Consider the following 115063-nt stretch of genomic DNA (forward strand, 5'->3'; position numbering starts at 1 on the left):
CAGCTCTTCGTCTCTCGTCCCAAGAGATCGTTACGGTGACTGAGCTGGAACTTGTTGGCTTGATTGAGCCAACCAGCGAATATAGAGCAGGATGTGTTGCTTTTCTTCCTTCGATAGTGCCCATTTCCAAGACCCCATCGCGGTGCCCCGTTCACCTTCGTGAATCGTCTGGGTCAGCTCGATATCGGACTTCCGCTGGACTGCGGGGCTCGTGAGGTCTGCTGGTGGCGGGGTGACATTGAATGCGTGCCCTTTCCCCTGTTCTCCATGGCAAAACCGACAATACTCCCCATAAAGACGCTTCCCCTCCTGCAAGTCGTAATGCTCACGGAGCGCCTTCTCACTACTCTGCTGCGCAGCGCCGGCATCCGCAACAGGGAGACATGACAGAACAAGGAACAGACATAATAGGACAGCCCGTGAGAACATCAGCTTCCCCCTCCCATCCATACGAGGAGAATGAAGGGCAACCATCGTGCCATTGAAACGAGCCACAATAAGGTCGTAGTCTAGTTTGAACCGGTTGAAAGCACGGGGTTTCTTCGAACTGAAGACCCAGACTCGCTTCGAGAGTGGGGAAAATTTCTCAGAAGCATTCTGCCCACTGTCGCAGAATGCTACAGCAGCGGGAACTGCAAGTCCGGAGATCGATGCTTGAGAATCGTGGCCACAATAACAGAGCCCGGTCGGAGAGGTAGAACCAGAAAGAACCGATCAGCAGATCCGCGGAAGTTGCTCGCCTGATAAGAGGTCGAGCACACGGTGGGTGCCAACAACCGTCCGTAAGATGACCATGGAAGGATCACGCTCCGTTACGATGCCGATCTGAGCTGCCTGATTTGCCGCTTGATGTCGATGCATCACGGCCAGAGCCGCCTCTACCTGCGACTCAGGCACCATCGCGACGAATCGTCCTTCATTCGCCACATAGAGGGGGTCGAGTCCTAAGAGCTCACAGGCTCCACGCACCGGCTCGCTCACTGCAATGGCAGGCTCTTCCACTGTCATACCGACCTTCGCCGCTGTGGCCAGTTCATTCAGCACACTCGCAAGTCCGCCTCGGGTAAGATCGCGCAGGCAATGGATCTCGATCCCACTATCGATCAAATCGGCCACGATGCGATGCAACGGCGCCGAATCACTCTCAACATTCCCGTCGAACGTCAATCCTTCCCGCACACTCAGCACGGCCACGCCGTGAGAACCGAGATCGCCGCTCACCAGAATCGCGTCGCCCGGTTGTATCAACGTCGGCAAGACACGAACACCGTTCGGCACGAGACCAACGCCGGACGTATTGATGAAGATTCCGTCACCTTTGCCTCGATCCACAACTTTCGTATCGCCGGTGACAATCGGCACGTTCGCCGTTCGAGCAGCCTCGGCCATGGAGTGCACCACTCGCTGCAACACGTCCAGACTCAGCCCTTCTTCCAAGATGAATCCCGCGCTCAGATAGAGCGGCTTGGCACCGCACATGGCCAGATCGTTGATCGTGCCGTTTACCGCCAGGCTTCCGATATCGCCTCCTGGAAAGAAGAGCGGCCGTACCACATACGAATCGGTGGTGAAGGCGAGTGTACCCTTCTCGACCGGCCAGGTCGCACCGTCGTGCATAGGCGCCAGTATAGGATTTTGAAATGCCTTCAGGAATACATCTTGAATCAACTCTTGCATGAGACGCCCACCGCCACCATGCGCGAGTTGGATAGTCTTCTTAGTTGAGAGCGGCAGTGGGCAAGCTGGCTCGAAGGCTTTATTGCTGGTCATGGCATTCTCTCGTTGTTCGTGAAGCGTCGTTCGTATCTCGTATTTAGCTCCTGAGTTCCAGGTTTCAAGTTTAACGTTTCAAGTTGGACAAAAGCCAAGAACCTCAAACCTGAAATATGAAACTTGAAACCGTAGGCCGATACGCTTCACGCTTCACGAGCGACGTGGCCCCGGTACCGATAATACGCAGCACAAGCCCCTTCGCTTGAGACCATTGGCGCGCCCAATGGCCGCTCCGGCGTGCAACGGGTACCAAAGGCGGAACAGTCCATCGGTTTGAGCAGGCCCTGAAGGACCAACCCGCTCTGGCACTCTGGATCCTCCTTGCCTTCAGCGAGCTGTGAAAGTTCTGCCTGGAACTTCACCTCGGCGTCGTAGGCATTGTAGACAGATTTCAGACGGAGACCGCTCCCAGGAATTTCTCCGATACCACGCCAGATTCGCGGCGCCGGTTCAAAGACCTCGTCGACGAGAGTTCTCGCTGGTCTGTTCCCTTCCCGGCTCACCGAGCGCACGTACTGATTCTCGACCTCGACTCGTCCCTCTTCCAACAGGCTCACCAACATCGCAACGCCCTCGAGCACATCCAGTGGTTCAAAGCCAGTCACGACGATCGGGACTCCATACCGCTGAGCAATGGCCTCGTACTCCTCATAGCCCATCACGGTACAGACATGGCCGGCGGCGAGAAACCCCTGAATGCGATTCTGGGGTGACGACAGGATGGCCTCCATTGCCGGAGGTACCAACACATGGGCAATCAGCAGACTGAAGTTCGTGACTCCCAATTGTTTCGCTTGGGTAACCGCCATGGCCCAGGCCGGCGCGGTGGTTTCAAATCCCACAGCGAAACAGACGACTTCGCGATCGGGATGCTTTCGGGCCAGGTCGAGTGCATCCAACGGTGAATAGATGATCCGAATATCTCCGCCCGCCGCCTTCACGCCGAACAGATCCCCACGGGAACCGGGCACACGCAACATATCTCCAAAGGAGCAGAAGATCACGTTTGGTAAGGAGGCGAGGCAGACAGCCTGGTCGATCAGCGATACGGAAGTTACACAGACCGGGCAACCTGGTCCATGAACAAGTTCCAGATTTTTCGGCAACAGGCTATCGACCCCGAACCGCACGATGGCGTGAGTCTGCCCACCACAGACCTCCATAATCGTCCAAGGCCGTTGCGCCGTCTGCTTGATCCGCTCCGCCAGCGCCGCCGCCACCGCCCGATCGCGAAATTCATCCACGTACTTCATGACAGTGATCCCAGTTACTCCATAGCAGTCCCACGATGAGTAGAACGCCTGCTCTGCTTCCTGTCTTATAAACCTCTGGCAGCCTAATAGGAATAGGTTGCCACTTTGACCATTCGTTCGTGCTGCTTGACATGACCATTATAAATGACTATATAAGTTTACTATCAGAAGCGAGACTTGGAAGGGGGTACCCTCACGTGAGAACCATGCCTGTGACAGATTTTAAGGCGCACGCGTTGAAAGTACTGGGAGAAGTCGCGGAAACACGAGAGCCTGTCGTGGTCACAAAACGAGGCAAGCCGCTCGCCGAAATTGTTCCCTTCGCCGGAAAGCGCACGGCACCGGGCAGGTTGGCGGATGCTCTGGTTTTTGAAGATGATATTGTGTCGCCCATTGGCGAAGCCGAGTGGAACGTCTGCCGGTGAAGTACGTCCTGGATACGCATGTCTGGGTCTGGTGGCAGATGAGCCCTAAGAAACTGTCCCCTCGCGTCCGCACTATTCTAAACAACCCAGACCACTATACGGAGCTGCTCCTCTCAGTGATATCGGCGTGGGAGTTCAGTAAGTTGTTGGAGAAAAAACGGATAGGGATTTCCTGCGATCCTGAAGAATGGTTTCGTGTCGCACTCGAGATGCCGAAGCTCCGACTCGTGCCTCTCACCCCCACACTCAGCTACCGATCGACAACACTGCCTCAACCGTTTCACGGAGATCCGGCGGATCAAATCATCGTCGCAACCGCCAGAGAAGAGAATGCGACCATCCTGACCAAAGACACCCTCATCCGGCAATACAAACACGTGCGCACACTGTGGTAAGTTGCCTATCTCCCACCTGAATGATCTGGACCAGACTCGCCTCTGAACCAGCGTGAGATCTTGCGGCGACAGACTCTCAATGCTGAACATGACGATCGCATGAGTCTGCCCACCACAAACCTCCATAATCGTCCAAGCCCGGTGCACCGTCTGCTTGATCCGCTCCGCCAGCGCCGCCGCCACCGCCCGATCGCGAAATTCATCCACGTACTTCATGACGGTGCCCCCAGGAACCCCGCTGTTCAACAAGAGTGTTCAGAGAATCCCTTTCCTACTTAGCACCGTTTCCAGAAACGCGTGCCCCAATATAAGCTGTTGCTGTCCCGTTTTGGCGGGGAGTTCTGTGAAAACTCTCTTCGATGTTAGAACCGGCTGCGTGTCGTGACCAATCTTGTCTGGATACATCGCCAGATACCATATCTGAAAAGCTTGCATTGAATACGAGAGCTTGTGGCCAAGATCTCCACACTCTAACGAGGCAACGAATATGAGATGATCATTCTCTTCTTCACCGAAAGACAGAATTGCCTCTGCCTCCCTATCGGCATGTTTCAAGTAGTTCTGAGCATGATTCAAGACTTCTAGGCTCAGGACTCATTCTTTCAGATAGAAGATGACGGTGGCTGCGAGACAGATGGCTGAGAAAAAGGTGTGGGCACAGCGATCATACCGCATGGCAATCCGACGCCAATCCTTGATCCGCCCGAACATGATCTCGATGTTGTGGCGTTGTTTGTAGAGGGTTTTGTTGTAGCGACGCCGTGTCGTTCGGTTGTTCCGTGGCGGAATGCAGGGTGTGACGCCCTGCTTCCGGAGGGCGGCGATGAACCAATCGGCATCATAACCGCGGTCGGCGATCAGGTATGTGGCATTGGAAAGACTGGGCAGCAGGCATCTCGCGCCGGTGTCATCACTGGTGTGCCCTGCGGTCAGCAACAGGTGCACCGGCTTGCCCACATCGTCGCACACCGCATGGAGCTTCGAATTCAGGCCCCCTTTCGTGCGGCCAATACAGCGAGAGCCTGCCCCTTTTTGAGCAGGCTGGCCGCCGTGCGATGGGCCTTCAGATGAGTCGCATCGATCATCAAGCCGTCTCTGGGCCCGGGCTGCCGCGCCAACTCGCGAAAGATCTTGTTGAAGATCCCGGCCCGGCTCCAGCGCACAAACCGGTTGTAGAGCGTCTTGTACGGCCCATACGCCTTTGGAGCATCCTTCCATTGAAGACCGTACCGGATCACAGAGATGATCCCGCTGATCACCCGCCGATCATCCACGCGCGGGATACCGTGCGGGACAGGGAGATAGGGCTTGATCCGGTTCAACTGCTGCGTGGTTAACAGAAACACGTCACTCATGGCCACCTCCGACCTGAGTGAAGCACAGATGATTGGCGGAGGGAACCCTAAACTTAATGAGTCCTGAGCCTAGTGCATCTTTCTTGCTCAGACCAGAGGCCTCAATGATCTTGGTTCGCCAGGAAGATCCTAGCCCCTGTTTCTCCGCAAGGTCGGCAAAGATGCCGTAAGCCGCACCAGAGAGTATTCGCACCGCTAGAGGATCTTCGTCCGTCAATAAGAGGCCGATGGCCACATCAAGCTGCCGTACCGCCGCTTCAGATTTTGTGCATGCGACTTCCATACGTGCCAACAATCAGGCGCTCCCAGCAGCGTAGAACAACCGGCGGCTATTTAACGGCGCCCTTTGCAGCCGCCAGTTCTGAGACGCGCTTCGTAGGCAAGCCGGCGAAGGTCCGTGCGAAGAGCTTCTTCGCGAATGATTACCACACCTGACGCAGATGTACGTTCGCTTGTCCAGGTGCTGGCGATGGCCAGTACTCCGGCTTAGAGAGCATAACTTGGCCCGGCGTTTGTGACGCAAAGGAGTACGCAAAGACCTCTGATTCAAGCAAGTGAAGGAGATTGATACACTCCGCAGCGCGTTCCTCAAGCTTTCGGAAGTCTTGTTCTACGTCCTTGTTCAGATGATGGAAGTCGTTTCGCTCGTTCAGGATCTTAGTGGCCGCATCAAATCCCGGAGCACTCAGTACATCACAGTCCCGCAAGCGCCGGCAGCGCTCGGCAATATCCTTTCCGACTCTGATCTTGTGATGCTCGGCAAGATACTTGGAAAGCGCCTCAACATAGGCCTGTGTCCTGGAGATAGCGCCGTAGAAGAAACCCGCGATGTACATTCCATAACATTCTGATGCAGCGGCTGCGAACCAGTGCGCCGGTATGATGTTCTGAAAGCGAGCTGATGATGCTCGACGCAATCGCTCGGAAATATGAGCCTCGAAGTGCGCCCGCATCAATGCTTCATTGTGTTTGTCTACTTCAGCCATTGTTTAGCGCCGAACGAAGCGTCGCTCGAAGAATGTTTAGGCCGATCCGCGTAGGAACCAGATCTGCCGTGTCCCGTCCGTCTAACACACCATCGAACGGTTCGAGCATAACGCTATGACTATTGGCGATTCAAATGAGATCAATGGAGGCACAATGCATTACTCAACTATGCGGCCAACTTGACGGCAACGGTCAGGCCGGCCTTGGCGCAGAGGCCTACCAGATAGCCGAGGGGGAGCTTGTCCACCTTGTTGCACGCAATTTCTGAGATGCGCGGTTGAACTACACCGAGACGCTTGGCCGCCTGTGCTTGGTTCAATCCTTCGCGAGTCATCCACTTGCGCAAGGCTTCCGCAAGCTCGCAGCGTAGCAGCATCACGGCTGCCTCATGTGGAGGAAATCCCACATCAAGAAACACGTTCCCTCTACCTCGTGTGATACGCACGCGTGATCGCTTCATAGATCTCTGATGATAGTCGAGCTTCATAGGCGGAGCAGCTCTTAGCGGGCTTGTTATGTTTCATCTCTACCGACCCAGTAGTCCGGCTTCCGATGTTGGTGGGCTACCGCGATGACAAGAACATGGTCTTCTTCAACGGAGTACAACAGCTTATATGGGAACTTGTGGAGGAGGCACTTCCTTACTTCACCCCGCTCGATGGACCAGGCTTGAGGGTACTCCGTAATTCGTAATGCAGCCTTTCTCACTTCCTCCTTGAATAGTTGCCCGAGCCCTGCAGATTCGAGATTATAAAAGTGGACAGTATCTTCCAACTCCTGCGTCGCTATTCGAGTGAATATGACGCGCATCATTTGCTCTTAAATACTTCCTCCATTGGGACACCTTGGAGCTTTCCAGCCCGATAGGCATTGAGTCTCTTTTCCGCTTCTTCAGCCCATATTTCATCGAGCTTCTTATCCGGCTCATCCAGGCTCTTTATCAGACCTTCAACCAAGCTGAATCGTTCTTCTGGCTTCAGTTTCATGGCTTCGTCTAACAGCTCTTTCGTGCCCATTGTGTTCACCTCCGATTTTGCGAATCGTCTGAGCATACCGCCATGATTGCTGGCCTTTCAACGAGATACGACTTTAAGCCAGTAATCAGCCCCAGCTACCCTTGACCCCTCAGGCAGATTTGGCGATATCGAAGCCGCCAACTCGGCGTGGATCGCCAATGTTCGTCGTACGGCTTCTTCAAACGGCCAGAAGGCTCGGAGTGTCATTTCAGAGTGGTGATCAGTCCCGTCCGGACACCCCGCGTTCCTCCCCACTCGCCGCTCTTTCAGCTCACCACCCTGTTGGGAAATGACACTTCGAGCACCACACACCCGATATCGGTTCGAAACGGACCATGCCGTTCACCGGGAGGACGACTTGCGTACTCCCCCGCTTCCAGCCAGCGATCGAAGGCTTGGTCGTACAGCCGCCCGCTGACAATAAAGACCTCTTCCGGGTACGCATGGGTCTTTCCCCCAAATGCCGAGGTATCAGCGCCCGGCAGGAAACGAGTCAGCCTGGTGTATTCCCCTGTCACCGGATCGATGCTCAGTGTGATTTCCTCGGCCACCCCTTCCAGACCTTTGATCGGAGTCCAGCGGGTTCGTTGGTCTGGAGCCAACGGGTTCCAGTAGGTTGTGATCGATTTCGACATTCCTCTCCCCAGCAAGCAGTGAAGTGTCGAGCATAACGCCATAATTGTTGGCGTTTCAATGAGATGTAGCTGCGAGGCTACCTATCACGCGTGTTCATGAAACACAACGAGGCCAAGCGGCTCACGCTTCCTTATGATCCCCCATAGGACGAATGTGTGAATTCACCGGCATCGCACCCTTCTCACGTAGTGTCTGGTTGGATGCGTGGTGAGGCATTGTGGCGATACTGGGCATTTCCTGCATTCGGCTGTACAGCTTACATTTCTGGAGGCTGCCATGGATACGCTGACCTACTCCGCCGTTCGTGCCAATCTCGCTTGCGCCATGGACCGGGTGTGCGACGACCACGAGGCTTTGATTATTACTCGCAACGGCAAACAGTCCGTTGTGATGCTGTCGCTCGAAGACTACAAGGCGCTTGAAGAAATCGCCTGTCTTTTCCGAACGCTCTCCAATGCCAAGAGACTGCTCTCAGCTGTTGAGCAACTGAATATAGGTATAGGGGGGAGGAAGCTGGCCAGATGACGCTGGTGTTCACGGACGACGCATGGGAGGACTATCTGTATTGGCAGAAGCACGACAAACGCATGGTCGAACTGATCAACAAGTCATCTGCGACACACAACGCGAACCCTTGGTGACGTCGGCAAACCGGAACCATTGAAGCATGCGCTCTCGGGCTTGTGGTCGCGGCGGATCACTGATGAACATCGGATGGTGTATCGCGTGGTAAATGATGTGCTAGAAATCGCGCAGCTCCGATTCCACTACTGATTCAAGACACGCCTCACTGTTTAGACCAAGCCGCAGATGAGCGAGATCTGCTAGTTGCTCACTGTCTAACACGCCGTCAATTTGTCCGAGCATAATGCCGCAATCGTTGGAGTTTCAAATGAGAGCGGCTGGACGTGGAAATCAGAATATACTGAGCCGACCATCGACCGAATTGTTCTCTGACCTGTATCTTTGTTCACCTCACTCATGCCTTCCGGTTTCGAATGATGAGACCGAGCACGACCGGAAACGCCATGACGCAAAACAAGAGGAGTCCTCCGACGAACAGCTGTCCTCGAACTTGCATGGGGTCTGCCACCATATCATGCCCCTGCATCCAGAGATGCCTGGTCATGAGGTCGCAAGCAAACCCTGCAATAATCAGCGCATACCAGAACCGCCATCGTCGTGCGGTGTAGAGCGCCTGCTCTCGTCGGTGAATCAGGAAGACTTGAGCTAGGATCGCCGCGAGGCCGAGATACTCCGCCCAGGCGGGGATCCCACGGGCTCCTGTCAGTAAGAGTAAGATAAGAATTGCAACGAAGGCTAGAATGGACCCCAACAGAAATCCTCGTCGCGATTCCAACAGACTCATACTAATCCCGTCCAATTCATTCCCCAAAGAGCTTTTCTCTTATTCTGCGCACTGGATCCTTGTCCTCACTTGATCTACTTTTACAGCAAAGTGGGCTCTGACCAGCCCACCTACTCAACCACTTCAGCCCTATCAGACTTATTCAGGAGATAGAGCGTGTCGTTCTTGATAAAGAATTGCTGCGGTTTCTCCCTTCTATACTCACCCATAAAATTCTTGGCCGTAATCCCTACGTGCACAATGTAACCAAACTCTGGAGGTTTTCTCCTGCCTGAGAGATAGGCATAGCCTTTCTGTGGCTCTCGTATGATTCGAATGCGAGCCGGGAACGGTTCAAGCAGCGACTGCTGCACAAGATCTTGTATGGCCTTCTGATAGATTGAAGCTTCCGGAACTGTCCCATAGTCAGCACCGGCGATTTGTTCAGGTGTCACAGGGGTGACGCATCCCACGGTGAAGAGTAGAAGCAACGCAAGGAGACTTCTGAGATCAGCCTTCACTGGATAATCCTCACCAATTCTTCACGATGATCCGTCAGTGTATTCTATGAGCCGGGATGTTGACCCGCAAGAAGGTTCAAATGGGTGAGCCTCCTTAACTGGCTCCTAGCCATCGACGTCCTCTGGCGAGCTTGATGCAGCTAGCTCTGCGTAGGTCTGTAACGTTCGGCATGCCGCTTCCTCGTCCAGTTTGCTAATTGCAAAGCCAACGTGGACGATCACATAGTCGCCGACTTCGGCTTCCGGCACGAGCGCCAATGAGACGGACTTCGTGACACCGCCGAACGACACCGTCGCCGTGCGAAGGGTGTCATCTTGGATGTTCAGGACTTGTCCGGGAACTGCCAGGCACATGGACTCTCCTCTTGTTCGAGTTTCGGGTTTCTTGTTTCGAGTTTCAGGTTAGAGAATTTGCTCCCCCCAAATCGCCCAACTGAAAACATGAAACTTGCAACCTGAAATCGTTCCCGCGCTTCACGCTTCACGAGATACGCTGTACGCAGCAACCACTGCCTGTCCCAACGATAGTCCACCATCATTGGGTGGAACCAGGCTGTGACTATAGACGGTGAATCCTGCGCGCTCCAACCGTTGTCTCACGAGTGACAGGAGCAGCCGGTTCTGAAAGCAGCCACCGGTCAGCACGACGCGAGGCAGACCAGCGGCCTGAGCCACTCGAACAGCTCCCTCCGCAAGGCCAACATGAACTCGCGCGGTAATCAGTTCAGGTCGGTGGCCTCTGCGAAGGTCATCGAGCGTGGCGCTGATCATGGGTCGCCAGTCAACGACCCACCTCGTATCGGAACTCTCACTCGTCACTAGCTCGATCGGATAGCCTTGTACGCGTCCTCCGCCTGCCTCCCATTCTCGCTCCGCAGCAAACTGCACTGCCATGGCAGCTTGGCCTTCAAAGGAAGCCTGTGCACACAAGCCTGTGAGTGATGCCACCGTGTCGAACAGCCGCCCCATGCTCGTCGTCCAAGGCGAGGCGATGCCGGATCGGAGTAGCGCTGCTAGATGCGCACGCTGATATCCTGTCATGTTCCAGGATGGAAGCTCATGATGCACCATCGTTTCTCCCATCAGTTCCCACAAGGCGGCTGCAGCAGATCGGCCCGGTGCCTTCATCGCTGCTTCGCCACCAAGCAACCGAAAGGGTCTGAGCGATGCGAACCGAGTGAATTGTCGGTAGCTCGCGATCAAAAACTCTCCGCCCCACACTTGCCCGTCCGTTCCATATCCAGCTCCGTCCCAGGCGATGCCCAACACCTCGCCGTCAAGCTTGTGTTCCGCCATTCCTGATGCCACGTGGGCATGGTGATGCTGCACGGGAACCAACGGGACAGACAGTCTCGCAGCCAGTTTTTGCGCGACGCCGGTCGAACGATAATCAGGATGGAGATCACAGGCGATGGCCTGTGGCTTAACAGCAAGTAGTCGCTGGAGACCCTCAATGGTTTGGCGGAAGGCCTTGTCCGCTTCAACAGTGGAAAGATCGCCAAGGTGCTGACTGAGCACGACACGATGACCCATCAGGAGCGCAACCGTGTTCTTCAGATGTCCGCCCACGGCAAGGATCGAACCCTGCGCTTTGTTTACCAGACCATCGCTCAAGCGGATCGGCTGCGGGACATAGCCCCGCGCCCGCCGAAGGATCATCTGGTCAGCCTTTCGCTTCTGCGTCTCGTCCCTTTCGTTGTTCTCCGGCGTACGGTCAACCACCAACACGACCGAATCATCGACCGGCCTTGAGATCGGCCTGTCATGCACGAGAAACGCATCGGCAATACCCCTCAGTCGAACCAGTGCCTCACGTTCGTCGATCACGATCGGTTCTTCAGAACGATTGCCGCTCGTGGCCACCATGGGACGCTTCAGCGAGGCCATCAAGAGATGATGGAGTGGCGTGGCCGGTACCATCACACCGAGATAGGGATTGCCCGGTGCCACGGCTTCAGCAAGGGCTGAATCTTGCCGCTTTCGCACCAGAACGATCGGCGCTTGTGGTGAGCAGAGCAACGATTCCTCCTCCGAAGACAGCAGGCAGTCGTTTCTGGTTGCTGCGATAGAAGGAAACAGAACGGCAAAGGGTTTATCAGCTCTCTGTTTTCGATCGCGCAACCGCCGGACAGCCTCCTCTGACTGTGCGTCCACCCAGAGCTGAAACCCGCCCAGTCCCTTCACTGCCACAATGAGACCTTCAGCGAGCAATGCCACCACGCGCTGTAAGGCTCCCTCCTCAGCTGCAATTTCGCAGCCCTGCTCATCCCACAAACTCAGCCGAGGACCGCACTTGGAGCAGGCGATCGGTTCCGCATGAAAGCGGCGATCGGCCTCAGATTCATACTCAGCACGACAGGCGGAACAAAGTCCGAACCCGGCCATCGTCGTATTGGACCGCTGATAGGGGATCGCCGTGAGCAAACTGCAGCGCGGGCCACATTGTGTGCAGGTGATGAATGGGTAGCGGAAACGGCGATCCTGTGGATCAAAAAGTTCGCGCCGACAGTCTTCGCAGGTTGCAAGATCTGGTGGAATGACCAGGCATCGTTCACCTAGTGAAGTACTCGTAACGATTGCAAAGCTCGCGTCGCCACGTGCCGGGATGATGTTGGTGTGTATCGCCTCAATGCAAGCCGATGCCGGTGCATCGGCTTGGAGCCGATCAAGGAATGTCTCCATCGCCTCCGCAGTCCCCTCAACTTCGACCACGACACCGTTCCTGGTATTGCGAACCCAGCCGCTCAACTTCAGCTCACGTGCCAATCGGTAGACAAATGGGCGGAACCCCACCCCTTGCACCGTTCCCTGCACATTGACCTGGACACGCTGAGTGAGGGCCTTCCTCACCCCTGCACCACTAATTCATGGAGTACCACTTCCGACTCTGTTGACCCGGCTACCACCGGCTCTCCACATGCGGAACAGACCTCATGCGCTGGTGTGATAGAAACATCTCGCTGGCATTGCGGGCACCAGGCATCAGCAGGAACAGGAATGACCTCTAACCTCGCACCCTCAGCCTTCGTACCTCTGGCAGCCGATTGGAATGCGGCTTGGAGTGCGGCGTGATCGTGAGTGAGCAGATGCGAGACCGCGCTGACTTTCAGTCGCACAACAGATAGTTTAGCGTCTCCCGTTTCACTCAAGCTGGCTTCCACGGTTTTGATAACCTGCCTCATGAGATGGAGTTCATGCACGGCAAGTCTCACAGTCCTGGAGGATCCGGTCCACGAGCTGCTCCAACACCTTGACCACGGCAGGCGATAACGGTTCACCTGCCTCTGTATTCTCTACTTCGACTCCGTACACGATCACGGTAGCAGGAAGCACCCCCATCGCGCGGGCCAACTCCAACGCATCCACCGTGCCGAGGGCGTGGCTTGATTGCGGGAAGATCCGTCTACCGATCGGACCAACTGAGGCATCAAGTCGATGGATCGTGCCTGGAGCTTGTCCACTGCGGGCAGCATCGATCAGGATCACGACGTTTGCCCCTTTCATCAATTCCACGAGATCCACCCCCGCCATCTCCGCCTCGATCACGTCGACGAGGCCCTCAACTTCCCGGCGAAGTCGGCGAGCCACCAATAGTCCGACCACATCATCTCCTCTCATGCGGTTCCCAAGGCCGATGATACGAATAGAGACTGAGCGAGACCCGCCCCCCCTCTCGCCACTCACGCCTTTCGCGCTCGCCTCGTCCCCTGCGCCATCACTGGTCACGCCTGATCTCCAAATTCAGAAAATGGGTCGCGCAGGAAATGCACGGGTCATAGCAACGGATGACCCGCTCGCAGGCGAGCGATGCTTCCTCATTGGAACGATCCAACACTCGGGGGAGGAACAGACGGAGATCCTGCTCAATGCGGCCCTGATTCTGTGAGGTGGGTGGCACGATCTTGGCTTCGCGGATCACGCCATCGCCGTCCACCCGATACCGATGGTAGAGAATGCCTCTTGGCGCTTCCGTACAAGCCATGCCGATACCCGGCCGAACCACAACCGGCAGCGCCGGTTCAGGTGGCGAGTCGTACCGTTCGATCAGTCGTAGCGATTCTTCCAGCGCGTAGAGTAGTTCGATCGAGCGGGCGACAATCCCGTGAAAGGGATTGCGCAGAGGCAGCGACAACCCCGTATCCGCCAGCACCTGCCTGACTGCGTGAGGCAACCGATCGTGATTCAGATTTACGCGAGCCAACGGCCCAACCAAATACGGCGCGCCCTGCAACGTGCAGTGTAATGCGCTGGAGTAGGATACCTGATGCTCGGAGAAATGCCGTTCGAACTCGTCGACAGAAATATCCAGGCCGGTGCCGGTCACGATCCGTCCCTCGTTGAATGGATACTCGTCGGGATGACGCAGCGCCACACAAGTATAGTCCGGAGTAAACTCCGGGTAATCGAACCCTGCAACCCAACGCACAGTTTCCACTGCGGCATCACGCGCCCAGAGCAGCTCATTCTTCAACGCGTCCAACTCACGCCGCGACGGCACCCGCGAGAAGCCGCCGACTTTCACGGAAACCGGGTGTACGGACCGACCCCCGAGCAACGTCATGATCGCATTGCCCGCTTTCTTGAGTCGCAGTCCTCTGGTGACCAGCGATGCATGGTCCTTGGCCATGGCAATCCCGCTCTCGTAGCCGAGAAAGTCCGGCGCCTGCAGCATAAAGACGTGGAGCGCATGGCTTTCGATCCACTCGCCACAGTAGATCAGCCGACGCAGGTCACGCAGGGCCCCATCGACGTGCAGACCGAAAATCTGCTCGATCGCATGGACCGCACTCATCTGATAGGCCACGGGGCAGATGCCGCAGATCCGAGCGACAATGTCCGGCACTTCGCCGTAATGGCGTCCCTGCAGGAAAGCTTCGAAAAACCTCGGCGGCTCGAAAATCTTCAGCTCCACATCCTGGATAGTTCCAGCTTTCACCGTGACACGAAGCGCACCCTCACCCTCGACACGGGCAATCGTGCCCACCGAAATGATTCGTGTTTGGGATGTTTCTTCAGCCATTGAGGTCTTGATTAACTTACTTGTTGGATTTCACGTTGCCAGTCCGAGATATCAGCCACTGGCCATAGTCATTAGTCATTTTCTTCCTTCTTGATGAATGACTGTTGACCAATGACCGTTTTTCATGACTCATCTTTGTTCCCAAGCGTTGCTCTCCTCACGAAAAGGCACCGCATACCCATTGATCCCGCGAAATCTCCGTAAGACTTCGACTGGGATCAATTGCAGCCCGTCATGGAAGTGACTTGCAAGCGAGGCGGTGTTGGGTGGAAGGCCAGGCCCTTTCCGGTCGCCCTCAGTTGGACCGAAACAGCCGTAGCAGTCCCGGCCCATGCTGGGACAGATCGCGCCGCAGCCTGCGCGGGTGACGGGACCCAGGCATGCCAGGCCCTTGGCCACCATCACACAGACATTCCCGCGCCTCTTGCATTCCAGACAGACGCTTTCGACAGGCAGCCGAGGTTGAACGCCGGCCAACAGGTCCGTGATGACCCGCAACAACTGGCCTTTGTCGATGGGGCAGCCCCACAATTCGAAATCCACGTGCACATGTTCAGAGATCGGCGTGGAGGTCTTGAGACTCTGGATATAGTCCGGACTCGGATACACCACCTGCTTGAACGACTCGACGTCGACCCAGTTGCGCAAGGCTTGAATCCCGCCGGCCGTGGCGCACGCGCCGATTGTGATTAACACCTTCGCCTGCTCTCGCACGAACCGAATGCGATGCACGTCCTCTTCCGTGGTGATCGACCCCTCAACCAACGCGAGCTCGTACGGGCCTGAGTCCATGGTGCTGGAGGCTTCTGGGAAATAGGCAATATCCAGCGCCTGCCCCAGTGCGAGCAGCTCGTCCTCCAGATTCAGGATACTGAGCTGGCAGCCGTCGCAGGAGGCGAATTTGAACACCCCAAGCCTTGGCCGTTGTGTCCCTGTGTCAGTCTTTGCCAACAGGTCCTTCTTTTCCATCATGGGTAACGCAAGTGTTGTCTCCGGCTCGGCCACGAGTCTCGAGTTTCGTGTTTCAGGTTTCGTGTATCCGTCTCAATCATCTAAAACATGAAACTCGAAACAAGAAACTCCTAGCTCTAGATGACTCACGTTTCACGAGATACGAGCGACGCGTCACGCGTTATACTCCTCCCCGTCCTAACCACGGCTCAACCAGGTCATATCGCATGACGGGACCATCTTTGCACAGGAAGTACGGACCCATCTGGCAATGGCCGCACAAGCCGATCCCGCATTCCATATGCCGTTCCAGCGAAACATAGATGGCTGTTGCTGGAATTCCCCGTCTCATCAAGATCGGCACACCCAGGCGCATCATGATCTCAGGACCGCACATGAGGACCATGGTCTTCGCTGGATCCAGCGTCACACGCTCGAACAGATCCGTCACCACACCGACATGGTAGCGCCACGTCTCGTCCGGCCGAGTGCTGGCCAGCAGAACTTCCGTGTCAGGCTGTTTTCCCCAGGCCTCGAACCGTTCATGAAAGAGCAGGTCTCGCGACGTCTTCACACCATGGATGATCTTGACGGAGCCGTAGTGCCGACGCCGCCGAAACATATAGTCGATCGCCCCCACCACCGGGGCACACCCCAGCCCTCCCGTCACGATGACGACATCATGGCCGCGCACCGCCTCAAGCGGCCAACCTTGTCCGAATGGGCCTCGGATTCCCAGAGTCTCACCGGGTTGCAGTTGTGCGATTGCGGAGGTCACTCGCCCCACGGATCTGATGGTATGGTCCAGCCTCTCCGGCTCCTCCGGGTCTGACACAATTGAGATCGCCACCTCCCCGACACCGAACAAATACACCATGTTGAACTGCCCGGCTGCGAAACGAAAGTTGCGGCGGGTCGCTTCATCATTCAACCTCAGCCGGTAGGTGTGGATGCTGTCAGCCTCCCGGATCTTCTCCATGATGGTGGCCGGATGTATCAGGTAGGGATTGATCATGTGCTTCCTGCAAAGCTATCTGCCGGGCGCCTCTTGCGGACGGCTGCTGGTTGACCGCTGTTCACTCGACTTCAGTAACGCCGATACCTCCTCAGTCAGATCGATCCCAACCGGACACCAGGTGATGCACCGGCCGCAGCCGACGCATCCGGATGTTCCGAATTGATCGATCCACGAGGCAAGCTTATGCGTCAGCCACATCCGGTAGCGATCCTTGATCATTGGACGGATATTCTTGCCATGAATGTACCCATGCTCCTGTGTGAAACAGGAATCCCACAATCTGGCGTGCTCGCTGTTCTGCCGGGTGAGATCCGGTGTCTCTTCGACCTTATGGCAGAAGCACGTCGGACAGACCATCGTGCAATTCCCACAGGCCAGACATCGTGCCGCTACATCGTCCCAGCGTGGATGCTCATGCGCCTCGTGAAGGGCTTGCGGCAGACGCGTGCGATCCAGTCGGCGGACTTGGCTTTGTGCACAGGCATCTCCCCGCGCCGCCGCCTCACGGGTCAATCCTTGAGAAGCTGGAGACAGGGAGAGGGCAGAAAGCAGATCAGACCCGGATTCGCTGCCTGCTTCGATCAGCAGCTGATCGTCCACTTCAGTCAGAGTGAGATCGGAACCGTTCTTAACACAGGGACCCGTGTCCATGGATGCGCAAAAGCAGGTCTGCAGTGCTCTGGTACAGTTGACAGCAATGATGAACAGCCCCTCACGGCGAGTCGCGTAGTAGGGGTCCTGATACTCGCCTTGTAGAAAAATTTGATCTTGGATGGCCAATCCTGCGAGATCACAGGCACGAGCGCCGATGACCGCCACCTTCTCCGATGGGGGAAGTGTAGACCTTGTGGTGAATCCGTCTTTGCTCCGCTCAATCTGTACGAGCGGTTCACGCGGCGTGAAGGCGAAAGGCTTTAGCGATTGCGGTCCATGCACGACTCCGAAGATGTCTTTGGAGCCAGTTTGTTCCAACCGATAGCGCCCCGGCTCCTGATGATCGCGCCAGCCTACCGGCAGGTCGGCCACTCGCCTAATCGTGTCCCATACCACCCCGCCGTCGCGGACTGTAGGGCCAAGAATTCGATACCCCCTAACGCTCAAGGCATCGAGTAATTGCTGGACGTGAGCTGCCGGGATGACTTTGTGATGATCGTCAGCCACAAACCCTACTCATAGTCTGGCAAATCATCCTGCCATAGTATGAGCTTCTGTCCTCTCGCGCAAGGAGGGAAGGATCACCTCCGTCTTCTCTTATCTCGTGAGGCTTCATGATCTCTAACCGTCACATTCAAAACTGATAGCACTTCACTCCTCTCTAAAACTTCTTCGACGCTGTCGATCCTTCCTTCACATTGATTACTACCCCGCTCTCAGCGTCGATATGAACTTCAAGCACCTTGCTTTCCGCCTTGATGACCTTCACCCTCCAGACCAGGTTGTTAGGTTTGAGTTGAGCCTCGATGATCTTGCCTGACACTTTCTCTGATGTGGTTTTGATGGCCTGCTCGATCGTCACCTTGGCCCCAACGGCCATCTCCACGTTCCCCGTCGACTTTTTCTTGTCACTGTAGGCTGTTCCAGTCCCGGTCAACGTTCCTGCCACGCCCAACAGGAGAAACATGAACACAATGCGCAATTGGTGATTGATGGACATCTCCCTCTTTTTCTAGCTTGGCCCAACCCAAGAGGCTTACATAGACGCTGCTACGTGTTGTCTTTGTGACCATGGATCTCCCGCTCCGCCTCCAACCAATCATCGACTGCATAACCCTGTCGATAGCCACGCTCGACGTAGAACTCATAGGCGCGATTGGCGATACGGGCTTGTACATCATCAGAAGGGAAAATCGGTTGGCGATGAACCGGTTCCTTCACAGCGTCCTTCGGCTCCCTGCTTTGTACACGTTCGGCACTCGTCCGTTTTCGTGGCTCTTTACCGCTGGGTGTTCGCATGATCCAAAGGCTCCCTTCTTTATTTACTCTTTAGATGGAGGTGTTGTACGCGGAGGGACTCGACACGGCATAGAGGCCGAGACCTTTCATCGTCAGCCTGACTTGTCCTACTCGGCTCAAGCGGTCTAACTCACAGAACACCTGATTCCAGGTCAGATCTGGGCATTCAAGAACCACTTCTTCGAGCTGGCCACCTGGGGACCGAATGATAACTTTCATGATTCTCTCCCTTCTGGTTCATGAGTTCTCCGTTATTTTAGGAACAGTAGAGTTCTGGGACATCCTAGAGGCTAGAGGCCACTCAGGGTCGCCAACAACAATGACTCTTCGAAGCCCCTGAAGTTACTCACGTTGTGCTTTTTCGCTATTAGCTGGAGTTTCTTGGCAAGACTGTTGAAGACAATTCCAGAAATATCACCTTACTTCGACCTCTTACTCTTATAAGGATCGTCAAAGATGGCCTCACACTCAAGACAGCGAACCTTGCCGGTCGGCCTACCGTCCCTCGTCAGGACGTCATCAATCATCCGTTGGTGCATGCAGCAAACGTTCAATGCGGGCCTGCTCGGGGTTCGACCGGTTTCCTGAATCCTTTTGGTCTCCATCGACACCTCGGCTTCTTCCATCGTCGAATCTTCGTCTTCCGGCACGCGCCGAAATTGTTCTATCGTGATCCTCCGACCAGATACCTTGTGCGACTGACCAAGGTGGCCCCTCACGCAAACCACACTTTGGCAGACCTAAGGGTTCTCCAATCCATAGGACACTTTTCAGACTAGTTACAATGGAACGGGTGCCGCAGGAGAAGTCGCGACTGCGACATCGTGATAGGCCTGCACCCGATAGGCCCTGTCGCCGTCCAGCGTTACCTGAACTTGACCGCTTCGACTCAAATAGTCGATTGCGAGGAACACCTGGTTCCACGTTAGTTCAGGACAGAGCGTCACCACCTCTTCCATGGAGCAGGCCGTGCCGAGCTGTTCTAGCACACGGTGCACACGCACAGTGATTGCTGCAAATATCATAGGCAACCTCTTTTTGATGAAATCCACGTCAACGAGTTTTAGCGTATTTGAAAGACTCTCAGCGTGATACTAGGACATTCCTAGGAATACGATGAAACATTACTGGAGTGAATGTACTAAACGAGGCGAGAGATGAAAGATCGAGCTGTTTAGAGACTCACCAGGCCTTCGCTCACGGCAAATCGGGTAAGCTCGGCAGTAGAGTGGAGATTCAACTCCTCCATGATCCTGGCTCTGTGATATTCGACAGTCTTAACGGAAATGTTGAGAATGGAAGCAATCGACCTTGTGCTTTTCCCCTCCGCGATGAGCTGCAGCACTTCACGCTGACGCGGTGGGAGCGCAGTGATGGGCCGCTTCGAGACCGGCCGCTCGGCTGGAAGAAGGGTCGCCCCCATCATATCCTTGGTCACCGCTGGCGTCATGTAGTGCTGCCCCCTCAACACGGCCTGGATGGCTTGCTTCAACTCATCCGCCGCGGACTGTTTGAGCAAATAACCTGCCGCCCCAACCTTAAACGCCTCAGCAACATAGGTCGGAGTGGCATGCATGGTCACGAAAATCAATTTACTCTCCGGCATGAGTTTCGTGAGTTGTCTGGCTGCGTCTATGCCATTCAGCAGAGGCATGGAAATGTCCAGGAGAATAATATCCGGTCGCAGCCGTTGTGCTTCGTTAAGCAAGGCTCGACCGTCCTCGACGGTACCGACCACCTCTGCTAGCTCTTCGACCAATCTCCGGATACCGGCCAACACGAGCGAATGGTCATCCGCCATGAGGATGCGTGGACGGGTCACAATTTCTTCTCCTAAAATGGAATCCAGGCACAAACCTTGGTCCCGTTCGCCGCCCTGGAATGAATGTTCAAACATCCATTCAGTAATCGCAGCCGCTCCTGCATACTAATTAATCCCATTCCCTTCTGGTGACTACTCTTGTCCTGCACATCAAATCCTGTCCCATTGTCCATCACCGACAGACCGATAATTCTAGATGAGCCACTCAGCTTAACCAGAACGTCCGTCGCTTTGGCATGCTTCACCACATTCTGAAGGCTTTCCTGGCACACCCGAAACAAGCACATGGTGAGATCAGGCGGGAGCGAATCAGGAACATTGTTGACTTTGAGCGTGATCTGCAGACCGGTTCGCTGCATCGCATGCTGGACAAATTCTTCGAGTGCCGCTTGCAACCCGGCATGTTTCAACAAGGAGGGGTGTAAGCGATGGGCTAACTGGCGAAAATCGTTGGCGAGCTGGGCCAGCTCTTCACGCACCGGCTCCAGGGCATTGCTGAGCAACTCCGGCATGAGTGGAGGATTCCGTTCGAGCGCCGCCACATCGAGCGTCACAGCCGCCAGTCGCTGGCTGAAGTCATCGTGGAGATCGCGGGCGATTCGCTGGCGTTCGCTGTCTTGAGCCCTGAGGAGCAACGACGCCAGGTCTTGAAGTTGTGCTCGTGACTCCTGCAACTCACGTTGATTCCAACGGAGTGCCTCCTCCGCCCGCCTCCGCTCCGTAATATCCGTCACAATGCCACAAATTGCGTACAGTGCGCCGTCGAGTTGCCGAAGCGGAAATTTCCATACGATGCTCGTATGGAGCCCATCATCCTGCACTGCCATTTCTTCAAACTGGAGCGACCGCCCCGCAGCTATGACTTTGAGATCGTTGGCACGATAGATAACAGCCTGCTCCGGTGGAAAAATATCATGATCCGTTTTGCCAATGATGTCCGGCCTTGTGAGATGGAATGTCTGCTGGAACTGTGTATTGGCATCGAGGTAGCGGCCTTGTAGGTCCTTCATAAAAATCAAGTTCGGGCTGTGATCCAGCATGCTTTGAAGCCGCTCTTCACTCTTGAACAGCGAGAGTTCTACGGCGTTCCGCTCAACGATCTCAGCGCCCAACCGTTCGTTTGACCGACGAAGCTCAGCCATCCGCTCAACGACGCGCTGCTCAAGCGTTTCGTTGAGCTGGCGGAGCTCCTCCTCCGCCCGCTTGCGCTCGGTGATGTCGCGACTGACCGTGGCGTAGCCGGCCACTTGACCGTTTTCATCCATGACCTGAAACACGTTGTAAATCATCCACAGCGCCTCGCCGGTCTTGAAGTGACGGAAACGTACCACGATTTCGCCGTGCCCCTGACGCAGGACGCTGGGTAAAAATTCGCCGATGATCCTCGGCTGGTCTTCGGGGAAGAAATAGTCCTTCACGTGCGCCGCGCACGCTTGCTCGAGCGAGTCCAGCCCGACAAGCCTCCGGCCGGCTTCATTGACATAGAATGGCTTGAAGTCCAGGTTGCACATCCCAATGAACTCGAGGCTTTGATCGGCCAGCGACACAAACTTCTGTCGCTCTACCTCCGCCTGCTTACGTTCAGTGATGTCCGTTTCGGACCCCACCATGCGAATCACTTGTCCTTGTGCGTCCCAGACCGCAACCCCGCGGTCGTTGACCCAGTAATACGTTCCATCTTTTCGCCTTGTACGATATTCGCACTCAAACGTGGGGATGTCTTTGTTGAAATAGGATTGTACCGTTGCCATCACCCGTGAAAAGTCCTCCGGATGGATCCGAGACGACCATTCAACCTCTTCTGCACTGATTTCGTCCTCGTGGTAGCCACGTACCTGTTTCCACCGCGAGGATAAAAACACAGTATGTCCGGTAACGTCCCAATCCCATATCCCATCGGTTGTCCCGGTCGCGGCGAGTTGCCACCGCTCTTCGCTCCGACGCAATGCCTCTTCCGCCTGCTTGCGTTCAGTGATATCGTGGCCGGTGGTCAGCAAGCAATGTTTACCTCCTAACCCGATCAGATCAACCGAGATGAGGACTTGCCGCATTTCTCCACGCTTCGACCGGACGGCGACTTCGAGATTTTGAACCGTTCCATCAGATTTCACCCGATCAATTAGCCGGCTCCGCTCCTGAGCCTCAGGCCAAATCCTCGGCATTAACGCCGGTTGCCCTATCACTTCATCGCGTTGAAACCCAAAGAGATCCAAGCAGGCATCGTTAACTTCTAGACAGCGCCCCGTTTCCAGGTCAGTGATTCCAATTGGATAGGGACTCAAATGGAAGGCTTTGGTGAATAGTTCTTCTACAGACGGCACGGTCCGACGCCTTGGCCTAATGTCCACACGTCGCGCGCCCCGTGGCGGCCTTCTCTTGGATGAAGAACTCTTCTTGATCGTTTTCGGTGGCATGGGAGAGGCCATGATTCTAGGCTTCGTGTGATACCCAGACAAGAGCAGTGAGCCTCAAATGGCTGGATCAGGAGGGTTCCAGTAATCTTTGTATGCATGATTAGGAAAATGCCTAGGATCGGAGGGGCCAGGACGGTCGTAATTAACTCGGCGATTGATTCTTTAAAAAATGGAGTTATCTGATAAGTGAGCGGAGGCCTCGGTGAGAGGAACAGTCAAGGGAATTGAGGTCGAGCGCTGGGGCGGTGAGCAGGCCCGCCGGTACCAAGCGGGGAGCCTAAACCCCTCCAAGACCTCCACAAGTGCAAAAGAGCTCTCTAGACCCGCCTTCGCTCTCGTTTTTTCCTGTTGCCTTCCTCGAACAAAACAAATGGAGGCTGCACCCTATGGATGTCATCTTCTTGTGATCTGCGAGTGGGAGATAGATTGGAGGGATTTGGTAGCAATCAACAAATGGCCCGCTCTTGCGTGAAACCACGGGGGCCGTCATCTGGCCGGAGTCACGTTCGGCAATCCTTCAGTCGCATGAGGCTGATTGCCCCGCGCCTCACTTTCCGATCAGGCCGACTCGGCGGCCGTGCCTAGTGGCACCGACGATCGATGGCGCGTCCCTTGAACACCCTGACTCCTCGACGGAAACAGCGCCCGCATCCATTGGACACTAGCTGCACAAGAACGGGCCCCTCACCTACGGCCGATCTCTCTACACTCATGACACCTCCTTCACTTCCTAGATAACCCTGATCCAGTCGGAATCAACACGGCCTTCATACTACAAAAGAAGACCTTGATAAGACCGGATTCGATAGTGATCTCGCGCCACATTCTCTCAGTCAGTTCACTCGCTAAGCTGTCGAAAGAGGCGACAGCCTCACCGAGACCACTGTCCCGTAATGCTACAAACCGCCTCGTCATCTTCACGGCGCTGGATCCTCCTAACGGTCTAACTCATCGCATTTCCTAAGAAGACAGCCACCAACCGTTGTCCCCTTCTCCCTTGGCACCGTCAATGCACTGGCCTCAAAGTGGCAATGGTTGAGTTATGGAAGGGAGGACGATGATGACACAGACGGCAACGACACAAGCTGTCATGGACATTGTGCGTCGCTCGCCAGGTTGCGACCTCGAAGAGATCGCCCACCGATGCCCAGGGCTGACGTGGAACCAAGTCTTTCTGGAGGTCGATCGACTCAGCCGAGAGGGCGACGTGATTCTGAAGCTACAACAAAGGGGGCATTACAGTGTGAAGCCCTGTATCAGACACTCATAACAACCCACAAGGAGGCGATGGTCATGAGCGCATTGACACGATGGGAGCCGACGACAAGATGGAACCCTTTCAAAGAACTCGAGGAGATGGAAAAACGACTCTCAGGCTACTTTGGGCGTACGGCAACTCCAGCCGGCAGCGACAAGAAGGAAGCCATCTCGGTTGCCGAATGGGCACCGCTGGTGGATATCTCGGAAGATGACAAAGAATACGTCATCAAAGCGGAACTTCCCGAGATGAAGAAAGAAGAGATCAAGATCAATGTTCATGACGATGTACTTGCGATCAGTGGTGAACGGAAATACGAGAAGGAAGAAAAGAGCAAAAAATATCACCGGGTTGAGCGCGCCTACGGCAGTTTCATGCGGAGCTTTACGCTTCCTGAAGATGCCGACGGGTCCAAGGTCAACGCCGAGTATAAAGACGGCGTGCTGAAAGTCCATCTTCCAAAGTCGGAGAAGGCCAAGCCAAAGGCGATTGAAGTGAAGGTGTCGTAAGAGGAGTCGAGGTTTAGGTTCAGGTTGAGGGCCAGAACGCTGTCCCTGACTTGATCTGAACCTCACCCTTGGCCTTGCTCAGAAAAGGAGGGCGCCATGTTTCGCCATCCCCGTTACCTCGAGATTCCATGGGACGTCCATTGGGATGAGAAGGAATCCGGGTCACAGCATCATCTGCTGCTCATGCTGATTCTGATCTTCATGGTGATGTTTCTGATCGGGGTTGGTGTGACAAGCGGTCTTGCATAGATTGGCAGATTTACTTGGTTGAGCCAAGCAGACAACCAGAGGTTCGTGTGACGTTTAAGAATCGCGAAGAAGCTGGTCGACGGCTGGTCGATCGACTGCTCCAGTATCGTGAAAACCCGGCAGCAGTCATCCTGGCACTTCCTCGTGGAGGGGTGGCAGTCGGGTATCAGCTGAGCCTGGGGCTGCACCTTCCCCTGGATGTGTTCATCACCAGAAAACTGGGCGCGCCGGACAACTCCGAGTATGCACTCGGCGCGGTGGGGGAGACCGGAATAGTCTATCTCAACCCGGATGCCAGGGCGACGTATGGTCTGTCTCGTGCGGACATTGAGGATGTGGTCCAGGTGCAGCAGCGAGAGATCGCTCGCCGGCAAACGCTTTACCGCCAGGGCCGGCACCTGCCCACGTTGACCGACCGCATCGTCATCCTCGTCGATGACGGCATCGCGACCGGTTCCACATTCTTCGCATCGGTCCAATCCATCAGACACTTCAAACCAGGTCGCCTGATCGGCGCCATTCCGGTCGGCCCGGTGGAGACCATCCACGAAGCCCGTAGGCAGGTGGATGAGTTGGTGGTCCTTGCCACACCGGATCCATTCTGGGCCGTGGGCAATCACTACATAGACTTTGCCCAGGTCAGCGATCACGACGTGGTGGAGTACCTCAACCTGGCGGACGAATCGCTGTTGGAGTGGAAGGAACGGGCACACGCGTCAACAACCTCGCCGCCGCGCTAAGGGAGCAGTATGACAGCTAAAACAAAGACATCCGCCGGCCTGGGAGCTCGACATGATCGGACTGTCCAGGAGTATCAACACGACACCTATAAGCTGCGCGGAAAACTCAGGGAACCGACGGTCTGCACCGAATGCGGAGCCGTGTTTCATAAGGGACGATGGACCTGGGGCGCGAAACCGCTGGACGCTGATGAGATCACCTGCCCCGCTTGCATGAGAATCCGTGACAAGTACCCCAAGGGCCTTGTCACGCTCAAAGGCGCTTTTAAGGATGACCAGCATGAACAAGTGACCGGCCTGGTGAGGAATGCGGAGGAAACTGAGAAACGTGAACACCCCCTGTCTCGAATCATGTCGATCGAAACCAAACCCGAAGGCCTCGTCATCTCCACGACTGACAGCCATCTGCCTCGGCGAATCGGTGAGGCATTGAAGCATGCGTATCATGGCGAGCTGGAGTTGCATTACGACAAGGATGAAGATTTTGTGCGCGTCACATGGACGAGATGACACATGGTTGACTCATGTTTATGATGCGCATCGATACCAGAAGGGGGGTCACTCGATCTTGAGAAGCCAGGCACCATCGACCATCACCCGTTTCATAATCGCCGTGGTCTTGATCGTGGGTATGGGTACAGCCGAGGCAAAAATCGTCGTGCCTCCGACCGGTTCAGTGATCGAAGTCGACCAGGCAACGCTCAAAGCCGTGCTCGGTGCCTTTGAGCAGGCAGAAGAAGCCATCAAAACCCATGACCTCGACAAGGTCATGAGCATGTACGCTTCTCAATACAACTATCACGGGCTGAAGAAGGATGATCTCCGAACAATCTGGAAAGAGCTGTTTGAGGAGTATCAGAATATTGCCAGCACCCACCTCTTCACAAAGATAGCCAGGGTCGGAGCGGGTCGCGACGCCGTGCTGGAGATCACCTGTACCGGCCACCTCTGGGCAAAATCAAAGACCAGCGGCCTCTATGTCCCCATCGACAGTTGGCATGAGGAAATACACTACCTCGTCCTCGAAGATAGAGCGTGGCGTCTTCGCGGCAATCTCGGTGAATCACCGCGCGTGCTTCCATTCGGGACCGCCCCACATCCGCTGTTTTGATGAATCGGATGGGAAAGGCTATGGCATGAGAGTCATCATCGGCGTCGACTGGTCGGATCAGACATTCGCTGCGGTCGCCCAGACGTTCCACCTCTATCATCCCACCGATGTCACGTTGGTCCACGGCATCGAATTAGGGATGCTGGAGCATCCGTTTGTGGCCCAAGCGGGCAACGTGCAAGGGTACGACGATTTCCGCCGTGCAATGGTCGATTCGGGGCGACAAGTCGTGGAACGTGCTGCTGCTATGGTCCCGGCGGAGGTCACGTCGATCAGGAAGGTCAACGAGGTCAGCAATCCCGCTCAGCTTATCCTCGATAGTGCGAACAATCTATCGGCCGATTTGGTCGTGATTGGAGCTCGTGGGCGGAACCGTTTGTCCGAAGTCGTTCTTGGCAGCGTATCCCATCGCGTACTGTTGCACAGCTCCCGCCCGACCTTGATCGTCAGAGGTGCGGCACGCAAGATTCAACGGGTGCTCGTTGCTATTGAGGATCGAGACGATGCCGACCGAGTCGTCCGATGGCTGACGCAGCATCCCTTCGTCGATCCCGTCGAACTGTGTGTGATCCACGCTGTCGTCCCGATCGGGGTTAATGAGCCCTATGTCGGACCGGAAATCAGCGCCTGGCTGGACGATGTGCAACGATATGCGGAGGAGCTTGTCAAATCGACCGCCGGCAAACTTGTCAGCGCTCACCATACGGTGACTACGAAAGTGGTCCAAGGGAATCCCGTCGCCGTGATCGAACAGGAGGCGAAGGATATGGATTTAGTGGTCGTGACCTCTCATGGACGAAAGGGAATTTCCCGCTTTCTCCTAGGCAGTGTCTCGCATGCGGTCGTGCATCATGTTACCTGTCCGGTGTTGGTCCTACGGTGAAAGGATTGAAGATGAAGACGATGCTGCTCTTCGCGATGGCACTCATTTCCGTCTCGACTCCTATAGTCTTTGCTCAAGTGATCCGCGGGGATACGAGAGCCGGCCAAGCTGTCTATGAGCAACAGTGCCTCCGTTGTCATGGGGTCACACTTGACGGGAACGGTTCTGACAGCAAGGACTTGGTCATCCCGCCGGCCAATCTTCAATCCAAACAGAGTCGATCCAAGACCGATTGGGAACTCCTGGTGGCGATCTCTAACGGCGTGCTGTTCAGTCCCATGCACGGCTTTCGAGGGAAGCTGACTGATCAGCAAATGCTGGATGTGCTCTCCTACATTAGGTCCGTCGCACAACCGGATCTCACCAGTTAGCGTAGGGTGTCGGTCCAGCTCACAAAGCAGTTGTGCTTCCTGCCTCGCCTCGCGATACAACTGTTCATCCTTCTCCTCTGCGGCTGGGCAAGTGCCTTGCCAGGAGAGACGAATCCGGATATCGAGGTGTTCGTCCGAGCCGGATGCCCGCATTGTGAAGCGGCAAAGATCTTCCTCGACGACCTTCGACGTGAGCGCCCGTCGCTTCAGATTGCCCTCTACGACATCGCCGCAGACTCCGCTGCGCGACAGCGACTTGAAACATTGGCAAGCGATCACGGAGTCACCACAATCGGCGTACCGACCTTTGTCATCGGCACAGAGGTGCTCATCGGATTTCAGTCCGCCGACACGACTGGAGCTGAGATCCTCGCCAAACTGGATCTGACCGCACAAGGTACCGCCTCGCAACCGTCTGACGATGGCATCGAGGCAGGATGGTTCGGCCGACTTCGCGTTCACGAGCTCGGCCTTCCGCTCTTCACCCTTCTCATCGGGCTACTTGACGGCTTCAACCCTTGTGCGATGTGGGTCCTGCTCTTTCTCCTGTCGCTGCTGGTCAATCTGCACGATCGGCGAAAAATAGCGCTCATCGCCGGCACTTTCGTCGCTGTGAGCGGGTTGTTCTACTTCGCCTTCATGGCCGCTTGGCTGAATATGTTTCTTCTGCTCGGCTTCTCACGCGCGGCCCAGATCACGTTGGGCAGCGTCGCGCTTCTCGTGGGGGCGGTCAATATCAAGGACTTCTTTGCCTTCCATGCCGGTATCTCGCTCAGCATTCCCGAATCCGCGAGACCGGGACTCTACGTCAGAATTCGCCGCATCCTTCAAGCGGAATATCTCGCCGGGGCCTTGGCGGGCGTCGTCGTACTGGCCGGCCTGGTCAATACGATCGAACTGCTCTGTACGGCAGGGTTTCCAGCGGTCTACACCCAGATTCTGACGATGCAACAGTTGCCGACCTGGCAATACTATGCCTATCTCGGCCTGTATAACCTGGCCTACATTCTTGATGACACCGTCATGGTAACGATCGCAGTGATCACGTTGAGCCGAAGAAAATTACAGGAACAAGCGGGCCGCTGGTTGAAACTAGCCAGCGGGTTGGTCATGGCCTCTCTAGGAGTGATTCTACTTTTCCATCCTGAGAGGTTGCTCTGAAAGAGCACCTCACCTCAACACCACAACGTGCCCGCTGCGACTGGGTTGGTATTTGTGCATCTTCCCTCATCACCTTGCTCACCGGCCCCCACGCAGCGGAGATGACCCGGGGAGTCAAACGGTATTGAAGCCTTTGAAGAAACCTTGCTGTGGTTATCGCGTCTTGTTGAAGAAATTCTCAAGATCAGCGAATTCGATCTGAATTCGATCTTCGCTCTGCCGGTGAGTGCTGGGGGCAGGCCGATTGCGTTGAGCAACTAAGACCAGAGCCAGACGGCTAGCCAGATGCAACTTCCAACAATACATGCGATTGCACCCATCCCAACCCACGAAACCCACTTTGGAACAATGCCAGTTCCTGCTGTCGCCTCCCATAAACAGTTTTGCCCCTTTTCCGGAAGCAGTAGGGCTGCATCGACCTCTAAGAACCCTGGCACATACTTCTCGATATAGTGGCGCATGAGAACAATGTTCAGTCCGTATAGAACAACTGCGAAGCTCACCAGGACCAGAGCTCCGCTCCAGAATGGTAACCCCGTGAGCTTAATGAATAGAGAGGCCACCATGGTGGAGAGGATTACTAGAAACGCAAAGTTAACGATAAAATTTATCATTGCATCACACCGATTGAGGTATCTACATAGTCTCGGAATGTCTTTTGTGCCGTTTCGAAATGATAATGATGTTTAGCTCTCTTTATTTCCTCATCAACAGGGTTCACATAAATGACTCTGCATCCAGTTTTAACCTTACTCGCCATTAATCCAAGTAGCTCACAGAGGAAAGGATCGTCATTCGCATTTTCATGAGGTAAATGAATACCTATGATCTCGACCAAGACTGCCTCCCGTGCGCGAGACTTTGCCCTTTCTTGAATCCTCAACAATAGTTCAGGGTTGGCTTGAGGCCTCTTTCCTGGTGCATAAGTGGCGATTATGAGTTCGTCTGGGTCTCGGCCAATGAGAGAAGCCACACTCTGAACTTGCTTGTAACTAGGCCTGCCATCAGCTTCAAGACTGTGGGTGATCGGGATTGTGCCATCATCATTGGCACTTCCCTCAAGATCTCCGATCCAATTTATGGATCCGTGAGGCTTTAGCACCTCAATAGGTCGATCCCCCTTTTCTCCAATGCAATAATTTACATGCGTACACAGACATTGTGATTCTCCATCGTGTGGACCGTCGAAAAGAACACGACAAATTGCACGCTCAAGCAGGCAGTCGTAATTTAAAGTAACGAGGGATGCGTTAGACCATTCTTGGCTCGTAGCGAAACTTTTTCTCAAGAAGGCATCGTATATATCTGGCTGTTCAATAAAAGAGTCATCTACTCGTGGCTCATCATTGCGCATTAGCGGAAACATGGGCGGAGTCATGGAGCCCGCCATAAGAAAGTTCAGCTTTGCGAGAAGGTCCCACTCCTGGCGCTCAGAGAGATGAGTAGCCAATCGTTCAAATGGCTGCACGTTTGCTAAAAGTTGCTTCAGTTTGTTACGCACTCCATGGGAAGCAGTCACCGAATCAGTTGTAACATCGTAGGAGTCCCATTCTCGCAGCTCAGAACACTTCTTCCCTAAGTACCTCTCCACATAATCATGAAGCGTAATGCCCAAGGGAGGGCGATGCTCCAATCTCGCCCCATGAGAGGCACCTGCTCCAAACAACACAATTCTACGACAGGGCTGCATTCTAACTTGTGACCTTAGTGTGGCCTGAAGGAGTCAACGAGGATTTAAGGAGTCAGTCCTTGTCGAGCCATTGAGAACCAAGCGCCACCCTCAACAGGCAACTCAAGGCGATACTAGAAATATCTGCGGTGATTTCCTACATGCGACCACATTATTTTCTATAAATGTGGTGATTTAGCGCGGGATCTTTATATTTTGTCGGTTCCTTTCATACCAATCTGCCCATGAATCCATAAGCGCTGATCCTTGAATCTCCTCATAAGGCCTGTCGTTTGTCCAAGAGCTAATACGAAGCTCAATTCCTTTTTGGAAATAAAGACGATAGTTCTTCGGTAACTCAGAATGCGCTTTCGCCAGAACTTTGTCTGTTGTAATGTTTGCCTCACGGAGTGCGCTCTTGTACAAAGAGAGGGTTTCGTCCAATTCCGATTTGGATATGAGCCCAGCCCCTCGCCTGTTTGACAACTCATGCGCTTGAACCACAAAGCTGATTGATTGGATGAAATGCTCAGCATCTTCCTTTTCACCCTGAGACCACTGCTGGCCGCATCCCATCGGCGAGGCTATCAGGGCTGAATATAGCAGCCATTGTAATAGGTGATTCACTCTGCACTCCAACTCTCTGATCTCTCTAATCCGAAATCAAATAAGTTCACTTCGAACTAACCTTGTCTCATGTCAACGGGGTGAAACCTTCCTACCTCCCTAAGTCTAGTGCAACAACTTCACGTTCCACAGCTATACCCACTGCCCGACGTATAGCTTCCAACTCACATCGCTGCTGCAGGTTCATCCAGAATTCTAGCGTGGTGGAAAAGCACCGCGCCAACCGCAGTGCCGTGCCTGCCATAATACCACGCCTCTCATTAGCAATCTCGTTAACACGTGTGGTCGTCACACCAAGGCGTTGGGCAAGGGTGTTGGCGGAGAGATTCAGCGGCTGAATGAACTCTTTCCGCAAGATTTCTCCAGGATGGATAGGCGGCAATCGTTTCTTACACATCGCCGATCTCTTTACGACGCCCATTTCATGTGGAGCTTTCGGTGATGCATCGCGCAGTCTCGGAGGTACAGATTGATCAGGCTTTGATACGGGATTCCCATGTCTTCCGCAATGGATTTGAAATAGGTCACCGTATCGCAGTCCAGCCGCATCGTGACCGGCTGTTTCAAATTCTTGATATACGGATTCTTGCGTCCGTTCATTTTTGAGAGATCGTAGTGTTTTCTCATAAGCCCGGCCAATAATGCCTTATCTTAAGTACGACTCTTCCACATATCTGGTTCCCGATGTAGATGAAGTACGGCTAGAACGACAACATCGTCCGGCCCTTCAACGAAATACACCCCATAGGGAAAATGGCGAAGAAGTGCTCGCCTGACTTCGCCTTCTAACTGCGGGAACTGCTTTGAGTTGCTTTCAACCCGCTTAAAGACTTCGTCGAGTTCACTAAGAAACCGCATACCCAACCCAGATCGTTGGTCTTCGTACCACAAGGCAGCTGCTTGGATGTCCAGATCGGATTGGCGTTGGACGAGGAGTCGCCGTGCCATTCGTCAGATCAGCGATCTCGCAACTTGGCTTCGATTTCTGTGCGAACATCAGCCCATGGGCGACCCGCAGTGTGATCTGCCCGATACGACTCTAGCCGTTCACGAATGATCCTTCGATGCCAATCGGGGACAGGAACCTGCTTAGGGATGGCTGCGATATGATCCCAGAGAGATTGAACAAAGTCGATCCGTTCTTCGACCGAGAGATCGTCGAATCCTGGAGGTGGAGAAGGGATTGGTTTGGGCATATTTCACACCAGCTACGGATCAAGTATAGCGCAAGCTATGGACTGTGAGAATAGCGGTCTTGAGAGAGAAAAAGACTCCGATCATCGGCCTACTGCTCCGGATGAGGATCTTTTCGGATGAGTGCGAGGTAGAGCAAAGTGTCGGCGAGGTCTTGATCGGTCATGGTGGTGTCGGGAAACATACCGGTGCCGGGATGGCCCTCCCGGATGGCCCGAGCCCGTTCCTGATTGTTTTTGAGGCGCAAGACATCGGGGTTCCGTAAATCGGATGGAGAAGGATTCAGCTTTGCGATGAGTTTGGCCGTGTCCGCTTCCACTCGTGGTGTCCGATACAAGTACCCGTCGATGCCGTGACAATAGTAGCAGACACCCTTGCCGTTGAAGATGTCTCGCCCCCGCAAGATATTGCCCTTTAGTTTCCCGCTCGGTTGAGCAGCCGGAGGCTCTGCCCAAGCGTCATGAGCCAAGAGTACTGTCTCCATTCCCAACCAACCCACGAGCAGGACACTGAATGTATTCAACCAGGCTTTCTTATTCATTGGTCTGTTTCGTCTGTCTAGTCTAGCGGGCTGAATTAGTTACTTGGTTGCTCTGTGTCAGTCGATATACCACCCCAGACAGACCAGACGAACCAGAGGGACCGAACCGACAAGATAGACTGGGCACGTGTACCTTGTCAGTGCCCACTGCAGCAGGCATTGCCCCGGTCTTCCGGAATCGTCTTCATCGTGGTGAAGATCGTGTCGCGCTCGTCCGCATTGGTGACGTTATCAATGGCAGGATAGAGGGCCTTCTCTTCCTTTCTATTGTGAGAGCCCAAGAGGTTGAGCAAAGCCTGCTCCTCTTGATCACTATTGAGATCCTGGCTCTCCACTTTCCGATGAATCGCGTCAAGCAGCTGCTTGATCTGCTCATGCTCAAATCGCATCACGGGGGTCGGCCCGTCCTCGATCATCCCGGTCTTCTCCTCCCACATTGGAAACAGCAGCTCCTCTTCCCAGACGATATGCCGCTGGAGCCCAACTTTGAATTCCTTGAACGCGTCCTTCGCCTTGGCAAAGTCCGAACGTTTCGATGTCTGAAAGGTCTTGAACAATTCATCCAGCCGGTCATGATCCTCCGCGTACAATGCCGTGATCGTGTTCTGCTCGCTCATTGCTTCCCCCGTCATACCCACACAGGTACTTTTATTCCGGTTCTCTATCGTACCTCCAGCAGACTCGAGAGTCTTATCGTTCTCTCCGCTCCCGTATCGCGTCTTTGCCTGCTTGCAAAGCCGCTTCCACATCAGCCCGGCGCTCATCGACAAATTGTCTGCCCCGATTGATCACTTCATCAAGCGCCGCCCGCGCCTCTTTGGCTTTCTCGATCACCTCGTCCTCCGTCTTTCTTGCATACCCTTTGATTTCTCGCCGGGTATCCTCGCCAGACCTCGGAGCCAGAAGAAATCCGGTCATGATCCCCATCATGGCGCCGCCGAGAAATGCCAACGCTACCGCCAGTCCTGAATCCTCATCGTTACGAGTCGTCATGGTCGACCCTCCTGGATAACACATGGTTCGTATATGCCAGCGCGCTGTGCCGGACGAAGCTCCTCACGGCACAACGACCACAGCTTACTAAAGGAATCAGTCGGAATACCACCCCCACGCCCAAGATCTTACGACGACTCCGCCACGCTGCGTAACGTTGAACGTCGTCGGCAAAAATGATGCACAGTTAGCCGAGAGGGTTGAATGGCGCGAACGTCCGAATATAGTTCAACACATCCCGGATTTCCTGATCGGATAACCGATCCGCCCATCCGTGCATCGGGCTAAAGAGCACTCCCCGTTTGATCCCGAGATACAGATCCATATCGGTCTTGGTCCTGTATTTAGGCGCCCGAAAATTTGCCGGTGGCACAATCAATTCCTTGATCTCAGGCCCAAGCCCATCACCGGTGGTGCCGTGGCATCCGGCACAGTGTTGCTGAAAGATTCTCTCTCCGTTCTTCGTGTTTCCAGAATAGCTCTGAGCCAGAGCCCACGATACTGACAACCCAACTACTACGACGCTTAGCACAAGGCGCACGAACATATCCCCTCCCTCAATAGCTGGTGAACACGAAACCAAACAACACAGTGATTGCTTAAACGGTGGCGGCGCCCAGTTTGCTCATGAATCCCATCGCCACTTCAGAAGCAGCTTTGTCGCGCATTAGCTGGTCTCTGCGCCTGATTCTCAGTGCTGGTGCTGCTGGCCTCCGCCGGATCCTCCACTCCCGTGATCACCCCCGTCATGACTTCCTTGTCCACCACCGGCCTGAGCGCCTCCATGACTGCCTCCTCCCATGCCACCCATCATTCCGCCCATTCCTCCTCTCCCGCCCATCATTCCACCATGGCCCATCCCGCCCCCTCCGGCTCCGTGCTGACCACTACTCTTCATCTGCTCATGAACAGCCCTTTCTTTATCACGTTGATCCGAACTCAACAGAGCCATGGCCGTGCGCTTACTTTTGATGGCTGCGAAGAGGCAGGCCGATTCCACATTCTTCAATTGCTCGACCTTGGCCTGAATCACACTAAGGTCAGTTTTCTCATCTTCCAACAAGGCGTGCAATTCGAGATTTGCCACCTTTGCATCAGCCTCTAATCGGGCTTCTGAGCGCTTAAAGTCGAGCTGAATAGCCTTGACCTTAGTGATTTGTTCCGGCGTCAGCCCGATCTCCTTCGCATGCTTCAACAGATGCTTCAGATAGTGCCCGCCATGGTCATGTTGCTCTTCCTGATCATGCCCACCATGCCCCATCTTCCCGTGGCCTTCGTCGGCATAACTCGGAAACGCGGCTATTGCGATAGTCAACGCGGCTCCCCCGATCCTAAATAACCACTGCTGTTTCCACTTGATCATGGCAATACCTCCAAGGTTTGGTTCTTTCACAGAATATTGACCGCTCGTCTTCTGGTTAGTGAGAACCCTTCTTTGAACAATGAGATCCAGACAGGGCTGATTGCGATTCTGATTCCGCCTTTCGTTTCGAGACCAGTGAGAAGGATACTCGGCAAAATAGTGGCTAGGGGTCCGATCACATCGCTGTGATGCGGGAATACTCAGGGCAGGACGATCAGATGGGGAAAAACGCAACAACTCGCGCATCCTTCCTCGATGGATCTGGCGCATAGTCGTTTGGTCACTTACCGTGCACAGGAATCACCTTCACACTCACTCATTCCACCTTTTCCCTTTTGCCCGCGATGTCCCATCCCTTCTCTCCCTCCCATACCCGGCCCCATCCCTTCTCGATGCCCCATCATGCCATGCATCCCCGCGAAGGTTTGCTCATAGTGAATGAGGGCCCAGATTTCATTGTCGGACAAGACCGACCCGAATGCGATCATGGCGGTCCCGGGTGATCCGTACTTGATGGCCCAAAAGACTTCCCCCTCGGTGCGATGGCGCCAGAATCCATGATGCAGAAAGTTTCTCGGAGAGGGATTCATACCGGCTGCCGCCGGCCCCTTGCCGTCGCCATCTATTCCATGACAGGTGACGCACCCGCCCTTGCTGTTATACACCACTTTGCCCTGCTCAATGACCTCGGGAGAATGGGCCAAGGGATTCTTCAGCGCCCGCGCTTCCGCCAACTTATCAGCCGGCACGACTGATGGCATCATGTGCCGCTCGGCAGCACCAGCAGACACCGCGAAGCACAGCGAAGCAAGCATCACCGTCAACAGACGTATCTTCATCCTCTTGTTCCTTTCGCCGATGGCGCCAACGGTCTTCCGACGTTAGAGATCCAATTCCACCATTTTGCGGTGGAATCGAGTAATGACGTTCGGATCAGGCGTCAACCTGATCTTCGCCTCTTCCTTCCCCTTGTAGGGCAGCAGATTCAGGACATAGCGCAAGCTTTCCAGCCGCGCAGCCTGCTTGTCGTTCGCTTGCACGATGATCCAGGGGCTAAAGGTCGAGTGCGTTTTGCTGAACATTTCCTCTTTGCAGCGGGTATATGCATCCCATAGCTCCTGCGCCTTTTCATCGACAGGACTCAGCTTCCACTGCTTGAGCGGATTCTGCCGCCTCGCTTCGAATCGCCTGGCTTGTTCATCCTTGGAGATGGAGAACCAGAACTTAATGATGGTCACTCCATCTTCGTAGAGCATATGCTCGAATTCCGGTACTTGTTGAAGAAAGCGCTGATGTTCTTTTTTTGTGCAGAAGCCCATCACCGGTTCGACCACCGCGCGGTTGTACCAGCTCCTGTCGAAGAAGACGATTTCACCTCTGTTCGGCAGCTGGTGAATATAGCGCTGGAAATACCACTGGCCCCGTTCTGCATCGGTTGGCTTCGGCAGCGCCACGACTCGCATCGCGCGAGGATTCAGATGCTCGGTGAACCGGCGGATCGTGCCGCCTTTTCCGGCTGCATCCCGTCCTTCCACCAAAATGGCGATGCGCTCCCCACTGGCCTGAATCCACCGTTGCAGCCTGACCAATTCCACCTGCAACTGTCGTAAGTCCTGTTCGTAGAGCAGGGTCTTGCGCACTTCCTCGATATCGACGGCTTTGTTTGCCAGGAGTTTCAGAAACCCTTTCCTCGTGTTGACTCTTCGGAGATCATCCGCAGTCAAGGCATAGCCCGGCTCACCGATACGTCCGAGCCCCTGGGAAATCAGGGTGCTGCGCGGGACCTGGTACCCGTCCCCCTCCCGCGGCACCTTCGTGGGAATCGTCTCCAACTCCTGTGCATCCGTACCGGATGCGGAGGGCACAAGGTCGTCGATCTCCCCCGGATCCGTCTGCCCCTTGCGATCTCGTAACTTCCTCGACGATTCTCCGCTCGCTGCCATGAGAAACCTCCTTGACCCACACAATCAGAACATCACGTTCCGGTCCCGCTCTGCCACGGCTTTGATGTAGTCCGGCATACCCTTAATGGAAGCACCGGCCACCAGATCCGCCACAGTGACCTGACGAGCCACTGCACAGGCCCCGCACACCCAAATCTGCACACCGGCTGCCTGGACGGCGGCAAGCAGATCTTTCAACGGAGTCAAATTCACGCCGGTAACATGATCCGCCGTGCCCTTCCGCCCCAACGTCACCGCTTCGTTCCAGAGCCAGAGCACGACATCGTGCCCCTGCTCTTTCGCCGTCTTCGCCGCCATGAAGGGCAAGGTCGCCATGGTGGGATCGTCTGTTCCTCGACTACCTGAAATGATGAATGTTGCCATTGCCTTCCTCCGTGATGAACCGAAGAGCCGATAGCTGATGGCCTATAGCGTAAGGGACGGGCAAGATAGCGGAGAGCTCGCTCTTTCTCTCACAGGCTAGCTGCCATCAGCCATTCGCCATTAACTCCCGATACTCGATCACTTCGCCAGACTCCTGATGTAGTGAATCAACTGCCATACCTGCTCGTCCGGCAGTCCGCCAAAGGCCATCATGCCGGTGCCCGGCGATCCGTTCTTGATGACCCAGAACAACTGGCCGTCAGGGATGTCCTTCATCATCACACCACATGTAAAGTTTCTCGGCGGCGGCACCAAGGCGGCCCCCATCAGCCCCTTTCCATCTCCCTGTTCGCCGTGGCACATCACGCAGGCGACAGGTTGCGCGGTTTTGAGGAACAATTCCTTGCCCGCCTTGACTGCCGCCGAGGACGAAAGCGGATTAGTCTTGGAAAGGAAGTCATCAGGCGCCTTGGCCGTCTTGCGCGGCTGCACGCAGAGCCCGCCCGGCCCTCCCGCCGTAGCCGGGATCTCCGGAACTCCCTTGAATGTCACCTTCAAATAGGCGATCACATCCGCCACCCCTTGTTGGCCGATCGTGAGCCCCCAGTAGGGCATATTGGGCGATTTCCCGACGGCCACTCCACCGTGGTTGATGACGGTATAGAGGTATTCCATCGGCAGCTTGTCAAACGGCATGTTGGCGTGGATGGCCGGTTTGGGCTCAAGTGCGGACGCGGCGGGGCCGTCGCCTTTCCCGGTGAAGCCGTGGCACTGGGCACAATATTCTTTGTAGAGCACTTTGCCGCGCCCGGCGTCGGCCCGGCTGAACTCAGAACTCGTCCAGGGCTCGTAATACTGAAAGTCCGGTACCCCTTGAACCATCAGATAGCCGATCACGGCGCGAAGCTGTGGCTCCGTCGCGTCCGCCAGAAACTCGCCGCTGTGCGGCACAAAGTCTTGAGGGTTAAGGCCGAACCGGAACAGCCAATCCTTGTCGTATCGCTGACCGGATTTCTGCAGCGCTGCGCTTTGCTGTCCCCCGATCAGTTTGCCGTTTTCTTCGATCGTATGGCAGCCGAGGCACGCATGGGCTTTATAGGCAACTCCCCCGAACGCCACATCGAACTTGGTGACTTTCGACAGATCGAAGGCCCCGACTGTGACGCGTGGATCTTTGTGATGTTCAGCGAAATAATCGGCAATCGCGTTGGCGTCTCCCTCACTCACCATCGGATGTTTGGCCGGGACATCCGTTAGGTCCCATCGATAGCCTTTGACATAGAGCGGTGCCTCTTTCCCGGTCAGCCAGCGAATGAGCCACGATCGCTGGTATTTGCTGCCGGCCCAGATCAAGTCCGGGGCCCGGAGGTTGAACCGAGAATCAGCCGTCCCTTCCAGCCGGTGACACTGCACACAAGTCTGTTGGAGGAGGTCCTTGGCTCGAGCTTGATCACTGGCAAGAGAAGGGTCCTGAAATAGGACCAGCAGACCTGCTGCCAATATCCCCGTGGCTGCCATCTTCCTCCCTATTCCCTGCAGGCCCATCTCCTCCCTCCTTTTGTTGTCAGGTCATTGCCTGAGTCGCATGCCCTGTCGTGCGTACACGCTCATGATCCATCAGATTTGTGATGCTGGTGCGGATTGAGTTTGATCCCAATGTCCGGGGCCACGGCAATGGACTGATGCACCGTACAACCGTGCGCGACCTTCAGCAGTCGTTCCCGTTGATCCGCCGTGATACGATGAGGAAGGTGGATCGCAATGTCGATACGGCCCACACGATGCGGTCCTTCCGCCATCGTCCATTCCGCCTCGACGGCCAGACCGTCTCGGGCGATACCATGTCGCCCGCAGAACTGTCCGACGAAGTACGCAACACAGCTCGCGACAGACCCAACATAGAGTTCGACCGGGCCCATGCCGGCATCCTGCCCTCCATCCTCAACCGGCTGGTCGGTGATGATTCGATGCTTCCCGCTCACGATGTCGTACCGTGTCCCGCCGTGAAAGGTCGCCGTGAGTTTCATGTCGCTCTTCCCCCCGGAAGTTTTACCGCCCCCCATAGACAAAGCACACCGAGCGGCAATGCGATAAGCAGTCCTTCGACTCCAAATGATCCATGAAGAGTGACCGGCCCGAATCCTCCGAGCGAGGCTAAAGACGATTCAAGATCCGGCCAGAGGAAGGCAAACGTCAATGCGCCGCACAGCCCTCCTACTATCGTCATCCACGCGTCCGGTTTTCCCTCCGCAGCCGCAGCCAGCGCCGTCCCCGGACAATAACCCGTGACGGCGAACCCCACACCAAAGATCAAGCCCGCCATGATGATCCCTGGTAAATAGAGATCTTTCACCTTCATATGAGCCACACCGGCCGCATCTAAGACATGCACCCCAATCATCCCTACGCCGATGGCGGTCATGATGAGCTTCATAATCGTGAAGTCCCTCAGCCGCAAGGTACCGATGATCTTCGTGTAGCTCGATGCACCCGACAGTTGAAGGACCGCGCCGAATGCTGCGCCGAGGACGAGGCCCAGGAGTACTATCATTGCTCTGCTCGCTCAGGGTAGAGCCACCGAGCCGTCAGGATCGCACTCGCAAAAAGGGCGGTGGAAAAGACAAATGAGCTCACGGCTAACTGCGACACTCCGCTGATCATATGGCCGGAGGTACAGCCTCCCCCGAAGCGGGCACCGAACAAGAGCAAAAATCCTCCGACGAACGACCATCCTAGACGCCTCGCTGGGGCCGGACCGAACCGTTGGGCCCATAGCGACGGGACTATTCTTCCAGTCAATCGCCTCGTTGCAGCCGCTGCGATGAAGGCGCCGAGCGGAATCCCTACGACGAATAAGAATTCATAGGTGGCTAACGTCCATCCTTTGCTTGCGTGCTTCAAATAGGGACTCTGGTCAGCGAGGTCCGGGAGGATAGCGTGCAACAGCACGCCGTCCAACACCACATACTGGGTCGATACGCCGATCGGCTGAACGAGCGCCACCGCAATCAACAAAATTAAGCCGATCCCTAACCCTCCGGCCCACCAGGGCATCATGGGGACCGTACCCTCCATCTCAAACCCTCTGGCTGGATCGTCAACCATGACACCTCATCCGCATTGCCGGGTGACTCACAGCATGTCCTCCACGAAGATGGCTCGTCGAATCAATAGGGCGCATCCGCCGGCTTGCCCCCCTTCGGCCAATCGTGAATCTTGTCGGGAAAATCTGGCCGAGGCTGCGTATTAATATAGGCCGCTGCATCGAGTGCTTCCTCGTCCGTCACCGTCCAGCCCCAGCCTCGTGGCATATTGGCCTTGATAAAGGCAGCAGCCACACTGACCCTTGCCATACCTGCGCCGATATTGTACGAGCGCGGTCCCCACACAGGCGGCGCCGCCATAGTGCCTTGCCCGTCTGAACCGTGGCAGAAGACACATTTTTTCTCAAAGACCTTCTTGCCGTTGCCGGGGTCCGGTTGATGAGTCGAAGTCAGGCGCGGAATTCCTCGCCACGGGACCGTACTCCCGGCCGGCATATTTGTCGACAACCATTCGATGTAGGCCACAATGCCCGTCAGTTTCACACTGTCCGGCGGGAGAGGCTTCCCGTTCATACTCCGTTCGAAACACTCGTTGATCCGATCGGCTAATGTCATCTGACGGCCGGCTCGCTCGCGATACTGCGGGTACAGTGTACTGATACCCACGAATGACGCGGCATTCGGGTTAAGCCCTCCGTCCAAATGACAATTCGTGCAGTTGAGTGCATTCCCCACGTAGCGTTTCCCATATTCCTGTGTATCAACAATCATCTTATAGCCCAGTCGAATCTGTTCGCCTCGCAAATCACCGGGAATCGTTTCCGGCGACGGCGGAGCGAACAACGCGTCGACCTGTGACTCCGTGCTCGGACGGCCGTCCCCCGCATCCTCTCCCGCCACCCGTGGAGGCGGGACACAACTGATCACCCCAACCAGCGTGTACACCAGCGCGGCCCAAGCGACCACCGGTCGGTTCATCGATTCCACCTCATTTCTTTGGACCGGACGCAGACGTGCAGGTATTAATTCCCAACAATGTGAACAGCGGGCAATACCCCACCGCCCCGGTCAATAATAGAATCGCCCCCACCCCAAGCGCTATTCCGGACATCGCACCAGAAAGCCCCCCAAAGAGGCCGGCCATAATCGCCAGCGCTCCCGCTCCAATGCGTATCGGTCGTTCGATTCCCCCCACATTACATGTCATGTCGTTCCCTCCTCGTTTCCTCACGGACAACCATTCCATTTCTGCATCCGGCTTGTATGAGACACCTCCGAGTTATTGGATTCATCTTTATGGTTGCCCGGGAGACTCGATCCGAAATGTGCGCACATAGGCCAATACATCCCAGATTTCTTCATCCGAGAGAGCATGTTTCCAAGCGCCCATGACCGTGTTGGGCTTCCCGTCGTGAATTCGACGAAACAGCGACCCATCCAGCCGGCTCTGGACCGCGAGCGATGTGAGGTCTGCCGGAGGTGGGACGAACTGCAATCCTCGTACGCCTCTCCCGTCGATTCCATGACAGAGCATACAGGTGTTTACGTAAATTTCCCGTCCGGTGACTGCATCCCCTTCTTTGGCAAGAACCCCGGATTGTTTGACCCCAAGATTACTGAATCCCAGTCCGCACAGTCCGGCCACCAGTGCGCACAACACCGTCCCTTGCATCGTTCTACGCATATCTTGTCCTTTCCCCTTCGATGAAACCTTGCGATGACTGTGCCACTATCTCGTAGGGAGAAGGAGAGCTTTCTCTCGATTCATCGAGGGGTTATCGGACAGATTCTTCGGTGTCGGTCAGATCGACACCGAAGAATGGAGACAAATGCCACTAGCCTGCTGACCGACTGGCGCAGGATGCTACAGTGGGTAACCCGAGATTGGCGTTTGTGTCTGAAGTCTGTGTTTCAGGTTCCAAGTTTCATGTTTCAAGTTGTAGGAGTAGCCCCTAGAAACCTGAAACTCGAAACTCGCAACGCTGAATCAGCCGATCGTGGCTTCCAGTGTGACCGCGGCCTTCATGGAGTTGGAAATCAGACAATTATGCTCTGCTTTTTCAATGAGTTCCTTCGCTTTGGCTGCATCACTGCCAGGCTTCAAGGTAATAGAAGGCCGGATGGTGATCGCCGTGAATTGAAATTTCCCCTCCACGATCTCCAGCCGTCCTTCCGCCGTACTCTCGTACGAGGTAAAAGCAAGACCGGCTCGTTCTGCAACGGCGAGAAATGTCGTCATCAAACAGACGTTGGCCGACGCCACGAAGAGGTCTTCGGGAGACCAGATGTTCTCATGCCCCTTGAACTCCGGTGGGGTCGCCACCTGCACATCGGGTTTCCCTGCACAGGAGATCGTGCCCTTGCGCTGTTCTGTCCACTTCACCGAGGTCTGATACAGATAGACTTTGCTGCGAACGTCCATGGCAACCCCCTTCAATCGTGATCTTACGTACTACTCACCCCTTACCCCTCACGTTTCACCTCTCACGGTTTAATATAGACCCAGCCTTGCTCTTGTCTCTCCACCAGCCTCACGATTGCCGGCACGGTGTCGCCGACTTCATCGATGAGATCTTCTCTTGTCACCTTCATCGTCTTCATGGTGTTCGAACAGGCCGTGTAGTGCACACCGTACGTTTTCCGAAGCTCGCTCAGCTCCGCAGCAAACGGCGTACCCTTCTTGATGAGGATCGGAAGCCCAGCCCCATGCACGACCAGCTCGACCGTGAGACTCTGCGACGAAAACTCCTGATAGAGATTCTTGATATTGTTGAGCGCACCACGTTGGACTTTTTCATCACCAGAATTCAGATGGAGCACGACACGATGGGGCCGGCCGCTTTCAGATACCACATCATCCCCCGCCCCCCAGGCTGGTTGCCCGGGCATCATGAATGTCGTGCACACGAGGAAAAGCAGCAGCCATATCAACGTTCGAGGGTGTTTTCTCACTGGTTCATACCTCCGTCATTCCGCTCCCACCATCTTGTTCACCCAATCACCGGCCACATGTGTCATCGCAACGACGCACAGCGCAATGAACAGATGCTCACCGATGACCTTCCACGGAGCAATTCCTTGTGCTTGAGCGACGAAAAAGCTGAGCACGGTGAGTAAGAATAGCCCCCACACGATGCTCATGACAATCGCGTGCTCGAGCGGACCGAAAAGGACGGGAACGACAAACGTCAAGGAAACCAAGAACTTCGCAGCAAAGGTGGCGAGCGTAGCCTCCCAGATCAGCCTGGTCGGACCGCTGTTCTTCGACTCTTCGGACACATGGATGCCGAGCGCATCCGACATGGCATCGGCGATGGCGATGGTCAGAATGCCACTGATCACGATCGCACGGGAATGGGTACCGGAATGCAGTCCGACCATCAACCCAAGAGTGGTAATGACCCCTGATGTTAACCCAAAACTGATCCCCGTTTTCCAGGAAGCCTTCATGCTGTTTCGTGAATTCCCACTGGATTGGGGCGGTCAGAGTAGGTGTGAAGAAGTGACACCGACCTCATCCTCCGATAGATATCCCCTCTCCCCATAGTCATTTCTCTTACGATCAGTGTGCCATACCCTCACAACAGATGACATTGATCTCTCCTGATCTATCAAACCTTGCATGGCCTTGCGGAACCGCACACTGCGCACGCTGATTGAACGGATCGGGCCGACGACTAAAGCTTCAAGATATCTTCTTCAACTGCCGAAAGATACGATGGACTTTGTCCTTAGGACCCAAAGGTTGAGGCTGACCTGAACACGTGATGGTGAACAAGTTTGTTGTATTCCGTCAAGGAACATACACCGTCGAGCGTATCTTGGGCCCTATTGGAACAGTTGAAGTTATTGGAGGTTGTTACTAAGGGACGATAAGCTATTTCTCGGAGAACGATAGTTGCGAACTGAGCATTTTTCTGTTTGTTTGAAGACGAGAATTACGACCTAACAAAGATGTCGAAACCTCCGGTGTTTCTCAGTCTTAGTGATCTCTTTGAATTCACATGCCGGCGCAATCCAGACGCGCTTGCCTATGCTCTTGTTCGTGACAGTCTCGAGCTTGAAAGCCAGCTGACCTACAGACAGCTTGAAGGCCAAGTGCGTTCACTGGCCTACCGGCTTGCGCACGAGGTCAAACCAGGAACCAGAGCCCTTCTTCTTTATCCGCCAGGCCTTGATGTCACCTGTGCGTTTTGGGCATGCGTGTACGCTGGTCTTATACCGGTTCCAGCTCCCGCCCCCGACCCCATCAGAATGAAACACAGTGTGCCGAGACTGCGCAACATTATTGACGATGCTCAGGCATCCCTCATCCTCACAAACTCGAGCATCATGGCTCTGTCTTCTGAATGTTCGCTCCCCCAAAATATGGGCCCGGTCACCTGGATGGCAACAGACCAGCTAGTAGCTGATGCGACCGACTCCATCTCGATTGACATGCCGAGACTAGACAGCAGCGCCCTTGCCTATTTGCAATACACCTCTGGGTCGACCGCCTCTCCTCGCGGCGTTGTGATCAGCCATGGAAATGTGCTGGCTCATTGCAAAGCCCTCACGTTAGCCGGGCAGGTAGAGGACAGCAGTCGGTCGCTCTGCTGGTTGCCGTATTTCCATGACTATGGACTGCTGCATGGAATCATTGCACCGTTCTACGCAGGCATTCCCGCCTATCTGATGTCGCCCATCACGTTTCTCCGACGACCATTGCGCTGGTTGGACGCAGTGGCTCGATTCGCGATTACCCACAGCGGTGGACCGAATTTTTCCTACGACGCGTGTCTCAGAGCCGCACATCAACAGTCGGGCTGGCTAGCCGATTTGAGCAGCTGGAAGGTCGCCAGCTGCGGCGCTGAACCTATCCATCCGGATACGGTGAGGCGGTTTATCGAAACCTTTGGTCCACGAGGATTCAAGTCGTCAAGCTTTTCCCCGGCCTATGGCCTGGCTGAAGCCACATTGCTCGTGACGATGAAGCCTGTTCCGGTTGAACCGATGTTCCTGACGGTTGATGCGGAGGCTCTGGCCGACTCCATCGTGAAAGAGTCGGTTCCATCAAATCGTGGAACTCGGACGTTGGTGGGATGCGGGGAACCGCTCGAAGAAACTTGCGTCAAGATCGTGAACCCAACAACGCTGCTGGAGTGCCCCTCGGATGTCGTAGGTGAGGTGTGGTTGTCTGGCGCTGGAATCGCTTCTGGATACTGGGAAAAGCGCGACGAAACAGAGGCGACATTTAATGCCACACTTGCGGCGTCAGGGGATGGGCCCTATTTACGGACCGGCGATCTCGGATTCCTTCACCGTGGGGAGCTGTTCCTCACAGGGCGCATCAAAGACCTGATCATTGTTCGAGGACGGAACTACTACCCTCATGATCTAGAATGGACCGCCCAACAAGCGCATACAGGTTTGCGACGTGGATGTGGAGCAGCATTCTCGATCGAAAGCGAGACTGGGGAACGGGTGGTGCTGGTCCATGAGATCGAGAAACAGGTGTCTGATTCAGATCTCACGAATATCGTGAACTGCATCCGTCGCGTGCTGGCCGACGAGTATGAGCTCGAAATCCACACGGTGGTGCTCGTTAAGTCCGGCACAATCCCAAGAACCTCCAGTGGGAAAATTCAGCGGGGTGCCTGCCGAGCCGCCTATGAGTCCGGACAGCTGACAGTCGTCAGATCCAGCACGCTCGACGAGGGCCTACAATCTGAAGCCGATGGGGTACCGGAGGAGGGTCCTCAAACCTCTATTGAGAAGAGTTTGGCCGACATCTGGCAGGAAGTCCTTGGTGGACCTCAACCACATCGTCATGCGAATTTCTTTGGGCTTGGAGGCAATTCACTCCTCGCAGCACAGGTGGTCGCGCGCATACTCGACCAGTTCCACGTTGAACTCCCCATCAGCCTGCTCTTTGAATGTCCAACCTTGTCTGCGCTGGCCGCCCGAATCGAGGAGGGACGCGCCAATCCACATGACCTAGGTCCGGTCGTAGGGAGTGGCAACAGGCAACAGGTTCCCGCCGTTCCACTTTCCTCATCCTCCACACGGAAAGGCAGAATTCCTCTCAGCCCAGCACAACAGCGGCTGTGGTTTCTGGAGCAAGTGCATCCAGGAAGCGCAATCAACCATATTTCCATGGCGGTGCGGATTCGGGGGCCAGTGAGCCAAGAAGTGTTGGAACGATCCGTACGGGCAATCGCATTGCGTCACGAGACTCTTCGAACCCGCTTCGGCTCGGAACGAGGTCAGGGATTTGCGGAAATATTCTCTGAAGAGACCGTCACAATCGAACGGCAAGATTTCCAGGAAGTGGATCATACAGAGCGAGACGCTCACGTTCGGCACTTCTTACGAACAGAGAGAACCCGACCATTCGACTTACGAAAGGGACCGCTCTTTCGGGTGACCCTGCTGGCGCTTGAACCCGACGTGCATATCCTGGCACTGACGTTCCATCGGCTCGTCGCCGACGGATGGTCGCTGCGTATCTTCTGGAATGAATTAACTCTGCTGTGGGAGGCCGGTGGTGACGCACAGCACGCTCGACTTCCGACCTTGACCGTTCAGTATGCGGATTATGCCGATTGGCAAAAGGCCTCGCTTGACCATGGCCTTCGAAAAGCCAACCGGGCCTACTGGTCCAGGCAGCTGAGCGACACCAACCCGCCCGCAGAACTTCCCATCGATCGACAACGACTGCGAACACGCACGTTTGAAGGAGGTGTGCGGTTCCGATCCCTTTCTCCTCGACTTGTGGCCGATCTTGACCGCTTCTGCCAACAGCATAGCGCCACTCCCTTCATGGTGCTGTATGCCGTCTTTGCGATATGGCTGCATCGCTACACACAAGAGTCGGATATCGTGATCGGCTCGATCGTGGCCGGTAGGCGTCGGAGAGAGTTCGAAGATATGATGGGGTACTGCGTCAATACGGTGGCGTTACGGTCTGAACTGTCCGAGGGGCTGACCGGCCACGAGTTGTTGAAGCAGATACGCCGTGTAGTGATCGAGGCCTATGACCATCAGGATCTCCCGTTTGAAGAAGTGATCGAGGCGTTGTCGTTACAACGAGCACGTCAACTGTCTCCACTGTTCAACGTGATGATGGTGTGTGAAGACGACCCCTTGTCCACGCTCAGCATCAAGGATCTTGAGATCACTCATCTCCCCTGGGAACCGACGGCATCAGAGTTCGACCTCGTGTTGATGGTGTTCAACAGGATTGATGGCCTGGATCTGGCGTTTCTCCATGATTCCACGATTTTTGAAGAATCGACGATCGACCGAATGTTGGGACAGCTGGAGATTCTTCTTCATGAGTTTCTCACGAAACCTGAGGCCCGGCTCGATCAACTTTCATTGCTGACCCCCGAAGAGAAAGGAAACGTTCACCTGACTTGGAACGAACCACCTTCTTGGACCTCCGGTATTCATACGCTCATCGAGGCGCAGGTCAAACGGACTCCCCATGCGCCCGCTGTGACCTGTGGAGATCAGTCGCTGAGCTACCAAGAGCTGAACCGGAGAGCGAATCGAGTCGCGCTCGCGCTACGGACGCTTGGAGTGGGTGCAGATGTCCCAGTGGGTCTCTGTGTCGATCGCTCGGTGGACGCCCTCGTGGGTCTCTTGGGCATTCTCAAGGCCGGGGGAGGATATGTTCCCCTGGATCCATCCTTCCCCAGCCACCGCCTCCAGCTCGTGCTAGAAGACGCAAACGTGGAGATCTTAGTGACTCAGGCGAAGCTCCGTAGTCATTTCCAGACTTTCCGCGGCCACATGTGTGACGTGGAGACACTTTCCACATCCGCGCTGGGCGGGACAGAGGATGAGGACCTTGCACACTCCGTTTCCCCGGATCAGCTCGCCTATCTCATCTACACCTCCGGCTCGACTGGGAACCCGAAAGGTGTGGCCGTGCCGCACGGCAGTCTGATGACCTCTCTTCACGCCAGGCTGCAGTACTATCAGGAACCGGTATTGCGTTCCTTACTGACCTTCTCACTGGCCTTCGATGGGTCGGTGACCGGCATCTTTTGGACATGGCTCCAGGGAGGGGAACTGATCATCCCATCAGAGACTACCCATCGTGATCCCACACAGCTTGCTGCGCTCATCGAGCATCATCACGTCTCACACGTGGTGTGGGTCCCTTCTTTGTACCATGCGGTCCTCGGTGACGCATTGGATGGGCAGCTGGAATCGCTTCGTGTCGTCATCACAGCCGGGGAAAGTCTTCCCCTTGAGCTTGTGAGACGACATTACCAGCTCCTGCCGTACGCCACCCTGTACAACGAATATGGGCCAACGGAGGCCACGGTCTGGTGTAGCGTCTATCAAACTACCCGAGAGGAAACAGCGGCCCGAGTACCGATCGGCAAACCCATCCCCCATATGCAGCTCTATGTGCTGAATGAGCATTTACAACTGATGCCCATCGGCATACCAGGAGAACTCTATATCGGGGGAGAGTGTTTGGCTCGCGGCTATGTCAACCAACCGGAGTTGACCCAGGAGCGATTTCTTTCGAACCCCTATGTGGTTGGCACCAGACTGTATCGAACCGGTGACCTGGCACGATACCGTGCCGACGGCAACCTAGAATTTATTGGACGGATAGATCAGCAAGTCAAACTGCGTGGGTATCGGATCGAACTGGGAGAAATCGAGTATGCGCTGAGTAACTTCCCGGGGATTCATCACGCGGCGGTGCTGCTTCGGGAGGATAAGCGGGACCAGCACCGGTTAGTCGGCTACATTGCAGGCGAATCATCGCTGAAAGACAAACTTGAGGCAGTTCGCGGTTATCTCGTCTCACGATTACCGAACTATATGGTGCCCTCCGTCATACTGTGGCTCGACACGATGCCGCTCAGTGCGACGGGCAAGGTGAATCGACGCGCGCTTCCCGCTCCTGAATACACAGCCAATCACGCCGCGGCGAGGGTTGCCCCAAGAAACCCTGTTGAAGAGTCCCTGGTGGAACTGTGGAAATCTCTGCTGGAGGTCCCGGAGGCCGGCGTCCGTGATCACTTCTTTGAGCATGGAGGCCATTCGCTGTTGGCGACTCAGTTGGTCTCCCGAATCCGCGAACTCTTCGAGGTTGAAGTTTCGCTCTCCGCGCTGTTTGAACGACCGACGATCGCGGCGTTGGCCGAAGAAGTGACACGGTTGCGTCAGAGTGAGCAGAAGGTTCCGAGGATGCCGGCGATCACACCGGTACCAAGAGACCAGCCGCTCCCCCTTTCCTATTCTCAGCAACGTATGTGGTTGATGTATCAGCTGGCACCCAAGAGCACGGCGTACAACATGCCATTTGCGTCGAGACAGATGGGGCAGCTCAACAAAACTGCTCTCAGGAAAACAATCGATGCGATCTGCAGCCGCCATGAGGCGTTTCGAACGACGTTCATGATGAGTAGGGAGGGACCGGTCCAAGTCATCCACCCCTTTCGTCCTCCTCATTGGGTCGAAGTGAGTCTCGAGCACTTGCCGTCCGACGCGCGACAACAGGAGGCGGCTCGCCTGGTGGAGCAGGAAGCCCACCTACCATTCGATCTTGAGAAAGGCCCCTTGGCCCGGTTCAAGCTTATCGAGGTCGAGCCCGAAGACCACGTGCTGATGCTGACCATGCATCATATTATCGGAGATCAGTGGTCGTTCGGGATCATCGGGTACGAGTTTGCTGTCTTCTACAACGCGTTTTGCCGGGGAGACGTTCCTTCCGAAAGACCGATTCCTCTTCAGTATGCCGACTACGCGGTCTGGCAGCGTCGCTGTCTGACCGATGATTGGCTCGGCGCGCAAGCTGCGTATTGGCAAAAGAAACTGGAAGGGCTTTCAAAGCTCTCGTTGCCGACCGATCATCCACGGCCCGCGATTCAGACATTTAACGGCGCACATTGCATGCTGGAGTTGCCCGCGTCATTGATCGAGCGACTGAAGCAATTCAGCTCGGAGCACAATGCCACGGTGTTCATGACCCTGCTGACCTGTTTCCAGATCCTCTTGAGTCGCTATTCCGGCCAACCTGATATTGCCGTAGGATCTCCGATCGCGAACCGGACACAATCCGCCGTCGAGTCGATCATCGGATCGTTCGTCAACACGCTGGTCTTGCGCACCGATCTGTCCGGTAATCCAACCTTCCTCGAAGTGATGGCACGAGTGCGTTCCACAGCGCTAGAGGCCTACGCCAATCAGGACTTCCCGTTCGATAAACTGGTTGAGACCATGCACTCTTCACGTGACCATAGTTCGGCCCCGTTGGTGCAGGTCCTCTTCAACGTCCCGAACGCTCCGATCGGAGAGATTAATGTCCAAGGGTTGAGTTGGGTCCCGTTTGAAGTTGAAACGCAAGCCGCCCAGTTCGACTTGAGCCTGACGGTCGAAACGGAGTTCTCCCGAAAAGCGTATTTGACGTTTAACACTGATCTTTTCGATCCACAGACCGCCCAACGGATGCTGGAACAGTACAGGGTCCTGCTCCAGAGCGCATTAGCCAACCCCCAAAGCAAGTTGTCCGAGCTCCCGACATTGACGGTGCCCGAGCGGCAGCAGATGTTGCAGGACTGGAATCACACGCAGCGGACATATCCTCGGTCTGAATGTTTTCCTCAACTGTTTGAAGCACAGGTCGAGCAGACACCTGAGGCCGTCGCCCTGTCGATGGGACAGAAGACGCTGCGCTACGGCGAACTCAACGCGCAGGCTAATAAGCTGGCGCGCCACCTCCAAACGCTGGGTGCCAAGCCTGGGGTGACGGTAGGTATCGGGCTCGAGCGATCCTTAGAGATGGTGATCGCGTTGCTCGCCGTGTTCAAAACCGGTGCAGCCTATGTCCCTCTCGACCCAGAATTTCCACGGGATCGGCTCCGGTTTATGGCACAGGATGCGTCCGTCGCCGCGGTGCTGACGACCACCGACGTCTCCGATCGGTTCGACGCACGCACCTGCCGTTTGCTGTGTCTCGATCGCGAGCACGAGCGCATCGCGCAGGAAGCCGACCACAACCTTGGCCCGATCGCGACGCCACACGACCTCGCGTACATCCTGTACACCTCGGGTTCGACGGGACAACCCAAAGGCGTGGAGATACCTCACCAGGCTCTCGTGAATTTCTTGTGGTCGATACGACAAGAGCCGGGATGTTCGGCTCGAGATATCATGCTCTCCGTCACGACCATTTCTTTCGATATCTTCGGGTTGGAACTGTATGTGCCGTTGCTGGCCGGAGCCCGTGTCGAGATCGCAAGTCGAACCGTGGCGATGGACGGACGGCAACTGCGGACCCTCTGCGAAGCGGTACAACCGACGATGATGCAGGCGACTCCGGCAACATGGCGCATGCTGATTGAGGCCGGATGGCTGGGCAGTGAACAGCTAACGGTACTCTGCGGCGGAGAAGCCCTCCCTCCTGATTTGGCAATGCAAATATTAGAGCGGTGCTGTGCCTTGTGGAATATGTATGGCCCGACCGAAACGACAATCTGGTCCACGATCGAGAAGATCGAACGGGCCGATCGGGAGATCACCATCGGGAAGCCCATCGCCAATACGGACATATACATCCTGGATCAATACCTCCAACCGGCTCCGATTGGTGTGTCCGGGGAACTCTATATCGGAGGCCATGGGTTAGCCCGAGGTTATCGCGGACGGCCTGAGCTGACCCAAGAGCGGTTTATCCCCCATCCATTTTCTCCAGACCCCCTCGCCAAACTGTACCGAACGGGAGACCTGGCTCGGTATCGAGCTGACGGGCGCATCGTGCATCTGGGGCGAATGGATAACCAAGTCAAGATCAGAGGATTCAGAATTGAATTGGGAGATATTGAAGCGGCCCTAAGCCGCCATCAAGCCGTCCGCCAGGCAGTCGTCACCGCAAGGGAAGATCAGCAAGGGATCAAGCAGTTAGTGGCCTATGTCGTCTGCCAAGATGGCCTTGTACCAAGCCAGGCAGATCTTCGCTCCTACCTCCACGCACAGATTCCAGATTACATGGTCCCTTCGCTCTTCGTATTTCTGACAGAACTGCCGTTGACTGCCAATAACAAGGTCGACAGGAAGGCATTGCCGCCTCCGGCTTCCGCTCCCCCGACTACCGCTGGTCATGTTCGGCCGACAGATCGAATGGATGTACAAATGGCAGTTTTGTGGGAACAGGTGTTTGGGACGAATCACATCGGCATTCATGACAACTTTTTCGATCTTGGCGGCCATTCCCTCAAGGCGACCCAGCTCTTCTACATGATTGAACAGGTCTATGGGCGCCAGCTTCCGCTCTCCACCCTGTTTCAAGCACCGACCATTGCCGCACTCACATCGCTCCTTGCACAAGGGCAGTCGCCATCGCCATGGCAATTTTTGGTCGCCATGCAGCCCAGGGAATCGGGCCTCCCGATGTTTTTGGTTCCAGGGGTAGACGGCAATGTTATATGGTTTGCTCAATTGGCGAAGTACTTGAGCCACGCTCACCCCGTCTACGGCTTACAGGCGAGAGGTGTCGATGGAAAAGCAGAGCCATTCGCCTCAATTCAGGAGATGGCAGCGCAGTACATTACTGAAATTCGCACCTGCCACCCACAAGGACCCTACGTCATTGTCGGCGGATGTGTCGGAGGGCTGGTCGCCTATGAGATAGCCCAACAATTGGTCAAGCAAGGTGCAGTGGTCGTCTTGATCATCATCAACAGCTGGCTTCCGACTTCATACAGCTCGTACAAGCATAAGTATGGGCTGCTACCCGGACTGACGGTCCCGTTGGGAATTCTTTGGAAGACCATGAGCGTATTTAGTGAACTCCGGCATATGCCGATAAAAGCTCGGTGGTCGGTCGTGCGTCGAAAAATCACGACACTCCTGTCACTGTTCCGAAAACCGCCGGAAAGTAATCCGAAAGTCCGTCAGCGCAAACGCGTTGAACGATCAATGTTCCAAGCGGCTGCGAACTACGCGGTGCTTCAATATCCAGGACGCATTCTGACCTTCGTGGCCTCCCAACGAGTCGACCCACAAGATACCAGATATGCGTGGAGAGAACTGGCAGACGGTGGGTGCCAAACCGTCGAGATTGCAGCTCGCTATACGGGAGAACTCGTTGAATCGCCGCATGTTGAAAAAATATCCTCCCATATTTGTCGCTATGTGGCTGAATATTTTTCCGATACACCCATCTCATCTCGTGATAAAGCTGCGTGATAGCTACGCCCTTCCTGTGCGTTGGCTGAACCACGAAGACGGGGCAAGAGTCTGGATGCCACTGTGCTGATCTCGTTTAAGCCAATTGATCGCCTCGCCGATACAACCCTGCAGGGTCATATCCAGCTTGAACCGAACGCCGTGCACCTCTGGGGGATTGAACTTGAGGGGTCGTCATGGTGCATGACGCGATGTTCGGAGTGGCTGGATGAAGCAGAGCGTCAGCGCGCAACCCGCCTTGTTCGAGAAGATACCAGGCGGCAATACGTACTGGCTCACGGAGGCCTCAGAGCCGTACTAAGCCGATACCTTGAAGTCAGCCCCGATGAAGTCTCACTGGGACGTACAGAGGCAGGCAAGCCCTTTGTGGCGAGAGATGTACGGGGACATTCCGCAATTACCTTTAATTTATCCCATGCCCATAACCGGGCGCTCATTGCCGTCTCGAAGGCCCAGGAGGTCGGCGTCGATCTTGAATTGGTTCGTTCCAACATCGAGGTTGTGAACCTATCCGAACGCTACTTTGCCCCCTCCGAACATACCGTGATTACGCACGCAACCGAAGCGCAGCGTGCCATGATATTTTTCCGCTATTGGGTCGTGAAAGAAGCGGTGCTGAAGGCGGAAGGTATCGGGCTCCGTGGACTGTCTGACTGCGAGGTCGTCCTCGGCCAACATGAACTCAACAGGGATGTTCGGGTCCGCTTGGGTTCACGGTTCACAGCCCCGCTTCAGGTATGTCTTCTCTCTTGCGGGGAAGGATGGGAAGCCGCAGTAGCTGCGCAGGACTTAGACGTTATGAAGCAGGGCGGATAGCACAACCGGAGCCGTCGCTCCCTTCGTCTTGCCTCAATCACATTGAGCGGCGGCAGGTGGGTGAGTGTCCAACGCATTCCCTGAGCCACACCGTGATCTGATCAAGCAACGCAGCAACTGCTCGATTGGCAGCAACCACACCACCATAGGCGTTTTCGCTCGGTGCAGGTTCAATGGCTTCAAAGCGCTGCATCCCCACGATCATGGATAGCTTAAGGTCCACCAACTGAGCACGCGCCGTCACTCTGACGCGGCTAGGCTGCTGAAAAAATTCCTGCTGCAGGGCAAATCCATAGACATCGAGCCGATAATCACCCGGCACCAAGCTTGGCAACAACACGACGTCACGCCAGATGCCGCTCTGACTCAGGCTCTGAGCCAACAAGGGGGCAACCATGTTCGCCGGTGTATCGGCCCATTGATTCGCAGCAAAATACTCCAACTCGTAGGGTCGCTTGAGGTAGACCATTCGAGGGGTTTCAAATCCGGGTTCGGCTTGAGGAGGACTCAACTGAACGACAGGGCTATTCCCATCGGCAGCGTGCACCTCCCTCTGTGCTCCCTCAAGACTCAATTGATAGGTGTGAGCCGCTTCAGACCCGCCGCGGACTGAAATGCAGCCGCTCGTGACCAGCGCCAATACCACACAGCTCGCGTGGACGATCCGATAAGAAATCATACCCTCTTCACAACTGTTCGCTCTCTAACCGGCTCATTCTCCGGGCCCGCGCGATGGGGTCTTTCGTCCAAACACCAGTGAGCTTGGCTCCCGTTCTAACTCCCGCGCCACGCGCGTCAATGTACTGGTAAGCTGCCTCAGTTCCGTCACCAATTGACCAGCTTCGGGCAGGGTCCTTTTGGTAAATTGCTGCAGCTCTGGACGGGCCTCATTCACCACCGTTCCCACGGTTTTTGTGGTCTTCGCAAGCTCCTCGGTCGCCACATCCATGGCTTTCACGCTCTTGTTGATCTCCGTGAGCAAGGGAGGAACCTGTGCATTCAGCGACGCCGTCAGCTTGGTTAAATTCTCGGCACTTTTGGCTGCGCCGGTTAGACTGTGCTCAATCTGAACCTTATGGCCGGCAAGTGTCTGGGCCACATCCGAGAGATCTTTGATGGTCTTCGTCAGCATGGTGCGATTGTCGTCGTTCAACACATTCGCCACCCCTTTGGCCGCCAGATCAAGATCGGCCAACAGCTGCCCCAGCCCCTCTTCCGAGAGCAGGCGAGAGGCCGTCTTATCCAAGCGAGAAAATAAAGAGGGGCCCGTCTTGATCACCGGATAGGTCTGTCCCGCTTGGGTTTGCAACACGGGAGCCTCACGGCTCCCTCCGGTCAAATTGATCGTGGCAAGGCCCGTCAGCCCCTGAGTTTCAAGCATGGCAATGGTATCGGTCTTCACCGGCGTGCCTCGCACAATATCCAATGTCAGTACGACTTCCTCGGGATTGTCGGCACGCAGAGCAATGGCCTTCACCCGACCCACATCGACCCCACGATACTTCACGCTGGAGTCGACACTGAGCCCTGCCACTGATTCCGTCATGTAGGCCTCGTATCGATCGTACGACCCGCGGTAATCGCTCTTCCCCAACCAGAGAATACCGGAGAGAATCGCCGCGCTGAGCAACGCCACGAACGAACCGACGACGATGTAGTTGACCTTTGGTTCCATCTGTTCTGTGTTCCGTCGCTCGTCATTCACGAGCGCCCGAGGGCGCGGTGTTGAGTTGACAGTACACCGCCTACGTAGCACTCACAATGAAAAACGTCCTAGAGCAATGCCTCACACCTGACGACTGTGGCCATTCTGGGCTGCCTGTTCACGGGCGGAGCGCCCACGAGGGCCATGGAAATAATCCCGGACGATCGGGTCATCGGACCGAGCCAATTCTTGCATGGTGCCAATCCCCAGCACCGCTCCACGGCCGAGTACCGCCACACGAGTCGCGATCCCCCACAGGGAATCGAGGTCATGTGTCACCATGACCACAGTCAGCCCCAAAAGGCGCTTGAGTGAGAGCACGAGCTCATCAAATGCTGTCGCCACGATCGGGTCAAGCCCGGCCGTCGGCTCATCCAGAAACAATAACTCCGGATCCATCACGATCGCGCGTGCGAGGGCCGCTCGTCTTCGCATCCCCCCGCTGAGTTCGTTGGGATATTTCACGGCGCTGTCCGGCGGTAACTCCACCATCGCGATCTTAGCAGCGACGATATCGTGGATCAGACCGGCACTCAGTGTTGTATGCTCTCGCAACGGCACCGCGACATTTTCAGCCAGCGTGAGGGAACTGAACAGGCCGCCCTGCTGGAACATCACTCCGAATCGGCGATGAACGGGGTGGCCATCGCCCATCTCCAGTTTTCGGCTATCGAGTCCGAACAATCGTATCGTTCCGGATGAAGGTGTAACCAGGCCGATAATTTCACGCAGTAAGGTCGTCTTCCCGCAGCCATTGCCTCCGGCAATCGCAAAGATTTCTCCCCGCCTGATGGAGAGACTGATATCCTCATGGACAACAGCCTGTCCGAACTTTGTCGCGACATGACTGACTTCGATCACCGGTGTCTCAATATCCGTGGCAGACGGCTTCACGAACACTTCCCCATCCCATTCTGAAAGAGGTCACTGTTACATGCACAAACCGGTTGTTACTGATCCGCGACGGCATCCTCAACATTCAGGGGCATCGTGCTAGAGATCCCACCAGTTCAGCAGGATACTACAGATCGCATCAAATACAATGACGAGAAAAATCCCCTGTACGACGCTGATCGTCGTGTGACGACCAACATCATCGACTCCGCCTCTGATCTGAAATCCTTGGTAGCAGCCCACCAAGGCGATGAGTGCCGCAAAAAACGGGGCCTTCCCCAGCCCGATCAAGAAGTGTCGCACCGGAACAGCTTCCTCAAACCGAGCGACAAACTCGACGAAACTCACGTTGAGCTCCCCCAAGGCGATGAGCATCCCACCGAACACACCCACGACATCCGCATACACCGTCAAGAGCGGAAGGGCGATCACCAGGGCCAGCGCTCTCGGCAAGACAAGAAGATTCATAGGAGAGATCCCCAATGTCCGCACCGCGTCTAATTCCTCCGTCACTTTCATGGTGCCGATCTCGGCCGCATAGGCCGAGCCCGATCGACCGGCAATCAAGATGGCCACGATCAACGGTGCAATTTCTCGTAGCAGCGAGATGCCGACCAGATCCACGATAAAAATGTTCGTGCCGAACTTTCTGAGCTGCTCCGCACCTTGATAGGCAATGACGATGCCTACCAAAAACGTGAGGAGCCCGGTGATCGGCAACGCTCGCACGCCGTCCAGTTCGACGAACCGCAAGAGGGCCCGCCACCGGATCGAACGAGGGTGGACCAACGCTCGGCCGAAGGCAATGGTGCTTTCGCCAATAAATGCCAGTGCACGGGAGGCTGCTGCTTGTCGAGACTGCACCAGATGCGTGAGGCTCTCAACCCAGCTCGTACCACGAGCCACCGCCCCTTGGTCAGGCCGAGGCCACTGGAGCTGGACTTTCTGAAGCAGGTCTGCAAACTCCGGTCTCAGCCCTTGCGGAGCACTCCTCTGACCGTTACGAGGACTGTGCGTGAGACAACGTTGTAGCAAGAGCGCGCCTCCCGTATCCATGGCCGTCACACCCACGGTGTCGAATCGGACATCGGACCCATCGGGCCACCGAAGAGTTTGGATTTGCCGTTCCAGTTGTACCAGGTTCGGAAGCGTCCAGGCCCCTCGGCAATGAATCATAGACCTATCAACGGAGATCGTTGCCTGTTCCATGGGGTTCACTCTCTGTGCAGCGTATCTTGTGAAGCGTAAAACTCAGTCATTCGTCAATAGTCATTGGTCAATGAAGAATGACTGATGACTCATGACCACTCCTCAGCCTTGCGAGAGACGCTTCATGCTCGACGAGCGACTCAGCTGCTTTCCAGGATGGCCTTCAGCTCCGCCCCGGTAATCACCTCACGCTCCAACAAGAGCTTGGCCCCTTGCTGTAGCACGACCTTCTTGGCTTCCAGCAATTGCCGCACCCGTCCATACTGCTCATCGACGATCCGGCGCACTTCGCAATCAATTTCACGGGCGGTCTCTTCTGAATAATCACCCTTTTCCGACGCAACAGGGAGCTGAAGGAATTGCGGTTGTCGTTCTCGCTCCAGCGTGATCGTGCCGAGTTTCTCGCTCATACCGTAAGCCTTCACCATACTCTTCGCGATATCCGTGGCTTTGACGAGATCGTTCTGTGCTCCCGTGGAGGCCTCGCCGAAGATCGTTTCTTCGGCAATCCGCCCACCGAGCAACACCGCTACTTTATTCTCCAATTCTGATTTCGTCATGAGAAACCGGTCTTCCGTCGGCAATTGCAATGTATACCCGAGTGCCGCGACACCTCGAGGAATGATCGAGATTTTCTGCACCTGATCGGTGCCGGGGATGGACAGGGCCACCAGCGCATGGCCGGTTTCATGAAATGCAACCCGTTCTTTCTCCATCTTATTCAGGACGCGATTCTTCTTTTCCAACCCCGCGATGACGCGCTCGACCGCTTCCTGCAGTTCAGAGAGATGGACTTGATCCTTTCCACGGCGAACCGCCAGCAACGCCGCTTCATTGATCACGTTCGCCAGATCAGCCCCGGAGAAGCCCGGGGTCATGGCCGCAATCTGTTCCAAATCGGCCTCCTGGCTCAAGGCCACCTTCTTGGCATGAACACGGAGTACATCCAGACGCCCCTTTTTGTCCGGGCGATCCACCGTGACATGGCGATCAAACCGCCCCGCGCGCAGCAATGCGGGATCAAGAATTTCCGGACGGTTGGTCGCGGCCATGAGAATCACCCCGACCCGGGGATCGAATCCATCCATTTCGACCAATAACTGATTGAGTGTCTGCTCGCGCTCTTCATGCGCCATGGGTCCCACACCTCGGGCCTTGCCCAAGGCGTCCAATTCATCAATGAAGATGATGCAGGGCGCTTTGCCTTTGGCCTGTTCAAACAGATCACGAACCCTGGCGGCGCCCACCCCCACAAACATCTCGACAAACTCCGACCCGCTGATACTGAAGAACGGCACTTCGGCCTCGCCGGCTACGGCGCGAGCGAGGAGTGTTTTTCCGGTGCCCGGCGGGCCGACGAGCAGGATCCCCTTCGGAATCTTGCCGCCGAGCTTGGTAAACTTCTCCGGCGTCTTGAGAAACTCAATCACTTCGCGCAGCTCGTCTTTGGCCTCATCCACCCCGGCGACGTCCGCGAACGTCACTTTGATGTCCTTCTCCATATAGATCTTGGCCTTAGACTGACCGACCTGCATGAAGCCACCCTGGGCCTGGCCAAAACGCTTGAGGATAAAGAACCAAATCCCGACGAACAGGGCGACCGGGACTACCCACGACAGCACATCACGCCAAAATGTGGATTCAATCACACCGGCAAACGTGACTCCGTGTTTGTTCAATTCCCGGACCAAGTCCGGATCTTCGACTCGCACGGTCGCAAAGGATTTCTGTTCTTTCGACTCACCCTCGGGTTTCAGTTTGCCCGTCAGCACATGGTTGGCGACCGCGACCTCTGCGATCTTGCCGTCGGCCACCAGCTTTTTAAATTCACTGTAGGGGAGTTCTTCGACCTTATTGAAGGTATGAATGAGATCATGCACAAGCACAACGGCCATTATGGCCAACAACACATACCAGATAGAGAAAGACACTTTATTGTTCATCGCACCGCTCCACACTCCAGATGCCGGATCTGACCTGCACTGGGCTAAAACGTGAAATAGGCCCCGACCCCGATCGACTCGATCTTTTGATTATAAAATTGCCCATAGGGATTATGACCGTGGAAATAGGTCGCCATGATACGAAAGTGCCGGCGGGACCCCGTGCGAGACCATTCAAAACCACCGAGCACGTTCGTATTGACGATCCAACCCAGTTCCTCGTGCGACTTGAAATCTCCCGATAACACGGGCGTGAGGAGCAAGCGATTGAGGAACGGCTCCAGGATCCTGGTCCTCATCGATGGCGCCCGTGCCTCGAATCCCCATTGAACTCTTGTACGATCGATCGTCGCCGGCTCACGATGGACGAGCACCGCCGCTCCTCCATACAGACGAAGCCATCGGTAGTCATAGGATAGGATACCTTCCGCTTCCTCCAGGATGAAACTCGACGGTTTGATGTCCGGATGACTGCTCAAAAATTCATCACCGAGATGGCTGCTCTGGTGATAGTAGCGAAGCCTCGCCGACCAATTCCCCGACCGCCACGAAAGCGGGATCCCCACGTTAAAATCCGTGTTGATCAAGGCTGCATTCTTTTCATCCAGGTTGAATTGCGCAAAGACTCCCGTGAGCAGTCCCACTTGCCATCCGTTGCAGCCTTTCCGATTCGTGTAAAAGCCGAAATTCTCCCCGATGGCCACCGACCCCAGACTGAAGGAGGAATTGTCCGTCCGCGACCGCGACTGTTGCCAGATGGCAAAGAACTGCGGCTGCTTGGGATCCGCCATCAGGGGACGAAAGACATCGTCGGAGGGAAAAGCCTCGCTCGTCTCCCCGTCGTCATGATGATCATACCGACAATCGATGACTGTTGGTACCTTGGCCTCCTCCGGATTCTTTGGCTCGGGCTCATCCGCATAGGCGTACCCGACCAGCAAGAGCACCGCCCATCCCAAACCCATGACTCGTGAAGAATACGAAACCAACCGGCCCATATCTCTCTATCCTCCCGTCATGACGTGATTCTGCCTGACCGTTGAACGGCTTCTGAGGCCTATCCGATAGCATATTTATACGGCAATTTCACATGTTTTTGCTGCGAGCGGAGGGAGCGGCTCATAGAGGGAATGGCGACGGGGAGCCGTGAAAATCATTCACAGTGTTTGAACAAAATTCTGCCAGGATACGGCTTGGACTCCCGGCACCACCGCAACTTGGGCTTGGTCCACGTTGGGCTACTTGTTCAGACACGTGCTGCCATCCTCGCGAGAGGATGGTCCGAGGAGAATCTGTGCGGTGGAGATCCCGCAAAGGTGAGCTTCCTAACGTGGCACTTCATTTTTCTCACGATGCGTGCTCGCCTGGATAACGATGGCACAGAGCCAGCAGGCTGTTGACAAAGGCCGCCAGCGGCGTTCTCACGTCGCTCAGAGGCTCAACGTACGGGCCAGAGTACGATTCGCCCCTTCACTCGCTGCGGCCTTGCTGGACAGCCTTTCTGAACAGCCTGAGGGCCATCTTGATTCGGTCAGTCACCCTGAGGGCGGCCCGTTTGAGGATAGGCGTAGGGTTTGCCAACACTCTGCTAGAGAACTATACGCGTGCCTTCCGTCTCGCCGTTCCGGTCCATTTCCACTGCCGGATCTCCGGCATGTCTTCGCCGTGTTCGGCGATGTAGTGCTTATGTTCGATGCGCTTGTCGCGGAGGGCCTGCCTGGTGTAGTCGGCCTGCGAGCCGCGCAGGCCGATGCGATCGATGACGTCAGCGACGAGGTGAAACCGATCAAGATCGTTCATCACTGCCATGTCGAAAGGTGTCGTCGTCGTCCCTTCCTCTTTGTATCCTCGCACGTGCAGATTCTTGTGATTGGTTCGACGATAGGTCAATCGGTGAATCAGCCAGGGATAGCCGTGAAAGGCGAAGATGATCGGCTTGTCCGTCGTGAAGAGCGCATCGAAATCCTTGTCGGGCAATCCGTTCGGATGTTCAGCGGATGGTTGCAGCTTCATCAGATCCACCACGTTGACGACCCGCACTTTCACATCCGGCAGGTACCTCCGTAACAAGGAGACCGCCGCCAAGGTTTCCATCGTCGGCACATCGCCGCAACAGGCCATCACCACGTCCGGTTCGCCGTGGCGATCATTGCTGGCCCATTCCCAGATGCCGATGCCGGCGGTGCAATGCTTGACGGCAGCATCCATATCGAGCCATTGCGGCGCCGACTGCTTACCCGCCACGATGACGTTCACATGGTTGCGACTGCGCAGACAATGGTCGGTAACCGACAGCAGCGTATTGGCATCGGGTGGAAGATACACACGAATCACCTCGGCCTTTTTGTTGACCACGTGATCGATGAAACCGGGATCTTGATGGCTGAACCCGTTGTGATCCTGCCGCCAGACATGGGAGGACAACAAATAATTCAACGAGGCAATCGGCCGTCGCCAGGGGATGTGGTTGCAGACCTTGAGCCACTTGGCATGCTGGTTGAACATCGAGTCGATAATGTGGATGAAGGCTTCATAGCAGGAAAAGAAGCCGTGCCGGCCTGTCAACAGATACCCTTCCAGCCAACCCTGGCATTGGTGCTCACTCAGCATCTCCATCACCCGGCCATCTGAGGCCAAATGGTCATCATAGGAATATCGCTCCGCCATCCAGGCGCGGTTGGTGATCTCCAACACGTCCTGCCAGCGGTTGGAATTGTTCTCATCCGGACTGAAGAGGCGAAAGTTCCGACGCTCCCCGTTGAGTTTCATCGTATCCCGCAGAAACGCCCCCATGACGCGCGTCGCCTCGGCCTCGACGCCGCCCGGCTGCTTCACCGCAACGGCATACCGGCGGAAGTCCGGCAGACGCAAATCTTTTAACAGCAGCCCCCCGTTTGCATGGGGGTTGGCACTCATGCGACGCGCTCCTTTCGGAGCCAGCTCGGCGAGCTCCGGTTTCAATCGCCCGGCTTGGTCAAACAACTCCCCCGGCTTGTAGCTCTTCATCCACTTCTCAAGAATCTGGATATGGGCCGATTTGTCCATATCGCCCATCGGCACTTGATGGGACCGCCAATAATCTTCCGTCCGCTTGCCGTCGATTTGCGTGGGACAGGTCCAGCCTTTGGGAGTCCGGAGCACGATCATGGGCCACCGAGGCCGCTGCGTCGCACCGTTTCTGCGGGCGTCGGTCTTGATCCGTTGAATATCGTTCACGGCGGTATCAAGCGTCGCGGCCATGAGCCGATGCATCGTCCGAGGATCGTGGCCTTCGACGAAATAGGGCGCGTACCCATATCCCCGAAAGAGTTGTTCCAGCTCGCTGTGGCTGATCCGGGCCAGGACTGTGGGATTGGCAATCTTGTAGCCGTTCAAATGGAGAATGGGGAGCACCACACCGTCTGTGACGGGATTCAGAAATTTGTTGGAATGCCAACTCGTGGCGAGCGGGCCGGTCTCTGCTTCGCCGTCGCCCACCACGCAGGCTGCGATCACATCCGGATTGTCGAACACCGCCCCATAGGCATGCGAGAGCGAGTAGCCCAACTCACCGCCTTCATGAATGGAGCCGGGCGTCTCCGGCGCCACGTGGCTGGGAATGCCTCCGGGAAACGAAAACTGCTTGAACAAGCCTTGCATACCCTGTTCGTCCTGCGAGACATCCGGATAGACTTCACTATAGGTGCCTTCGAGGTAGGCATTTGCGACAAGCCCAGGCCCTCCGTGGCCTGGTCCGGCGATATAGATCATATTGAGATCGTGTGCCTTGATGATCCGATTCAGATGCACATAGATGAAATTCAAACCCGGCGTGGTGCCCCAGTGGCCGAGCAAACGCGGCTTGATATGGGCGCGAGTGAGCGGGGTTTTCAGTAACGGATTGTCGTAGAGATAGATCTGCCCGACGGACAGATAATTGGCCGCCCGCCAATACGCATCCATCCGCTCGAGCAATTCCGAGTTCCGCGTTGTCGTCTTGGTTCGTGGCATACACTCCTCGTTCATTGTTTCGGTTCGCCGAGTCGTTCGCTGACGGAACGTGCGATCTCGCTTTCTTCATCGGTATGCATGACGCGTACGGTTACCCTACCGTTGTCGTTTGAAATCACAGGTGCGCCGGCCTCGTTGCGCGTATGATCAAGCGCAACGCCGAGATATTCCAAGCCGTCACAGATCCGAGCGCGAATTACCGGTGAGTGTTCGCCGATCCCGGCGGTGAAGACCAGGGTGTCCAATCCTCCGAGCGCTGCCGTGAACGCCCCGATCCATTTTTTCGCCTGATAGCAAAACAGCTCGATGGCGTCTGCCGCTCGTGGATCATGCGGCTCCTGCTTGAGGAGGTCCCGCATATCGGAACTCGTTTCGGAGATACCGAGCAAGCCCGATTCCGCATTCACCATCGTGTGAAACTGATCCACGCTCATGCCTTCCGTGCGAGCCAGATAGGCCATGAGTCCAGGGTCAAGATCCCCCGATCGGCGACTCATCGGCAGGCCGGAGGTGGGAGTGAAACTCATCGTTGTGTCGACAGGCTGTCCATCCTTGACCGCCGCCAGGCTCGCACCATTTCCGAGATGGGCGAGGACGATGCGGCCGTTGACCTCATGTGGGACACCAACCCGCTCCAGTTCCCTCATCAGAAACGCATAAGACAATCCGTGGAACCCATAGCGTTGAAGGCCCACTTTCCCATACCGTCGCGGAATCGGTAGGAGTCTGGCCACCCCCGGCATATCGGCGTGAAACGCCGTATCGAAACAGGCGACTTGTGGGAGATGAGGATATCGGCCTGCGAATTCGCGAATCAATTCGATCTCAGCAGGAAGATGTTCTGGATCATACCCTCGTAATCGTTGCAGTTCTTCCATGACAGCCGGCGTCACGAGCTGCGGTTCACGATAGCGACCACCATGGACAACCCGATGTCCAATTGCCACGAGCGGGGTCTGTGCAAGATGGTCCTTGATGCAGGCTAACAACGGCTCAAGACAAGCGACATGGTCGGAGGCCGTGATCGTCCGACGCTCAGCGGTCCCGGTGTCTCCACGCACCCAGGTGATGGTACCGTTCGGCGTCCCGATGCGGTCGATAGAACCGGACAGCTCAGGGACCGGAACCGCACCAATTCGAAAGAGTGCGAACTTCAGCGTCGACGACCCGCCATTGATCACCAGAATCGAGCCGAGACCAGAACCGGACGAGGAATCAGTCATGACTGCTCGATCATCGGACATCCGATCAACACGTGCGCCTACCCCCGACGAATAGCCTCTCCGACCAGCCGGTACGCATTGTGAAGATACTGAGCCATCATCCTCTGAGTATTGAAGAATCCGCCGTTCAATGCAATCGATTGCCGCATGATCTCGATAAAACGCTCACGGTCCTTGTAGAAGCAGGGCGCTACTTTTTGCTCCAGCTTGTCATACAGCGCCGCGGCATGGCAGCCATCCATACCCCCGCTCGGCTCAAGACAGGTATCGATCCGATCACCGATCGACCAGCCGGTCACGCCTTCCACATGCCCTTCAACCCACCACCCGTCGAGCACGCTCAGACTGGGCACGCCGTTGACCGCCGCTTTCATGCCGCTGGTCCCTGAGGCCTCCATCGGAGGGAGCGGCGTATTAAGCCACAGGTCTACGCCGGCGCAGATGAGCTTCGCCAGCGTCATGTCGTAATTCGTGAGATAGGCTACCCGGACTTTTCCTCGCAGTACATCACGAAGCTCGTGGATCCGATGAATCAGATTCTTCCCATCCTGATCCCGCGGATGCGCCTTACCGCTGAAGATCAGTTGCAACGCCCCGACCCGCTCGGCAATCATAGCCAACCGCTCGACATCATGAAAGATCAAGGTGCCGCGCTTATAGGCAGCAGCCCGCCTGGCAAAACCGATCGTCAGGACATCTCGATCAAATCCGACATTCGTCTCACGATTGACATAGTCGACAAGCGCCCGCTTCGCCTCGGTGTGTGCATTCCAAATGTCCCGCGTGGGAATGTTGATCGCGTAACGAAGCGAAAGTTGATCGTGCCGCCAGTCGGGAAGATGCCGATCATAAAGCGTTTGAAATGAAGGAGCAGCCCACGTGACCGCATGAACCCCATTGGTGATCGAGTGAATCGGATAACCAGGAAAGAGGCCTTGGGAGACCTCCCCGTGTTTCATGGCCACACCATTGACGAAGCGTGATCCGCGCAACGCCAACTGTGTCATATTCAAGCTGTGGTCATGGCCACAGGCCTTGAGCCACGCACAACGTCGGTCGCCGAGCACGCGATGGGCAAGGTCGGAAGGAAATTGATCATGCCCGGCCGGTACGGGTGTATGGGTCGTGAACACACATTGCTCCCGGACGGCGTCGATGAGATCAGTGGGAACCGTTTCCTCATGAACACGGGACGCCAGTTTCTCTTCGAGCAGAGCAAGCACGAGCAGGGCCGCGTGCCCTTCATTCATATGGAACCGTCGAATCTGTCCATATCCGAGCATCCGCAGCAGCCTGAAGCCTCCGATTCCCAGCACGACCTCCTGGCATAGACGATAGTCATCGTCTCCTCCGTACAGCGTATCCGTCAACGTTCGGTCCCATGGCTGATTCTCAGGCAGGTCCGTATCGAGAAGATAGACGGATACCTCATGGCCCGACTCGCCCCGCACACGAAACTGCCAGGCGGCAACATGCACCGTACGATGTTCGATGTCGACCGTGACACGCTGCGGGACCGACTTGCAGAAATCGTTGATCGGCCAGGCCACCGGTTCCTCGCGCTGCCACCCCTGTTCGTCCAGCCGTTGATGAAAATACCCGCGTCGGTGCAACAGCGTGACGGCAACCATGGGGATTTCGAGATCCGCCGCGGACCGGATGGTGTCCCCTGCCAGCACGCCTAAGCCGCCTGCATAGGTCGGCATGTTGGGGTCGAGCCCGATCTCCATAGAAAAATAGGCGACGAGCGCGTCATCGGTCCGGTCCGTCATGCCGCCCCCAGCACCTGTTTGATCAGTTGGAGTTCGTCGAGCACCAGCCGCGGCAGGAGAAAATGCTTGCGCACGTGTTCGCGCCCCGCTCGACCGAACGCTCCCCGTTCGCCCGGTCGCTTGAGCAGGTCGAGAACCCGTTCCGCACAGCCTTCCACACTGTTCACCAGGTTCCTCTGATAGGGCTCCGGAAACTGCATGGGGATCCCTCCGGCCTTTCCGGCCACAACCGGCTTTTCTTTCCAGAAGGCCTCGGAGACGACCAACCCAAATCCCTCTCGAAGTGATTTCTGGATCACGACATCAGCACCGCGTTGGAAGACGTTCACCTCCATACTGCCCACACCGGCCAGATTGGTGAAGACAAAGAGATCCGGGTCGTTTGCGGCTTGCTCTTCCACGCGATCCAGGATTTCCCATCCCTCCGGATCGTCACCCGCCATTGCGCCGATCAGTACCAGTTGAACGGTGGGGATTTCTTCTTTGATCAGACGATAGGCGCGCATCACCCCCAGGGGATCTTTCCATGGATCGAATCGGGAAACTTGCACCAGCAACGGCCTCGTCGGATCGACACCGGAATCCGCAATCGCCCGGCGACACAAGTCTTCGGGTAACTCCATGTTCTTCGTCGCCAAGGGATCGATCGCCGGTGCGATGATCGCCATCTGTTTCGCGGCCAGACCGGGCAAGAGAAAGTCCGCCATCGTAAAGACAACCGCATCGTACTCCTCAAGATAGGGCCTCAGAAACAGGCTGACATCTTTGTCCGGGGCCGAACTGTCGATATGACAACGCCAGATCCACTTGGCATTGCGCGGTCCCGTAAAATGCCTGATCGCGGCCGGCTGTGGATCATGAACGATGTAGACATCGTAGTCATTGCCCAATGCCTTCGCACTGCGCTCATTCACCCGGAGATAGAGGTCTTGTTCCGGCTTTCGCAGGTCGTAGTGGCCGCCCTGCAACGCATTGTGAAACATCTTGGTGATGGCAAAGAATTCCGGCTCTCCGTGAATCAGCCGCCAGTCGGCTTGAACCCCAATCGCTTGCAGCATGGGCACATACCGAGCCAACAACTCGGCCACGCCACCCCCCGCCGCCGTCGAATTCAGATGGCAGACCCTGACCCCCGCCAGCTCTTTTCCAAGTGCGATGAGTTCTTCGTACGACTCATCACTCATCAGCGCACGATAGCGGCCTATATTGCCTTGGATCGCTCCGCAGCGCCGCCCGATTCCCACTTTTGGCAACATGGTCTTCTCTTCCAACATTCGGGTCTCCTCCTATCTCCAGTTCAAGGGAGAGCAGTCCTCTACCTGTACCAGTCCTGTCAACTCAACAACAAGCCAAACTTGCAAGACTTTTTCCAACTCAGTCGCCTAACAAGAAAGAGCACTCGGGTAAGAAGTCTCCGCCGGGTAAGAGGCTCCTCTTCCGTACTCATAGCGTTGGATGAAGTGCAAGGAGAGAGCCGATGAATAGAGACAAGGGTAGCAGCAATTCTCAGGCTGAAGTATTGACGAGTTCAGGATGGCTGGTGGAGACAACCGCAGGGCTCAGGGGCATCCTGCTACAGGAGATAGGTTGCGCTGTCGCAGAAGGCAACAGAGGGTGTCGAGACTCTTCGGGCATCGACGAGCGTCCTATTTATGCCCCTCGTACGGATCGTCAAAGATCGCTTGGCATTCGAGGCAACGCACCTTGCCGCTTCGTTTCTTACCCCTGGTGAGGACATCATCAATCGCCCGACTGTGGCTACAGGGATTGGTCGGAGTGGTTCTGCTCGCTGGTTGAACCGTCACTGATTCCGCTGGAAGTTCCATGGTGTCCTCCATCAGATGGGCGGTCGCCGCATCCGTCTCTGAGAGACTCTTGTCCTTCTCCATAACTCCTCCGGCCAGAGTGTCTGTGTTCTACTCACGTTTGACTCTTCGTGTATCAACGGCCAAGACAACCGTGGACGCAACACCCTGAGATCCTGCATCCGATTCGATGAAACTCACCGCAGGCTGTGAGTGCTTCAGGACAAGGAACGGTGTCATTGACCAAACTGGCAACGACCCACTTTTTCCCATCCTAGGCCTCCACTCAGTGCGTTCTGTCGGTGTCGATCGTCAGACACACCTGACCAATTTGGGTTAGATAGTCGATCACTAGAAAGACTTGATCCGTCGTCAGGTCAGGACAGAATCCCTCCACACATTCGAGAGGATAACGCGTCTCTCGTTGCCGGAGCGCGGTCAAGACCCGATCAATGTGGGATTGATCGATGGTGATGGACATAGTCATCAGCCGCTTCCTTTCGAACGTCGGGTCGGACTCTACCGCAACGAGATCGTCGCAGAAACTGGGCATTCGCCCTAGCTGCAGGGATAAAGTTGCCTGCAATCCTGCACCATTGATCGGAATCTGCCTGATCTGTCCATTGGAGAATCAACACAGAGTCATGACGCCGCTCATCCGGCTGGTCACTCAGAGGAGGAGACCACTTCGTGGGAACAGATCGCTTCTATTCTGCGCTGGCAAGGCCCTGCGCCATGGCATAGCGCATCAGCTCTGCCGTCGTGTGGATGCCCAGTTCCTGCATTAAGCAGGTCTTATGAAATTGCACGGTCTTCACGGACAGGTCCAGCAGGGTGGCGATCTCTTTGGTGCCTTTCCCTTCGCCGATGAGTTGCAGGATCTCCCGTTGCCTGGGCGTCAGTTCCCTCTCCCCACCCTTGACGGCCAAGGCCCTCTCCGCCTTCAGCGCTTGGTCGATCATCGGCTTGGCAAGCGAGGGAGTAAGATAATGGTTCCCCTTAAGGACCGCCTGGATCGCCTGGGGTAATTCCGATGCCGCCGACTGTTTCAGCAAAAACCCGTGTGCCCCCACTTTGAAGGCCTCTGTGGCATAGCGGGAGCTCGCATGCATAGTCAGAAAGAGCAATTTCGTCTCGGGTAACATTTTTTTGAGATGCCGGGCTGCTTCCAGACCGTTCAATAGCGGCATGGAAATATCCAAAAGAATGAGCTCCGGCCTGAGCCTCCCCGCTGCTTCGAGCAAGGCGCGGCCATCCTCCACGGACCCCACGACCTCACACTGATCTTCAATCAGTTTTCGCACGCCGGCCAGCATGATGGAATGATCGTCGGCCATCAACACGCGCGGCTTCTTTGTCGAGATCATCTCAGACATGGCGCTACCGTATGTCCCTGGTTGTACAGAACGTACGTCGCCTCTCTACCGATTGTCGTCGCTCTTCATGACGCAGACGCACGCCCCACGATTCACGTCTCACGCATCACGCCTCCCAATGGCACCCATGCATGAATCTCCGTCCCATCACCAGGGTTGGTCCTAATGCGGAACGTGCCCCGCAGCGCCGCCACCCGTTCTTCCATACTAATGAGACCGAGGCCCATACGTCCGTTGGACATCTGCTGCCGGTAGTCAAACCCTCGTCCGTCATCATGGACACAGAGACCGACGCCCCACTTCGAGCCAAAGAGCCGGACCACGACATAGGTTGCGTTGGCATGTTTCCGCACGTTTTGGAGACTTTCCTGTAAGACTCGATAGAGGCACGTGGCTTGGTCGAGGGACAGTAAGGCCGACAGGTTGCGCACCTGGACTCTCGTCATCAACCCCGTCCTCGTCTCAAACTCCTCCACATGCTCGTGGACTGCCGCTTCCAGACCAACGTGCTCAAGCAGTGATGGGTGCAGCTGATGCGCCAGCTTTTGGAGATCCGCAGTAATCTGCTCCGCCAGCTTGCCCAGCTGGCACACACGCGTGAGTACCGACTCTTCGGAGTCTCGCTTCCCTGAGTGGATGCTTTGCAGATCGATCGCCAACGTGGCAATACGTTGCGTCAGATCGTCGTGCAGTTCACGAGCGAGTCGCCGCCGTTCGGTCTCTTGAGCAATGAGCAACTTCCCGGTCAGCTCTTCCAATTTCGCTTGAGACTTCTGCAACTCCCGCTGCTTCACGAGTAGAGCTTCCTCCACATGTTTGCGGTCGGAGATATCCAGGTGGGAGAGCACCACACCCTGAGGTGCTACCAACGGCGACACGCGGAGGAGAAACCAGCGCGTTTCATCGGGAGAATCGCAAGAATACTCTGCGCTGAACAGCTCTGCTCTTCCGTCCAATACGGTCTCGATACCCGCGAGAATCGGGCCAGCTGTAGTATCCCCATTGGTAACGCTCCGGCGACATACCTCAAGATAATTATCCCCCACCGCTCCGATGTTGCTGGTCGCATACGAGTTCGCTCGAGCAAATTTTTTCCAGGGCTCATTCGTCCGAACAATCGTCCCAGATCGATCCAGCACACAAACATGGGCGGACAGTGAGTTCAACACGTCCTCGATAAAGGCTTCGTTCTTCTGGAGTAATACCTCAGCCTGTTTGGAGTCTGTAATATCGAGGGCGATGCCGGCCATGCGGACCGGTCGACCCTCTTCGAATGTGGCGCTCCCCTTGGCCTGAATCCAGCGTACCGTACCGTCCTGCCACTGGGTCCGATACTTGATGTCATAGCTTTGCAGACCGTTGCTCTCTAAACAGGCATGGACAGCTTGGTCTGTAGTAGCTCGATCGTCGGGATGCAACGCAGCCAGGAACCGTGCGTACGACATCGGTTCATCGACCGGGATTCCGAAGAGTTGTTTACACAGGGGAGACCACTCCAGTCGATCTCGTGGAATGTCCCAATACCAATAGCCGACGCCGGCACGTTCGGTGATGAACTTGTTCCGCGCTTCATACTCGCGCGACGCTGCCTCGGCCCGCTTGCGCTCGGTGATGTCTTCCACAAAAATGACGATGCCGCCTACCTTATCATCGTGCCCTCGCCAGGGTCGCACTTCCCAGTGAATCCACTGGACGGAGCCATTGAGCAGCTCAAAGCAGACTTCCTTCTCAGTCACCACTTCCCCTGCCAGTGCTCGCCGATGCGCCGCTTTCCATCGCTCCGGGGTTTCTGGGAGAATCTCATAATGCGAACGTCCGATGATTTGTCGTCCTCCTAAACTGAAGTCCTCCTGCCAGCGGCGGCTCGCGGCGAGATACCGCATCTCGCGGTCGAACATCGCAATCGCTGCCGGCGCATGTTCGACAAAAATCCGCAACTGCTCCTCGCGCGTCCGTAAGGCCTCCTCCATCTGCCGCCGCTCGGTAATGTCGGAATTCACGCCGACCATGCGGATTGGCCGACCAGCTGCGTCCCGAACCGTCGTCGCCTTCGCATGAACCCACCGGATCGTTCCATCAGTGCGAATAATGCGATGGTCGTAAGCGTAGGAGGTGTTGGGATTCTCCAACGAAAGACGGGCTATTCGCTCCGCCTCTGCCACGTCGTCCGGATGGACCATCCGTCGCCAGTGTTCATAGGTTCCTTCAAAACCGCCCACAGGAAGCCCCCAGATCCGTTCCGTCTCCGGTGACCACCTGACTTGTTGCCCAGGGATGTGCCAATCAAACGTGCCGAACCCCTCAGCCGACAGCGCCAACCGCAGTCGCTCCTCGCTCTCATTCCTGGCCTGTTGCGCTGTGGAGAGTTTCCGGACTGACTCCTTGTGAATGAGCAAGAGCCCGGCGACAACCAGTTGTAGGACCACGGCCATGGCTCGATCGACCGCGACTGCGGGGATGAACTCACCGGACGATACAACGATCCCCAGCACAGTCAGTGCGACCGAACAGCACGTGATCACTACGGTAATGCGCGAACCTGGCACCAGCCAGGTGAGGAGCACTGGAATCACATACAGCATCGGCACGGCGATGCCGAGCGGAATAAAGGCGTCGAGAATGAAGACTGCTGCTGCTGCTGCTGCTGCTGCAATGATCCAGCCGCTTGACGATGTGGTCACAACCTTAGCCCCTCATGGGAAGGATGATCCAATTTCTAAGACCATAGTGAACGCTTGGTTGCCTTTGTTATGGCCATAGAGCCAGCCTTCTCTCGTGGATATGCCCCAAATTCCCTGGCCAGCAGTATAGAGTCCTGATTCTAGGCTTGGACCTCCAGGCCCAGCAAGTACACAGGAAGAGCCAAATCCAAGAAGTAGTCCAACCTAGCTCATTCACTGACCAAACCTAGTCAAATGCCTAGGTGCTCAAGCCGACCTCATCTTGAAATACTCTTACCCTCTTAGGTGACTGCTGGCCTTTTGAGTGAGATGGTATCTCTGTCCCAGCATCGCCTACTGCGGCCAGTCGTCATCCAGCTGCAGTCTGAGTCCGACCGCCATTCTGAACGTGTTGGAGGCGTAGACAGGAGAGCAAGAAAGGACAATTGTTTGAGATACCACCCTGTCATTCACCAGAGGGTATGGCGAAGCCTAAACGACCACTCACTCTTTATCCATGATTGAGAGAGCTTGTGGCGATTTCCTATGACGTGATCCAGAAAGGCAGTATTGTGCTTCAATACTGGACTGGGAGTGTGACCCGTGACGACATCATTGTACAGCAGCACGACTGTCTCTCAGATCCTCGCATTAAACCAAATACCTCGGTCCTTATCGACGCAACAGAGACACTGTTTGGGCTCACTCCGGAAAAGATGCGAGACATCGTGAATGTCCTCTTCAGCACTGCTTTGCATTCTCAAACCATCAAGAACTTTGTTCTGCTCGTCAATCCTCTGACCTACCGATTAGCTCACGTTCAGGAGGCAACCGCACACTTGTACGGCACTCCTGTCCGCGCGTTTACTAGCTTACATGAAGCCTGCGCATCCCTAGAGCTCGATGCCAAGATGGTCACATCCCAGCTGGAACGGATCAGACATGCCGGACCCGCTCCCACCCCAGACACCTAGCCCATTCCATATAGCTAAGGATACACCGGCTACCTGTAGAACATCACCGGGGTTTAGGACACTGGTATACCCAACGACGCCTCATCCGACACCTGCACCGCATACAGGCCACCTCCTTTGGGTGTCAAGGTAAGGGCTCCCTCTCGGCTGAGACGATCGATAGCGAGAAAGATCTGATTCCAGGTGAGGTCGGGGCACTGAAACACAACATCATCGACCATCGCCCCCGGTGAACGGATGATAAGCTCGAGTGCTTGCTGACTGCTTGTGCATGGTGGTGGCATAATTCCTCCTTCCAAATAAAGAGAGCCCCTTACACGAATCGGAATTGTGCAGGTTATGTGCCATGCCGCCATACTGAGAAGTTTCAGTGCGATAGAGTCATAAGTTGGTCGTGTATGCGGTGAGGAGCGTATGGTTCCGCCTCTCTCTATCTGTGTAAATGTTGAAGTCAGGATACTACCGATGGCGCATACCGAGACTCCACGATACTCGGGCGGTGGAAAATCGCTCATGCTTTCCGGAAACAGCCTTTAGCCAGCGAGCGGTTTTGAAGCAATGTGGGTAAGCCAACCAATACTGTGAACGGGCGATACTGCACCAGTGGCACGTGCGAAATCTCGGCTTCTAAGGAGCGGGTCCAGCTGCTTACGAGGACGAAGCCACCACCACGGGCCGGACAAGTTCCACCATCAATGCGTTGAACTTGGCCGGTTCCTCAGCCGGCGGCTCGTGGCCTGATTCTTCGAACCAGATGAGCGTTTTTGACGGGGCCTGCAAGACGTCGAAATACGCCACGCTGGTTTCCGCAGTCACGACACGATCATGACGCCCGATAAAGAAGAACACCGGCACCTGCAAGACAGGTGCGGCCTCGATAAGATTCACCCCCATGAGCTCCTGCCACATGACCTTCGGCGTCACGAATTGGCTTCGCAGAATATTAGGTAAATCGAAAAGCGAGGCTTCAGGCCCGCCCAGCGTGATACGGGCGAATCTCCACAAAGACATGCCACGCACGACGCCAAAAAAGTTCGTGATCCATTTTCGTTCCACCACCATATCCCAAAAGGCATGGGGCGGTGGACCGATGGCGCGCAATTCACGGATGGCCTTACGGTGCTGACGGCGCTCCGCTTCAGCAAGCACGAATCGATAAGAGGTTGTTTCGAATGCGGCCCATTCGCCGATCTGCCCGGTGCCGACATAGGCGGCTACTTTTTCCGGGAATCGTGACGCATAGAGGACGCCCAACACCGAGCCCCAGGAGTGGCCGTACAGCGCGACGTTGTCCTTCCCAAAGCGCTTGCGTACCAAGTCCACAAGTTCATTGAGGTCGGTAATGAATTGCTCGATCGTGAGGGAAGAGGAAGGCATGCGGCGGTCGAATGACTTACTCGTGCCGCGCTGCATCCAATAGACAACGGTGTAGTGCAGTTCGAGCGCAGCATTGAAGGTACGGAATAGCCGCATCTCCGGAAATCCCGGCCCCCCATGCAATAAGATTAAGATCGGATTGGCAATGTTCTCCCCGCGGATCATCACCCACTGATCGAACCCACCAAGTCGAACGTAGCTAATTTCTGCGATGCTGGTCGGCAGGATTTCACCATCCTGGTTGCGAAACGGCGGTGTTGTACCCAGACACTTCACGATACGTTCCGTCCCATTAAGGACCGTCCCATCCGTCGCTTGAACACAACCTCAACTCCACCATGAGAACTGTCTCCAAGCTTGTCGCATGCCAAAATCGCACCCTCGACCATTCCTCCATACTGCAAGCAGAGAGCCTCGCGCGCTATGAAGCAATACAGGAATCAGTCTAAGCGTTATTCAGCAGTTAGAGCTGATGAGGCCGGTCAATGTAAGGATCATGGGGGAGTCTTGCTACAAGCAAGACCCCCCCACTGTGGCGGAAAACGACAAGAAACGCGCTGTGGTTATGCTCAATTCATGGGGGTACAGTTCTACAGAACAACCTGACTGGTTTTATACGGGCACGTGTTCATTGACAAGCTTGACATACTTGACCCTTCTCGTGAGTCGGATCCCGCTCCTCCGAACGGCTTGCACAATATCTCTGCGAGCCGAATCCGGCAACATCTCGGGAACATACACGCCAGAACCTTCATGCGGCATGTACTTCACGAATAGAGCCGTCAGATGGGCGGTACCCCAGGCGATCGGGGACGACGGAATACGTCGTCGACGCAACTCGAACATCGATGGGAACAGGGCGTCCCAGCGGATGAGGCACGACCGGCCCTGCTTGTCCCCGTACACCAAGACCGCCAGGGCAAACCGCTCATTGTGCAGAATTCCTTGCTGCACCAAAGTGGTCATCGCGACTGGGGTCGGAGTCGGAGGAAATCGTACCGGGCTGAGCCCTCGAGACTGACGCAATTTCCCCTGGCGATACCACCGTCGGAGACGGTCGATGTCCATCCCTCCGATTTTCGCATCCATCCGGTTCATGCTGATGGTTCGAGGAATCGTCACGACCTCATCTTGTGCCGCCAGCACGACCCCGACTCCTCCTATCGGCGCGGGAAAGCGAAAGAGTTCACGTTCTCCGAATCGAGAGCCAAAACGGAATCGACCGTCACGATAGATACGGGGACGTGATACCGCTTCGTCAAATGAGGACTCCGCCGACCACTGTGATACCGGCGCGTCGCTCGCCGTTTCCTCATAGATCCGCACCTCCGCCTTGTCCACTCCATCAAGCTGAGCAGCGGCCTGCGCAGTCAAGAGATTCGTCAGGCCAGGCGCAGCACCCGCGTGAATGAGCGCCCATCGATTATTCTCTCGAAACTGTTGATCGAAGCGGAACTGCTCCGGTCGAAACGGGTTGGCTCGCAAGTGTGAGGCCGTGTCGAGGTAATGCGCCCGCAACTTCAGGGCTGCGCGCATCACGATGTTATTGAAGACGGCAGGACAGGCATTGATGAGCAGCTGACAACCTGTGGCTGCCTTGACGATACCGTGGAGATTTCTGGCATTGACCTGCTGAACGATGATGGCGGATTTTGCGCCGAGAAAGTCTCGCGCACGGGCCGGATCACGGTCGCCACACCAGACGTGGTGCCCCTGACGAACAAGCGACTTCACCAGGAGCGAGCCGGTCGCTCCGACGCCGAGCACAAAGACCTTCATGGGGTCGCCACTGTACCATAACTTCCCTTCCGCATCGTGAACGCGGTTCCTATAACCAATACCAATGTTGCGGACCAAGCCGCCTCTTGCATACCAGGGACTACCGTCGTCTTCTCATTTATGGAGTGGAGGGAATGGCCGACTTCCCACTACCCTTCGATAGTACGAAGGTAAAGACCATGGCCAGTACGGCTCCGCCCAAGGCTGCCGCCATGTCCTTCTGCGCATCCCACTCATCTCCTTGAGTACCGAGATAGGCGTTACCGAGTTCGGGACTCACGAGAGCCGCCACAATGGACTCAACGATTTCGAACAGGCCGCTTTGAGCGAGAATCATACTGACCGCTAGAGAGTAAGACCAGAGGCCTCGCACACCGGCCAGACGCATGAGGATCTCTCGCACCGGATAGGCCAAGAGCGCCCCATAGGCGAAGTGGACGATACGATCGAAGGGATTTCGGCTCAAGGACCACAGGTCTTGGAGCCAAAACCCCAACGGCACCTCGGCATACGTGTAGTGTGCACCCACTGCATGAAGCGTCATAAAGAAGGTCATCAGGCAATAGGACAAGGTTGAAAGCTGAAATCGCCGGTAGGTCAGGGTCAACAGCACCACCAGGGCGAACGCCAGCAGATTCTCAAGGAGCCAATCTCTTCGATTGACGGGGGCGATAGCCAACCAGGTCCAGAGCAGTCCGTAACAGAGAAGCAGTCCGGCGGGCAGGTGAGTGCTGCTCGACTCCGCCCGTCCGAGAGTTGGGAGTCCGACCTTCATTTACGTGGATGAGTCGACGATAGCCGGCGGAGCCTGGGAGGGCAGAAGTGTTCCGCGAACCCCACGGATCACGGCAAGGATTGTCACGCAAATCAAGGCTCCGTAGAGCGCGGCGGCAATATCCTTCTGGGCATCCCAGACATCACCTTGAGACCCCAAGTACGTAACACCCAATTCCGGATGGAGAGTACTCGCCACCCATGATTCGATGATTTCCCAGAGCCCGCTCAGCCCCAGCACCGTCATGACCGGCAGATAATACAAGAGCCAGCCTTGCACCCCTGCACCGAGGCGGAACAGTTCTTCCATAGGGTAGGCGAGTAAAAAGCCGAAGCTGAAGTGGACGATCCGGTCGAAATGATTCCGACCGAGATGGAAGACCTGATCCATCCACTGACCGACCGGCACTTGGGCATACGTGTAATGGGCCCCAATCGCATGGAGGGTCAGAAAGAGAGTAATGAGCGTGTAAGAAGTATGAGACAGCGGAAACCGGCGATGCGTCACGATCAATCCCACCACGAACGCCGCCGGCAACAGACTCGAGATCAGCCAAAACTGGGGATCGGTCGGCGACTGAGCCGTCCAGACTGAGAGGGCCAGGTACCAGAGCAGCAAGCCGATCAGCAGAAACTTGTCACGAACCCACATCGCGTTTCCTTCTGAAGTAGATCAACGGAGAGTCAAGCCAGAAGCGTACGCTCATATGACTCTAACGAACGAATGGTGACCTTGCAAGCTGGTCGCTGAGGTCCACCTCAGGCCCATAGGTTCGTGTGTGTGAGTGCATGCCGTCCCCGGAGTCACGTTGGAACAACCGGTGGAGTTGATCTCGGACAGCACAACATCCTGCCCAACCCTTCATCTCAACTGCCATGAGGTCAAGCCTAACCAGGCGCATTGGTCATATCCGATCACGAACTGGTGCGCACGCGGAATCGAGGTTCCAGCGCTTTCAGGTTTTCCATAATGCCGGTATATTCCAGTTCCGCCATGGGCAGCATGGCCGCACCGAAAAACCCTTGGCGCCGCATGCCGATGGCTTTGTCGGAAACCGTGTCGCGTACCCGGTTCCAGAACGGATGGGCAAACGCATCCACCGGCTCGGTGAACCGCCCGTCATGCATGGCGAACGCGGCACAGGTGATCACCGGAGGACCATCGAAGTAGCTGATGCCCGACTGCAGCGGAACCGGCATCAACGGCATCTGATGGGAGCCCCGCATGCCGCCGGCCACATACGAACCGATGGCATAAGGCGCTAAGATCTCGCCCGTCGCCGGAAAATCCTTCTGGACTCGAACCAACATCACGGGATCGTCCTTGCCGGTGTACTTTCCGGCAATGTTATGCAGCCGTGAAGTAGAAGCTACCACGGCTTGTTCACCGCTGGAGACGGACCACACCGATTCGACGACGTACCGTTCAGTGTCCCGCAGCAGCGCGGCGATCTCGTACAATTCCTTCGGGGCACTGAGCTCGATGATCCGGTCACCTTCCGTATGATTCACATCCATGATGACGAACCGAAAGCCTTGCGCCATATTGGGCGCCAGCATCAAGCCTGGCGTGTTCATCGGGTCGGCAAAGGCCAGGTACAGCGGGAGGTTAAAGGCACCGGGATCAGTCTTGTCGGCAGCGAAGAACAGAAAGGGCTCATTCGGACGCTCGTTGAATTCCATCTCCGCCACGGCTGGCCCCATCCCGTGCACATTGCCGGAAAAAGCGTCTTTCAACAGATCCTGACCGGCCCCGTACAGCCCCTGCTGTCTGGCTACTTCGGTCCCGGCAAGGAATGCGTCCCACGCCAGTTTATGGACAGGCTCGTACCCCACACCGTGCCGATGACTCATTAAGATCGCGATATCATCACCGGTACTGCTGACGTAATGGTCAATCAACATCGAACTATGCTGAGCCACATAACGCTGAACGGTTTCCAACAGTTGCCGGGATGGACAGATATGGCCCCCGATCGAACCGATGTCCGCTTTGATGATGCTGAGGGTGACTTTCATGACGAGACTCCTCTTTCGAGAATGATGCGTGGGGTTCCTACCTCATCTCATAACTGAGCAATCTCGATGCCACTGTGCTCACGGACAGATCTTTTATTGATTCCTGTGATTCCGTCCATGGAGACAGGATGCGCGACTACGGAATCAGGCAATCGGTTGGGGTAGGCGGCTACAGAGAGGTGAAACTGAATGAGGCAAGATGCGACAGCAGACGAGCCCCTCAACAGGCCAAACACGTGATATACGCATACCGCTGACATGCACACACCTTATGGAATCGGATCGACGTTCGCTGTCCCTTCTTGTGTACCGCAGGCAGCAGCCACAACATCCAACCGACCGACTGCGCCATTTTGACCTCCCTCTTCTTGTCTCCATCTGATCAAAGCTGAGGCACTTTGCTTGCAACGCAGCACGAGCGTCACAAGTTTGTTGAAGAAACAGGCAAGCGAACAGGTGTGGTCACAGGATCAATGTGATGGGTATTTCCGCAACGGGAGGATTTTTGTGCTGATGTACCATGTGTGTCGGCGACTGTTGATGATTTTGCTTCTTCAGCTCCAACTGTTGATAGGGCCGTCGTTGTTTATGGGGTTCCTCCCGTTGTCACACGCGGCCGAGAACCTCGAAGAACGGTCGCGTTTTTGCGTGGGCTTTCTTTATTGCAGGGAAACCAAGGAAGATGTGACCTACACTCAGGCATTTCTGTATCTCTACTCAACCGAAGAGCGCGGTAGCTTTTCCCGACTCAGGCTCATCCCATTTTACTCCCGCGAAATGAATCCGGCGGAAGGCTACCTTCGGCAGAGCGTGCTGTGGCCTCTCGGCATTTCCGAGCACAAAGCCGATGCCTCGTATTTCCAGCTTCTTCCGCTGTATTGGCATGCGGAGGACCCGTCACGACATTACACCGTCTTCCTCCCCGCCTATTTCGAGTATGCTGCGGAAGACCGGAGCTACACCTACCTGGTCCCGTTCTATGGACATCATCAGCGCGGCGACTATTACCATCGGTACTACGTGCTCGGTCCGCTGGCGATCGCCACCTATGACACACGGACCGATCTCAAGGAGTGGGACATCCTCTTTCCAATGTTCCATTATGGCGCGGACCGGAACGGGTATGAAACCAGGATCGTACCGCTCTACTTCTCAGGCCAGAATCACAAAGAGGGGACCTGGTATCGTTATTTGCTTCCTCTCTACGGCCAGTCTGTCACACCGGAAACAAGCCTGAGCTATCTTTTTCCGCTCTACGGCTCGCTGACCGATACCTCCACTCAAGAAACACGCATCTCAGTCCTCGGACTGCCGCCGCTCCCACAAACAACCGCTCCGGCACTAGCCCTCTATGAACATACCTCGAGGCAGGCCTTCTACTCGGACCGGCTGTTTCCGATCTATCGCTACTCATATTCAATGACAGAGGATCTCAGTCAGCTGGACCTCCTTGCGCTCTTTCACATGCGAGCAAGTCCCACCCTCACCGCTCATCGCCTGTTCCCGTTGTATTCCTATGAACATGACCACCAAGAGAACCGCCTCGGATGGTCTCTGCTGGGTATCGATCGCTTTTCTCTGGCCGGATACGGTCATGACTCCAAAACAATGTGGCATCAAGTGCTGCCGCTGTATCGAGTAACCGAGGATCTCACGACGCAGACGCACAGCACCGACGTCCTCGGCTTCGGCCCGCTCTCATTCTTCCGGTATTGGAAGAGCCCAGAAGGCCTCGGCCATCGATTGTTCCCGCTCTACCAGTATGACCATCCCGAGGCCGAGGAGTGGCATTGGTCCGCGTTGTTGTCCGGCCCGCTCTCGCTCTACCGCCATGATGCCAAGGGCACCTCCATCCACGACCGCTTCATTCCACTGTACGATTGGAAACGCAATGGGGACTGGCGGGAGTGGTCGGTCATCGGGGTATCGGACTTCGCGATGTTCTACCAAGAAAGTGGCCCCACGCTATTTGCCAACCGCCTCTTTCCTTTGTATCGCTACCGCCACGATCTTGCTGCGGACGACGTGACAATGGAGACGCTCTTTGTGCACCGACACCACTCCACTCCGAAACAAGGCGAGGATCGCTTCCTGCTGCTCTGGGAAGCAGCATGGCAGCGACAACAGCCGGGGTGGGAATTGGATCTGCTGGGGATCAAGCCGATCACATGGTTCCACCATGAGTCGAGTCCGGCCGGTACCGCCGACCGTCTCTTCCCGCTCTACGGGTATCAGAGTACTCCCACAGACGGATGGAGGCTGTCCTTAGCAGGATTCCCGCCTCGCGAGCGGGCCTTCGCCTGGTCGCTCTATGAACAGGGCGGCTCACCGACATACTTCTTGACCCGCCTGTTCCCGCTGTATCGATTTGAGCAGAACGACGCAACGAACGAAGTGAATTGGTCCGCCTTGCTTCTATACCGGCACATGAAAAAGGGATCGTATCTGCTCGATACACTCCCCCCTCTGCATGAATACGAACGTGATGACGAAACGGGCACAATGGAGCTGAACTTAGCGGGGCTCAAGCCGATCACCCTGTTCAACTATGGCCGTGGCCCGGATACGAGCCACTCCTATCTCTTTCCGCTATATGACTATAACCGGGCCGGAGCAACGAATAGATTCTCGATGATCGGCTGGCCGAAGTTCGGCACCCTCCCGACGCTATCCCTTTTCGAACGGGTGGAAACGCCCTCCTTGACGGCGCACCGGTTGTTTCCCATCTACCGGTATCGGCGAGACGATGTGGCCAACACGCGTGACTGGGACGCCCTCCTTCTCTGGTGGCATCGGGAAACAGAGCAATGGATGCGGGATGTCTTTCTCCCGATCGTGGATATCGAGCATGACCGGCAACGGGATGAGCGCGACGTCGGTATACTGGGCATCCGCCCGCTGACGTTGTTCCAGTATCAGTCCTCACCGACCGGGTACTCGCATTATGTCGCCCTACTCTACAAGTACAGCATGGAGGCAGAACATCAACGGCTCTCCGTCCTCGGTCTGCCACACGTCGGTCACGGTCCGGCCCTCTCGCTGTTTGCTCTGGATCAGACCCCATCCGCGATCACGCATCGCTTCTTTCCGCTCTATCACTATGCTAATGACGAACAAGCCAAGACACTGGATTGGCAGGCCCTCTTTCTCTGGTGGCATTGGCAGACGGAGTCACAGGCACGGACCATTATCCTGCCGCTGGCCGATATGGAACGGGACAGTCAAGTGGATTCAAGCCGTGTGTCGTTGATAGGATTTCCCCGGATCGGCGAGATGCCCGCGCTTACCCTGTTCAACTGGGAACATACACCGCTGCTCAGCACGCATCGCTTCTTTCCTCTCTATCACTATTCCTACGACCAGACGCAAGACGCCACGTCATGGAATGCGCTGTGGCTCTATTGGCATCAGACCGATCCTCAACAGACCAGGGACACGTTCTTTCCATTGGGGAGCGTATGGCGGGACCAGGGTACGCAGGCCTGGAGCCTGTCTGCTTTGGGAGTGCATCCCGTGAGCCTAGCCCATTTTTCTGGCAGCCCCACCGGCGCACGCAACCGGTTCTCTCCCCTCTGGGACTATGAGCAAGAAGGGAGTACTTGGAGGCTCTCATTTGTCGGCATTCGACAACTGTCCTTGTTCTCCCATGAACAGACCGCGGCCGGCACAACCGACCATCTGTTTCCGCTCTGGTGGCATGCGGACTCGGCGACGGAATCGATGAATGTCATCGTCCCGCTGTGGAGCGACTTCCAGAATCATGAAACCCAGGATCGGACACTTGGCGTGTTGGGCATCGGCCCACTCTCTTTCTACTACAAAGCCTGGACTCCTACCGGTACGAAGGCTCGCCTCTTTCCCATCTGGAGCCATGAGTATGAGGCGAGCACACAGGAGAGCCGCACGGGTGCAATCGGGATTGCTCCACTGTCCTTGTACTACGGCTCGACGAGTCCAACGTTTACGGAAAACCGACTCTTCCCCTTCTTCCGCTACACGAGCGACCACATTAAGGATGAGTCGGAGTTCTGGTTCTTGTGGCCGCTCCTCGATCACAAGGCCGCTCAAGGCAGGACGACAGAAACCAGCTTTCTTTGGTGGCTGTTTGATTACCGAAGCCCAAAGAAAGACGAGTGGGAGTATTGGGTGCTCGGCCACCCTCCCATCGCCTTGTATATGCGGACGGTATCTCCCGAAAAAACGCTGGTCGAGGTGAATCCCATCATTCCCGGATGGAGGCGGGAATACGTGGAAGGGGTCGGCACATCATGGGCGCTCTTTGGTGGACTGATCGGGATGGATGCCCAACCCGATGGCAGACACAAACTCCGACTGCTCTGGGCGTTTGAGCTCTAGCCCGGACGCTGTTCGCCATCGACCAGTTGGAAGCAGAGGAAGCGAGGCGGGCCGACCTGGCGGCGGAACGAGCCCAACGAGAGGCCTCATGAGAGGGTTAAGCTGGCTTCCGCTGTTGTTCTTCCTGGTCCTGTCGATGCTGCTGCCGCTTGTCTTCAGTCAGCTCTTCACGACAGCCCTGATCAAACTCAAACTGGACCCGCCGACCGCCCTGCTGGTAGTGATCGGTATTTTCCTCAGCAGCCCGATCAACATTCCGGTGAAACGCATCTCCCGGGAGGAGTCGGTCTTGGCGGACCCGTTGGCGGTGTTCGGACTACAGGGCTGGTGGCCAAGTCTCCAACGCATCCACAGGGAGACGATCATCGCCATCAACGTCGGCGGATGTCTTATCCCTGTGACCTTGGCGATCTATGAAACGGCGCATGTGGCGGCGGCTGGCGTGAAGTCGCTCACTGGATTGCTCCTGGCGATCTTCCTCAACACGATGGTCTGTTACTGGATGGCAAAACCGATCGAGGGGATCGGCATTGCAATGCCCGGTCTGTTTCCTGCTTTGCTTGCCGCTGTGAGTGCCTTACTCTTCGTCCCGGATCAAGCACCTCCGGTCGCCTTCGTCGCTGGCGTGCTCGGCCCGCTCATCGGCGCGGATCTGCTCCATCTCCGTGATATCGAAAAAATCGACACCGGTATTGCCAGCATCGGCGGCGCGGGTACGTTCGACGGGATTGTGCTCTCCGGAATCGTGGCAGCTTACTTGGCGTGAGGGCGTGGGGAACGTAACCACATAGAAACAAAAGTTGATGGATGATCGCTTCGACGGCGAACGACGTTGCATGCTCACCGAAACACACGATTCAGCCACTTGGAAAGCTGGACCACTGGCAGAGCCAGGCCACGTCTCAGGGCATACCCATCCGATCATTGGACTTTTGTGTTCATGCAGAGAACTCCATTACTACGCATGAAGTCTTCTGATTTCTTCCGCGCTGATAATAAAGTCAGTCCCTGCTTTCTCTCTGTACGGGATAGCATCGTGGTCAGTCCCAAACTGTTCATATAGTAATGCAAGAAGACGGTACGCAATCCGACCAGGATCAATGTCTTTGGATTGCCACAATATGTTTACTCTCAACTTAGACTCAGTGGCCCGATGGATATCCATTCCAAACTTCCACGCATCACTACCGACTGGTCCTGGAATCAATCCACAATTCACTTCACCAACTCTTGTATTGCGTAGCTCAAGAACGTAATGCACCTCATACGAAACATCGCCCGGTTTGGGGTTAGCCTGGTCAAAAATATCTTTGCTCAACTGGCAAAAAAGAAGAACAGTCTCAATCAGAGCCAACGGTTGAATCCTAAGGGGAACTCCCTCCTTGTGAATGGGTCGCCAGCAGACAAAGTCCTGGGCATCAGCAGAAAAGATCAACGTGCCATCCTTCCACAGATTCAGGGCCTTATACTTGACTTCGAGGGCTCTGCGCCTCTTCCCACCTGGAACGATCCGCGCAGCCCTGCCACCCACATCCAAGTCAAAACCAGACGGCCGGATCTGCCGCGGATTTTCAAGCAACTTCACCACGGCTGCATCTTTTGAAGTGAACAGACTCTGAATTTGGACTTTGTGAGAGGGAATGGCAGCCAAAATATAGGTAGGATGAGTTGGGCCTAGGTCCAATTCTCCCACCACAAGTCCTACACGCTGATCGAGGGCTTCAACTACATCAAGTTGTGACGATAACGGAGCCGTTTGATCCCGCCTCAGAGGAGCTGCTGGACTGGTATCGGAAAAAGGATTCACACCGAGAGGCGGCTTGGCCGACCGAACCACCCCGTGAATCGCTTTCAGAAGGGAGGTAAACTGTTCCTCAATGTCCTGGCCCTCGCTCAGATCTATATGCAAGCGCGTACTTACTGATGCAGGTTTTGCTGTTTGACCCTCTGCCTGCCGAATGACGGGAATGAAATTTGAGGTCCCTAAGTCTTGGACCAGTTCACCCGTCACTATCATCGATTCATAACCGACTCCGCCTTTTCCATCGTCCGCTTTCCTGACGTAAGCCTCTGTGCAAATCATTAAAACCTTATTGGCTCTTCTAACGGATTGCTCCATGAACTTCGGCACATCGTCACCAGGCTCAAGATCCCATTGATCCAGAATAACATCTACTCCATTCTTCATTAACCTTCCGGCTAATTCGCTAACCCATTTCTTATGGGCGGAGGAGTCGTGTGAGTAGGAGATAAACACCGCTGGGTGATCAGTTGTTTTCCTGTTGGAGTCCTGTAATCCCATGGGAGTTTCATCATGTTTGCTCATATCTCCCATGCTCTCCTTGAAATAACCGCCTAATGAGGGATGGATCGCTGGTGAATAGGAGACTGCTTAGGCTACTTTCCACCGAGATGGTTATCAATACTAGTGATCTGAAAATAGCAGCTATTCGTGGGGATTGGGCTACGGAGATCTCATGCCAGCCCATGTTACTCGTCGCCGATGTGATTGTCATATGAATCAATAGTTTTGAAGAGTTCGAACCGCTAGTCCATGAAAGAGTATATTACGCGAGTACGCAGGGTTTCCGTCTCAGCCACGGTCAGGAGTGTTGGCGGGCCCTCGTCGATTCTTCCTTCACGACTTTCTCGATGAGTGGCCGCAGTGGGGGAATGTCTTCTTGTGCTGTCTTCCAGAGAACCTGATAATTCACCCCAAAGTACTCATGGATGAGCTTGTCCCGCATCCCGGCCATCTGTTTCCAGGGGACTTTCGGATGTCGCTTGCGTACGGTCAGCGGGATCTTTTTCGCCGCTTCGCCGATAATCTCGAAGGCTCTGACCACAGCATAGATGGTCTTTTGGTCCTGCGCGAACTGAGCCCATGTCATGCCTGTGATGAACAGTGAGACATGCTGCGTGGCTTCTTGGATATCGACAAGGTAATCAAGAAACTCGCGTTTTCGTGTCACAAGCCCACGACCTCGCTGAGAATCCGTCGGCCGATCAGAGGCTTGAGAGCATCCTTCATCACCAGATCCACTTTGACGCCCAAGAGGGCAGACAAATAGTTTTCCAGCTCGATGAACTCAAACAGACTCGGTGCGTCGACGAAGTCCACGAGTATGTCGAGGTCGCTGTTCCTCCGGGGGGTCCCGTGGACGCATGAACCGAATACGCCGAGGTACCGGACCTGAAACTGCTTTCGCAGTATGGGCAGGTGACGGCTCAAGGCGTCCTTGTATCGCCGAAGCTTTCGCTCTGTACCTGACTGAGAAAGTCTTGCCATCTCTACACTCCCTTACGGAAACACAGCCTACGTTCCAGGCCCTATTCTGTCAACATTTCGCTACCGGTGGCCGGTTCGACCAATTCTGCTACTTACTCATACCTGTTTTGCTACAGACTACTCTCCCGTCCTGTAGCAGAGTTCCCCAACCCGCTCAGCTCTCATTCCCTCCTGCCCCCTAACTCTTTGAGATAACACTCAAATGCAACACTGCCAAAGCGATAAGTTGTGGCGCTGTCCTTGCTGAACACCTGATCATGGATTCGAATCAGAGATGGATGGGTCCTCAACCGCGCTCATGCGCATAACAGGAAGGGAGACGTCTTATGTCTGTTGCCAAAATCATTGAGATCAGCGCCGAATCGCCCACGAGTTTCGAGGATGCCATCGCCCAAGGAATTGCTCGAGCGTCCAAGACTCTCCACGGGATCAAGTCAGCTTGGGTGGCACAGCAACATGCCGTGGTCGAAAACAACAAGGTCGTCTTGTATCGTGTGGACATGAAGGTCACGTTCGTGATGGATTGACGAATAGGGCAATGAGGATGTCCCTGTGTCACGGTTAGTGAGGAGATGGTTGCTGACTGCTGTGGGGCGACGACAGGTCCTGTACGATACCATTTGGGGTCGGGATGATCTGTCTTGTCGCCCTCGGCGCAGTACCACAAGGCTCCGAGTCTCCGACCGAAGCAGTCCGCGGTACAGTCAGTCGGGTTATCACTACACTTGAAGACCCGGTACTGAAAGATCCGGCCAAGCTCATACCTCGCCGCCGCATGCTGGAAGAGGTGATCGCCGGAAGATTTGATTATGCTGAGATGTCGAAGCGATCGTTGGCAACCTATTGGACGCCGCTCACCGAGACCCAGCGTACGGAGTTCGTCGAGCTCTTCAAACGGTTTCTCTCCGACCGATACGCCGAAAAAATCGAAGGTTATCGTGGGGAACAAGTGGGGTACCTCTCGGAACGGATCGAAGGGACCTATGCTGAAGTCCGAACCGAGCTACGTTCAGACAAAACGGACATTCCGATGGACTACCGCCTTATCTTAAAAGAGGGCCGATGGCCTGCCTATGACATCATCGCAGACGGTGTCAGCTTGGTGAAAAACTATCGAAGTCAGTTCCAGAAAATCATTCGCGAGAGCTCTTATCAGGAACTGGTCAACAAATTACGAGACCGGACCCTATCTGGGGAAAAGAAGGCGAAACTATGACCGGAAATCACCCACGTTCTCATATTTCCAATTCCGCAGCTAGATTAGAACCGGCTGTGATCTCTTTTCTTCGGAACTCCGCGAACTATCCTTATCGATCGATCCGACGGAGGGAAGAGGCGGTGCTACTGACTTTCTGGTCACCTGGTAGTAGAGCAGAGGAATCACAACCAGGGTCAGCAGCGTCGAGGCCCCGACACCGAAGAGTAACGAGACAGCCAGTCCCTGGAAGATGGGATCCAGAATGATGACGAAGGCCCCCACCATCAGTGCGGCGGCGGTGAGAAGAATGGGACGCGTGCGAATGGCACCCGCCGTGATGACGGCTTCCGATAAGGACACACCGGCACGTTCTTGCAGTTGAATGAAGTCGACGAGGAGAATGGAGTTCCGGACTATGATCCCCGCCAGGGCGATGAACCCGATCATGGAGGTCGCGGTGAAATACGACTCCGTCAGCCAATGGCCCGGCAAGATGCCGATCAGCGTAAGAGGAATCGGCGCCATGATGATCAGCGGCGTGACGAACGATTGAAACTGGCCGACGATCAACAAATAGATCAGCACCATGGCCACGGCAAAGGCGATGCCCATGTCGCGGAAGGTTTCGTACGTGATGTGCCATTCCCCATCCCATTTCATGGCGATCTTCTCTTCAGACCAGGGCTGTGACGCGTAATACTGCGCGATCTGATAGCCTTCTGCTGGACGAAACTCTTCCAGTTTTTTCCCCACACCCAGCACTCCATACACGGGACTCTCGGCTTTCTCTGCTCCAGGGCCACCGACATCCGCGACTACATAAACGACCGGCTTTTGATTCTTGTGATAGATCGCCTTGTCTTGGACCGTTCGCTCTACCTTGAGGAGTTCGGACAGCTGCACGATCCCTCCGGCACTCGTGCGCACCCCGATCTCACCGAGATGCTCAAGACCGGTTCGCTCAACGAGCGGGAGGCGAAGCACGATTTGGACCGGACTTTTCTCTTGCGGGATGTGGACGAGGCCGATCTTCGTTCCTTGGAGTGCCATGCGAAGCGTGTTGATGATCTCGTCGGAAGGAATACCGGCGAGCGCTGCCTTGGCACGATCAACGGTGAAGACATATTTCACCTGGTCCGCTTCGATATAGTCGTCCACGTCCACGACTCCGGAAGTGGTTTCGAATAGAGTTCGAATTTCCCGAGCCACAGCGAGTTGCCTGTTGTAATCGTATCCATAAACCTCTCCAACCAGCACCGATTGCACAGGCGGCCCGGGCGGCACCTCCACGATCTTCACATTGGCCCCGTATTCACGAGCGATCTCGTGAACCGGTGGACGAATCCGCTGGGCGATCTCATGACTCTGAGCGGCTCGCTCGTGCTTCGCGACCAGATTGATCTGAATGTCCGCCTCGTGAGGTTGCTCCCGTAGATAGTAGTGCCGGACGAGTCCGCTGAAGTTGAAGGGGGAGGCCGTTCCGACATAGGCTTGATAGTCCCGGACTTCGGGCACCGTCTTCACATAGCGCCCCAGCGCCTGAGTGACTCGGGCGGTCTCTTCGAGCGTTGTCCCTTCCGGCATATCCACCACCAGTTGAATCTCGCTCTTATTGTCGAAGGGGAGCATCTTCACGACGACATGGCGGGTATAGAACAACAGGGTGGATCCGACGAGCAAGAGCCCGACTCCGGCCAGAAACGCATAGGCGAGGGATGGACGAGCCAATAACGGAGAAAGAAGTCGTCGATACATTCGAGCCACAAACCCCTGCTCATCACCTTCATGGTCGACACCGGCAACGGCAGCTCCAGGGCGATAGCAGGTCTGGCAAAACCAGGGGATCACGATGAACGCAACCAGCAGGGAGAAGAACATGGCTATGGAGGCGTTCACGGGAATCGGTCTCATATACGGCCCCATAAGCCCGGAGACAAAGACCATCGGCAGAAGAGCGGCGATAACGGTGAATGTCGCCAAAATCGTCGGGTTCCCGACTTCATCAACCGCCCGGATGGAGGCGTCGTGGTGAGCGGTGAGACGCATCTTCAGATGGCGATAGGTGTTTTCGACGACCACAATGGCATCGTCCACAAGGATACCGATGGAGAAGATGAGGGCAAACAGGGTCACCCGGTTGATCGTGTAGCCGATCATCATCGAGGTAAAGAGTGTGAGCGCGAGGGTCAGAGGGATCGCAATCGAGACAACAAGCGCCGGCCTCGGCCCCAATGTCACACCGAGAAAGACGACCACCGCAACGACGGCGATCAAGAGATGCCACAGCAGTTCGTTGGCCTTCTCCTGGGCCGTTTCTCCGTAATCACGCGTCACCGTCACACGAACGTCCGACGGAATGGCCACTCCCTTCATCTCGTCGACTTTGCGGATCACCTCAGCGGCGACCGTCACGGCATTCAAACCGGCCTGCTTGGCAATTGCGACGGTCACGGCCGGAAGTTCGTGAGGGGTGAGGAGTGAAGAGTCAGGGGTGTTGTCCGTCCTTTTCGCCTCACCCCTTACGCCTGACTCCTCACCAGTTCCATGCCAGACATAACTCGTCGCTTCTGCCGGTCCGTCTGTGACTTCCGCCACCTGACGTACGTACACCGGCCTCTGTTCATGGACGCCAACGACCAGACTTTCTAGATCTTCACGTGACCGGATGAAACGACCCGTTTCTACCAGAAAGCTTTGATTACGACTGTCGAAGCGGCCGGTCGACAAGGCGCGATTCTCACCTTTGACAACGCTCGCAACCTGCAGCGGCGTCAACCCGTAGGCCTTCAATCTCGTGGGATCGATCTGGATGCGCAGCTCGCGCGGCCGCCCGCCCACGATGAATCCAGCCGAGGTGCCGGCTACCTTCTTGACTTCCTCCAAGACCTGTTCAGCCAGCCGATGGAGCTCAAATTCTCCGTAGCGCTCACTCGACAGCGTGAGGGTAACAATCGGGACGTCGTTCACATCCTTCGGTTTGACCAGAAACGGCTCGGCCCCGGGCGGTAGGAGATCTTGGTTCGCCATCAACTTGTCGTAGAGATCAACCAGGCTCTGCTCCATCGGCTGGCCGACATAGAAACGGACAATGATCAGGGCGCCGCTGGGCCTGGAAATCGAGTACACATACTCGACCCCCTTGATCTCGGAAAGCTTCCGCTCAAAGGGCTTGGTGAGTTGTTCTTCGACGACCTTGGCTGATGCCCCGGGAAACGGCAGCCAGACATCGGCCATGGGTACAACGATCTGTGGCTCCTCCTCACGAGGTGTCCCGACCACCGCAAACAGACCCAATAGCAGCACGGCGAGCATGATGAGCGGTGTGAGTTTACTGTCGATAAAGAGAGCGGCGATGCGTCCTGACAAGCCGGGGCGGTATGGGGAGGGATGGGAAGTCATTGGTCATTGGCCATTGGTGAAATGAGGGCCTGAATCAAAGAGTTCAAAGTTTTTACCATTGACGAATGACTATTGACCCATGACGTTCTTTCCCGGCGCCGCTGCCGTCTCGACGACCTGAACGACTGCTCCGTCAATTCCACGGCTTCCATCCGCCAAGACTCGCTCGCCCTCATTAATGCCGGATAGGATCTCAACCTGTTTGTCGAACCTCCGCCCGACTTTGACCCACCGAAGCCGTGCGATCCGGTCTACTCCAACGACGTAGACGCTACTGAGCTCGCCTCGCTCGACCAGGGTTGTCACAGGAACCAGAATGGTTTGGGTGACACCTTTTTCGAGAGGAAATCGGCCGAACATCCCGGTCCTCAGTCCCTCTCCCTTCGGCAGATCGACCTTGACCATAAAGGTATGGGTTTGCGGATCTCCTGCCGGAAGAATTTGGCTGACTCTGCCGATCAACTCTTGGCCCCCTAAAGCGTCGATGAGGATTGGGATCGTATCGCCTCGAGACACCGACCGGAGATCTCCTTCCGCGACCGTGGCTTCCAGGCGGAGATGCTGGGGGTCTTCCATTTTGAGGAGCGGCTGACCCGGTGAAGCCAATTCTCCTGCCTCTACTTTTTTCTCGGTGATGACCCCGTCGAATGGCGCTCTCACCGTCGTATAACTGAGCTGCGCCTCCACTGCCTTCCGATTCGCCTCCGCCACGCGATACGCCCTGGTCGCATTCTCCATCTCCTGTTTCGAGACCGCATCTTGCGCATAGAGCTGGTTCATCCGGTCGAGATGCGCCTTCGCATTCTCGATCTCCGCATGCGCGCGGGCCAGGTCTGCCTGGAGATCTCGGCTATCCAGCTGGATCAAGAGCTGTCCCTTGGAGACCTTCGAGCCTTCTCGAACCAGCAGCTTGTCGATGGTTCCTTGGATACGACTGGAAAGCGTGGCTTGGAAGATCGGAGCAACCTGTCCGGTTATTTCAACACGAATCGGTACGGATGCCGGCTTGGCCTCCACGACAGCAGCCTGAATGGTCTTCTGCGGAGCAGCGGATACCACTGGTGCGACCGGCTCTTCCTTTGATCCGCAACCGGTTAGGAGCAGGGCCGCGAGGACCATGTAGTTCGTTGGGCTGACTCTCATCTGCGTGATGTATTCCTCCGGACTCAGGCTTCGCCCGCAGCAGCTTGAGCATGGTCTTCACAGTGATCCTGAGCGTGAGCTTGTGCATTCTTCTGATCGTCCCATGTCCCACGCTTGGCCCCTAGCTGTCGAAGGAGACATTCGGCTGTGTTGAGCAACTCCTCTAAACGACGATCTGGTTTCGCCCCATAGTGTCCCCGGTCGAAGATGGGAACCTGAAGGCAGACTTCCGCTCGATACTGACGTTCCGGAGCATACATAATGCGATGCATCGGAGGTTCGGGATATTCACAGGGCTTCAGAAGATCCAGCGACTGAAAGAACACACGGCAAAGCCGTCGAAGGTCACCGATGAGGTCGCGCAGCTCTGTGTCCTCGCCGGACGGGAGATGCTTGGGATCCTGAAACGCAGCATAGAGGTTGAGTTGAAACCCAATCTGCACGATCTGATTCGATCCGTCTCTCACATAGAAAGGATCGTGGTCGAAACACACTTTCCGTGCGGCAACCATATTGCGTAGATCCTGCTCACTTGCGAATGCATCCGTCAGATTCAGCGGTATTGCCATCGTGTCTCACCACCCGTGGAGAAGCAGAGCTGCCCCCTCAGGATAAGGCAACTCGTTAGAAAGTCACGATTATTCTTGTACCCCAAGGCGACGTAACAGTGCCATCATCGGACACCAGCCGGTAAAGGCCGATTGGATGAGGTTCACCGCAACAAAAGCAGCAACATAGTTCCAGTACGGATGGACGGTCGCTCCTAGAATCACCGCGGCGAGCACGAATACACCGGCAATCAATCGCAAACGTTCGTTGAGTTTCATGTGGCCCTCCTTTTCTCTTGCCTATGGGAGGCACGGACCGAGCAAAGGATTCAGGCAAGAAAGGGCCGTTATTCAACGACTTCGCGCTTGCCGATCCCTACGGCATCAAGAATCGCTTTCTCGAAAAAGGGTTCGCTGACACCTCGTTTCATTTTCATCAGGAAGTACTTTTCAAGGGCGATCTTGGCCAGGTGGACCCATTTACCTTTCTTGGCCCAAGTGACGTTGCGTGGGGCCATCTGCGGCAGAGCGACGAACGCCATCCCCGTATCACCCATGTCCGCCAGACAGATCGCATTCCACGTTGCGGTTTCTTTCTTCGCATTGTTCTCGATCTCGGCCTTGATGTTATACACGGCCGCCGACACCATGGATTCGATCATGTACCCGGTCTTCGGTGCACCGGTCGGCACCGGCGTCTGCTCGACCGGCGGGATGGCCACACACACCCCGACCGCGTAAATATTCTTGTACTTGGGATTCGCTTGGTAGGCATCGATGTTGACGAAGCCTTTGGGATTGCATAGACCCGACGTCCCTGCTACCGCATCAACCCCGGCGAAGGGCGGAATCATCATCGAGTAGCGGAATGATAATTCCTGACCATCCTCCAAAAACATTTTGCCTGGTTGGACTTCTTTGATCGCCGCGTTGTGGATCGGTTTGATCGAGTGCTCGGCGAACTCATCCTCCATCAGCCGCCGAGATTTCCCGACACCGGCGAGACCCATGTGACCGATGTAGGGCTCGGGCGTCACGAAATAGATCGGAACTTTCTTGCGAAGTTTTTTCTTCCGCAGATCCGCATCGAGAATAAAGGCCATCTCGTAAGCCGGCCCAAAGCAGGACGCGCCCTGCGCGGCGCCGATGACGATGGGACCTGGATCTTTCAGAAAGCTCTGATAGGCGCCCCAGGCCTGCTCCGCATGGTCTACGTTGCAGACTGACTGTGTATAGCCGCTCGGACCGAGCCCAGGCACGGCGGCAAAGTTGAGTTTCGGCCCCGTGGCGATGATGAGATAGTCGTACGGCACCTCACCTTTCGCCGTGATGACGCGGTTCTGTTCCGGTTCGATGCGATCAGCCGCGGCATGGACGAATTCGATTCCCTTCTTGGCCAGTACCGGCCCCAACTCAAAGCTGATGTCCTTACGTGTGCGCCAGCCGACCGCCACCCAAGGATTCGACGGGACGAAGTGGAATGAATCCACATTTGAAATAACCGTCACCGTATGTTTCTTCTCCAATAGAGCCCGTGCTTCATAGGCGGCGGGTAACCCGCCGATCGATGCACCGATGATCACCACCCGTGCCATCGTTCACCTCCATGGTTAGTGATGAGTGTTGAGTCCTGAGTGCCGAGCGTCGTGTTTACCTCAGCACCCAACACCCAGCACTCAGAACTTTCTTAGCGGCCGCCTCTCTCGCCACGTTCTACCCTCTCATGCTGCGGCTTCTCGGGGCGCTCCGCTTGCATATGCTCCCTGGCCCGTTCACGCTCACGCGTCCGTTCACGTTCGTGCAACTGCTCTTTGTCCTTCAACTCTTTATGAAGTTGATCTTTAGTCTGTCGTTTGTCCTTGTCCTGAATTTGCTGTTGCGTCTTGAGCTGATCGCGGTCGCGATCACGATCTTGCGCTGATGCGATCGTAACGAAACCGACCGGTGACACCATAGCTACCACTAGAGCAACACATATGATGGCTTGGGACTTCATAAAAACCTCCCTGACTGCGCGACCGGAGCGACATTGCCCTCGGCTGTGGCGGATGTCCCGCCTTTCGAGGCTTGTGCCATCCGGCCATGACAGGAGCGCTCATTGGGTGGGAGTCACCACCTCGGAAATGGATTCGTTCGTGAACTGATTCCCTCTCTTCTCTCTGACTGCTGGTTGCTAATCGCTGCTAGCTATCAGCCGGCTTTGAATCTATACATGTCATGGCAGACCGTGCAGCGGGCCGTCATACTCCCCAGTCGCTTCAGGAGTTGCTGGGACGTCTCTCGTTGCACGACCGCATCGGCTAACGCATCCATGTCCTTGTGAATCGACATGCCCATTTGCTTAAACGGCAGCGGCAGCTTGACCATTAGTGCCGGCTCCACGTCCTCGGCCATGTGCATCCCACCTGCCCTGGCTGCCGATTCCATTCGTTTCAGATCAGGTTCCGACTCTCCCAACTCTCGGATGACGCCGTCCACTGCTTTCAACAGTTGCCGCATCTCCGCCAGAATCTGATCACGTTCAGCCGGTGCCAACAGTATTTCCGTGCGCCCGTCGCTTCCCTTTGTGGTCCATCCATTGATGAAGAACCAGCCAAGACCCGTGACCGTGAGAACCCACAGGACAATACCTGCCATGTACCATGGTGATTTCATTTGTGTTGCGATGCCTCTCTATTCATTGCCTAAACAATACCTTTCATCCTTGAACAGAACGCCAACATGGACCATCTCTTTGACTGATCAGTCCGTCGAGCTTGCAAGGAGGAAACCGTACGAAACAGGAGGGTGAGAAGCTGAATCATTTCATCGAGATACAGAGGTGTTGCGAGGAAAACTCAAGGCTGTTCCTCTTCACGCAGGGGAGCCTTGCTACAGGCGAGAGAGAAGCGATGTCGCAGAACGCGACATCGGCATGGAGTTATGACCGTGCCAGCATCGCCGCCGTCATCACGACGGCCAAGGCGATGAGTAGGGACAATCGAGGGAGCCAGCGCGCGGTTTTGAACACCACCTGCTCTCCTGCCGTTCGCTGGGATTCTGGAATCGCACTGACCCGGCTGACCTGGGGACCGAGCACGAGGTCATGCAGCAAGGTCAGGAACAGCAACAGAGCGACCAGCGTCAGCTTCACGACGACGATTCCCGGCCAGGAGGAAGGGCTCGCGACCGCGACGCCACGAAGCGACAATAACATCGGACCGGTCATTACGAGTATCGCCATGGCCACCCAGACGATGGGGCGAAAGCGGAGTGCGGCAGACCGAAACAGCGCCATGAACTCGGGCACTGTTTTCCGGCTTCTCACCAACGGCGCCAAGACCAATGACAGAAAGATCATGCCGCCGACCCAACTGACCGCAGCGAGAATGTGCAAGATAACAAGCGTGGAATACATACCGTGCTCTGTATGATTGATTTGATGAGACCCATCGTTCCTGGACGACTGCACGCGCACTCAGCGCAGTGCCAACAGGAAGATCCGATCGGTCACGGGGGGTGCTGATCCGCCATCAGCTTCCCGTAGACCTTCCCCCGACTTGATTCGGACCAGAGCGGAACCCTCACTAGCGGCTGACGATGGTGAGCCGTAACCGGTCAGTCCTTGGCCTCGAACCACAGATTCAATGAAACCGTTTCATTCGCCGTGATAGTCAGTGCCTGTTCTCGCATGCCGAGAATCGGATGCCACACTTTGAGGCGGTACTTTCCCGGCGGAAGATCATCGATGGAGAAGGCGCCTCCTGCATCCGTAACCGAAAAATACGGGTGGTCGATCGCATAGCCCCAGCTCTGCATATAGGGATGCATACTACACTGCATGCTGAACACTCGTCGCCCGTTGACCAACTGCACGGCCTCGGTCGTCCCGCTCACCTCCAAGGACGGGCGATAAAACACCATATCGCCTCCCGTTTGGTCGAATGCATACCCTTGAATGTCGTGCGGGATTGAGTCTCGATTGAACACCGTGATCAGCCGCTTATCGCCCACCACGGTCACGAACGGCACAAACCGACAGTGGCTTGCTTCCACTTGGGCATCGGTGAAGGGAAAGGGCTTTCCACGCTCCACACCTTCCACCATGACCAACACGTCCTTGAGGCCGCCGTCTGGCCTGACCGTGATTTCTCTCATGAGCCGATACCCGTTGAGATCAGACCGCTGAGCACAATATTCGTGATCGAGATAACGACGCAACTCGAATTCCTTCGGCGGCGGGACCGTACCGATGAAGGTGACGGTGCCACGCACGGTAGCCCCCTCCACCACTGGCACAGACTCATAGGCCCAGGCCTCTGTTCCGAGACACATGGTCAGGACCACGAGCATCCAGCCAACCAAACAACCTCCCGTTCTGAACTCTTGTTTCACATTGTCCTTCCTTCGCACCCTGCTCGTCTCACACTGGTTGCGTGATCTCATGCGGAGTGATCCGAATCCGGTCACGTAAAAACCTCACCGCCGAGGGTCTGGCCAGCGGCGCAGCTATAAGTCGCAACCGGCTTGGACAGATCGTCATGGGATATCGAGATGATCCCGCCGATATCCAAGCTGAGCGTTGCACACAGAGACCGCAGAAAGCTATGGAATTGTTGTACCGCATGGTTCTGTCTGACGCAAGACCGCGTCGACGAGAACACATCCCGTACTATACATGCGGCCAACCTGCTCTGAGACTGCCGAAGCACTCATAGTCCTGAGCAAAGTCGAGGGGTTGGAGGAGGAAACCACTCGGGCAGGCTAGCTCGTAAATCATGAAACTTGAAACTCAGGATCGTGCGTCACTCCGTTTTAGGTCACCCATCTGAGCATGGTCTGTTCAGGAACCGGATGCTGAGGATCACGCACACCGGCCAACAGATCACTATGATATTTCTTCAACTGCCGGTACCACACGGCCGGTGTGTCCGATTCCAAGTGCAATAACATACTTCCATGCCGGCCGAACCCTTGTTCCTGCGATTCCAAAATCGTCCGATCTTGGCCAAGAATCGTCCTGAGAGTCCGACGGACCAGCCATCCAACAGGAAACCCGCGCAGAAAATTCCATCCCACGCAGATGTCGAATCGACTCCGTTCGTCGGTCAGCGGGGTGGCCACCAACATGACGGACGCAAACCGGTCGCCGATCTCCCATCGCTCCAAATGGATGCCGGGTAGGACGAAGTCGACCGTGGTCGTCGCCGAACCCAACCTTGGAGATAACGCCCGAAAGATAAAGGTATCCGGCAACAAGACGTTCTTCGAGATCGTTCGAAACCCCAACGGCAGTCGGGTGAATAGTTTTTCTTTCTCCCTGGCTGCCTCACGCCGCCGGAAGTAGTTGTTGTGCACGAATGGGACATGAGCGGGATCCATGAGACTATCCACTGCGAAATCCCACCGGACTTTTGCCTGGGCGGACTCGCGCACCGAGACCATCGGACTGCCGTCTGCTGGAATCGGCAAAGAGGGAGGCGGACTCGACGGCTTCCGGCATCGATCGTTTCCCATATAGACCCACACCCAGCCATCCCGCTCCTCTACCGGGAATGTCCGCACACAGGCCGAGGCGGGTGATGGATGCAGTACGTTACCGAGAGCCGGAACCTCGATGCACTCCCCCGAGGACATGAAGCGCCACCCATGAAACGGACAACGCAAGGAATCCCCTTCCTGCCGGCCAGAGGAGAGTGGGACGCCTTTATGGGGGCAGCGATCGTGTAATGCTTGTACCAGGCCACGCCGATCCCGAAAGAGGACAAGCGGTTGGTTGCAAAGGACGGCGGGATATGGCCGACCGACGCGGACGTTCATGCTTTCTGTGGCAATATACCAGAATCCTTCGAGCATTCAGTCCTGTGGGATCAGTCGCCAAGTGGATCGAGCATTTCCTTGAGCCTTCGACGGATGCAGGTGGAGCTTGAAGTGGAGAGGCGTGCAGGGAGCCATAAAATGGCTCCCTGCAACATGTAACCGGATATCATGATCCACCTTGCTCGTACGGTATTGCCCCGCTAGAACCCGATGGCCCCATAAATGCCGGTGGTCCAGTAATTGTTCACCGTGTTGGTTTGGTTGGAGGCCAGGTGGAACCGGCTGTCGAGACCAAGCCACAACTCTTTCCATACGCGAAACTCCGCACCGCCGCCGAACTGAACCCCGATATCCAAATAATTGATCTGGCTCGACGTCGGGCTGATGACGTGGAAATCCAATCCGGCCGGAATGATCCAGGGCTGGAAATCAGTTCCTTGTCGGAACTTCACTTTGGGGGCTACGCTCACGGTCAGCATGGTCAATTGCACTTTACTCACACCGCCGTTACTGACGCCCGTCACACCGGTGGTATCTCCATTCGCAACGTTTGCGGATGCCCACCTCTTGAATTCCATTCCGATCTCGCCGACGAGCGCAACACCGGGCACCATGCCCCACAAGTCCTTGGTGAGCATGAGATCCGCCCCCCCACCGATGTAGTAGCCACCGTTGCCATCATTTTTCCCGGCGGCACCATGGCCGTCCGTGATCAACTCTCCGGCACGATCGCTGAGCAGCTCGCCATAGCCTCCACGAAAGAACACGCGGTTCCCTGTCGTGGTGGTTTCCTTTGTCGTATCTTGGGCCAGAGCGGTCTCTCCGCCTGAAAAGGCGCTCGCCGCCGCGAGCGATAATACGACTGCCCACACTCTGATGTTCCCCCTGCTTCTCAATGCCTGCATGACACTCTCCTTCCCTGGTTACGCATCGAGGAGCACGGCCCTCCTTCGAGCAATCAACTGACGATATCTGATCGCATGCGCTTTATCTGGCTTGTCCAACCCTCAACCGACCACTCATACGTCCACCTCCGTGATCTGCAGGTTCGGACACCAGTCCGCTTCTGCCCGGCGCGCCACTTCCCTGAGCTGACTCGCCATCGGAGGCGAGCCTGGGTCGCGCGACAGCCCCACACAGCGTGAGCAAATAAACCGGCAGCGAGACAGGCACGATCGCTCGGGACATCCTCTATCCGCGCCGACTTTCTCCGCCTGCTCAAGACAATAGGCCTTCGCGTCGCGGGCACTGAGGCTCTCCTGATAGCAGCGGAGGGCGGCATAGAAGTTGATCCGGCTCACGACGAGTCTGCCTTCGAGTGTGATGTGGACATCGCGCAGGTCCCAGGCTTCCTCGATCATTCGCGCAACGATCCCCACCGACATCGGAAAGTCCTCAAAGTACGCCACGTACTCGGCCCCCTCCTCATCCGCCTCCGCGTCGCACACCGGTGCCATTCGGATCAGCTTGAGCAACGTCGGGGCGTCGACAACCTGTGCTTCAGGAATTGCGATTGAGAGATGCACGACCAGCTCCTGCAAGAAATGATTCGGTAGCCAATACTGCCTGTGGAAAAAACAATGAGAGGGCCACTCTCACCTGTGACCCCCTCATCGCTGACACGTGGCGGCCGGGACTGCCGCTCACAATGGGGTGGACTGTACTGGATCGCGATAGGGCAACTCGCCATCCAGCCCGCAGAGAGAGCTCGGTCTCTCGACGTTGTTCCAGCTATATCAGCAACTGTCGTGCCATCCTTATTTGTCATTCATGAATGAATGATGCTCGCATCAGATGCGAAGATGAATGGCTTTCGTCAACCTTGCTGTCTGCGCCTACAACGCAGGAGACTCCACACTCTTGGACAGTGGTGGACTGGATCTCCTCATTCGCTCACATATCATCCGCTTAGGCTGTCCATACCAATGGACGTTCGCTCCCGGAATGCAGGGGAGAAAAGGGACATCCAAACCATCACGGCCTGTTGGAGCTCGCAAGATGAGAGCACCACAAGCTGAAGGCAGGCATGGCTCTTCCGTCGTCCGATTGGCGCTCCACGTTCATGGATCCATGAATGAATCCGAACAATGCGTACAATCGCATCGATGAAGAATGCGGTGATGAGAGCAATCCGATCGGTGGGGAGATTCAGCAGATCAGGAGGCTTGGTCCCCCGATCCTCCCGTAGCGGGATTCATCAGGCGAATGGGGCAACGCTCGAAGACGGCAGTTTTGATCTTCTGATGAGGCGCTCTCATGACGTGGGAAACAGTGATCCACGAAAGGAAGGGGACAAGAGTACGGGTACGACCTATTCGATGCTATACGCGCGAAGTTTGTTATAGAGGCTCGCTCGACTGATTCTGAGTAATTTGGCTGCTTTCAATCGGTTTCCTGCCGTTTTTTGCAGGGCATCAACGATTCGAGTGCGCTCCGTGTGAGCCACGGCGCCACGCGACGCCGAGCGTAAACTTTCGTCCTCTTCCCCCAGAGCCTGGTCAAGAAGATCCTGGCAAGGCAGCGACGGGCCGACCGTCGTCACCACAGCCCGCTCGATATAGTGCTGCAACTGTCGGACATTCCCCGGCCAAGGAGCGTCCCGTAACAACCGCAAAGCCCGCTCCTCCACGGATCGCACCGGCTGATGATGTCGTGCGCAGGAGGCTGCGACGAAATGCCGGACAAGCAATGGGATATCGTCTCGCCGCTCCCGTAATGCCGGCAAATACAGAGGCAGCACAGCCAATCGATAATACAGATCCTGCCGAAACGTTTTTGCTTTCACGAGTTCCGTCAGATCTTTGTTCGAAGCTGAGATGACACGCGCATGGATCTTGACCGTTCGCGTCCCACCCACCGGCTTGATCTCGCCCTCCTGCAGAACCCGCAGCAATTTGGCTTGAAAGGTCGGCGTCGTGTCGGCAATCTCATCCAGAAAGATCGTGCCGCCGTCGGCCTCATCAAACAAGCCTCGCTTGTTCATCACCGCCCCGGTGAAAGCTCCCTTTACATGCCCGAATAACTCGCTTTCGAGCAGCGTCTCCGGCAATGAGCCGCAGTCGACCACGACGAACGGCCGATCCCTTCTGGGACTGAGGGCATGAATCGTTTTCGCCAGAAGTTCTTTCCCCGTTCCGCTCTCACCTTGAATGAGAACGGTCGCCGAGCTCTCCGCAACCAGACGGGTCATGTCGAAGAGCTGCTGCATGATCGGACTTCGACCGATCAAGTCACCAAGACCATTCGCAAGAGGTGTGGTAGGGCTGTCCTCCGCTGTAGCAGCCTGAACAGACTTCGATGTCGGCTGGAAAAGCACCAACATGGAGACGACGGATCCATTCGCGTCCGTCAACGGAAAGGCCTGCTGCATCCCGCAAGCCTTGCCGTCACCTCCGCCTGAACATGAGACACACTGCACCTCGGGCGTCTCAAACACCTTAATAGCGGGGCAGGTCCCGCAGGGATCAGTTCGATTGGCAAAGGCTTCATAGCACTTCGCATGTTGCCGGCGAACGAGGGTATTCTCCTGCACCGACCAGGCTGCTTCGTTCGCATAGACCACATTGAAGGATTGATCCATGACCGCCACCCGATCGGATAGGCCTCCGGCCAGCTGCCTGATGGCTTCGACTCGCGCGGTGATGATGGGATCTTGGGGTACGAGATTGCTGGAGCGTTCTGGGTCAGACAAGGCGTTCTCGCTTCCGGAGATACGGCGCCCGGACCCTAGAGCCGATGGCGGCCGACATGAACATGAATGCGCCATGGGAACTCACCGGGGCTTTTTCATTCTTGCCATACGCTATCTGCCCTCAGCTCCCGGTCCGTGATTGAGTAATTGTTGCACACAGTTCTTCAGCTCCGCAATATGGACCGGCTTGTCGAAGTAGGCGTTCGCACCCGCTTTCAGTACCTGTGCTTTCAATCGCGCATCGCCGAACGCCGTCATGACAACGATCGGACACTGCGGTGCCACGGTCCGTAACCGACTGACATAATCATCGCCTCCCGCCGGCATTCGCAGGTCAGTCAGGATCGCATCCGGCACGGATTGCAGGACCGATAGAAACGCTTCATCCCCATCCCGCGCTTCGCGGAGTTGATAGCCCATTCCACAAAACTCATCACACAGCAGGCTGCGCATCTCTCGGTCATCTTCGACAATCAACAGCACGGCACCCTTTCCGTTTGTCACAGGCGACATCCTCTCCGGCCCCCATCCGATTGATCGCACGCTCTTAGGTTGTTGAACCAGCAAGGTGCATGCCGTCGGCGAAGGGAAGAAGTCGGCAGAATTTCAAGACAATGAGGGGAGGCGGATGGAGTGGAGGAACTCGATTGGCGAGAAAGACGACAGTCACCGACACATCAGTGTTGCGGGATGCCACAGAGATCGCTGGTGAGGGGTGAAAGGTAAAGGGTGAAATGATCAACGGGACGCGAGTAAGAATGACCGCAGGAAGCGGTCGTTTCACGTCTTATTATCTGCCATCGGAAGCAGAATCGTAAACGTCGTTCCTGTCCCTTCCTGACTTTCAACGGCGATGGATCCCTGGTGCTCTTCAATAATGCCCTTGACGACCGTCAACCCTAACCCTGTCCCCTTGCCGAATTCCTTCGTCGTGAAAAAGGGATCGAAGATCTTCTTGATCACTTCTCGTGGGATGCCATGGCCCGTATCCGCGACGGTGAGTCTCACCATCTGAGGTTCAGGAGCCAGAGCAACACGAAGCGTCCCGCCATTCGGCATCGCATGCACGGCGTTCATCACGAGGTTGATCATGACTTGGCTCATCTGGTCCGCATCGGCCAGGACCATGGGACACGGATCGGCCAGCATCAACTCAAGCTGGATCTGACTTCGTGTAAGGCGTTCGTGAAACATTTCGAGACTGTCTTCAACCACTTGCTTCAGATCAAGCGCACCGCGTTCAGGAGTTTTCCGTCGTGCGAAGGAGAGCAACTGGTTCATCACCCTTGTAATCCGCTCGACTTGGGTAATGATGGTCTGGAGGCCTTTCTTGATCGGCTCGTCCGTGACGCGATCCATCAGATATTCTGCACGGCCAAGAATGACGTTCATCGGGGTCCCGATTTCGTGGGCCATGCCCGAGGCCACCGTCCCAAGTTCGGCGATGCGCTCGGTTTTTCGTAACTGTTCCTGCAGTCGCTTCCGTTCACTGATATCCCGCAGCATGACCAGAATCGCAGGACCTTCCTCGTCCACAAATCGGGCCGCGCTGACTTCTGCGTCCACGGATCTTCCGCTCAGCGTAACGATCTTCTCCTCGAGCATGGGCACTTGCGCACGGCCTTCCACCAACTCATGGATGCGCTCTCGAATCGCAGAGTGATAATCAGGAAGGAACAAGTCCATCACGGATCTGCTCAGGATCTCCTCGGCCTTCACGGCGCCGAACAGTTTGATCGCCTGGTCGTTGGCGAAGAGAACGCGGTCGCCTCGAATCACCACAATGGCGTAGGGCGAAACGGCGATCAAACGCCGATAGCGATCTTCGCTTTGCCGCAACAAGTGTTCCGCTCGTTTCCGTTCCGTGATGTCGGTGACGAACCCTTCCAGGTAGCTCAGGCGACCGTCCGTGGCGTAAATCCCTTCACCCCGTTCCCAGACTGACTTGACCTCCCCCGCCCTGGTGAGGATCCGATAGGTCGTTTCGTACGGGCGACGCTGCGCCACCGCTGCTTGAATCTCTTGCCACACTCGCTCTCGGTCACCCGGATGGGTATTGTCGCCATACGAGATAGACCGTTGTACGAGGTATTCCTGGACGGTGTACCCGGTTAAGTCTGAGACTCCTTCGCTGAGATATTCGAACGTCCAGTCTCGATCATTTCGGCAACGATACACAAAGCCCGGGAGATTGCTGATCAGCGTGGTGAGTTGCCGCTGGCTCTCATGGAGCGCTTCTTCGCCTCGTTTCCGTCCCGTAATATCCTCGGTGAAAAAGACGAGCCCTCCGACCGCGCCTCCGATCGTGTACCAAGGGCGTACCTCCCACTGCAGCCACTGCTCTGTCCCGTCCTGTCGGACAAAGCGATCTTCTTCACAGCGTACGACTTCTCCTGCCAGCCCCCGTTGATGCACGATCTTCCACCGTTCCGGAATCTCAGGGAAGACCTCATAGTGGGACTTGCCGATGAGACTCTGACCTTCCAGCCGATAGTCGCTCATCCAACGTTGACTCACGGCAAGGTAGCGCAGCTCACGATCCAACATGGCCAACGCAACTGGAGCATATTGCATCAATAACTGCGACCGTTCCGTGGTTTCCTTGAGCACGATTTCAGCCTGCTTGCGCTCGGTGATGTCTCTGAGGATGACGGTATAGTATTTCTGATGTTCCACGGCGATATGCGAGATGGCCGCTTCGATGGGAAACTCCTCACCGTTGGAACGAAGGCCCATCACTGTCCCCAGATGGCCCATCTTCCGGCTGGTGACACCAGACTGCCCGAACCCTTGCACATGATGCCGATGGACGTCGCGGAACCGCGTGGGCAAGAATCGATCGAGCGGCTGTCCAATCGCTGCTTGCGTGGAGCAGCCAAACATCTGCTCGGCCGCATGGTTGAACAACACAACCCTCTGATCCTCATCCACGGTGATGATCGCATCCATCGCGGATTCGATGATGCTTTCCAGCCTCAGTTGGGCGACCAGGAGCTGCCCTTCGGCTTCTTTGCGACCGACGCCGGCACGTACGGCCTCTCGATCCGCGTAGTACCGTGCCTGTTGCGCCTCCATCATCAACCCTTCGGCATGGGCTCGCTCCACACGTTCGGACATCAGGGCTCGCTCCGCCTGCACGGATTCATGTTGCAGCCGTCTGAAGCGAATCAATCCCAGGGCTAGGATCCACAAAACCACGGTTCCCAATGTACGATTGAGTACGCCATACAGGAGCGAACTACCCGGCGGCTTGAGAAACAACCCGAGCCAGAGGAGGCTGGTGGCAAGGCCACAAAAATAGAGCGATTCTTGCTCTTTCGACCTGAACACCGTGAGCAACAGCGGAACGACATAGAGGATCGACACCGCGATTCCCACCGGCGTCAGCAGGTCGACAACAAAAATGCCGATCGTGAGGAGCGGGATTGTCCAATGCACGACACGCATGACAAAACAGTCGACATCCTTCATGTGATCGATCCCGGCCTGAAGCGGGACTGTCCAGGCACAGTCTCGCTGCGATGATCCGACGGTGGTGGCTATTCCTCTGGGTGAGGCTTGCCTTCGATTTCGGCGAGTTTACGATACAGGGTCTTTCGATCGATTCCAAGGGCATGGGCGGCCTGATACTTGTTGCCGCCGGTCTTTTCGAGGACCTTCTTGATGTATTCTTTCTCGAGCTCGTGTAACGGCAAGGTGTGTTCGGCCGCTTCATCCAACACACGCCGGTCTCCTCGCGCTCCCTGTACTGCCGGAGGCAGATCATCCGGCGAAATCCTCTCGCCACGGCTCAGCGTCACGGCCCGCTCAATCACGTTCTCCAACTCTCGCACATTACCGGGCCAGGCATAGTCCATCAGCATGGCGAGGGCCGCCTCGCTCACACCCTTCACTTCCTTCCCACACGCATGGCCGCATTTCTTGAGAAACGCCTCCACCAGCAGCGGGATATCCTCCCGCCGTTCTCGAAGCGGCGGCAACTTCAGTTCGATGACGTTGAGTCGATAGTAGAGGTCCTCGCGAAACCGCTTGTGCTTCACTTCCTCATTGAGATTCAAGTTTGTGGCCGCGATGATCCGGACATCCACCGAGATCGGCTTCGTCGCGCCCACCCGCCTGATTTCCTTCTCCTGAATCGCGCGGAGAATCTTGGCCTGGAGCATGAGCGGCAACTCGCTGATCTCGTCGAGAAACAAGGTGCCTTTCTGCGCTTCCTCAAATAAACCCCGCTTGTCGAGCTTCGCATCGGTAAAGGCCCCGCGCATATGCCCGAAGAGCTCGCTCTCCAGCAGTTGTTCCGGAATGGCCGCGCAATTGACCGGGATAAACGGGGCATCTTTCCGGTCGCTGTTGAAGTGAATCGCCTTCGCCACCAATTCCTTGCCGGTTCCACTCTCTCCGGTAATCAGGACATTGGTCGGACTATCGGCTACCCGGCGAATGAGATCGAAGACCCCTTGGATCGCCTTGCTCTTTCCCAGGATCTGATGAAAGCTATATTCTTTATGCACTTCTTTTCTGAGCCGGCTCACCTCCCGACGCAGGGACGCCTCACGAACGACCCGCTCGATCACGCGAACCAGGTCGTCTTTCTTCACGGGCTTCGTGAGATAATCGCTGGCGCCGTGTTTCATCGCTTCAACCGCCGTCTCCACCGACCCGAATGCCGTCATGAGAATGACGTTGATGTCGGGGTACCTGCGTTTGATTTCAGCCAGCAACTCGATCCCTTCCATCCCTTTCATACGGAGATCGGTCAGGACAACGGCGTAGTCTTCCTCGCTCAATAGTTTCAGGGCCTCTTCGCCACTCCCGGCCATCGTCACCTGGTGACCACGGTCCTTCAGCATGTCATAGGCGAGTTCCCGCATATCCGCGTCATCATCCACAACGAGGATCGCACCCCAATCTTCCGTCATGCCATGCTCCAAGGGATAAGAATGAGCGAACAGGATCTCGGCTGTCCCATATTGCGACAGCGATCTACCATCTTTGTAGCATTATGCGACATTTTTCATGAGATTGTCGCCTTGAGTGGACAAAGGGTGCAAGGGCAGGACCACAGGACTACTGACCCTGGGGAACCTCTGTTCCTGATTGAATCGCCGAGCCGTTCTGAACCAGCCCAAAAGAAACATCAGTTGCAGCGACGGCTTTGACCGGTGGCTCGTTCCCTCCATATCTGATTGGAAAGACATACCACCGCGTCTCCGCTGCAAACAGAAGCTTGTACGTGGTCGGATCGTCACGAAGGTAGACGTTCAGGAGAGACGAGGTATCTTGCTGATCCAACCGTGCCCAGTTTGTACCAAGCTGTGCGGGCACAACATACAGCGCAGCCGTGATCACCGCGAGCGAGAGATAGGCCCTCGACAGATCGATACCTCTGTCAATATTGCTGAATCTCACCACGAAGAGTTCGAGTGTCGATGCACATAAGAGGAGAAGAAGAGGGATGGCAACCAGTAAGAAGCCGATCGCAGCAGACACGAAATCGAGCGCACTGAGTAGCGTGGGGATGCTGAGAAGTCCGACCAGGAACCACGGACCATACCGGACCGCCGCGACCGCAATCTTGAACCCTGTAGCCGTGGTCACATGACCGAGCCCCTCGATCAGCGTGCGATTCGTGACGGCCACATACCCGAAGAAGAGAATGAGCAGCAGCGGGATCCAGCTCTGACTGAAGTAGATCGCGATCGGAACCTCTTCCAGGACCCACGAGGCTCCGAATGCTGAAAAGTATGATCTGGTATACACCGATCCGGACAGATACGCCGCACCGGTCATCGTGAACAGGGCGATGAAGACCTTCGGTCCTTGCTCGATCAAACGACGAGCGTTGGCACGAGCCTCTTCAATTTTCTTGTTGTCGTTGGACCGCATGGTTTACGACGCGGGACAGTAGAACGGCCACGAACCTTTTCGGTGATGTATTCTAGGATCGACTTGGACGCCGGCGCAATGCGCATTGTGTGAAGGTCATGAGTCCTAGCAGTTTGCTGAAAAACTTGGTTTCTGCTTCGCGCACCGTTGCACGATGACGGAAAGAGCTGTGGCACTCTACAGCTCAGAATGCTCAAAAAGGCTGTCCAGCAAGGCCGCAGTGAGCGAAGGGGCAAGGAGGTACATACCAAGCTTCGCTTGACCCGCTCGCTTTGATCACATGCGAGCGGATAGGTACTTTGCCTTTAGTGGTCTTTACAGCGTCGAGCCTCTGAGTGATGCGAGAAGGCCGCTGGAAGACTTTTTCAGCATTCTGCTAGCGCCACAAAATCCAGGACACTCCAGCATACGGCAGCACGGCATCCAGCCCTAAGTTCCGTGCCCCTATTCCGGCATTCGAGATGTGGTGGTATCGCACCCCCAAGGTCAACGCCATGCTGGTCGTTGCGTAGTATTGAATGCCTGGTCCCGTCTCAAGAGCAAAGTTCGCTTGGCTACTGTCCTCGGCAATGCGGGGAGCGAGATCCGTCCACAGTAACCCAACCCCGACATCCCAGAAGGGCACCCAGCGCCCGAATGACAGAAGATAGTATTTCAGGACCGCTGAAACTCCTGCTGCGTTACCGGATAATCCGTTCCTGAATCGACCATAGAATGGTTCCAACTGAACCGCCAGGTTCCCCGAGAGCAGGCCGGCATTCATTTCATCGGTCACAACCACCCCGATCCTGGGCATCACAAAGATGGCATGACGACTTGACGAGTGTGCCTCGCTTGGAAAGAGGAACTCCTCCCAGTACCCTACCGCTCCGCCTGCCTCTATTGCCCCGCGCTTCAGGATAGTCCGGGCGTCCGGTATTGTGGTGTCCGACTGTGCCCAGCAGAGAGGGATCACTCCCATCCAGCCCGCGAGCAACACGCCTATCCATGCACCAGAGAACGACATCGTACAACGGATCACCTGCAACAACGCTGTCGATTCGAGGGGCTGTTGCCGCATCAAGATCCTTTGAGCCTCTTCCACGATCGCCATGATACTTGTGCCGGTGCCGGTCTCATTTCACAAAAACTGTGTCACTGTACGATCGCGAGGTTGGAAGAAGTCAACTGCGTTGAACGGGAGGTTGCGCTCTCACGGAAGGAGGAAAGACCACGGTCGACTCTGGGATGATGTGAAGTCACTTCTGATCATCGGGTTCGGTCTGGTTCATGAGTCGGATCGTTTTGCCGGCAAACCAGGCCCTCCAGTCCAGTTTTGTAAAGAGAACCACCAGCGCGAGCATGAGGACTTGCGTCACGACAAAATACCCCCCGAGATACGCGAAGACCGATCCTTCATCGACTACGACCTTCTGCGCCACCTCCATCGCCATGACCACCCAAATACTATAGGTCAGAAACCGGCCGAGGAACGAGGCCGCCGCCACCGGAGCCAGGGGCAACGACGTGAGCCCATAGGCGATAAACAGCGAGTTCGACGGCAAGGGGCTGCAAGTATAGGCGAGGACGGCCCCGAACGTCATCGCGCGGTGCTGTTCCAGACGGGCTTTCACCAGATCAACATTCTCTTTGGTGCGCGCGCTCAGCCAGCGTTGCCTGACGAGAAGAAACGCCATTTTCGCAAGCACCAGCCTTCCGGCGGTCGCCGCGGTTGCAGCCACGAGCGCCGTGAGCCAAGGATTCGCGCCGGGTCTGGACAAGGTCATGGCAGACACCACCATCCACGTCGGTGGTGCAAATGCAGGCAGACAATTGAGCACAAAGATGATCGCAAAGAGAGACAGACTGGTCATCGTTGCATACGTGCACAACCGACTGAGGGTACTGGCTCCATTGCGGCAATGACGCGTATGCGCCACCAATCAGGCGAACCCGTACGCTTCATTGACTTCACCGCTTGATATGGATGGCCGCGTCCCCAACCGATGAATTGTATCGCGTGCGATAATTTATAGACAGCCGGTAGGAGAATGACGAGGTGGTGGCCTCCACCGGTGTTTCCTCGTTGTATCGGCTCACAATATGTTCCTTATGGGAGAAGGAGAGACACTGCACAAGTCATAGAGGACACGTGAGGCGGCAGCGAAAACCGACCGGCCCGAGAGGGAGAAACAGCGGAAGTGCCAATCTCACTGGCACGAGCGATGCCTCTGACAGATCCTAGCCCTTCGGCCATCATCGGGGGCAGAACACAGTTTCATGCAGTGCAGGAAGCCCCTGGGAGCATTTCCCTGGTCGATCCGATGATTGACTATTCGCTAGCAGTTTGCTGAAAAAACGCGGTTCTGCTTCGCACATCGTTGCACGATGATAGAAGGAACTGTGGCACTCTACACCTCAAAATGCTCCAAAAGGCCGTCCAGCAAGGCCGCAGCGAGCGAAGGGGCGAAGCGTACGCTTCGGTACGTCGAGCCTCTGAGTAATGCGAGAACGCCGCTGGAGGACTTTTTCAGCATTCTAGTCTGTCTCCTCACCGCCTTCAATACATGCTTCGCATTGGTCTAATTGGGAGGTGCCGTGCTCGCTACAGAAATACCGACGACAACGGCTGCATGTCATGAAGGTCATCCTGACTCGATCGTCGGCTTCGCATTGAGCACACTGGCCGGCACTGCGGGCTTTGGGCATCGTTATCTCTCCATGACAGTTAGTATGAGTTTTCGGGACATGATTTCCATTCGCTCAACACTGATAACACATCGGTGCTCGGCCCTCCAATTTAAAACGGTCATGTCCGGCTCGTAGTCATTCCGATCGCAATGCTCCCGTTGCGAACCGTCACAAAAGGTGCTTCAGGTCTACTAAGATTACGCTGGGCTGAGGCTATGCAGACGGGCTGAGGATGAAGTTCTGTTGAAAGTTCTGCACTGGCCCAGAGTCGTGAGCCGGCTGGGACTCGAACCCAGGGCCCTCGAATTGACCTACTCCAAAAATCTCCATTGATATGACTCTCGCTGACCCGTAGTGATGATGATCCGGCGAAAAGCGTCGTTGAGGATTGGAAAAGAACTTCCAACGATGCCACCTATTTCTTCCTCATGCTAGAATACACACGATCTCATCGGAGAACGAAATATTGCATCCGATGCCAGGACTGGGCGCAAAAGCGTGATCGAAGCAGAAAGATTCCCGACGATGCTCACAAGTCGAGATAAAGTCCTTAAGTTGATCGAACAACATCAGGTTACTCTGAGAGGCTTGGGAGTTCGCCGGCTGGGCCTCTTTGGGTCCTATGCCCGAGGAGAGGCTATGCCAGGGAGTGATCTCGACTTTGTGGTTGAGCTGTCGGAGAAGTCCTTCGACGCCTACATGAATACGAAAATCCTCCTGGAAGACCTGTTCCAGTCACGCGTCGACCTCGTCACGATGAGTTCCATCAAGCCACGACTCCTGCCGATTATCCAACGAGAAGCCCTCTATGCCCCGGACTTCGCGACATCCTGATTCCTGAGTACTTCGGCCTCGATTCGGAAATCGTCGGGGACATCGTGAAGAACAAAGTGCCGCCACTCAACCAAGCGGTTCGAGCGATGTTGAATTAATAGACTGCATCTGGACGTGCTTCATCTCCAGTTACCTCACAAGATCCTCTGCTTACAATGGGGTAAAGCTAGAAGAAGCCCCTGTATCCGCCTAGACACGTTCGAGGTTGGCACAAAATTGAAGCAAGGAATGCAGATGGCGTAGGCCCGATACACTAACTCGTTGATTTAATGGTGAGCCGGCTGGGACTCGAACCCAGGGCCCTCGCCTTAAAAGCTCGAAAGAACGGTTTTTGACAAGTGCTCGCTATGACAACGGTTTCCCCACTATTCCCTGTAATATTGAGATGTTAGTCAATTCTATTAGCTCTATGCGTTCTCGCCTCTTTCCCTCCATTCCTGCAGGGTTTTGACACAAAATTCACCACAGGGTGAATACCTACAAAAGGTGAGGGATTTGGTCTCTGGTTGTGATGCCCCCTCGTGATGAAAGGGTTCTGAGGCGGTGTCGACTGGGCTATCCCTTTCATCGTAGTGTGAAGGCCGCTTCGCAGATTCGGATTCCGGCATCAGTGGCATTCGTTCCCTGTGTTACTCCCTAAACATAAAGCTGTCTCACAAAAGAAGGCCTATTGGTGCCACCTGTTCTTCCTCGTGCTAGAATACCCGTGATCTCATCGGAGAGCGATGTGTCGCATCCGATGCCCGGACCCGGCGCGAGAGCGTGATTGAAACAGAAAGATTCCTGACGATGCTCACAAGTCGAGATGAAGTCCTTAAGCTGATCGAACAACATCAGGCGACTCTGAGGAGATTGGGAGTCCGTAGGCTGGGCCTGTTTGGGTCCTATGCCCGGGGCGAGGCTATGCCAGGAAGTGATCTCGATTTTGTCGTGGAGCTGTCGGAGAAGTCCTTCGACGCCTACATGGATACGAAAATCTTCCTGGAAGACCTGTTCCAGTCTCGCGTCGACCTCGTCACGATGAGTTCTATCAAGCCACGACTCCTCCCGATTATCCAACGAGAAGCCCTCTATGCCCCGGGATTCTAGGGTGTACCTGGAAGACATTCTCGAGGCCACTCGGAAGATTGCATCCTATACGGCCAATCTATCCAAAGCCGCGTTTCTCGAAGATGAGAAGACCTTCGATGCCGTGGTCCGGAATCTCGAAGTGATTGGTGAGGCCGTTAAGAAACTTCCAGAAGACTTCCGAGCCCAATATCCATCACTGGAATGGAAGAAAATGGCCGGGCTTCGCGACATCCTGATTCATGAGTATTTCGGTCTGGATTCGGAAATCGTCTGGGACATCGTGAAGAACAAAGTGCCGCCGCTCAACCAGGCAGTTCGAGCGATGTTGAATCAGATGTTGAATCAATAGACCGAATCGGTGCACTCTCTATCTCTTGTCAACCTCATGGGATCCCCTCGCTTCCTTGTCGAGGTGCTGTCAGTGTTTCAAGACATGACCTCCCTACGACTCTCAAAACACTCCACCTGCCGTTGATGTTGATCCTGACCTGCGAGGAAGGGGGCCATTTAGGAAGATGGATCAGTAGAGGTCGGCCAGGCCGGTCCGGATAGACTCGGGCAGGTTGGGTTGGTTGGCAATGTCCGTGAGAAAATTGGCATCGTCGGCCACCGTGAGCGGGTCGAGCGCGATCGGCTGAAGCAGTTGCGAAAGCGGAACAGCCGTCGCACGTGTGGAGGCCCGCTTGGGTCCCGTGAAATCGCGGGGGCCGTTGAAAGGGAGTCGTGGGCGCTGGTCTAC

The 115063-nt window shown here is 55.8% G+C and carries 120 protein-coding genes and 1 pseudogene (1 of these 121 running past the window's edge); 25 read left to right on the top strand and 96 right to left on the bottom strand.

Annotated elements, in window-relative coordinates:
• Positions 1-30 precede the first annotated feature (30 nt).
• The 3 genes from ACMTNU_RS00530 to hypD form a co-directional block, all read right to left on the bottom strand.
• Positions 31-429 carry a c-type cytochrome gene (locus ACMTNU_RS00530; protein ID WP_413933248.1) on the bottom strand — a complete coding sequence of 133 codons (399 nt, stop codon included), beginning with the start codon at positions 427-429 and terminating at the stop codon, positions 31-33.
• A 285-nt stretch (positions 430-714) separates the two neighbouring features.
• Positions 715-1770, bottom strand: a complete 1056-nt coding sequence (gene hypE, locus ACMTNU_RS00535; protein WP_413933249.1) for a hydrogenase expression/formation protein HypE — start codon at positions 1768-1770, stop codon at positions 715-717.
• Positions 1771-1916: 146 nt separating this feature from the next.
• Positions 1917-3026: a hydrogenase formation protein HypD gene (gene hypD / locus ACMTNU_RS00540; RefSeq protein ID WP_413933250.1), complete on the bottom strand. Its 1110-nt coding sequence runs from the start codon at positions 3024-3026 to the stop codon at positions 1917-1919.
• A gap of 206 nt (positions 3027-3232) precedes the next feature.
• Between hypD and ACMTNU_RS00545 the strand changes: the two genes are divergently transcribed.
• Both ACMTNU_RS00545 and ACMTNU_RS00550 read left to right on the top strand, forming a co-directional pair.
• Positions 3233-3451, top strand: a complete 219-nt coding sequence (locus ACMTNU_RS00545; RefSeq protein WP_413933251.1) for a type II toxin-antitoxin system Phd/YefM family antitoxin — start codon at positions 3233-3235, stop codon at positions 3449-3451.
• The gene (locus ACMTNU_RS00550) at positions 3448-3846 is read left to right on the top strand and encodes a type II toxin-antitoxin system VapC family toxin (RefSeq protein WP_413933252.1); all 399 of its coding nucleotides are present in this window, start codon (positions 3448-3450) and stop codon (positions 3844-3846) included. Before ACMTNU_RS00545 ends, ACMTNU_RS00550 begins: the two co-directional genes overlap by 4 nt.
• Positions 3847-3900: 54 nt before the next feature.
• Here the strand turns inward: ACMTNU_RS00550 and ACMTNU_RS00555 are convergent.
• From ACMTNU_RS00555 to ACMTNU_RS00590, 8 genes and pseudogenes are all read right to left on the bottom strand, one after another.
• A pseudogene (locus ACMTNU_RS00555) lies at positions 3901-4062 on the bottom strand (hydrogenase formation protein HypD); the annotation flags it as partial.
• 378 nt (positions 4063-4440) lie between these two features.
• Positions 4441-5201, bottom strand: a protein-coding gene (locus tag ACMTNU_RS00560; protein WP_413933253.1) for an IS5 family transposase whose coding sequence is annotated in 2 segments (ribosomal slippage) — positions 4441-4871 and positions 4871-5201 — 762 coding nt in all. Because the reading frame shifts where the segments join, the coding sequence is not laid out codon by codon here.
• Positions 5194-5496, bottom strand: coding sequence for a hypothetical protein (locus ACMTNU_RS00565; RefSeq protein WP_413933254.1), 303 nt, complete (start codon positions 5494-5496; stop codon positions 5194-5196). Before ACMTNU_RS00565 ends, ACMTNU_RS00560 begins: the two co-directional genes overlap by 8 nt.
• Positions 5497-5623: 127 nt before the next feature.
• A complete protein-coding gene (locus ACMTNU_RS00570) occupies positions 5624-6187 on the bottom strand; it encodes a hypothetical protein (protein WP_413933255.1) in 564 nt (187 codons plus the stop codon).
• 167 nt (positions 6188-6354) lie between these two features.
• Positions 6355-6648, bottom strand: a complete 294-nt coding sequence (locus ACMTNU_RS00575) for a helix-turn-helix domain-containing protein (RefSeq protein ID WP_413933256.1) — start codon at positions 6646-6648, stop codon at positions 6355-6357.
• Between the two features lie 53 nt (positions 6649-6701).
• The gene (locus tag ACMTNU_RS00580; protein WP_413933257.1) at positions 6702-7001 is read right to left on the bottom strand and encodes a type II toxin-antitoxin system RelE/ParE family toxin; all 300 of its coding nucleotides are present in this window, start codon (positions 6999-7001) and stop codon (positions 6702-6704) included.
• Positions 6998-7204 (bottom strand): addiction module protein, encoded by a 207-nt coding sequence (locus tag ACMTNU_RS00585; RefSeq protein WP_413933258.1) that lies wholly within the window; start codon positions 7202-7204, stop codon positions 6998-7000. Before ACMTNU_RS00585 ends, ACMTNU_RS00580 begins: the two co-directional genes overlap by 4 nt.
• Before the next feature lie 266 nt (positions 7205-7470).
• Positions 7471-7839, bottom strand: a complete 369-nt coding sequence (locus tag ACMTNU_RS00590) for a cupin domain-containing protein (RefSeq protein WP_413933259.1) — start codon at positions 7837-7839, stop codon at positions 7471-7473.
• 277 nt (positions 7840-8116) lie between these two features.
• On the opposite strand from ACMTNU_RS00590, the gene ACMTNU_RS00595 reads away from it, so the two are divergent.
• From ACMTNU_RS00595 to ACMTNU_RS00605, 3 genes are read left to right on the top strand one after another with little or no spacing between them, the layout of a single operon-like run.
• Positions 8117-8365 carry a type II toxin-antitoxin system Phd/YefM family antitoxin gene (locus tag ACMTNU_RS00595; RefSeq protein ID WP_413933260.1) on the top strand — a complete coding sequence of 83 codons (249 nt, stop codon included), beginning with the start codon at positions 8117-8119 and terminating at the stop codon, positions 8363-8365.
• Positions 8362-8481: a type II toxin-antitoxin system YoeB family toxin gene (locus ACMTNU_RS00600; RefSeq protein ID WP_413933261.1), complete on the top strand. Its 120-nt coding sequence runs from the start codon at positions 8362-8364 to the stop codon at positions 8479-8481. The genes ACMTNU_RS00595 and ACMTNU_RS00600 overlap by 4 nt, the downstream gene beginning before the upstream one ends.
• 40 nt (positions 8482-8521) lie before the next feature.
• Positions 8522-8614, top strand: a complete 93-nt coding sequence (locus tag ACMTNU_RS00605; protein ID WP_413933545.1) for a type II toxin-antitoxin system YoeB family toxin — start codon at positions 8522-8524, stop codon at positions 8612-8614.
• A 205-nt stretch (positions 8615-8819) separates the two neighbouring features.
• Here the strand turns inward: ACMTNU_RS00605 and ACMTNU_RS00610 are convergent, their stop codons facing one another.
• The 16 genes from ACMTNU_RS00610 to ACMTNU_RS00685 form a co-directional block, all read right to left on the bottom strand.
• On the bottom strand, positions 8820-9236 hold the full coding sequence (locus tag ACMTNU_RS00610; RefSeq protein WP_413933262.1) for a hypothetical protein: 417 nt from the start codon (positions 9234-9236) through the stop codon (positions 8820-8822).
• An 83-nt stretch (positions 9237-9319) separates the two neighbouring features.
• Positions 9320-9709 (bottom strand): hypothetical protein, encoded by a 390-nt coding sequence (locus ACMTNU_RS00615; RefSeq protein WP_413933263.1) that lies wholly within the window; start codon positions 9707-9709, stop codon positions 9320-9322.
• A gap of 105 nt (positions 9710-9814) precedes the next feature.
• Positions 9815-10063, bottom strand: a complete 249-nt coding sequence (locus ACMTNU_RS00620; RefSeq protein WP_413933264.1) for a HypC/HybG/HupF family hydrogenase formation chaperone — start codon at positions 10061-10063, stop codon at positions 9815-9817.
• 120 nt (positions 10064-10183) lie between these two features.
• On the bottom strand, positions 10184-12559 hold the full coding sequence (hypF, locus tag ACMTNU_RS00625; protein WP_413933265.1) for a carbamoyltransferase HypF: 2376 nt from the start codon (positions 12557-12559) through the stop codon (positions 10184-10186).
• Positions 12556-12891, bottom strand: a complete 336-nt coding sequence (locus ACMTNU_RS00630; protein ID WP_413933266.1) for a hydrogenase maturation nickel metallochaperone HypA — start codon at positions 12889-12891, stop codon at positions 12556-12558. Before ACMTNU_RS00630 ends, hypF begins: the two co-directional genes overlap by 4 nt.
• 10 nt (positions 12892-12901) lie before the next feature.
• The gene (locus tag ACMTNU_RS00635) at positions 12902-13435 is read right to left on the bottom strand and encodes a hydrogenase maturation protease (RefSeq protein WP_413933267.1); all 534 of its coding nucleotides are present in this window, start codon (positions 13433-13435) and stop codon (positions 12902-12904) included.
• Positions 13425-14729: a Ni/Fe hydrogenase subunit alpha gene (locus ACMTNU_RS00640; protein ID WP_413933268.1), complete on the bottom strand. Its 1305-nt coding sequence runs from the start codon at positions 14727-14729 to the stop codon at positions 13425-13427. The genes ACMTNU_RS00635 and ACMTNU_RS00640 overlap by 11 nt, the downstream gene beginning before the upstream one ends.
• 129 nt (positions 14730-14858) lie before the next feature.
• On the bottom strand, positions 14859-15698 hold the full coding sequence (locus tag ACMTNU_RS00645) for a hypothetical protein (RefSeq protein ID WP_413933546.1): 840 nt from the start codon (positions 15696-15698) through the stop codon (positions 14859-14861).
• Positions 15699-15861: 163 nt separating this feature from the next.
• On the bottom strand, positions 15862-16695 hold the full coding sequence (locus ACMTNU_RS00650) for an FAD/NAD(P)-binding protein (protein WP_413933269.1): 834 nt from the start codon (positions 16693-16695) through the stop codon (positions 15862-15864).
• Positions 16696-16710: 15 nt separating this feature from the next.
• Complete coding sequence (locus tag ACMTNU_RS00655) at positions 16711-17859, bottom strand: 4Fe-4S dicluster domain-containing protein (RefSeq protein ID WP_413933270.1); 1149 nt, start codon at positions 17857-17859, stop codon at positions 16711-16713.
• Positions 17860-18013: 154 nt separating this feature from the next.
• Positions 18014-18352, bottom strand: coding sequence for a PepSY domain-containing protein (locus tag ACMTNU_RS00660; RefSeq protein WP_413933271.1), 339 nt, complete (start codon positions 18350-18352; stop codon positions 18014-18016).
• Between the two features lie 50 nt (positions 18353-18402).
• Positions 18403-18651 carry a DUF2934 domain-containing protein gene (locus ACMTNU_RS00665; protein WP_413933272.1) on the bottom strand — a complete coding sequence of 83 codons (249 nt, stop codon included), beginning with the start codon at positions 18649-18651 and terminating at the stop codon, positions 18403-18405.
• A 30-nt stretch (positions 18652-18681) separates the two neighbouring features.
• Positions 18682-18870, bottom strand: coding sequence for a hypothetical protein (locus ACMTNU_RS00670; protein ID WP_413933273.1), 189 nt, complete (start codon positions 18868-18870; stop codon positions 18682-18684).
• Between the two features lie 560 nt (positions 18871-19430).
• Positions 19431-19676: a hypothetical protein gene (locus tag ACMTNU_RS00675; RefSeq protein ID WP_413933274.1), complete on the bottom strand. Its 246-nt coding sequence runs from the start codon at positions 19674-19676 to the stop codon at positions 19431-19433.
• A gap of 149 nt (positions 19677-19825) precedes the next feature.
• Positions 19826-20473 carry a response regulator gene (locus ACMTNU_RS00680; RefSeq protein ID WP_413933275.1) on the bottom strand — a complete coding sequence of 216 codons (648 nt, stop codon included), beginning with the start codon at positions 20471-20473 and terminating at the stop codon, positions 19826-19828.
• Positions 20474-20484: 11 nt separating this feature from the next.
• The gene (locus ACMTNU_RS00685; protein WP_413933276.1) at positions 20485-22794 is read right to left on the bottom strand and encodes a PAS domain S-box protein; all 2310 of its coding nucleotides are present in this window, start codon (positions 22792-22794) and stop codon (positions 20485-20487) included.
• Between the two features lie 1150 nt (positions 22795-23944).
• Between ACMTNU_RS00685 and ACMTNU_RS00690 the strand changes: the two genes are divergently transcribed.
• The 9 genes from ACMTNU_RS00690 to ACMTNU_RS00730 all read left to right on the top strand — a co-directional run bounded on the left by ACMTNU_RS00690 (position 23945) and on the right by ACMTNU_RS00730 (position 29169).
• The gene (locus ACMTNU_RS00690) at positions 23945-24157 is read left to right on the top strand and encodes a hypothetical protein (protein ID WP_413933277.1); all 213 of its coding nucleotides are present in this window, start codon (positions 23945-23947) and stop codon (positions 24155-24157) included.
• A 23-nt stretch (positions 24158-24180) separates the two neighbouring features.
• Positions 24181-24654 (top strand): Hsp20/alpha crystallin family protein, encoded by a 474-nt coding sequence (locus tag ACMTNU_RS00695; RefSeq protein ID WP_413933278.1) that lies wholly within the window; start codon positions 24181-24183, stop codon positions 24652-24654.
• 96 nt (positions 24655-24750) lie between these two features.
• A complete protein-coding gene (locus ACMTNU_RS00700) occupies positions 24751-24903 on the top strand; it encodes a hypothetical protein (RefSeq protein WP_413933279.1) in 153 nt (50 codons plus the stop codon).
• A gap of 47 nt (positions 24904-24950) precedes the next feature.
• Positions 24951-25643, top strand: a complete 693-nt coding sequence (locus tag ACMTNU_RS00705) for a phosphoribosyltransferase (protein ID WP_413933280.1) — start codon at positions 24951-24953, stop codon at positions 25641-25643.
• A 9-nt stretch (positions 25644-25652) separates the two neighbouring features.
• Positions 25653-26153 carry a BCAM0308 family protein gene (locus ACMTNU_RS00710; protein WP_413933281.1) on the top strand — a complete coding sequence of 167 codons (501 nt, stop codon included), beginning with the start codon at positions 25653-25655 and terminating at the stop codon, positions 26151-26153.
• A gap of 121 nt (positions 26154-26274) precedes the next feature.
• On the top strand, positions 26275-26754 hold the full coding sequence (locus ACMTNU_RS00715; RefSeq protein WP_413933282.1) for a hypothetical protein: 480 nt from the start codon (positions 26275-26277) through the stop codon (positions 26752-26754).
• A gap of 25 nt (positions 26755-26779) precedes the next feature.
• Positions 26780-27637, top strand: a complete 858-nt coding sequence (locus ACMTNU_RS00720) for a universal stress protein (RefSeq protein WP_413933283.1) — start codon at positions 26780-26782, stop codon at positions 27635-27637.
• Positions 27638-27648: 11 nt separating this feature from the next.
• Positions 27649-28008, top strand: coding sequence for a c-type cytochrome (locus ACMTNU_RS00725; RefSeq protein ID WP_413933284.1), 360 nt, complete (start codon positions 27649-27651; stop codon positions 28006-28008).
• A 6-nt stretch (positions 28009-28014) separates the two neighbouring features.
• Positions 28015-29169 carry a glutaredoxin family protein gene (locus ACMTNU_RS00730; protein WP_413933285.1) on the top strand — a complete coding sequence of 385 codons (1155 nt, stop codon included), beginning with the start codon at positions 28015-28017 and terminating at the stop codon, positions 29167-29169.
• Between the two features lie 257 nt (positions 29170-29426).
• Here the strand turns inward: ACMTNU_RS00730 and ACMTNU_RS00735 are convergent, their stop codons facing one another.
• The 25 genes from ACMTNU_RS00735 to ACMTNU_RS00855 form a co-directional block, all read right to left on the bottom strand.
• A complete protein-coding gene (locus tag ACMTNU_RS00735) occupies positions 29427-29783 on the bottom strand; it encodes a hypothetical protein (RefSeq protein WP_413933286.1) in 357 nt (118 codons plus the stop codon).
• The gene (locus ACMTNU_RS00740) at positions 29780-30784 is read right to left on the bottom strand and encodes a hypothetical protein (RefSeq protein WP_413933287.1); all 1005 of its coding nucleotides are present in this window, start codon (positions 30782-30784) and stop codon (positions 29780-29782) included. The genes ACMTNU_RS00735 and ACMTNU_RS00740 overlap by 4 nt, the downstream gene beginning before the upstream one ends.
• Positions 30785-31033: 249 nt before the next feature.
• On the bottom strand, positions 31034-31465 hold the full coding sequence (locus tag ACMTNU_RS00745) for a hypothetical protein (protein ID WP_413933288.1): 432 nt from the start codon (positions 31463-31465) through the stop codon (positions 31034-31036).
• Positions 31466-31556: 91 nt separating this feature from the next.
• Positions 31557-31862, bottom strand: a complete 306-nt coding sequence (locus ACMTNU_RS00750) for a HigA family addiction module antitoxin (RefSeq protein WP_413933289.1) — start codon at positions 31860-31862, stop codon at positions 31557-31559.
• A gap of 11 nt (positions 31863-31873) precedes the next feature.
• Positions 31874-32092 carry a BrnA antitoxin family protein gene (locus ACMTNU_RS00755; RefSeq protein ID WP_413933290.1) on the bottom strand — a complete coding sequence of 73 codons (219 nt, stop codon included), beginning with the start codon at positions 32090-32092 and terminating at the stop codon, positions 31874-31876.
• 24 nt (positions 32093-32116) lie between these two features.
• Complete coding sequence (locus ACMTNU_RS00760) at positions 32117-32413, bottom strand: type II toxin-antitoxin system RelE/ParE family toxin (RefSeq protein WP_413933291.1); 297 nt, start codon at positions 32411-32413, stop codon at positions 32117-32119.
• An 8-nt stretch (positions 32414-32421) separates the two neighbouring features.
• Entirely contained in the window at positions 32422-32661 is a 240-nt protein-coding gene (locus tag ACMTNU_RS00765) for an addiction module protein (RefSeq protein ID WP_413933292.1), read from the bottom strand.
• 89 nt (positions 32662-32750) lie between these two features.
• A complete protein-coding gene (locus ACMTNU_RS00770) occupies positions 32751-33200 on the bottom strand; it encodes a c-type cytochrome (protein ID WP_413933293.1) in 450 nt (149 codons plus the stop codon).
• Between the two features lie 137 nt (positions 33201-33337).
• Positions 33338-33817, bottom strand: a complete 480-nt coding sequence (locus ACMTNU_RS00775) for a hemerythrin domain-containing protein (protein WP_413933294.1) — start codon at positions 33815-33817, stop codon at positions 33338-33340.
• Positions 33818-33890: 73 nt separating this feature from the next.
• A complete protein-coding gene (locus ACMTNU_RS00780) occupies positions 33891-34193 on the bottom strand; it encodes a YtxH domain-containing protein (RefSeq protein WP_176697831.1) in 303 nt (100 codons plus the stop codon).
• Between the two features lie 187 nt (positions 34194-34380).
• The gene (locus ACMTNU_RS00785) at positions 34381-34740 is read right to left on the bottom strand and encodes a c-type cytochrome (RefSeq protein ID WP_413933295.1); all 360 of its coding nucleotides are present in this window, start codon (positions 34738-34740) and stop codon (positions 34381-34383) included.
• Positions 34741-34884: 144 nt separating this feature from the next.
• Positions 34885-35556, bottom strand: a complete 672-nt coding sequence (locus ACMTNU_RS00790) for a Spy/CpxP family protein refolding chaperone (protein WP_413933296.1) — start codon at positions 35554-35556, stop codon at positions 34885-34887.
• Between the two features lie 284 nt (positions 35557-35840).
• Positions 35841-36395, bottom strand: coding sequence for a c-type cytochrome (locus ACMTNU_RS00795; protein ID WP_413933297.1), 555 nt, complete (start codon positions 36393-36395; stop codon positions 35841-35843).
• Positions 36396-36437: 42 nt separating this feature from the next.
• Positions 36438-37499, bottom strand: a complete 1062-nt coding sequence (ppk2, locus tag ACMTNU_RS00800) for a polyphosphate kinase 2 (protein ID WP_413933298.1) — start codon at positions 37497-37499, stop codon at positions 36438-36440.
• Between the two features lie 24 nt (positions 37500-37523).
• Positions 37524-37883: a DsrE family protein gene (locus ACMTNU_RS00805; RefSeq protein WP_413933299.1), complete on the bottom strand. Its 360-nt coding sequence runs from the start codon at positions 37881-37883 to the stop codon at positions 37524-37526.
• 138 nt (positions 37884-38021) lie between these two features.
• The gene (locus ACMTNU_RS00810) at positions 38022-39401 is read right to left on the bottom strand and encodes a c-type cytochrome (protein WP_413933300.1); all 1380 of its coding nucleotides are present in this window, start codon (positions 39399-39401) and stop codon (positions 38022-38024) included.
• Positions 39402-39490: 89 nt separating this feature from the next.
• Positions 39491-39910 carry an OsmC family protein gene (locus tag ACMTNU_RS00815; protein ID WP_413933301.1) on the bottom strand — a complete coding sequence of 140 codons (420 nt, stop codon included), beginning with the start codon at positions 39908-39910 and terminating at the stop codon, positions 39491-39493.
• Positions 39907-40434 carry a DUF6691 family protein gene (locus ACMTNU_RS00820; protein WP_413933302.1) on the bottom strand — a complete coding sequence of 176 codons (528 nt, stop codon included), beginning with the start codon at positions 40432-40434 and terminating at the stop codon, positions 39907-39909. The genes ACMTNU_RS00815 and ACMTNU_RS00820 overlap by 4 nt, the downstream gene beginning before the upstream one ends.
• Positions 40431-40988, bottom strand: a complete 558-nt coding sequence (locus ACMTNU_RS00825) for a YeeE/YedE thiosulfate transporter family protein (RefSeq protein WP_413933303.1) — start codon at positions 40986-40988, stop codon at positions 40431-40433. The genes ACMTNU_RS00820 and ACMTNU_RS00825 overlap by 4 nt, the downstream gene beginning before the upstream one ends.
• Positions 40989-41050: 62 nt before the next feature.
• Positions 41051-41905, bottom strand: a complete 855-nt coding sequence (locus tag ACMTNU_RS00830) for a c-type cytochrome (protein ID WP_413933304.1) — start codon at positions 41903-41905, stop codon at positions 41051-41053.
• Positions 41906-41915: 10 nt separating this feature from the next.
• The gene (locus tag ACMTNU_RS00835; protein ID WP_413933305.1) at positions 41916-42134 is read right to left on the bottom strand and encodes a DUF2892 domain-containing protein; all 219 of its coding nucleotides are present in this window, start codon (positions 42132-42134) and stop codon (positions 41916-41918) included.
• Positions 42135-42221: 87 nt separating this feature from the next.
• Positions 42222-42611 carry a c-type cytochrome gene (locus ACMTNU_RS00840; RefSeq protein ID WP_413933306.1) on the bottom strand — a complete coding sequence of 130 codons (390 nt, stop codon included), beginning with the start codon at positions 42609-42611 and terminating at the stop codon, positions 42222-42224.
• A gap of 303 nt (positions 42612-42914) precedes the next feature.
• Positions 42915-43349: an OsmC family protein gene (locus ACMTNU_RS00845; protein WP_413933307.1), complete on the bottom strand. Its 435-nt coding sequence runs from the start codon at positions 43347-43349 to the stop codon at positions 42915-42917.
• Positions 43350-43411: 62 nt separating this feature from the next.
• Positions 43412-43879 (bottom strand): DsrE family protein, encoded by a 468-nt coding sequence (locus ACMTNU_RS00850; protein ID WP_413933308.1) that lies wholly within the window; start codon positions 43877-43879, stop codon positions 43412-43414.
• Between the two features lie 15 nt (positions 43880-43894).
• On the bottom strand, positions 43895-44377 hold the full coding sequence (locus ACMTNU_RS00855; protein ID WP_413933309.1) for a hypothetical protein: 483 nt from the start codon (positions 44375-44377) through the stop codon (positions 43895-43897).
• A gap of 504 nt (positions 44378-44881) precedes the next feature.
• Between ACMTNU_RS00855 and ACMTNU_RS00860 the strand changes: the two genes are divergently transcribed.
• Both ACMTNU_RS00860 and ACMTNU_RS00865 read left to right on the top strand, forming a co-directional pair.
• The gene (locus tag ACMTNU_RS00860; RefSeq protein WP_413933310.1) at positions 44882-54124 is read left to right on the top strand and encodes an amino acid adenylation domain-containing protein; all 9243 of its coding nucleotides are present in this window, start codon (positions 44882-44884) and stop codon (positions 54122-54124) included.
• A 63-nt stretch (positions 54125-54187) separates the two neighbouring features.
• Positions 54188-54940 (top strand): 4'-phosphopantetheinyl transferase family protein, encoded by a 753-nt coding sequence (locus ACMTNU_RS00865; protein ID WP_413933311.1) that lies wholly within the window; start codon positions 54188-54190, stop codon positions 54938-54940.
• Between the two features lie 37 nt (positions 54941-54977).
• On the opposite strand, the gene ACMTNU_RS00870 is transcribed toward ACMTNU_RS00865, so the two are convergent.
• The 14 genes from ACMTNU_RS00870 to ACMTNU_RS00935 all read right to left on the bottom strand — a co-directional run bounded on the left by ACMTNU_RS00870 (position 54978) and on the right by ACMTNU_RS00935 (position 73538).
• Positions 54978-55619 carry an ABC-type transport auxiliary lipoprotein family protein gene (locus ACMTNU_RS00870; RefSeq protein WP_413933312.1) on the bottom strand — a complete coding sequence of 214 codons (642 nt, stop codon included), beginning with the start codon at positions 55617-55619 and terminating at the stop codon, positions 54978-54980.
• Between the two features lie 33 nt (positions 55620-55652).
• Positions 55653-56615 carry an MlaD family protein gene (locus ACMTNU_RS00875; protein WP_413933313.1) on the bottom strand — a complete coding sequence of 321 codons (963 nt, stop codon included), beginning with the start codon at positions 56613-56615 and terminating at the stop codon, positions 55653-55655.
• 111 nt (positions 56616-56726) lie between these two features.
• The gene (locus ACMTNU_RS00880; protein ID WP_413933314.1) at positions 56727-57539 is read right to left on the bottom strand and encodes an ABC transporter ATP-binding protein; all 813 of its coding nucleotides are present in this window, start codon (positions 57537-57539) and stop codon (positions 56727-56729) included.
• A 99-nt stretch (positions 57540-57638) separates the two neighbouring features.
• Entirely contained in the window at positions 57639-58748 is a 1110-nt protein-coding gene (locus ACMTNU_RS00885) for an ABC transporter permease (RefSeq protein ID WP_413933315.1), read from the bottom strand.
• Between the two features lie 140 nt (positions 58749-58888).
• Positions 58889-60691: an ATP-dependent zinc metalloprotease FtsH gene (gene ftsH / locus ACMTNU_RS00890; RefSeq protein WP_413933316.1), complete on the bottom strand. Its 1803-nt coding sequence runs from the start codon at positions 60689-60691 to the stop codon at positions 58889-58891.
• A gap of 44 nt (positions 60692-60735) precedes the next feature.
• The gene (locus ACMTNU_RS00895; protein ID WP_413933317.1) at positions 60736-61689 is read right to left on the bottom strand and encodes a DUF1207 domain-containing protein; all 954 of its coding nucleotides are present in this window, start codon (positions 61687-61689) and stop codon (positions 60736-60738) included.
• A gap of 598 nt (positions 61690-62287) precedes the next feature.
• Positions 62288-64681 (bottom strand): phosphoketolase, encoded by a 2394-nt coding sequence (locus ACMTNU_RS00900; RefSeq protein WP_413933318.1) that lies wholly within the window; start codon positions 64679-64681, stop codon positions 62288-62290.
• A gap of 11 nt (positions 64682-64692) precedes the next feature.
• Entirely contained in the window at positions 64693-65904 is a 1212-nt protein-coding gene (locus ACMTNU_RS00905; RefSeq protein WP_413933319.1) for an acetate/propionate family kinase, read from the bottom strand.
• A 38-nt stretch (positions 65905-65942) separates the two neighbouring features.
• Entirely contained in the window at positions 65943-67676 is a 1734-nt protein-coding gene (gene glgP, locus ACMTNU_RS00910) for an alpha-glucan family phosphorylase (protein WP_413933320.1), read from the bottom strand.
• Positions 67673-68950 carry a glycosyltransferase gene (locus tag ACMTNU_RS00915; protein WP_413933321.1) on the bottom strand — a complete coding sequence of 426 codons (1278 nt, stop codon included), beginning with the start codon at positions 68948-68950 and terminating at the stop codon, positions 67673-67675. Before ACMTNU_RS00915 ends, glgP begins: the two co-directional genes overlap by 4 nt.
• A gap of 372 nt (positions 68951-69322) precedes the next feature.
• Positions 69323-69565 carry a hypothetical protein gene (locus ACMTNU_RS00920; protein ID WP_413933322.1) on the bottom strand — a complete coding sequence of 81 codons (243 nt, stop codon included), beginning with the start codon at positions 69563-69565 and terminating at the stop codon, positions 69323-69325.
• Between the two features lie 202 nt (positions 69566-69767).
• A complete protein-coding gene (locus ACMTNU_RS00925) occupies positions 69768-69968 on the bottom strand; it encodes a hypothetical protein (protein WP_413933323.1) in 201 nt (66 codons plus the stop codon).
• A gap of 220 nt (positions 69969-70188) precedes the next feature.
• Complete coding sequence (locus ACMTNU_RS00930; RefSeq protein WP_413933324.1) at positions 70189-70857, bottom strand: response regulator; 669 nt, start codon at positions 70855-70857, stop codon at positions 70189-70191.
• Positions 70858-70949: 92 nt separating this feature from the next.
• Positions 70950-73538 carry a PAS domain S-box protein gene (locus ACMTNU_RS00935; protein ID WP_413933325.1) on the bottom strand — a complete coding sequence of 863 codons (2589 nt, stop codon included), beginning with the start codon at positions 73536-73538 and terminating at the stop codon, positions 70950-70952.
• A 512-nt stretch (positions 73539-74050) separates the two neighbouring features.
• On the opposite strand from ACMTNU_RS00935, the gene ACMTNU_RS00940 reads away from it, so the two are divergent.
• Positions 74051-74491 (top strand): hypothetical protein, encoded by a 441-nt coding sequence (locus ACMTNU_RS00940; protein WP_413933326.1) that lies wholly within the window; start codon positions 74051-74053, stop codon positions 74489-74491.
• A gap of 53 nt (positions 74492-74544) precedes the next feature.
• On the opposite strand, the gene ACMTNU_RS00945 is transcribed toward ACMTNU_RS00940, so the two are convergent.
• The 6 genes from ACMTNU_RS00945 to fbp form a co-directional block, all read right to left on the bottom strand.
• The gene (locus ACMTNU_RS00945) at positions 74545-74775 is read right to left on the bottom strand and encodes a hypothetical protein (RefSeq protein WP_413933327.1); all 231 of its coding nucleotides are present in this window, start codon (positions 74773-74775) and stop codon (positions 74545-74547) included.
• 364 nt (positions 74776-75139) lie between these two features.
• Complete coding sequence (locus ACMTNU_RS00950) at positions 75140-76144, bottom strand: alpha/beta fold hydrolase (protein ID WP_413933328.1); 1005 nt, start codon at positions 76142-76144, stop codon at positions 75140-75142.
• Positions 76145-76480: 336 nt separating this feature from the next.
• Entirely contained in the window at positions 76481-77647 is a 1167-nt protein-coding gene (locus tag ACMTNU_RS00955) for a saccharopine dehydrogenase NADP-binding domain-containing protein (protein WP_413933329.1), read from the bottom strand.
• A 118-nt stretch (positions 77648-77765) separates the two neighbouring features.
• Positions 77766-78422: a DUF2238 domain-containing protein gene (locus ACMTNU_RS00960; protein WP_413933330.1), complete on the bottom strand. Its 657-nt coding sequence runs from the start codon at positions 78420-78422 to the stop codon at positions 77766-77768.
• Positions 78423-79073, bottom strand: a complete 651-nt coding sequence (locus ACMTNU_RS00965; RefSeq protein ID WP_413933331.1) for a DUF2238 domain-containing protein — start codon at positions 79071-79073, stop codon at positions 78423-78425. It abuts the gene before it with no gap.
• 263 nt (positions 79074-79336) lie between these two features.
• Entirely contained in the window at positions 79337-80440 is a 1104-nt protein-coding gene (fbp, locus tag ACMTNU_RS00970) for a fructose-1,6-bisphosphate aldolase/phosphatase (protein ID WP_413933332.1), read from the bottom strand.
• 402 nt (positions 80441-80842) lie between these two features.
• Between fbp and ACMTNU_RS00975 the strand changes: the two genes are divergently transcribed.
• Together ACMTNU_RS00975 and ACMTNU_RS00980 are read left to right on the top strand one after the other, a co-directional pair.
• Positions 80843-84796 (top strand): hypothetical protein, encoded by a 3954-nt coding sequence (locus ACMTNU_RS00975; protein WP_413933333.1) that lies wholly within the window; start codon positions 80843-80845, stop codon positions 84794-84796.
• Between the two features lie 88 nt (positions 84797-84884).
• Positions 84885-85562, top strand: a complete 678-nt coding sequence (locus ACMTNU_RS00980; RefSeq protein WP_413933334.1) for a DUF1614 domain-containing protein — start codon at positions 84885-84887, stop codon at positions 85560-85562.
• A 192-nt stretch (positions 85563-85754) separates the two neighbouring features.
• Here ACMTNU_RS00980 and ACMTNU_RS00985 read toward each other — a convergent pair whose 3' ends face one another.
• The 3 genes from ACMTNU_RS00985 to ACMTNU_RS00995 all read right to left on the bottom strand — a co-directional run bounded on the left by ACMTNU_RS00985 (position 85755) and on the right by ACMTNU_RS00995 (position 88085).
• Positions 85755-87122: a toll/interleukin-1 receptor domain-containing protein gene (locus tag ACMTNU_RS00985; RefSeq protein WP_413933335.1), complete on the bottom strand. Its 1368-nt coding sequence runs from the start codon at positions 87120-87122 to the stop codon at positions 85755-85757.
• A gap of 277 nt (positions 87123-87399) precedes the next feature.
• Positions 87400-87768, bottom strand: a complete 369-nt coding sequence (locus ACMTNU_RS00990) for a DUF86 domain-containing protein (protein WP_413933336.1) — start codon at positions 87766-87768, stop codon at positions 87400-87402.
• Positions 87765-88085: a nucleotidyltransferase family protein gene (locus ACMTNU_RS00995; protein ID WP_413933337.1), complete on the bottom strand. Its 321-nt coding sequence runs from the start codon at positions 88083-88085 to the stop codon at positions 87765-87767. Before ACMTNU_RS00995 ends, ACMTNU_RS00990 begins: the two co-directional genes overlap by 4 nt.
• A gap of 326 nt (positions 88086-88411) precedes the next feature.
• On the opposite strand from ACMTNU_RS00995, the gene ACMTNU_RS01000 reads away from it, so the two are divergent.
• A complete protein-coding gene (locus ACMTNU_RS01000) occupies positions 88412-88612 on the top strand; it encodes a dodecin family protein (protein WP_413933338.1) in 201 nt (66 codons plus the stop codon).
• A gap of 104 nt (positions 88613-88716) precedes the next feature.
• Positions 88717-89301 carry a phospholipid-binding protein MlaC gene (locus tag ACMTNU_RS01005; protein ID WP_413933339.1) on the top strand — a complete coding sequence of 195 codons (585 nt, stop codon included), beginning with the start codon at positions 88717-88719 and terminating at the stop codon, positions 89299-89301.
• Between the two features lie 39 nt (positions 89302-89340).
• Here the strand turns inward: ACMTNU_RS01005 and ACMTNU_RS01010 are convergent, their stop codons facing one another.
• The 20 genes from ACMTNU_RS01010 to ACMTNU_RS01105 form a co-directional block, all read right to left on the bottom strand.
• Positions 89341-92682, bottom strand: coding sequence for an efflux RND transporter permease subunit (locus tag ACMTNU_RS01010; protein ID WP_413933340.1), 3342 nt, complete (start codon positions 92680-92682; stop codon positions 89341-89343).
• Between the two features lie 69 nt (positions 92683-92751).
• Positions 92752-93825 carry an efflux RND transporter periplasmic adaptor subunit gene (locus ACMTNU_RS01015; protein ID WP_413933341.1) on the bottom strand — a complete coding sequence of 358 codons (1074 nt, stop codon included), beginning with the start codon at positions 93823-93825 and terminating at the stop codon, positions 92752-92754.
• A 23-nt stretch (positions 93826-93848) separates the two neighbouring features.
• A complete protein-coding gene (locus ACMTNU_RS01020) occupies positions 93849-94394 on the bottom strand; it encodes a hypothetical protein (RefSeq protein ID WP_413933342.1) in 546 nt (181 codons plus the stop codon).
• A gap of 69 nt (positions 94395-94463) precedes the next feature.
• Positions 94464-94652, bottom strand: coding sequence for a DUF2892 domain-containing protein (locus tag ACMTNU_RS01025; RefSeq protein WP_086426699.1), 189 nt, complete (start codon positions 94650-94652; stop codon positions 94464-94466).
• 68 nt (positions 94653-94720) lie between these two features.
• Positions 94721-95968 (bottom strand): NAD(P)/FAD-dependent oxidoreductase, encoded by a 1248-nt coding sequence (locus ACMTNU_RS01030; RefSeq protein WP_413933343.1) that lies wholly within the window; start codon positions 95966-95968, stop codon positions 94721-94723.
• Between the two features lie 92 nt (positions 95969-96060).
• Positions 96061-96369: a hypothetical protein gene (locus tag ACMTNU_RS01035; RefSeq protein ID WP_413933344.1), complete on the bottom strand. Its 309-nt coding sequence runs from the start codon at positions 96367-96369 to the stop codon at positions 96061-96063.
• Between the two features lie 194 nt (positions 96370-96563).
• Positions 96564-97010, bottom strand: a complete 447-nt coding sequence (locus ACMTNU_RS01040) for a hypothetical protein (protein WP_413933345.1) — start codon at positions 97008-97010, stop codon at positions 96564-96566.
• A gap of 283 nt (positions 97011-97293) precedes the next feature.
• A complete protein-coding gene (locus tag ACMTNU_RS01045; protein WP_413933346.1) occupies positions 97294-97770 on the bottom strand; it encodes a CopD family protein in 477 nt (158 codons plus the stop codon).
• A gap of 200 nt (positions 97771-97970) precedes the next feature.
• The gene (locus ACMTNU_RS01050) at positions 97971-98747 is read right to left on the bottom strand and encodes a carboxypeptidase regulatory-like domain-containing protein (RefSeq protein WP_413933347.1); all 777 of its coding nucleotides are present in this window, start codon (positions 98745-98747) and stop codon (positions 97971-97973) included.
• A 420-nt stretch (positions 98748-99167) separates the two neighbouring features.
• Positions 99168-100208 carry a Rieske 2Fe-2S domain-containing protein gene (locus ACMTNU_RS01055; RefSeq protein ID WP_413933348.1) on the bottom strand — a complete coding sequence of 347 codons (1041 nt, stop codon included), beginning with the start codon at positions 100206-100208 and terminating at the stop codon, positions 99168-99170.
• Positions 100209-100372: 164 nt separating this feature from the next.
• The gene (locus ACMTNU_RS01060; protein WP_413933349.1) at positions 100373-101077 is read right to left on the bottom strand and encodes a hypothetical protein; all 705 of its coding nucleotides are present in this window, start codon (positions 101075-101077) and stop codon (positions 100373-100375) included.
• Between the two features lie 114 nt (positions 101078-101191).
• A complete protein-coding gene (locus ACMTNU_RS01065; protein WP_413933350.1) occupies positions 101192-101698 on the bottom strand; it encodes a hypothetical protein in 507 nt (168 codons plus the stop codon).
• 785 nt (positions 101699-102483) lie between these two features.
• Positions 102484-103863: a sigma-54 interaction domain-containing protein gene (locus tag ACMTNU_RS01070; RefSeq protein WP_413933351.1), complete on the bottom strand. Its 1380-nt coding sequence runs from the start codon at positions 103861-103863 to the stop codon at positions 102484-102486.
• A gap of 111 nt (positions 103864-103974) precedes the next feature.
• Positions 103975-104367 carry a response regulator gene (locus tag ACMTNU_RS01075; protein WP_413933352.1) on the bottom strand — a complete coding sequence of 131 codons (393 nt, stop codon included), beginning with the start codon at positions 104365-104367 and terminating at the stop codon, positions 103975-103977.
• Between the two features lie 43 nt (positions 104368-104410).
• On the bottom strand, positions 104411-104647 hold the full coding sequence (locus ACMTNU_RS01080) for a hypothetical protein (protein ID WP_413933353.1): 237 nt from the start codon (positions 104645-104647) through the stop codon (positions 104411-104413).
• Positions 104644-107334: a PAS domain S-box protein gene (locus ACMTNU_RS01085; protein ID WP_413933354.1), complete on the bottom strand. Its 2691-nt coding sequence runs from the start codon at positions 107332-107334 to the stop codon at positions 104644-104646. Before ACMTNU_RS01085 ends, ACMTNU_RS01080 begins: the two co-directional genes overlap by 4 nt.
• 68 nt (positions 107335-107402) lie before the next feature.
• The gene (locus ACMTNU_RS01090; protein WP_413933355.1) at positions 107403-108782 is read right to left on the bottom strand and encodes a sigma-54-dependent transcriptional regulator; all 1380 of its coding nucleotides are present in this window, start codon (positions 108780-108782) and stop codon (positions 107403-107405) included.
• A 148-nt stretch (positions 108783-108930) separates the two neighbouring features.
• On the bottom strand, positions 108931-109749 hold the full coding sequence (locus ACMTNU_RS01095) for a hypothetical protein (protein ID WP_413933356.1): 819 nt from the start codon (positions 109747-109749) through the stop codon (positions 108931-108933).
• Positions 109750-110125: 376 nt separating this feature from the next.
• Positions 110126-110809 (bottom strand): acyloxyacyl hydrolase, encoded by a 684-nt coding sequence (locus ACMTNU_RS01100; protein ID WP_413933357.1) that lies wholly within the window; start codon positions 110807-110809, stop codon positions 110126-110128.
• A 178-nt stretch (positions 110810-110987) separates the two neighbouring features.
• Positions 110988-111602: a hypothetical protein gene (locus ACMTNU_RS01105; RefSeq protein WP_413933358.1), complete on the bottom strand. Its 615-nt coding sequence runs from the start codon at positions 111600-111602 to the stop codon at positions 110988-110990.
• Positions 111603-112944: 1342 nt separating this feature from the next.
• Between ACMTNU_RS01105 and ACMTNU_RS01110 the strand changes: the two genes are divergently transcribed.
• The 4 genes from ACMTNU_RS01110 (at position 112945) to ACMTNU_RS01125 (ending at position 114673) form a co-directional block, all read left to right on the top strand.
• Complete coding sequence (locus tag ACMTNU_RS01110) at positions 112945-113253, top strand: nucleotidyltransferase family protein (protein WP_413933359.1); 309 nt, start codon at positions 112945-112947, stop codon at positions 113251-113253.
• Between the two features lie 29 nt (positions 113254-113282).
• A complete protein-coding gene (locus ACMTNU_RS01115) occupies positions 113283-113351 on the top strand; it encodes a hypothetical protein (RefSeq protein ID WP_413933547.1) in 69 nt (22 codons plus the stop codon).
• A 691-nt stretch (positions 113352-114042) separates the two neighbouring features.
• Positions 114043-114342, top strand: a complete 300-nt coding sequence (locus ACMTNU_RS01120) for a nucleotidyltransferase family protein (RefSeq protein ID WP_413933360.1) — start codon at positions 114043-114045, stop codon at positions 114340-114342.
• Positions 114326-114673, top strand: coding sequence for a DUF86 domain-containing protein (locus ACMTNU_RS01125; RefSeq protein ID WP_413933361.1), 348 nt, complete (start codon positions 114326-114328; stop codon positions 114671-114673). Before ACMTNU_RS01120 ends, ACMTNU_RS01125 begins: the two co-directional genes overlap by 17 nt.
• A 171-nt stretch (positions 114674-114844) precedes the next feature.
• Here ACMTNU_RS01125 and ACMTNU_RS01130 read toward each other — a convergent pair whose 3' ends face one another.
• Positions 114845-115063: the 3' end of an amidohydrolase family protein gene (locus tag ACMTNU_RS01130; protein ID WP_413933362.1), read on the bottom strand. The gene runs 1557 nt beyond the window's last position; 219 of the gene's 1776 nt are visible here — the last part of the coding sequence; its start codon lies off the right edge, out of view; the stop codon is at positions 114845-114847.

The sequence above is a fragment of the Nitrospira sp. BLG_1 genome, assembly GCF_047338595.1.
Classification (GTDB): Bacteria; Nitrospirota; Nitrospiria; order Nitrospirales; family Nitrospiraceae; genus Nitrospira_D.

Bases quoted from the DNA above. Each gene is read 5' to 3' on its own strand.
- ACMTNU_RS00695 (WP_413933278.1), top strand. From the start codon at position 24,181: ATGAGCGCATTGACACGATGGGAGCCGACGACAAGATGGAACCCTTTC.
- ACMTNU_RS00805 (WP_413933299.1), bottom strand. From the start codon at position 37,883: ATGGCAACATTCATCATTTCAGGTAGTCGAGGAACAGACGATCCCACC.
- ACMTNU_RS00530 (WP_413933248.1), bottom strand. From the start codon at position 429: ATGTTCTCACGGGCTGTCCTATTATGTCTGTTCCTTGTTCTGTCATGT.
- ACMTNU_RS00845 (WP_413933307.1), bottom strand. From the start codon at position 43,349: ATGGACGTTCGCAGCAAAGTCTATCTGTATCAGACCTCGGTGAAGTGG.
- ACMTNU_RS00735 (WP_413933286.1), bottom strand. From the start codon at position 29,783: ATGATAAATTTTATCGTTAACTTTGCGTTTCTAGTAATCCTCTCCACC.
- ACMTNU_RS00925 (WP_413933323.1), bottom strand. From the start codon at position 69,968: ATGACTATGTCCATCACCATCGATCAATCCCACATTGATCGGGTCTTG.
- ACMTNU_RS00875 (WP_413933313.1), bottom strand. From the start codon at position 56,615: ATGGAACCAAAGGTCAACTACATCGTCGTCGGTTCGTTCGTGGCGTTG.
- ACMTNU_RS00835 (WP_413933305.1), bottom strand. From the start codon at position 42,134: ATGACATGTAATGTGGGGGGAATCGAACGACCGATACGCATTGGAGCG.
- ACMTNU_RS00645 (WP_413933546.1), bottom strand. From the start codon at position 15,698: ATGGAAAAGAAGGACCTGTTGGCAAAGACTGACACAGGGACACAACGG.
- ACMTNU_RS00660 (WP_413933271.1), bottom strand. From the start codon at position 18,352: ATGTCCATCAATCACCAATTGCGCATTGTGTTCATGTTTCTCCTGTTG.
- ACMTNU_RS00980 (WP_413933334.1), top strand. From the start codon at position 84,885: ATGAGAGGGTTAAGCTGGCTTCCGCTGTTGTTCTTCCTGGTCCTGTCG.
- fbp (WP_413933332.1), bottom strand. From the start codon at position 80,440: ATGAAAGTCACCCTCAGCATCATCAAAGCGGACATCGGTTCGATCGGG.
- ACMTNU_RS00770 (WP_413933293.1), bottom strand. From the start codon at position 33,200: ATGAATAAGAAAGCCTGGTTGAATACATTCAGTGTCCTGCTCGTGGGT.
- ACMTNU_RS00920 (WP_413933322.1), bottom strand. From the start codon at position 69,565: ATGGAGAAGGACAAGAGTCTCTCAGAGACGGATGCGGCGACCGCCCAT.
- ACMTNU_RS00545 (WP_413933251.1), top strand. From the start codon at position 3,233: ATGCCTGTGACAGATTTTAAGGCGCACGCGTTGAAAGTACTGGGAGAA.
- ACMTNU_RS00750 (WP_413933289.1), bottom strand. From the start codon at position 31,862: ATGTGTAAGAAACGATTGCCGCCTATCCATCCTGGAGAAATCTTGCGG.
- ACMTNU_RS00830 (WP_413933304.1), bottom strand. From the start codon at position 41,905: ATGAACCGACCGGTGGTCGCTTGGGCCGCGCTGGTGTACACGCTGGTT.
- ACMTNU_RS00785 (WP_413933295.1), bottom strand. From the start codon at position 34,740: ATGTTCGTGCGCCTTGTGCTAAGCGTCGTAGTAGTTGGGTTGTCAGTA.
- ACMTNU_RS01015 (WP_413933341.1), bottom strand. From the start codon at position 93,825: ATGAGAGTCAGCCCAACGAACTACATGGTCCTCGCGGCCCTGCTCCTA.
- ACMTNU_RS01030 (WP_413933343.1), bottom strand. From the start codon at position 95,968: ATGGCACGGGTGGTGATCATCGGTGCATCGATCGGCGGGTTACCCGCC.
- ACMTNU_RS00995 (WP_413933337.1), bottom strand. From the start codon at position 88,085: ATGGCAAGACTTTCTCAGTCAGGTACAGAGCGAAAGCTTCGGCGATAC.
- ACMTNU_RS01025 (WP_086426699.1), bottom strand. From the start codon at position 94,652: ATGAAACTCAACGAACGTTTGCGATTGATTGCCGGTGTATTCGTGCTC.
- ACMTNU_RS01040 (WP_413933345.1), bottom strand. From the start codon at position 97,010: ATGGCAGGTATTGTCCTGTGGGTTCTCACGGTCACGGGTCTTGGCTGG.
- ACMTNU_RS01005 (WP_413933339.1), top strand. From the start codon at position 88,717: ATGATCTGTCTTGTCGCCCTCGGCGCAGTACCACAAGGCTCCGAGTCT.
- ACMTNU_RS00640 (WP_413933268.1), bottom strand. From the start codon at position 14,729: ATGGCTGAAGAAACATCCCAAACACGAATCATTTCGGTGGGCACGATT.
- ACMTNU_RS00895 (WP_413933317.1), bottom strand. From the start codon at position 61,689: ATGGGCCGGTTGGTTTCGTATTCTTCACGAGTCATGGGTTTGGGATGG.
- ACMTNU_RS00650 (WP_413933269.1), bottom strand. From the start codon at position 16,695: ATGATCAATCCCTACCTGATACATCCGGCCACCATCATGGAGAAGATC.
- ACMTNU_RS00590 (WP_413933259.1), bottom strand. From the start codon at position 7,839: ATGTCGAAATCGATCACAACCTACTGGAACCCGTTGGCTCCAGACCAA.
- ACMTNU_RS00810 (WP_413933300.1), bottom strand. From the start codon at position 39,401: ATGGCAGCCACGGGGATATTGGCAGCAGGTCTGCTGGTCCTATTTCAG.
- ACMTNU_RS00795 (WP_413933297.1), bottom strand. From the start codon at position 36,395: ATGAAGATACGTCTGTTGACGGTGATGCTTGCTTCGCTGTGCTTCGCG.
- ACMTNU_RS00585 (WP_413933258.1), bottom strand. From the start codon at position 7,204: ATGGGCACGAAAGAGCTGTTAGACGAAGCCATGAAACTGAAGCCAGAA.
- ACMTNU_RS01000 (WP_413933338.1), top strand. From the start codon at position 88,412: ATGTCTGTTGCCAAAATCATTGAGATCAGCGCCGAATCGCCCACGAGT.
- ACMTNU_RS00960 (WP_413933330.1), bottom strand. From the start codon at position 78,422: ATGAAGGTCGGACTCCCAACTCTCGGACGGGCGGAGTCGAGCAGCACT.
- ACMTNU_RS00945 (WP_413933327.1), bottom strand. From the start codon at position 74,775: ATGCCACCACCATGCACAAGCAGTCAGCAAGCACTCGAGCTTATCATC.
- ACMTNU_RS00665 (WP_413933272.1), bottom strand. From the start codon at position 18,651: ATGCGAACACCCAGCGGTAAAGAGCCACGAAAACGGACGAGTGCCGAA.
- ppk2 (WP_413933298.1), bottom strand. From the start codon at position 37,499: ATGGCAGCGAGCGGAGAATCGTCGAGGAAGTTACGAGATCGCAAGGGG.
- ACMTNU_RS00570 (WP_413933255.1), bottom strand. From the start codon at position 6,187: ATGGCTGAAGTAGACAAACACAATGAAGCATTGATGCGGGCGCACTTC.
- ACMTNU_RS00710 (WP_413933281.1), top strand. From the start codon at position 25,653: ATGACAGCTAAAACAAAGACATCCGCCGGCCTGGGAGCTCGACATGAT.
- ACMTNU_RS00790 (WP_413933296.1), bottom strand. From the start codon at position 35,556: ATGATCAAGTGGAAACAGCAGTGGTTATTTAGGATCGGGGGAGCCGCG.
- ACMTNU_RS00765 (WP_413933292.1), bottom strand. From the start codon at position 32,661: ATGCCCAAACCAATCCCTTCTCCACCTCCAGGATTCGACGATCTCTCG.
- ftsH (WP_413933316.1), bottom strand. From the start codon at position 60,691: ATGAACAATAAAGTGTCTTTCTCTATCTGGTATGTGTTGTTGGCCATA.
- ACMTNU_RS01090 (WP_413933355.1), bottom strand. From the start codon at position 108,782: ATGACGGAAGATTGGGGTGCGATCCTCGTTGTGGATGATGACGCGGAT.
- ACMTNU_RS00905 (WP_413933319.1), bottom strand. From the start codon at position 65,904: ATGACTGATTCCTCGTCCGGTTCTGGTCTCGGCTCGATTCTGGTGATC.
- ACMTNU_RS00900 (WP_413933318.1), bottom strand. From the start codon at position 64,681: ATGCCACGAACCAAGACGACAACGCGGAACTCGGAATTGCTCGAGCGG.
- ACMTNU_RS01095 (WP_413933356.1), bottom strand. From the start codon at position 109,749: ATGCGGTCCAACGACAACAAGAAAATTGAAGAGGCTCGTGCCAACGCT.
- ACMTNU_RS00955 (WP_413933329.1), bottom strand. From the start codon at position 77,647: ATGAAGGTCTTTGTGCTCGGCGTCGGAGCGACCGGCTCGCTCCTGGTG.
- ACMTNU_RS00870 (WP_413933312.1), bottom strand. From the start codon at position 55,619: ATGATTTCTTATCGGATCGTCCACGCGAGCTGTGTGGTATTGGCGCTG.
- ACMTNU_RS01105 (WP_413933358.1), bottom strand. From the start codon at position 111,602: ATGACCAGTCTGTCTCTCTTTGCGATCATCTTTGTGCTCAATTGTCTG.
- ACMTNU_RS00715 (WP_413933282.1), top strand. From the start codon at position 26,275: ATGGGTACAGCCGAGGCAAAAATCGTCGTGCCTCCGACCGGTTCAGTG.
- ACMTNU_RS00630 (WP_413933266.1), bottom strand. From the start codon at position 12,891: ATGAGGCAGGTTATCAAAACCGTGGAAGCCAGCTTGAGTGAAACGGGA.
- ACMTNU_RS00775 (WP_413933294.1), bottom strand. From the start codon at position 33,817: ATGAGCGAGCAGAACACGATCACGGCATTGTACGCGGAGGATCATGAC.
- ACMTNU_RS00885 (WP_413933315.1), bottom strand. From the start codon at position 58,748: ATGGAACAGGCAACGATCTCCGTTGATAGGTCTATGATTCATTGCCGA.
- ACMTNU_RS00840 (WP_413933306.1), bottom strand. From the start codon at position 42,611: ATGCGTAGAACGATGCAAGGGACGGTGTTGTGCGCACTGGTGGCCGGA.
- ACMTNU_RS00985 (WP_413933335.1), bottom strand. From the start codon at position 87,122: ATGAGCAAACATGATGAAACTCCCATGGGATTACAGGACTCCAACAGG.
- ACMTNU_RS00700 (WP_413933279.1), top strand. From the start codon at position 24,751: ATGTTTCGCCATCCCCGTTACCTCGAGATTCCATGGGACGTCCATTGG.
- ACMTNU_RS01060 (WP_413933349.1), bottom strand. From the start codon at position 101,077: ATGCAGGCATTGAGAAGCAGGGGGAACATCAGAGTGTGGGCAGTCGTA.
- ACMTNU_RS00820 (WP_413933302.1), bottom strand. From the start codon at position 40,434: ATGATAGTACTCCTGGGCCTCGTCCTCGGCGCAGCATTCGGCGCGGTC.
- ACMTNU_RS00620 (WP_413933264.1), bottom strand. From the start codon at position 10,063: ATGTGCCTGGCAGTTCCCGGACAAGTCCTGAACATCCAAGATGACACC.
- ACMTNU_RS00725 (WP_413933284.1), top strand. From the start codon at position 27,649: ATGAAGACGATGCTGCTCTTCGCGATGGCACTCATTTCCGTCTCGACT.
- ACMTNU_RS00930 (WP_413933324.1), bottom strand. From the start codon at position 70,857: ATGTCTGAGATGATCTCGACAAAGAAGCCGCGCGTGTTGATGGCCGAC.
- ACMTNU_RS00965 (WP_413933331.1), bottom strand. From the start codon at position 79,073: ATGTGGGTTCGTGACAAGTTTCTGCTGATCGGCTTGCTGCTCTGGTAC.
- ACMTNU_RS01110 (WP_413933359.1), top strand. From the start codon at position 112,945: ATGCTCACAAGTCGAGATAAAGTCCTTAAGTTGATCGAACAACATCAG.
- ACMTNU_RS00670 (WP_413933273.1), bottom strand. From the start codon at position 18,870: ATGAAAGTTATCATTCGGTCCCCAGGTGGCCAGCTCGAAGAAGTGGTT.
- ACMTNU_RS01100 (WP_413933357.1), bottom strand. From the start codon at position 110,809: ATGCGGCAACAGCCCCTCGAATCGACAGCGTTGTTGCAGGTGATCCGT.
- ACMTNU_RS01045 (WP_413933346.1), bottom strand. From the start codon at position 97,770: ATGTATTCCACGCTTGTTATCTTGCACATTCTCGCTGCGGTCAGTTGG.
- ACMTNU_RS00915 (WP_413933321.1), bottom strand. From the start codon at position 68,950: ATGTTGGAAGAGAAGACCATGTTGCCAAAAGTGGGAATCGGGCGGCGC.
- hypE (WP_413933249.1), bottom strand. From the start codon at position 1,770: ATGACCAGCAATAAAGCCTTCGAGCCAGCTTGCCCACTGCCGCTCTCA.
- ACMTNU_RS01120 (WP_413933360.1), top strand. From the start codon at position 114,043: ATGCTCACAAGTCGAGATGAAGTCCTTAAGCTGATCGAACAACATCAG.
- ACMTNU_RS00600 (WP_413933261.1), top strand. From the start codon at position 8,362: ATGACGCTGGTGTTCACGGACGACGCATGGGAGGACTATCTGTATTGG.
- ACMTNU_RS00815 (WP_413933301.1), bottom strand. From the start codon at position 39,910: ATGAAACTCACGGCGACCTTTCACGGCGGGACACGGTACGACATCGTG.
- ACMTNU_RS00780 (WP_176697831.1), bottom strand. From the start codon at position 34,193: ATGACGACTCGTAACGATGAGGATTCAGGACTGGCGGTAGCGTTGGCA.
- ACMTNU_RS01035 (WP_413933344.1), bottom strand. From the start codon at position 96,369: ATGAAGTCCCAAGCCATCATATGTGTTGCTCTAGTGGTAGCTATGGTG.
- ACMTNU_RS00580 (WP_413933257.1), bottom strand. From the start codon at position 7,001: ATGATGCGCGTCATATTCACTCGAATAGCGACGCAGGAGTTGGAAGAT.
- glgP (WP_413933320.1), bottom strand. From the start codon at position 67,676: ATGACGGACCGGACCGATGACGCGCTCGTCGCCTATTTTTCTATGGAG.
- ACMTNU_RS01055 (WP_413933348.1), bottom strand. From the start codon at position 100,208: ATGCTCGAAGGATTCTGGTATATTGCCACAGAAAGCATGAACGTCCGC.
- ACMTNU_RS00690 (WP_413933277.1), top strand. From the start codon at position 23,945: ATGATGACACAGACGGCAACGACACAAGCTGTCATGGACATTGTGCGT.
- ACMTNU_RS00755 (WP_413933290.1), bottom strand. From the start codon at position 32,092: ATGAGAAAACACTACGATCTCTCAAAAATGAACGGACGCAAGAATCCG.
- ACMTNU_RS00825 (WP_413933303.1), bottom strand. From the start codon at position 40,988: ATGGTTGACGATCCAGCCAGAGGGTTTGAGATGGAGGGTACGGTCCCC.
- ACMTNU_RS01085 (WP_413933354.1), bottom strand. From the start codon at position 107,334: ATGAAGGATGTCGACTGTTTTGTCATGCGTGTCGTGCATTGGACAATC.
- ACMTNU_RS00860 (WP_413933310.1), top strand. From the start codon at position 44,882: ATGTCGAAACCTCCGGTGTTTCTCAGTCTTAGTGATCTCTTTGAATTC.
- ACMTNU_RS00595 (WP_413933260.1), top strand. From the start codon at position 8,117: ATGGATACGCTGACCTACTCCGCCGTTCGTGCCAATCTCGCTTGCGCC.
- ACMTNU_RS01020 (WP_413933342.1), bottom strand. From the start codon at position 94,394: ATGGCAATACCGCTGAATCTGACGGATGCATTCGCAAGTGAGCAGGAT.
- ACMTNU_RS00575 (WP_413933256.1), bottom strand. From the start codon at position 6,648: ATGAAGCGATCACGCGTGCGTATCACACGAGGTAGAGGGAACGTGTTT.
- ACMTNU_RS01125 (WP_413933361.1), top strand. From the start codon at position 114,326: ATGCCCCGGGATTCTAGGGTGTACCTGGAAGACATTCTCGAGGCCACT.
- ACMTNU_RS01010 (WP_413933340.1), bottom strand. From the start codon at position 92,682: ATGACTTCCCATCCCTCCCCATACCGCCCCGGCTTGTCAGGACGCATC.
- ACMTNU_RS00675 (WP_413933274.1), bottom strand. From the start codon at position 19,676: ATGATATTTGCAGCAATCACTGTGCGTGTGCACCGTGTGCTAGAACAG.
- ACMTNU_RS00855 (WP_413933309.1), bottom strand. From the start codon at position 44,377: ATGAAGGCTTCCTGGAAAACGGGGATCAGTTTTGGGTTAACATCAGGG.
- hypD (WP_413933250.1), bottom strand. From the start codon at position 3,026: ATGAAGTACGTGGATGAATTTCGCGATCGGGCGGTGGCGGCGGCGCTG.
- ACMTNU_RS00760 (WP_413933291.1), bottom strand. From the start codon at position 32,413: ATGGCACGGCGACTCCTCGTCCAACGCCAATCCGATCTGGACATCCAA.
- ACMTNU_RS00720 (WP_413933283.1), top strand. From the start codon at position 26,780: ATGAGAGTCATCATCGGCGTCGACTGGTCGGATCAGACATTCGCTGCG.